This window comes from Leptospira soteropolitanensis, assembly GCF_026151655.1.
Taxonomy (GTDB): domain Bacteria; phylum Spirochaetota; class Leptospiria; order Leptospirales; family Leptospiraceae; genus Leptospira_A; species Leptospira_A soteropolitanensis.
This window is the reverse complement of the sequence record NZ_JAMQPN010000012.1, coordinates 1-93,054: the sequence shown is the minus strand read 5'-3', so window position 1 is coordinate 93,054 and position 93,054 is coordinate 1. Positions and strand designations below refer to the sequence as shown.

At 37.8% G+C, this 93,054-nt stretch carries 77 protein-coding genes and 1 riboswitch; of the genes, 35 read left to right on the top strand and 42 right to left on the bottom strand.

The genetic code is table 11. The annotated features are described in order from the left end of the window. Positions 1-192: 192 nt before the first annotated feature. The 8 genes from ND811_RS18235 to ND811_RS18200 all read right to left on the bottom strand — a co-directional run bounded on the left by ND811_RS18235 (position 193) and on the right by ND811_RS18200 (position 7,952). Positions 193-1,836: a PEGA domain-containing protein gene (locus ND811_RS18235; RefSeq protein ID WP_265353346.1), complete on the bottom strand. Its 1,644-nt coding sequence runs from the start codon at positions 1,834-1,836 to the stop codon at positions 193-195. Next, on the bottom strand, positions 1,826-2,599 hold the full coding sequence (locus ND811_RS18230) for an ABC transporter permease (RefSeq protein WP_265353347.1): 774 nt from the start codon (positions 2,597-2,599) through the stop codon (positions 1,826-1,828). The genes ND811_RS18235 and ND811_RS18230 overlap by 11 nt, the downstream gene beginning before the upstream one ends. A 2-nt stretch (positions 2,600-2,601) precedes the next feature. Then, positions 2,602-3,480 (bottom strand): ABC transporter permease subunit, encoded by an 879-nt coding sequence (locus ND811_RS18225; RefSeq protein WP_265353348.1) that lies wholly within the window; start codon positions 3,478-3,480, stop codon positions 2,602-2,604. Between the two features lie 4 nt (positions 3,481-3,484). Further along, positions 3,485-3,946 carry a PTS sugar transporter subunit IIA gene (locus ND811_RS18220; RefSeq protein WP_265353349.1) on the bottom strand — a complete coding sequence of 154 codons (462 nt, stop codon included), beginning with the start codon at positions 3,944-3,946 and terminating at the stop codon, positions 3,485-3,487. 34 nt (positions 3,947-3,980) lie between these two features. Then, on the bottom strand, positions 3,981-4,871 hold the full coding sequence (locus ND811_RS18215) for a hypothetical protein (protein WP_265353350.1): 891 nt from the start codon (positions 4,869-4,871) through the stop codon (positions 3,981-3,983). 13 nt (positions 4,872-4,884) lie between these two features. Then, positions 4,885-5,886 (bottom strand): ATP-binding protein, encoded by a 1,002-nt coding sequence (locus tag ND811_RS18210; protein ID WP_265353407.1) that lies wholly within the window; start codon positions 5,884-5,886, stop codon positions 4,885-4,887. A gap of 168 nt (positions 5,887-6,054) precedes the next feature. Further along, a complete protein-coding gene (locus ND811_RS18205) occupies positions 6,055-6,333 on the bottom strand; it encodes a hypothetical protein (protein ID WP_002973362.1) in 279 nt (92 codons plus the stop codon). A 77-nt stretch (positions 6,334-6,410) separates the two neighbouring features. Beyond that, a complete protein-coding gene (locus ND811_RS18200) occupies positions 6,411-7,952 on the bottom strand; it encodes a cellulose synthase family protein (RefSeq protein WP_265353351.1) in 1,542 nt (513 codons plus the stop codon). 121 nt (positions 7,953-8,073) lie between these two features. Between ND811_RS18200 and ND811_RS18195 the strand changes: the two genes are divergently transcribed. Both ND811_RS18195 and ND811_RS18190 read left to right on the top strand, forming a co-directional pair. Next, entirely contained in the window at positions 8,074-10,257 is a 2,184-nt protein-coding gene (locus ND811_RS18195) for a hypothetical protein (protein ID WP_265353352.1), read from the top strand. After that, positions 10,254-10,994: a motility protein A gene (locus ND811_RS18190; protein WP_265353353.1), complete on the top strand. Its 741-nt coding sequence runs from the start codon at positions 10,254-10,256 to the stop codon at positions 10,992-10,994. Before ND811_RS18195 ends, ND811_RS18190 begins: the two co-directional genes overlap by 4 nt. Here ND811_RS18190 and ND811_RS18185 read toward each other — a convergent pair. Continuing rightward, a complete protein-coding gene (locus ND811_RS18185) occupies positions 10,991-11,986 on the bottom strand; it encodes a class I SAM-dependent methyltransferase (protein WP_265353354.1) in 996 nt (331 codons plus the stop codon). The two genes, ND811_RS18190 and ND811_RS18185, sit on opposite strands and share 4 nt — an antisense overlap. A gap of 209 nt (positions 11,987-12,195) precedes the next feature. Between ND811_RS18185 and ND811_RS18180 the strand changes: the two genes are divergently transcribed. The 6 genes from ND811_RS18180 (at position 12,196) to ND811_RS18155 (ending at position 16,872) form a co-directional block, all read left to right on the top strand. Continuing rightward, on the top strand, positions 12,196-12,609 hold the full coding sequence (locus tag ND811_RS18180; protein WP_265353355.1) for a ribonuclease HI family protein: 414 nt from the start codon (positions 12,196-12,198) through the stop codon (positions 12,607-12,609). Continuing rightward, positions 12,606-12,971, top strand: a complete 366-nt coding sequence (locus ND811_RS18175; protein WP_265365546.1) for a hypothetical protein — start codon at positions 12,606-12,608, stop codon at positions 12,969-12,971. Before ND811_RS18180 ends, ND811_RS18175 begins: the two co-directional genes overlap by 4 nt. A 32-nt stretch (positions 12,972-13,003) precedes the next feature. After that, positions 13,004-13,426 (top strand): Fur family transcriptional regulator, encoded by a 423-nt coding sequence (locus ND811_RS18170; RefSeq protein ID WP_002986407.1) that lies wholly within the window; start codon positions 13,004-13,006, stop codon positions 13,424-13,426. Further along, a complete protein-coding gene (locus ND811_RS18165) occupies positions 13,408-14,703 on the top strand; it encodes a CCA tRNA nucleotidyltransferase (RefSeq protein ID WP_407658924.1) in 1,296 nt (431 codons plus the stop codon). The genes ND811_RS18170 and ND811_RS18165 overlap by 19 nt, the downstream gene beginning before the upstream one ends. A gap of 179 nt (positions 14,704-14,882) precedes the next feature. After that, positions 14,883-16,397 carry an outer membrane beta-barrel protein gene (locus ND811_RS18160; RefSeq protein ID WP_265353357.1) on the top strand — a complete coding sequence of 505 codons (1,515 nt, stop codon included), beginning with the start codon at positions 14,883-14,885 and terminating at the stop codon, positions 16,395-16,397. A 10-nt stretch (positions 16,398-16,407) separates the two neighbouring features. Beyond that, the gene (locus ND811_RS18155; RefSeq protein ID WP_265368977.1) at positions 16,408-16,872 is read left to right on the top strand and encodes a hypothetical protein; all 465 of its coding nucleotides are present in this window, start codon (positions 16,408-16,410) and stop codon (positions 16,870-16,872) included. A 120-nt stretch (positions 16,873-16,992) separates the two neighbouring features. Here the strand turns inward: ND811_RS18155 and ND811_RS18150 are convergent, their stop codons facing one another. Beyond that, complete coding sequence (locus tag ND811_RS18150) at positions 16,993-17,343, bottom strand: hypothetical protein (RefSeq protein WP_265353359.1); 351 nt, start codon at positions 17,341-17,343, stop codon at positions 16,993-16,995. 208 nt (positions 17,344-17,551) lie between these two features. Here ND811_RS18150 and ND811_RS18145 point away from each other — a divergent pair, with 208 nt between their 5' ends. The 4 genes from ND811_RS18145 (at position 17,552) to ND811_RS18130 (ending at position 22,634) form a co-directional block, all read left to right on the top strand. After that, positions 17,552-19,594, top strand: coding sequence for a methyl-accepting chemotaxis protein (locus tag ND811_RS18145; RefSeq protein ID WP_265353360.1), 2,043 nt, complete (start codon positions 17,552-17,554; stop codon positions 19,592-19,594). A 39-nt stretch (positions 19,595-19,633) separates the two neighbouring features. Beyond that, positions 19,634-20,782 carry a cytochrome-c peroxidase gene (locus ND811_RS18140; protein ID WP_265365544.1) on the top strand — a complete coding sequence of 383 codons (1,149 nt, stop codon included), beginning with the start codon at positions 19,634-19,636 and terminating at the stop codon, positions 20,780-20,782. Positions 20,783-20,790: 8 nt separating this feature from the next. After that, positions 20,791-20,933: riboswitch (cobalamin riboswitch) on the top strand. Positions 20,934-21,135: 202 nt separating this feature from the next. Next, positions 21,136-21,726 carry a hypothetical protein gene (locus tag ND811_RS18135; protein ID WP_265353362.1) on the top strand — a complete coding sequence of 197 codons (591 nt, stop codon included), beginning with the start codon at positions 21,136-21,138 and terminating at the stop codon, positions 21,724-21,726. Between the two features lie 92 nt (positions 21,727-21,818). After that, a complete protein-coding gene (locus ND811_RS18130) occupies positions 21,819-22,634 on the top strand; it encodes an LIC_13355 family lipoprotein (RefSeq protein WP_265377437.1) in 816 nt (271 codons plus the stop codon). 181 nt (positions 22,635-22,815) lie between these two features. Here ND811_RS18130 and secA read toward each other — a convergent pair whose 3' ends face one another. From secA to ND811_RS18115, 3 genes are read right to left on the bottom strand one after another with little or no spacing between them, the layout of a single operon-like run. Further along, entirely contained in the window at positions 22,816-25,572 is a 2,757-nt protein-coding gene (secA, locus tag ND811_RS18125) for a preprotein translocase subunit SecA (RefSeq protein WP_265353364.1), read from the bottom strand. A gap of 10 nt (positions 25,573-25,582) precedes the next feature. Then, positions 25,583-26,272, bottom strand: a complete 690-nt coding sequence (locus ND811_RS18120; RefSeq protein WP_265353365.1) for a type 1 glutamine amidotransferase — start codon at positions 26,270-26,272, stop codon at positions 25,583-25,585. Continuing rightward, complete coding sequence (locus ND811_RS18115; protein WP_265353366.1) at positions 26,269-26,859, bottom strand: hypothetical protein; 591 nt, start codon at positions 26,857-26,859, stop codon at positions 26,269-26,271. Before ND811_RS18115 ends, ND811_RS18120 begins: the two co-directional genes overlap by 4 nt. 137 nt (positions 26,860-26,996) lie before the next feature. Here ND811_RS18115 and ND811_RS18110 point away from each other — a divergent pair, with 137 nt between their 5' ends. Together ND811_RS18110 and ND811_RS18105 are read left to right on the top strand one after the other, a co-directional pair. After that, positions 26,997-27,470: a DNA primase gene (locus ND811_RS18110; RefSeq protein WP_265353367.1), complete on the top strand. Its 474-nt coding sequence runs from the start codon at positions 26,997-26,999 to the stop codon at positions 27,468-27,470. Between the two features lie 324 nt (positions 27,471-27,794). Then, a complete protein-coding gene (locus ND811_RS18105; protein ID WP_322113489.1) occupies positions 27,795-28,901 on the top strand; it encodes a 6-hydroxymethylpterin diphosphokinase MptE-like protein in 1,107 nt (368 codons plus the stop codon). On the opposite strand, the gene ND811_RS18100 is transcribed toward ND811_RS18105, so the two are convergent. Next, positions 28,898-29,107 (bottom strand): hypothetical protein, encoded by a 210-nt coding sequence (locus ND811_RS18100; RefSeq protein ID WP_265353368.1) that lies wholly within the window; start codon positions 29,105-29,107, stop codon positions 28,898-28,900. The two genes, ND811_RS18105 and ND811_RS18100, sit on opposite strands and share 4 nt — an antisense overlap. 104 nt (positions 29,108-29,211) lie before the next feature. On the opposite strand from ND811_RS18100, the gene ND811_RS18095 reads away from it, so the two are divergent. Together ND811_RS18095 and ND811_RS18090 are read left to right on the top strand one after the other, a co-directional pair. Continuing rightward, positions 29,212-30,684: an HDOD domain-containing protein gene (locus tag ND811_RS18095; RefSeq protein ID WP_265353369.1), complete on the top strand. Its 1,473-nt coding sequence runs from the start codon at positions 29,212-29,214 to the stop codon at positions 30,682-30,684. Next, positions 30,677-31,459, top strand: coding sequence for an ABC transporter ATP-binding protein (locus tag ND811_RS18090; protein WP_265353370.1), 783 nt, complete (start codon positions 30,677-30,679; stop codon positions 31,457-31,459). The genes ND811_RS18095 and ND811_RS18090 overlap by 8 nt, the downstream gene beginning before the upstream one ends. A 79-nt stretch (positions 31,460-31,538) precedes the next feature. On the opposite strand, the gene ND811_RS18085 is transcribed toward ND811_RS18090, so the two are convergent. Then, positions 31,539-35,267 carry a Cna protein B-type domain protein gene (locus ND811_RS18085; RefSeq protein ID WP_322113490.1) on the bottom strand — a complete coding sequence of 1,243 codons (3,729 nt, stop codon included), beginning with the start codon at positions 35,265-35,267 and terminating at the stop codon, positions 31,539-31,541. Positions 35,268-35,550: 283 nt separating this feature from the next. On the opposite strand from ND811_RS18085, the gene ND811_RS18080 reads away from it, so the two are divergent. From ND811_RS18080 to arsB, 7 genes are all read left to right on the top strand, one after another. Next, a complete protein-coding gene (locus ND811_RS18080) occupies positions 35,551-36,729 on the top strand; it encodes a DUF445 domain-containing protein (RefSeq protein WP_265353372.1) in 1,179 nt (392 codons plus the stop codon). Then, on the top strand, positions 36,726-37,691 hold the full coding sequence (locus ND811_RS18075) for an NAD-dependent epimerase/dehydratase family protein (protein WP_265353373.1): 966 nt from the start codon (positions 36,726-36,728) through the stop codon (positions 37,689-37,691). The genes ND811_RS18080 and ND811_RS18075 overlap by 4 nt, the downstream gene beginning before the upstream one ends. Before the next feature lie 26 nt (positions 37,692-37,717). Then, a complete protein-coding gene (locus ND811_RS18070; RefSeq protein ID WP_265353374.1) occupies positions 37,718-38,530 on the top strand; it encodes a hypothetical protein in 813 nt (270 codons plus the stop codon). A 162-nt stretch (positions 38,531-38,692) separates the two neighbouring features. Beyond that, positions 38,693-39,040, top strand: a complete 348-nt coding sequence (locus tag ND811_RS18065) for an ArsR/SmtB family transcription factor (RefSeq protein ID WP_265353375.1) — start codon at positions 38,693-38,695, stop codon at positions 39,038-39,040. Beyond that, complete coding sequence (locus ND811_RS18060) at positions 39,033-39,455, top strand: arsenate reductase ArsC (protein ID WP_265353376.1); 423 nt, start codon at positions 39,033-39,035, stop codon at positions 39,453-39,455. Before ND811_RS18065 ends, ND811_RS18060 begins: the two co-directional genes overlap by 8 nt. Before the next feature lie 10 nt (positions 39,456-39,465). Beyond that, positions 39,466-40,002, top strand: a complete 537-nt coding sequence (locus ND811_RS18055) for a DUF6428 family protein (protein WP_265353377.1) — start codon at positions 39,466-39,468, stop codon at positions 40,000-40,002. Further along, positions 40,003-41,049, top strand: a complete 1,047-nt coding sequence (gene arsB, locus ND811_RS18050) for an ACR3 family arsenite efflux transporter (RefSeq protein ID WP_265353378.1) — start codon at positions 40,003-40,005, stop codon at positions 41,047-41,049. On the opposite strand, the gene ND811_RS18045 is transcribed toward arsB, so the two are convergent. The 8 genes from ND811_RS18045 to ND811_RS18010 form a co-directional block, all read right to left on the bottom strand. After that, positions 41,046-42,293: an NADH:flavin oxidoreductase/NADH oxidase family protein gene (locus ND811_RS18045; protein ID WP_265353379.1), complete on the bottom strand. Its 1,248-nt coding sequence runs from the start codon at positions 42,291-42,293 to the stop codon at positions 41,046-41,048. The two genes, arsB and ND811_RS18045, sit on opposite strands and share 4 nt — an antisense overlap. Before the next feature lie 46 nt (positions 42,294-42,339). Then, on the bottom strand, positions 42,340-43,359 hold the full coding sequence (locus tag ND811_RS18040) for a sensor domain-containing diguanylate cyclase (protein ID WP_265353380.1): 1,020 nt from the start codon (positions 43,357-43,359) through the stop codon (positions 42,340-42,342). Between the two features lie 42 nt (positions 43,360-43,401). Next, positions 43,402-43,989, bottom strand: a complete 588-nt coding sequence (locus tag ND811_RS18035) for a DUF6962 family protein (protein WP_265353381.1) — start codon at positions 43,987-43,989, stop codon at positions 43,402-43,404. A gap of 48 nt (positions 43,990-44,037) precedes the next feature. Then, complete coding sequence (locus ND811_RS18030; RefSeq protein WP_407658925.1) at positions 44,038-45,816, bottom strand: PAS domain-containing protein; 1,779 nt, start codon at positions 45,814-45,816, stop codon at positions 44,038-44,040. Positions 45,817-45,966: 150 nt separating this feature from the next. Further along, positions 45,967-46,677, bottom strand: coding sequence for an SCO family protein (locus ND811_RS18025; RefSeq protein WP_265353383.1), 711 nt, complete (start codon positions 46,675-46,677; stop codon positions 45,967-45,969). Continuing rightward, on the bottom strand, positions 46,674-47,249 hold the full coding sequence (locus ND811_RS18020; RefSeq protein WP_265353384.1) for a toxin-antitoxin system YwqK family antitoxin: 576 nt from the start codon (positions 47,247-47,249) through the stop codon (positions 46,674-46,676). The genes ND811_RS18025 and ND811_RS18020 overlap by 4 nt, the downstream gene beginning before the upstream one ends. A gap of 17 nt (positions 47,250-47,266) precedes the next feature. Beyond that, positions 47,267-47,980 (bottom strand): YHYH protein, encoded by a 714-nt coding sequence (locus ND811_RS18015; protein ID WP_265353385.1) that lies wholly within the window; start codon positions 47,978-47,980, stop codon positions 47,267-47,269. A 771-nt stretch (positions 47,981-48,751) separates the two neighbouring features. Then, a complete protein-coding gene (locus ND811_RS18010; protein WP_002973371.1) occupies positions 48,752-49,918 on the bottom strand; it encodes an acyl-CoA dehydrogenase family protein in 1,167 nt (388 codons plus the stop codon). A gap of 59 nt (positions 49,919-49,977) precedes the next feature. Between ND811_RS18010 and ND811_RS18005 the strand changes: the two genes are divergently transcribed. Together ND811_RS18005 and ND811_RS18000 are read left to right on the top strand one after the other, a co-directional pair. Next, positions 49,978-51,051, top strand: a complete 1,074-nt coding sequence (locus ND811_RS18005) for an alpha/beta hydrolase (protein WP_322113491.1) — start codon at positions 49,978-49,980, stop codon at positions 51,049-51,051. A 55-nt stretch (positions 51,052-51,106) separates the two neighbouring features. Next, complete coding sequence (locus ND811_RS18000; RefSeq protein WP_135630285.1) at positions 51,107-51,811, top strand: SDR family NAD(P)-dependent oxidoreductase; 705 nt, start codon at positions 51,107-51,109, stop codon at positions 51,809-51,811. 127 nt (positions 51,812-51,938) lie between these two features. On the opposite strand, the gene ND811_RS17995 is transcribed toward ND811_RS18000, so the two are convergent. From ND811_RS17995 to ND811_RS17980, 4 genes are read right to left on the bottom strand one after another with little or no spacing between them, the layout of a single operon-like run. Then, complete coding sequence (locus ND811_RS17995) at positions 51,939-52,550, bottom strand: methyltransferase family protein (protein ID WP_135630283.1); 612 nt, start codon at positions 52,548-52,550, stop codon at positions 51,939-51,941. A 51-nt stretch (positions 52,551-52,601) separates the two neighbouring features. Continuing rightward, positions 52,602-54,617 (bottom strand): heavy metal translocating P-type ATPase, encoded by a 2,016-nt coding sequence (locus ND811_RS17990; protein WP_135630282.1) that lies wholly within the window; start codon positions 54,615-54,617, stop codon positions 52,602-52,604. A gap of 44 nt (positions 54,618-54,661) precedes the next feature. Continuing rightward, positions 54,662-57,769 (bottom strand): efflux RND transporter permease subunit, encoded by a 3,108-nt coding sequence (locus tag ND811_RS17985; RefSeq protein WP_135630279.1) that lies wholly within the window; start codon positions 57,767-57,769, stop codon positions 54,662-54,664. After that, the gene (locus ND811_RS17980; RefSeq protein ID WP_135630277.1) at positions 57,759-58,997 is read right to left on the bottom strand and encodes a TolC family protein; all 1,239 of its coding nucleotides are present in this window, start codon (positions 58,995-58,997) and stop codon (positions 57,759-57,761) included. The genes ND811_RS17985 and ND811_RS17980 overlap by 11 nt, the downstream gene beginning before the upstream one ends. 672 nt (positions 58,998-59,669) lie before the next feature. Between ND811_RS17980 and ND811_RS17975 the strand changes: the two genes are divergently transcribed. Beyond that, positions 59,670-60,035 (top strand): DUF4180 domain-containing protein, encoded by a 366-nt coding sequence (locus tag ND811_RS17975; RefSeq protein WP_265353387.1) that lies wholly within the window; start codon positions 59,670-59,672, stop codon positions 60,033-60,035. 72 nt (positions 60,036-60,107) lie between these two features. Here ND811_RS17975 and ND811_RS17970 read toward each other — a convergent pair whose 3' ends face one another. Then, positions 60,108-61,172 carry a GAF domain-containing protein gene (locus ND811_RS17970; RefSeq protein ID WP_265353388.1) on the bottom strand — a complete coding sequence of 355 codons (1,065 nt, stop codon included), beginning with the start codon at positions 61,170-61,172 and terminating at the stop codon, positions 60,108-60,110. Between the two features lie 226 nt (positions 61,173-61,398). Here ND811_RS17970 and ND811_RS17965 point away from each other — a divergent pair, with 226 nt between their 5' ends. Further along, complete coding sequence (locus ND811_RS17965) at positions 61,399-62,238, top strand: hypothetical protein (protein WP_265353389.1); 840 nt, start codon at positions 61,399-61,401, stop codon at positions 62,236-62,238. A gap of 41 nt (positions 62,239-62,279) precedes the next feature. Here ND811_RS17965 and ND811_RS17960 read toward each other — a convergent pair whose 3' ends face one another. The 3 genes from ND811_RS17960 to ND811_RS17950 all read right to left on the bottom strand — a co-directional run bounded on the left by ND811_RS17960 (position 62,280) and on the right by ND811_RS17950 (position 65,552). After that, on the bottom strand, positions 62,280-63,530 hold the full coding sequence (locus ND811_RS17960) for an adenylate/guanylate cyclase domain-containing protein (RefSeq protein WP_265353390.1): 1,251 nt from the start codon (positions 63,528-63,530) through the stop codon (positions 62,280-62,282). A gap of 198 nt (positions 63,531-63,728) precedes the next feature. After that, the gene (locus ND811_RS17955) at positions 63,729-64,940 is read right to left on the bottom strand and encodes an NADP-dependent isocitrate dehydrogenase (protein ID WP_265353391.1); all 1,212 of its coding nucleotides are present in this window, start codon (positions 64,938-64,940) and stop codon (positions 63,729-63,731) included. 45 nt (positions 64,941-64,985) lie between these two features. Then, positions 64,986-65,552, bottom strand: a complete 567-nt coding sequence (locus ND811_RS17950; RefSeq protein WP_265353410.1) for a hypothetical protein — start codon at positions 65,550-65,552, stop codon at positions 64,986-64,988. A 79-nt stretch (positions 65,553-65,631) separates the two neighbouring features. On the opposite strand from ND811_RS17950, the gene ND811_RS17945 reads away from it, so the two are divergent. Both ND811_RS17945 and ND811_RS17940 read left to right on the top strand, forming a co-directional pair. Further along, positions 65,632-66,006, top strand: coding sequence for an LIC_13246 family protein (locus ND811_RS17945; protein WP_265353392.1), 375 nt, complete (start codon positions 65,632-65,634; stop codon positions 66,004-66,006). A 55-nt stretch (positions 66,007-66,061) separates the two neighbouring features. Further along, the gene (locus ND811_RS17940; RefSeq protein ID WP_265353393.1) at positions 66,062-67,096 is read left to right on the top strand and encodes a hypothetical protein; all 1,035 of its coding nucleotides are present in this window, start codon (positions 66,062-66,064) and stop codon (positions 67,094-67,096) included. 67 nt (positions 67,097-67,163) lie between these two features. Here the strand turns inward: ND811_RS17940 and ND811_RS17935 are convergent, their stop codons facing one another. Further along, complete coding sequence (locus tag ND811_RS17935) at positions 67,164-68,111, bottom strand: MBL fold metallo-hydrolase (protein WP_265353394.1); 948 nt, start codon at positions 68,109-68,111, stop codon at positions 67,164-67,166. A gap of 48 nt (positions 68,112-68,159) precedes the next feature. On the opposite strand from ND811_RS17935, the gene trmB reads away from it, so the two are divergent. Next, positions 68,160-68,819 carry a tRNA (guanine(46)-N(7))-methyltransferase TrmB gene (gene trmB / locus ND811_RS17930; RefSeq protein ID WP_265353395.1) on the top strand — a complete coding sequence of 220 codons (660 nt, stop codon included), beginning with the start codon at positions 68,160-68,162 and terminating at the stop codon, positions 68,817-68,819. A 121-nt stretch (positions 68,820-68,940) separates the two neighbouring features. Here trmB and ND811_RS17925 read toward each other — a convergent pair whose 3' ends face one another. The 4 genes from ND811_RS17925 to rsgA all read right to left on the bottom strand — a co-directional run bounded on the left by ND811_RS17925 (position 68,941) and on the right by rsgA (position 76,131). Further along, a complete protein-coding gene (locus ND811_RS17925; protein ID WP_265353396.1) occupies positions 68,941-72,534 on the bottom strand; it encodes a tetratricopeptide repeat protein in 3,594 nt (1,197 codons plus the stop codon). Further along, on the bottom strand, positions 72,531-74,144 hold the full coding sequence (locus ND811_RS17920; protein WP_265353397.1) for an LIC10124 family lipoprotein: 1,614 nt from the start codon (positions 74,142-74,144) through the stop codon (positions 72,531-72,533). Before ND811_RS17920 ends, ND811_RS17925 begins: the two co-directional genes overlap by 4 nt. Next, positions 74,141-75,112 carry a FecR family protein gene (locus ND811_RS17915; RefSeq protein WP_265353398.1) on the bottom strand — a complete coding sequence of 324 codons (972 nt, stop codon included), beginning with the start codon at positions 75,110-75,112 and terminating at the stop codon, positions 74,141-74,143. The genes ND811_RS17920 and ND811_RS17915 overlap by 4 nt, the downstream gene beginning before the upstream one ends. Before the next feature lie 65 nt (positions 75,113-75,177). Further along, a complete protein-coding gene (gene rsgA / locus ND811_RS17910; protein WP_265353399.1) occupies positions 75,178-76,131 on the bottom strand; it encodes a ribosome small subunit-dependent GTPase A in 954 nt (317 codons plus the stop codon). A gap of 49 nt (positions 76,132-76,180) precedes the next feature. Here rsgA and ND811_RS19585 point away from each other — a divergent pair, with 49 nt between their 5' ends. Next, complete coding sequence (locus ND811_RS19585) at positions 76,181-78,007, top strand: sensor histidine kinase (protein ID WP_322113493.1); 1,827 nt, start codon at positions 76,181-76,183, stop codon at positions 78,005-78,007. Here ND811_RS19585 and ND811_RS17900 read toward each other — a convergent pair. Then, complete coding sequence (locus ND811_RS17900; RefSeq protein WP_265353400.1) at positions 78,004-79,101, bottom strand: acyl-CoA desaturase; 1,098 nt, start codon at positions 79,099-79,101, stop codon at positions 78,004-78,006. The two genes, ND811_RS19585 and ND811_RS17900, sit on opposite strands and share 4 nt — an antisense overlap. A gap of 58 nt (positions 79,102-79,159) precedes the next feature. On the opposite strand from ND811_RS17900, the gene ND811_RS17895 reads away from it, so the two are divergent. Beyond that, the gene (locus ND811_RS17895) at positions 79,160-80,293 is read left to right on the top strand and encodes an LBF_2804 family protein (protein ID WP_265353412.1); all 1,134 of its coding nucleotides are present in this window, start codon (positions 79,160-79,162) and stop codon (positions 80,291-80,293) included. Between the two features lie 32 nt (positions 80,294-80,325). After that, positions 80,326-80,841, top strand: a complete 516-nt coding sequence (gene tpx / locus ND811_RS17890) for a thiol peroxidase (RefSeq protein ID WP_135694601.1) — start codon at positions 80,326-80,328, stop codon at positions 80,839-80,841. Here tpx and ND811_RS17885 read toward each other — a convergent pair. The 3 genes from ND811_RS17885 to ND811_RS17875 form a co-directional block, all read right to left on the bottom strand. After that, positions 80,825-83,134 carry an ATP-binding protein gene (locus tag ND811_RS17885; protein ID WP_265353401.1) on the bottom strand — a complete coding sequence of 770 codons (2,310 nt, stop codon included), beginning with the start codon at positions 83,132-83,134 and terminating at the stop codon, positions 80,825-80,827. The two genes, tpx and ND811_RS17885, sit on opposite strands and share 17 nt — an antisense overlap. Further along, positions 83,131-84,222 (bottom strand): metallophosphoesterase family protein, encoded by a 1,092-nt coding sequence (locus tag ND811_RS17880; protein WP_265353402.1) that lies wholly within the window; start codon positions 84,220-84,222, stop codon positions 83,131-83,133. Before ND811_RS17880 ends, ND811_RS17885 begins: the two co-directional genes overlap by 4 nt. A gap of 74 nt (positions 84,223-84,296) precedes the next feature. Continuing rightward, positions 84,297-85,490, bottom strand: coding sequence for a CaiB/BaiF CoA transferase family protein (locus ND811_RS17875; RefSeq protein ID WP_265353403.1), 1,194 nt, complete (start codon positions 85,488-85,490; stop codon positions 84,297-84,299). 108 nt (positions 85,491-85,598) lie between these two features. Here ND811_RS17875 and ND811_RS17870 point away from each other — a divergent pair, with 108 nt between their 5' ends. Then, positions 85,599-89,828 carry a beta strand repeat-containing protein gene (locus ND811_RS17870; protein WP_265353404.1) on the top strand — a complete coding sequence of 1,410 codons (4,230 nt, stop codon included), beginning with the start codon at positions 85,599-85,601 and terminating at the stop codon, positions 89,826-89,828. 15 nt (positions 89,829-89,843) lie between these two features. On the opposite strand, the gene ND811_RS17865 is transcribed toward ND811_RS17870, so the two are convergent. Beyond that, on the bottom strand, positions 89,844-91,643 hold the full coding sequence (locus ND811_RS17865) for a sulfatase (RefSeq protein ID WP_265353405.1): 1,800 nt from the start codon (positions 91,641-91,643) through the stop codon (positions 89,844-89,846). A gap of 3 nt (positions 91,644-91,646) precedes the next feature. After that, positions 91,647-92,036: a DMT family transporter gene (locus ND811_RS17860; RefSeq protein WP_135573690.1), complete on the bottom strand. Its 390-nt coding sequence runs from the start codon at positions 92,034-92,036 to the stop codon at positions 91,647-91,649. Between ND811_RS17860 and ND811_RS17855 the strand changes: the two genes are divergently transcribed. Beyond that, a complete protein-coding gene (locus tag ND811_RS17855; RefSeq protein ID WP_265353406.1) occupies positions 92,031-92,930 on the top strand; it encodes an alpha/beta fold hydrolase in 900 nt (299 codons plus the stop codon). The genes ND811_RS17860 and ND811_RS17855 overlap by 6 nt on opposite strands. The last annotated feature ends 124 nt before the right edge of the window (positions 92,931-93,054 follow it).

The following is a 93,054-nucleotide window of genomic DNA, read 5'->3' as shown; positions in this document are numbered from 1 at the left end:
ATGCCAAAATTCTGTTATCGTGTAAACCAATGATTATATTGATTTAACCGAGGATCCTTCTCCAAAATACCAACTAACAATCAATAGAAATACTTCCAATTTGTTTGGTAATAAAAGACGGAATCATCGCCAAACATAACTTAAAAAAAAAGGAAAGCTTAAGCAAACTAAAAAATTAAATCAGTTTTTAAATCAGTACCGCAAATTAAATTGCATATAACCATAACCTTCACGCGCATTCTGCCCGTAACTTACAGCAGACGGGTTCAAAGGTAAATAACCAAATTCTACAGTTTCTTCATCTAGACCAAGGATATAAAAAGTAGCTGCCGATACGAGCATTAGCCCCATCATAATCACCATAGGGCCTGCCACCAATTGACGATCTTTTCGATTCTCCATAGGTAGAGTTCCTGCTATTCGTTTTAAGTTTCTTCCTTTTGATTCAGCATCATCAATGATAGAATTCTGAACTCCATACCAAAAGAAAAACTCATTTGGATTATTTCCATAAAAAGAAGAAATAGCACTCGCATTTACAAGTGTCACCTGGGATCTAGCGGCGGAATATGCCTGCCTCGATGCGTAATTTAAATATACATAACTTGCATAAAACAAAAGGGAACCATACAAAGAATAGGTGGCAAAGTCTTTATAAGTATGATCTAAAAAAACATTCTGTTTATTTTTATAATAAACTTCAGTAATCCCCTCTCTCATCTCAACATCAACGTTTACCTCGCCATTGTCAGCGGCGTCGACGGCTCGAAAGCTATCAATATAACCTTCCTTAGAGAGCCGCAATCGATTCATGCCTGCTGGGATGGGAATTCGATTTAAAGGAGTTTTTCCTAGATATTGTATTCCTAAATAAACATCAGATTCCACATTGGATGTAACCGTTATAAAAGAATTATTTAATTTTAAAGAAAGTTTTACATCGACTTGAAAAGATTTACCTTTCTCCAATTGAACATCTTGTTTGTAAGGATGAAATCCTTCTTTAAATACAAATAAGGATCTTTTCCCAATGGGAAATTTTTTTCCAACTAACGGAGTTTTTCCCAAATAAATTCCATCCAAATAAACGAGGGCCCCTTCTTCGCCTGCAGCAGAGACTTCGACAGTCGTTGTATCCTTCCCTTGTAGTTTTTCTCGAATCGATTCGCCTAGCGGGCCCATCTCTTGGTATGCACGAGTTAAGGAAGTTTTTTGTTCAAATGGAATTGTTTTTCCTTCAAAGTCATCATATAAAAAAACCTTAGTAAAAAGCTCAGTATCTTTAACTTCAAAAGAACCAGTAATCATATAATCACAATTTAATTTTGTGGCCAGACCAAAAGCTTCATCAGGTTTAGGAGGTTTTCTGTCCAAAAGCTGCTTAATCGTAACCTTTACATAACGCGGATCTTTTTCAGGTGCCAGTTGTTTTTTACCGGACCGCAAATCTTGTAGATCTTTCTCATCGTTAATCTCCTTTTTTTTTCTTTTCAGATTAGGAGATTCTGCATCTATCCTTTCTTGCAGAGTCGAAGTTGGTGCCTCACCAAACGAATGATAAATTACATTTGGTTTTGGATATTCTACATAGGTATATTCCAAACTGCGAAGTTCAGAAAGTAACACAGAAGGGATTCCCTTGATAAGGTATTCTTTGGTGGGATCTGAACTTGAGGAAGCGAAAGAAAATAAACATAGATTCCTGGAGGATTCATAAGTAACGCTTCCTTTATAACTTTGTTTTGGGAAATTATAATAATCATCAATCGAATACAACGGCAGAACGTTGCATAATAGTCCGAGGATGATGAGTAGTGCCGAAATTTTATGTTTCATTCTTTTTCTGGTTAGATCCCAAAGAATACACCAAAGTTAAAATGGCGACTATCGGAAGCAAAACGGAAACGGGTGACTTATCAAAATAATCTTTCGAAAAAGAGATCTGTTCGCCAAGTCCGGGACCAGTTTCGCCTATTGATGTTTGGATTCCTAAATAGGAAAACAATGCGGTTGTCATCACTACCCCAGGTAATCCTGAAAAAAACAAAAATCCAAACATGTCTCGTAAGGCAGGAAGGTAATGCAACAAGATAAGATGGTATGGTTTAGCACCCATACAAAGGGATGCCGATAGATACGAACTTTGTTTTATTTCGCGAATCTTTGCTGTAAGCGTTTCATATGACAATGCCCAATCAGAAACCAAAATAGCAATAAAAATTGCAAAAGGGTTGTCTGGCAACAAACTGATCACAACCAAAGCCGACAAAAGAGAAGGTATCGCAAGAGATACAGAAACAACACCAGATAGAATCCATTCCGATCTTTTAGGAAAATACAGTGAAAATGCAGATAAAACGAAAGAAACAGCAATAGTCAAAATTCGGGCTGGCACCACAAGAATAATGGTGGATAAAGATCCATAACAAAACAGAGCTAAATTATCACGACCCAAACGATCAGTACCGGCTAAATATCCAGAGGAGAGCATAGGTAAATTATTATTGTTCAAATCTACATTTGTCGGTGCCGACAAAACAAACACACCAATAAGAACCAAACTAAAAAAGGAAAATCTCACAAAGGAATGAATTGTCATCTTCAAATCCCACCGGAAAAAAATCTCTGCAGATAAAAACCAATTCGATTCAAAACATAAAATAAAATCCCTGAATACATTAGTAACGTTGCCAATAACTTAGTATCCATAGATTTAATCGAATAGTATAAAGTTTTTCCAATCCCAGGAAAAAAGAAAATTTCTTCTACTACCATTGCTCCCGACAATAATGATCCAAAATCTAGGACAAGAAGAATGAGTGCAACAGGTAGGACTTTTAAAAAAATTTCCTTACCGACGATATGGCTCCAAGGATAAGAACGTGTCTGCAACAACTGAACGTATTTTGATTCTGCCTCCTTACGAATTTCAGGCAATAAATACAAGGACATCCTTGCATAGATTCGTGAACCCAATGCTATTCCCGGCAATACAACATAATACGTGTTACCTGGTTCATACCCACCAGGAGGGAAAATCTCTAATCGATAAAAAAATACAATTAATAATAGGATGGCGACTATGAATATAGGAGTTGATAAAATGAGATTGGAGCTAAAAGAAACAATATCGTAGAATACACCGGAACGATAATATGTGGCAGCAAGAGAAAGTAAGAAAGCCAAAATCGAGCCAAATAGAAGACTAAAGATGGCCAAATGAAAAGTAGAAAAAAAACGATTTGCGATGTGCGAGTATACAGTTTCCCCGTTTTCTGTTTTTCCGCCTGATTCAAAAATTAAGGATTCCCAAAACTGAAAATAGGAAAATATAAAATCCTTTTCTTGCGTTGAAGTGACTGTCATGCCAGAGTCTGCATACAAATATGATTTATCTTTTGTGTGAAACTCTGATACAAAACTACTGATACAGGATAACAGTAACAAAAAATAAAGAAAACGGAAAACTTCCGACTTCACTGGATTAACTTTTCGAAAGGAATGCCTTTTGGATTTCTTCGAAATTTTTGGCTTTGATGAGTTTTTCTCGTTCTTCTGGAATATTGAGAGTTTTCGCAATCAGAGCCAATGTTTTAATATGATCTTGAAATTTATTTTTAGGAACGATGAGCATAATAAAAATTTGAACTAAACCATGATCCAGTGCATCAAAGTCAATTCCTTGCGGAGCAATAGCCATAGCACATTTCAACTCATTCACATAATGAACAGAACAATGCGGAATGGCTACTCCGCTACCAATACCAGTTGACATAGACTTTTCTCTGTTCATTAAAGAAGAAACTGTTTCCTCTTCATTCGCAGGATCTAACGATTGTGTGGCGACCATATGAGAAATCATCTTTCGAATCGCATCTTCTTTTGTAGAAGCTTTGAAATCGAAAATAATATTTTTAGGGTCCAGAATCTCCAGAAGTTGATTCATACGGTTAACTTACTCCCACCTTTTCAAGATCGACTTATTTTCCAAGAAAAACCCTGACAAAGAGGCCTTCTAACAGAAAAAAAACAACCAATACCAAAACAGCACTTAACCCCATTTTACCTAAAAAAAACGCGATTGGAAGTAAAATGACAAAACTAAGTAAGGAAACATAATAGGATCCGTAAAAATTCCGCCCCGGGCTCAAATGCAAAAAGAAAGCAAGTGAGGCAAACGAGAGAATCCAATTAAAGCCTAGTTGGCCTGAGCCTATCCCCCAAAGGGAAAACAATAAAATCCAGCCCAAGAAAAAGCCAAGTAAAACGGTTCTTCTAAAGGACACCCAGGAAATTCCAACCAAAACATAAATTCCCAAAGTATCAAAGAATGATAAAAAAGTAAGGTTATTAAATGGATGAACTGAAAACCAAGGTAATGTCAAGGGAAGCAGTGAAGACTCAAACGGAATCCCCGTCCAAGAAACTAGTTCAACAGGGGTTCGAAAAGAATAACCAAGTAAGGAAAAGACACTATCCCAGATCAAAACAAAAAGAAGAACCAGACTAAAAATCGGTACCCTTAAGGAATACTGCTGGTTTAGGAGATAATGAACCACCAAAGCAAAAAGTAATGCGACAGGTAACAACACAGGATGTAACCAGTTCACAGGCAAAATCAAAAAAACAATTAACAATTGAGAAAGTAAGCCAAGCCAATACGGGGACTGGTTCGCACGAATACAAAATCCTAAATACAAAAGCGTAATCAGAGATCCAATGGCGATCGGTAAAATGGGAATTGGTAAAACATGAGCAAGTGCATAACCAAGAAATCCTATCAAGGTAAGAAAATAAAAGAAATCTGCAAAGATCTCAGATGATTTAACCCCCCAACTATTTTCAGAAAGAATATAAAGGTTCTTTAACATAATTTAATGATTATTAAATCATAACTCCTTCAATTCTTTTCCGAATATCAATTCCAGAAGGACAATATACTGTGCAAATCCCACATGATATACAATGGTCCTTTTCAAACTCTTCGTTTTTACCTTTGATGAGTTGGACCGGGTTTGCATGAGTTGGGCAATAATTATTACACTCCAAACAATCAATACAACTGAATTCTTTTCTGGATGCTGGAAGTTTTTCATAAAGTGTAATAGAGTAATGTTCGTATATATTGAAATAACCTAAAGAAGCAACATCCATTGGTTTTACTTCTTCAAACACAGTTTCAAAAGAAGCAATTTTGTATCGTTTGTCTAAGTTTGCAGGTATAAAAGATAAAGACTGTCCATTCGTCAAAAAGAACTGCCTGGGTTCCACATCCATTCTACCTTTTCTATCTACCAAAAAAACCGCTAAATGCCTCTTTGTAAAAGGTTCATTATAATACAACTTCCGTAAGATATGAAATAATGTTTCTCCACCTAAAAACAGAACTTCATGATTTAACAAAGATTTTCTAGTTTGATGCAACGGCTCGCGCAATTGTTTGTGTAAAAAATACTCAGGAATTCCATCTGGATGTTCATAATCTAAAGAAGGAGATTTAAAAAAATTGGATATCTCTGCTTTTGGAAAAATTGTTTGTAAAAGTTCAAGAAATGCTTGGTATGCATCCTTCATATCACGAAGGATCATCTCTTCAAAGTTTAAATGTTGGTATCTGCAAAATGGTGATAAAACAATTTTGAAAGTAGAATCTTTTTTGAATTTTTGGAAGTAATCCTTTAAAGGAATTTCCATCAAATCAAGAGAATATAACGCACCTTCGTCGAAAGACTCTAATAAATTAGGAAAATCAAATGACCTAAAATGATAAGGAGAAGTAGTGGACCAAGAACCATCTTGTTTAATTTGAAAATATTTTTGATCAGCCGTAAGACTTGCCACTCCATTCACTGGCGCAAGCACCTTCTTACCGTTATGCGCAAGCATAACTTGACCATGAATCACACGAGTGGGATAGGAATCAGAGAGAACGCTGCCCGCAGGAACGGGGATCAGGAATTGACCCTGAATCGTCCGTTCTTTTTTATTTTCAGTTTTGTGAAGTTTGCGAGCGAAGGCGCGAGGTAACCTGGGGAACAACACGCCGATATTGATTTAGACGGCTTTCACCATGTAGATTTCGTCTTTGATTGGGAGTTCTTTTTTCAAGTTCTTGATATAAGGCAGAATCTCTCCCATTTCTTCATAATACTCGCAGTTGGTTTGCATACGACGAGCTACCGTGAAGTATTTATAAAGTTTTTCTTCACCGGAACGTTTTGACCATTTCTTCTTGTTACACTTGACTCGAAGGATGTATTTATCTTGCTCCGACTCGTATTGGCGAACGACAACACAATGCAAACAGTTCGCGCAGTAGACTTTTTCACTCATGGATGACCCCTGAACCTAGGTTGAATTTACAGCTTTTTGGAAGGAAAGGTTTCGTCAAGTAAGTACCATCGCTCTTCCTAAGCGATGGCACGAAGTTCCTTTTCTGCTTTGGTCGCTGGTTTGAATTTCCAGAACGACTCTGCCACAGAAAGGTAAGAGACATAGAAAAATCCGATGGAATAGAGAACCATAAATCCAATCATATATGGTTTTCCAACCATGAAGGAAAGGTAGATGCAAAATACGCAATAAACACCCATAAAAAACTCGAGAAAGGCGCGGTAATCCACAGGAACGACATATTTAATTTTATCCTGTAAGCTATCCCCTTCTTTTTCAATTCGGAGTTTCGGAGTTCGTTTGAATCCTGATTGAATGCCAAACACTGCTTCTACCCAAGCATAAGTATTCATTACAGCAATTCCTGTTCCAATCATCACAAGGATTGGGAGGTAAACCAATTTGGATTTCCAGTTTTTATGGATCTCTCTTTGGGAATATGCGTAAAAAATCACAGGACCCATTGAACCAACGGATAGGACCGCCGCCGATCCAAAAAGAATTTCCATAGGGAGGTCGTCCATCTTAAACCCAGCCCAGTATTCCATTAGGAGCAGTGGGGCGGTGAGAAGGATATTGATGATCATGAGTGGGTGAACAGAATAATTGATTAAGTGAGTGATTGCCTCGCCTTTGATTTTCCAAGATTCTTTGGATTTCCAAATGCGAGGAATGAGTTTGACCGCCGTTTGGATGGAACCCTTACACCAGCGAAATTGTTGCGCTTTGTAGGCGTTCATGGTGGCAGGTATCTCTGCCTTGCAAACTACATCTTTAATGTAACGGAATTTCCAACCTTTTAGTTCAGCGCGGTAGGACAAATCAAAGTCCTCCGTAAGAGTATCATGTTCCCATCCACCCGCATCTTCAATACAAGACCGTCTCCAAATCCCGGCGGTTCCATTGAAGTTCATCCAAAGGCTGGCACCGTTTCTTGCGACTTGTTCGATCATAAAGTGACCATCGATTCCGAAACTTTGTGCTTTGGTTAAGATATTGTAGGTTTCGTTGATATGACCCCAGCGAGTTTGGACCATTCCAATCGACTCATCTTCAAAGTATCCCATTGTGCGAAGGAGGAAATCAGAATCGGGAGTGAAGTCCGCATCAAAAATAGCAATATAATCTCCCTTTGCTTTTGCCATTCCTTCATCCAATGCACCGGCCTTATGGCCTTTACGGTTGGTTCTGTGAACATGTTCGATCCAAATTCCTTTTTTCTTGTATTGAGCCACAAGAGTTGCCACCTTTTCGATGGTTTCGTCAGTGGAATCGTCAAGGACCTGGATTTGGAGTTTTTTGGCAGGATATTCTAAATTACATGCAGATTCAATCAAACGATCCACAACGTAAAACTCGTTGAAAATTGGAAGTTGAACGGTTACTGTTGGTAAGTTTTTGTCCTTTATGGATAGAACCTTCGTTTCGTCTTCCGCACAGTTTTGTTTGTATCTACTATACAAAAAAACCATGAGGTAGGTGTGCAACCCGAAGTAGAACAAAACCAAAATGTCAAAGCCATATAGAACCAAAAAGGATATAGATAAAAACGTGAGCATAGTTATAGTCAAAATCGGCACAAGGGCTCATTTGGTCAAACATTTTGTGCACCGCCAAATAAAATAAGATTTTCTTTAGTTTGCGAATGTAGGCTATGAAACATCTTTGGTAGCAAATTCTATGGATTCTCAATGGAAACGTTTCTGGGAAACCGGCCTCCTCCCCTCATTGGAGTTTAGTCTTAGCCTATCGATTGGCTATGTACTCTCTCTGTTTTTTTATGTAGCCGGATCTGAACTTGCCCTCATCGATCGCACGGATACCGCCTATCCCGTATTACAAATCTTACTTGTTATTTCATTTTCTGCAGGTTTTATTTACAGGAAATACAAGCAGGCGTTACCTGCCAGTATCGCCATCACCCTGTTAGTTGCTGCTATCATTCAAATTTTCTGGTTTTTAAAAGCAAATTCTCCAGAGTTTCTTATCGATTACATTTTTTCTTTCGAATTCGTTTTACTTAGTGGAATTTTATCTGCATTCGCTGTCGGCATTTACGGTGGTTCCTTACGAGATTTCCGTTTTTTAAGTTTTGCACTCGGGGTGACTGCATTTACTTTTTATTCTTTGTTCGAACCTAACCAAAACTATTCGATGAAAGTTTTATTAGGTGTTCTTTACATTTTTTTATCTTTATATTTCATTAGCAGTTTTGTCCAACGGAATCCATATTCCAGTAAGTTCTACAAAATACGTTCCAAGATCGGAAAACACCCGTTATTTGCACCTTTTTATAGATCAGCACTTTCTTTACTTATCTCTTATTGTATTTTACATATTTATTTTCAACCTGGCCCCAAAATTCCTCTGATTCTTTCCATATCTTTTTCTGTGATCTTCGGTAGAGTATTGTCTTTACTTGGTGGTTTAAAAAAAGAGACAAAAGCGGTGTTCTTAATAGGAAGAGTTGCTCTTCTTTTTGCTTTTTTCTTTTTTATCTACCAGACATATTGGAGCTCCTTTTTTATCGCTCTCTGTATCATTACTGGTTCCATTGTTGGTTTTTTTAAACCAAACAAAACAGCATACAAAGAATATCTTTACATTGGATTGGAAACAAGCATCTACCTAGGCCTTTCCTTTTTGTTATACTTTTGGAATTTACCAACTGGGATTCGAACCATTTTAACTTTGTTATTTGTTCCTGTTTTGATGTATCCTTACTTGATGCAAAAACACATCATTCGAACACCAAGATTATTGATGTTTGCGATCGCAACTCTCATTGTTTTAATTTTCTTTTCCCCACCAACTATAAGGACAAATTCTCCATTTTCGAAAAAAGAGATCTTTGACCCTATTCCGTTTGCAATCACCAACATTGCGTTTAACGAAGTGGATTTTATTTTTTATAAATCAGTTTTACCTTTTAAATCAAACCCCTTTCTACCGAAACGTTCTGAAATCAAAGGCAAAACAGTTGTCTTAGGATTAAGCTCTAATCAATCGCAAATCATTTCCTATATTGAAAGATTGAGCCAAGAACAACATCCATTTATGATTCTGACAACGCGCAATAAATCCAATCAGTTTCACCATATCAATGCACTTTCTCTTTTAAACAGAAAGTCCTATTGGAATTTCGATATTTATTACCCAAGTTACATGGAATCAAAAATTGAATTCGCATCCACCATTCCATCAGACTGGAAACTCAAATATTTTAATGAAAAACTAGACAATTCTTCAACGCCAGAAGTTGTCATCGCTTTAGATTCAGTTTTAAAATATTCTTCCGGTGATTTACGTAAAGACGCGATTGAAATCAAACATCTTTATTACGAATCCTTCGCTGAATACGCAAGGTTCTATCATAACATCAAACAAAACAAACTTGCGTTAGATGCAATCACGATGGCAAGAAAGTTTGAACCTCCCAAACCTGATTTATTGCGTATTGCTTTTAATAGTTTAAAATTCACTACCCCTGAGGCAGAATACATTCCCATCCTGGAAGACTTAAGTTCTGATCCAGAATTTCAAGAATTTGCATGGAACTCACTGATACCAATGTTTGAATCTTTGAGAGATTGGAACCGTGCTCTCACAACCATGAGCGCATTGGAAAAATTTTATAGATCCCGAAACCGAATCGAACAAGCAAATGAACTAGAGTTAGCTCGCGTTAGACTATTCATCAACCAAGAGAACTGGAAAGAAGTAGAACCACTCATTGCAGCAAGGATAAGAGAAAATCCAGATTCGGTGATTTGGGAAAGACTAAAGAACGAAGTTATAGAAAAAAAAGATTCACTTCGTAGGTTGAGCGTTCGACCTGATGTGAGAGAGGCAAGAATTCAATGATCCATTCAACACTACTCGGAATCCTCGCGGCTGTATTATCAGTATTTGTCGCAATTTTAATTGAAGGCGCATCTTTAAGATCTTTTTTCCACCTCCCTGCAATGCTCTTGATCGTAGGTGGAACGTTAGGTGCCACCTTTGCATCTTATTCCATTTCCCAAGTAACGAAAGCAGTTAGAGACACAAGATTCGCACTTACACGAAAAAAAGAAAGAGATCTCAAACTTGTATTTTTTCGTTTTTGGGAAAAAGCTAGAAAAGATGGACTATTATCTTTAGAAGATGAAGCCAAAAAGCTAGATAACCCGTTTTTACAAAAAGGAATACAATTGATTGTGGATGGATCAGATCCGAGGACTATCGAGGAAATTTTATGGGAAGCACACGAAGAAGAAGAAAAGAACGATCTAAAATCTGCAAAAGTTTTTGAAACGGCAGCAGGTTTTTCACCTACTGTGGGAATCATTGGAACAGTTCTCGGGCTTGTCACTGTTCTTGAAAATTTAGACGGTGGAACAAAAGTTCTGGGCCAAGGAATTGCGACAGCCTTTATTGCCACTTTTTATGGGATCTCGTTTGCAAACTTAATCTTACTCCCTATTTCAAACCAACTCAAAGTTGTCGCCAAACGAGAGAGCAACGAAAGACAGGCAATTATGAGAGGAATTCTATCTTTACAATCTGGTGAAAATCGTAGGATCCTCGCAGAACGAATAGATCCCTTCGTGAAATATTAATTATTAATAACTGATTCAGGTTTGATGCAGAATAGCTGATGGATTTTTTCATCACGAAAGTCTGCTGGAATCGATTCTTTAGAACGATTGACACAAAGGTAACCTCGTTCGCCCCACTCCTCGTCCGCAACTTCCATTTTGAATTTTCTAAAATTGGTAGAAAACCAAATCTCTCCATTGTCAGTAAGAAATTTTGTCAAAAGTAAAAGAAGAAGATTTCTATGTTTTGTTTGCACATCCCATTCTTCTCGCATTTTTTTACTATTGGAAAAGGTTGGAGGATCTAAGAAAATTAAATCATAACGCTCTCTATTTGGATTTTTGGTTTCTTCTTCGATCCATTGCAAAATATCAGCATTGACTATTTGATGATTTGTTGACTTAAAACCATTGTGTTCGAGATTTTTAAAAGCCCATTCGCAATAAGTTTTGGATAAATCCACACTTTTTGTTTTTTTAGCACCACCTGACGCTGCATAAACGGAAAATGCACCTGTATAAGAAAATAAATTCAATACTGATTTATCTTTTGAGGCTTTTCTTAACCAATCTCTAGTGATGCGGTGGTCCAAGAAAAGTCCTGTATCCAAGTAATCAGATAAATTAATACGAAATTCTAAATTAGATTCCTTTACCCATTCGAAGTTTCCTTCGATCGAAAGTTTATCGTATTGGTCTGACCCTTTTTGTTTTTTACGTCGCTTCAGAAATAATTGTTCTTCGGAAATCTGAAAAACTTCTCTGACAATAGATGCAATACGATCAAAACGTTCATCATGACCTTCTTCTAGTTGAAAGCGGACAGAGCTTTTATCGTATAACACAAACCCATTCGGATACCGATCTAATATACAAGAAACTTGGGGAATGTCTTCCGAATAAACACGGTAACACGTAATTGATTCTCTTTTTGCCCACTTTTCGCGCTCCTTCTTTAATTTGCGAAGGCGGTTTTCAAACATGGTGAGGGCACCCAATCCCCGTTCGGTCATACAATTCCTTTTTTAGGGAAGGTTGGGATTTTAAGGTAGATGTCCCCGCCCTATCTGGACTGGGTGGGGTTATCCACCCGCCACCCAATAAGCTCCGTTTACCACCGAGCCGGAAAAAAGTCCTTCATAAATCAAAATCCAAAAGTTTTTTTTATGATCAGTTCAGGTTTTTGATTGGTGAAGATTGAGTTCGCAAAAAGACTGTTGGCATGTCGACAAAAGATACAACCTTCATTTACTGCGACGGTAGTTCCCGCGGAAATCCAGGCCCTGCTGCCATCGGAGTTTCGTTTCAAGACAATGATGGAGTCGAATTTTTTTTCCTATCTGAAAAAATTGGAAATGCTACAAACAATGTGGCAGAATGGCAGGCTCTGTATCGGGGTATGGAAGAGGCGATCAAACAGAACTTACAAAAGATTAGATTCCGGTTAGATTCGGAACTTGTCGTTAAACAAATGAAAGGTGAATATAAAGTAAAAAACAAAGATCTACTTGTTTTTAAAAATAAATGCGATTCCTTAAAAACATCATTTCAAAATTTTGAAATTCAATACATCCCACGCGAACAAAATACAAGAGCTGACCAATTAGCCAACTTGGCACAGGATGCTAAAATTTGATTTTTCGAATTTGGATGAAGGTTGTTTTAATCCTTTCGGTTGCGATATCTTTAACTCAGTGTAAAAAATCCGCCACTCGCCAATTAGATGAATTATTGGAATCACGGTCTCCTTTCTTAGCTGCGACTTTCTGCGAAAAAAACAAAACCCAACTGGTAGATCGTAATGACGATTGTGATCGAGTCACTAGAGCCGCCAAAGAAGAAATAGATATCATTCTCAATCGTAAACTGGATTTGGGAATAGCCCCTGTCATTGTAGAAAAAACAAAGGGGAAGGAAATTGAGGAATTCTTACAAACGCATACTCGAATGGGAATTCGGTATTGGGAAATCTGGAAAGCAAACGTGATTTTAGAATAGACAATCTTCCCCCATCACAGGATAAACAAATCATGGCAGGAGATCCTTCACAAATACTTAAAAAAATCGGACTGAAAGTTACGAAAAATCGTGAACAAGTTTTGTCCATTCTTCAAGGATCTCCTAGACCCCTCAACCACCAGGAAATCATGGAAAAACTTCCCAAAGAAGAATCTTGGGATCGAGTTACCATCTACAGAGCCCTATCTGATTTGGAAGAAAAAAACCTTCTGAATTCTTTACATTCAACAGATAGAGTCACCTACTTTGAGTTAAAGTCCGATGGGAATCATGTAGTCTCAGCAGCACATGGACATTTAATTTGCAACGTTTGTGGCAAAATTGAATGTATTGATGATCCTTGGAATGGAATTCCATCCGCCAAACACTTGAAAGGTTTTTCCACAGAATCTGTCGAAATTGTGTTCAGAGGCAAATGTCGAAATTGCCAATAGATTTACGTTCACTGATTCCTACTAAATATTTAAATCACCTAGAACAAATTGATTCTGCTCTGAAAGGAGAAGGGTTCGAATGTTACCTTGTCGGAGGTTCCGTTCGCGATCTCGTCATGGGCAAAACCCCGAAAGAATATGATTTAACCACTAACGCCGAACCTAAACAGGTCAAACGTTTATTTAGAACAGTTATAGACACTGGAATAGAGCATGGTACTGTAACAGTTGTTTTGGATAGGATCAATTACGAAATCACAACATATCGAATTGACAAAGATTATACTGACGGTAGGCGGCCTGATCATGTAGAATTTGGTACAACATTGTCTGAAGATCTAAAGCGTAGAGATTTTACAATGAATGCTTTGGCATTTGATATATCGACAGGTCTTCTAGTAGATGAACATTTTGGACAAAAAGATATCCAAGAAAGGACAATTCGTACCATTGGAAATCCGATCCAACGTTTTTCGGAAGATGGTTTGCGTCCCATTCGAGCCTTAAGGTTTGCGAGTACTTTAGATTTTGTGATCGAACCAGAAACAAAAAAAGCAATTCACGAAACAAAACAAATCACAAAAAAAATTTCATTAGAGCGGTTTCAGGATGAAGTACTCAAATCTTTTTTAGGTCCTTATCCATCTCGTATGATTCAATTATTAGTCGAGGAAAATATCTTTCAAATTTTTCTACCTAACTTACCAAAGTTACTTTCGATAAAAAATCATGTTTTGGAAAGATTAGATAAAACTTCAAAAGATCTAATCGGTTTACAGTTGGCATTGGCTTTTTTTGCCATCTTGGATGATATCTCCATAAAGGAGGTAGAATCAATCCTTCGGACTTTAAAATTTTCTGGTCAAAATATAAAAGACTGCTTACTTTTTTTCGATTTCTTAACCAAGTGGGAAAAAATGGAAAGTGAGGCAAAAGAAAACGAGTTTATTTTAAAAAAAGAATACCTTGCGCCCGTTAAACGACATTTCCAAACACGTCTTCCTATCGACAAAGAATTGATTCTAAAACTAGAACCAATTTTTGGCAAAACCACATTACAAATATTAAGAATTTGGGAAGAGAAACCTCCTCTTCTCCTTACAGATATGAAATTGAATGGCAACCATTTAGCAGAAAGCTACCCAGAACTGGCAAAAACCAAGTACGGTATCCTTTTAAACCAACTCCTAGAACTTGTCCTACGCTCGCCTAAAGAAAATGAATATTCAAGACTTTTGCAACACTCTGCTCATTTTATAAGCAACCTGATAAAATAATTTTAAAATTATAAAAATTTTGAAGATCATTTTGTTCTTTAATTAATCAAAAACTTATTTTTTTTCGCTGATATCCCATTCAAATACTCTGTTTCTCTTTTTTTCTTTCTTAGACTCAGGACAACCTCGCCAACCTGGTACACAACTTGCACAACAAGTTCACATAGGAGAAATGGCAAATGAGAAATAAATACACTCTGTTGGCGACGATCGTTGCTACCTTATTTTCCCAGGCTTCCCTTTTTGCTCAGGATAAAAAGGAAAAGGATAAGTCTTGGTATGAGTTGGTAAATTTTTCCGGATATGTGGACGTATATTATAACTATACTACAAATAACCGGCAAGGGGCTACCCAAGATACAGCGGGAACTTTCCACACTTACAACAAGCAGTTTGCTGTGAACGCAGTAAAACTCGCTATGGAAAAGTTAGCTGAAAAGGAAAGTCCTTGGGGATTCCGAATTGATTTGCAAAACGGACAAAACAACATGTATCAAGAACGTCCGTACCAAACAACGAACTCTCTTCATAACATGCAGTTGTTACAACAAGCTTATGTTTCAGCATACTTCCCTGTATTCAAAGGGTTGACAGTTGACGTAGGTAAAATGGCAACACATATTGGTTTAGAACTACTTGACTCAAAGGATAACATCGCTTACACGATTGGTTATGTGTTCTTTAACACAATCCCATTTATCCATACAGGTGCGAGAGCAAACCTCCAAATCAACGATAGACTATCCACTGGTCTTTATCTCTACAATAGTGCCCAAGGAACTGGCTACACAGGAAACGGCCAACAATTTGGTTACAACGGATTATCACCTTACGGTGATGCTGCGGGTGGATCTAGTTTAACTAACACTTCACAACATGCTTATGCTGACGGTCCAAACCCTACAAGAGCGATTGGAACTCAAGTGAAGTATGATGTAGTACCTGATAAGTTTCAAGTTGTATGGAACACATTGCAAGCTAACGATAACATCAAAGGCAGACAAAACAATGCTCTATACTACCTAGAACAATCTACAGGATCATCCTTTCCGAAACAATCATCGTTCCACACTGACCACTGGATGATCCAAAACTTAATTTTGATCTTCAAACCAACTGATAAATTGACAACAATCTTTGACTATACTTATGGTGAAAGAAGTGGTCAAACCAACACAGCGGCGTATGGATACGAAGCAGGTGGGGTCACAAAAACAAAATTAGATACAGCAATGCCAGGACTTGTTCCTGATTTAGACCCTGGTTTAGTTGCTGCTGGTTTAACAAAAGACACAAACCTAAGTCGTGAAAACAAAATTAAGAGAATTTACCAAACTTACCAATTGCAAGCTAAGTATCAATTTACGAACTTCTTTGCACTCGGTTTCCGTTTTGAGTATCTTGATGACAAACGTTATGGTGGATCACTCGTAGTTAACCCTCCTCTATTTGCTGTAACACCAGCAGACAGATATGACCTTAAATTCCAAGATTCCATTGGAACAAGAGCCGTTAGTAACTACGGACAAATCAAAACTCTTACCTTCACACCTACTTTTGACCTAACGGAAAACCTCCAAGTGAAAGTAGATTTAAGAAGAGATTGGGGTCCTGGTCAACAATTCGTAGACACTTCCGGAAGACCGGCTTCTTACCAAAACGGTATCATTGTCGGTATGGTAGCTAAATTCTAAGGAGAATATGATGAAAATGAACAACAAATCCTTTAAATCTGGTTTAGTAGGAATCTCTTTGGCTCTCCTGATGACAGCAAACTTTGTTAGTTGCTCAGATTCTGGTTCCAAAAAAGAAGATAACCCAACGGCTCTACTTTACTTAGTAAACAACTCAGTGGTCGACTCAGAGGTTACAGCAAATTGTGTTGCTGCTTATACTGCAGCTAACTCATGTGTAGGTGGAAAAGAATACTTTAATGCTGGCATAGGTTGCTCCTCTAAAAAGTTAGATGGAAGAACAACTGACGAATTGAAAGCATTAAAAGAGTGCGTTCTTTCTAAAGTAAATGACCCTATTCAACCATGTAATTTACCACAATTCACTTATGGCCTTGCGCAACAAGCCCTTGCTGGTGCTTTTTCCGCTTGTAACAAGTCTTATACTACTGCTGCTGGATTAACAGTAGACTTAAAAGACTACTTAGTATACTAGCAAACACTCAAGGTCAGGAGAGAATATCTCCTGACTAATTTTCTTTCCCTCAATCCTAATCATTTTCCCAGTAAAATCTCGGAAATTACCAAAATGCCCAAAAGAAAAAACTAACAAATGCTAAGGTTTTTTGTAATCAACTTTCTCAACGAAAGAACGTCGAAAGATTACCGTAATTTCTTTATCAGGAAGAGATTCGCTGTCATACTTACTGATAGGACGTTTATAAATCCAATATTCACGATCACCGCCACGTTTAATCTCATCAGGATCTCCAATGTATCCCCTAACAAAATTTCCATTTTTCCCAGGCAAAGTATCTTTAATCTCTTTTCGAAGTTTCATTCCAGCTAACTGCTCCACTGTTAACTGTGCCAAAGCTGCTTCACGTTGTTCTTCTTCGGATTGGATCTCTTTTGCCGAGGTCGACATAAATTCCCGACATTTAATTTCATCTTTAAATGTTTTCATACAATTTTCAAAAAGACTCTCTTGGTTTTTTACTTCCAACGTACGAGCACAGGATATACCGGTTAACAAACATACAAGTATCAGGGATTTTCTCATAAACATACCGTTCTTACCCAATAAAATTAAATGATTGATTTATTGAAAATCAAATAACGTTAGAAAGTATGTAGGTTTTTATTTCGTCGATTACAGGAAGATACCAAGTCTTATGTCAAAATTTCTCTCAAAGTTTTCCATTCAAGTTAGATTATTACTTTTACCTTTGCCACTCATTGCATCGCTATTCATCATTTTGCTTATTTTAGTACGTTCACTGAATGGGACCATTCAATTTGCAGAAAAAGAAGAGCTAGGTATACAAGCTTTAAAGCCAATTTATTTAGCTTATAGAAAGGGTTTAGAACAATTAAAAATTGGCGAAGAAAACACTGATAGTTTGGTTCCCCTCATTGAAACTGCAATAAAGACGATCGAAGAGACCAATTTACTTGCAGAAGATCCCAAATTACTGACTGCCTGGGCACGGTACACAGCGATCAAATCTTTTGATCAATCTACAAGCATTCAATTTCTTAATGATACACAAGAATTAGCACTTAAGATCGGAGATTTTTCTAATTTAATTTTAGATCCCGAAGTAAACTCATATTACCAAATGGAGATTATTTTTTTTCGAGTGCCTGAAATTTTAAAAAACATCGGAACTTTGAAGGAAATTGTTCGTGATGAATATTCAATCGTTAACAATAAAAACAAACAATACTCTAGTATAAACCTTACAAAAGCATTGATCGCTATAAATTTTATAGAAACCAATTGTACGGAAATACAAAAATCATATACGAAATCTATAGAAGACATATCTCCTTATGAAAAAGAATTAATAGAAGCGAAGAAATTTGCAAATATATCTTGTGAAAATTACGTCAAAGAATTAAAAGAAACTTTTATTATAACGACTTATAAACCATCATCTTCTAATAAATTATTCACTTCAATTCACAATGGAACATTGATTATAGGATCAATCCAAGACCGTTCAATTGAAATATTAAAAAAACTGGTTGATGATCGAATTCAGCTATTGTCCTTCCAAAGAAACATAAACATACTTTTGGCATTGGGATCTTTGGTTATGTCTAGCATCTTTGTTGTATTCATTTTTCGAAGCATTAACAAACCTCTAATAACAGTCCTTTCCAAAGTAAATGAACTCTCTAGCGGTGAAGCCGATTTAACTAAAAAAATCCCTGACTTTGGCAAAAACGAAATAGGGGAAATTGCAGGATCGATTAATCTATTTTTATCAAATCTCAATCAAATTATGAACCAGTTAAAAATTTCAGTAAGCAATGCAGAGAAGTCATCCCATCAGCTAAAAAAAGATGCTATTTCTGTTTCCGATAACGCTTCTTCGTTAGCTTCAGTATCTGAAGAATCAGCCGCATCGCTAGAAGAATTAACAACTTCATTTGAAATTATGTTCGAATTTATTACAAACGAAACAAATAACATTAATAAAATTACAGAGGAGATGAAGACGATCGAAGGATCAATTTCGAATATTGAAAAAGCACTTATTCAATTAACGAACCAATCAATCACCTCTACAAATTTAGCAAATCTAGGTAATACTTCAGTAAAAAACACAGATAATGCAATGCTTGAAATCCGATCTGTAACCCAAGAGATTACTGGTATTGTCGATTTAATTACGGAAATTTCAGAAAGAACCAATTTACTAGCGTTAAATGCAAGTATAGAAGCGGCACGAGCAGGAGATGCAGGAATGGGGTTTGCTGTAGTTGCAGAGGAAATTTCAAAACTAGCAGACAAAACCCAATCATCCGTAAAAAACATCAAACGTCTCATCGATAAAAGTAACTCTGTTGTAAATCTAGGAGCAAATCATGTTCATGAAACGGTAAATGCTCTTGGAGAAATCGTAGAACAATCCAACCGAATGCAAACTAGCGTGAATCATTTAATGGAAGAGATGACAACGCAATCCAATAGTTTACTTAACGTAACAACGGAACTAAAAGGTCTACAAGAGATGGCTGAAACCATCGAATTTTCCAGCAGAGAACAAAAAAAAGCATCAGAAGATATGGTGAACACAATCAATACACTTTCGGGGAATGCACAACAACTCGCGAATAATTCTGAGGATTTAAACCAAGTCAGTCAAAAGATTGGAGAAATTGCAAGCACCATTGCGATCATTACCAATTCATTTCATACTCAATAAAAATACTGACAATCAAAGTATCAGGAGCAAAGACACTGGGTGAATAACGCTCAGTGTAATTTCCAACAAAAAAAATCATTGATGATTTTATGGCCGAATCTCTGTTTGGTCTCTATGATACGCAGTTATTTATGCAATTTGTACAAAAGTAATATTTTTTTACTAACTCTTTTATCAAGCCACTTAATTATAGTTAACTGCCAATACGGGCAACTAGATAATAAAAATGATAAATCAATCATACCAACATTTGCTGCAATCTTCCTCGGAGATTTTTTTTATGCCTCCGAATTGCAAAAGATCGCCAGAGAAAAAATAGGAATCTTACCCAATGTAGCTCCCGGTTCAGAGGAGGACACGGCGACAAAAATAGCATTAGGAAACAAAATATTTAGAGATAACAAACTTTCTTCCAATCATGTTCAATCCTGTCTCACCTGTCATCCGATAGATGGAAATGCAGCAGGTATGGATCGTCAAGCCACTTCACGTGGAACGTTTGGACAACTGGGGAAAAGAAATACCCCTACCATTCTTAACGTTGGGTTCTTATCTATTATTTTTTGGGACGGGAGAAGAGATTCTTTATATAACCAAGCAATCGATCCATTTTTAAATCCGTTAGAAATGTCTTTACCATCTGAAGGAGAACTCTTAACAAGAATTGAAAATGATCCAAGTTATACCTCGTTCTTCGCAAATGCATTTCCAGAGTCACCAAATCCCAGCATCCATTCAATTCGCCTAACATTAGCAGCATTTGAGAGGTCACTTATATCGAAATCAAAATTTGATAGCTTTCTTGAATCGAGTCCACTATCGTTAAGTAAATCCGAATTAGATGGATTAAAATTATTTCTTGATGTTGGCTGCACGAACTGTCACAGTGAAAGTTTGCTTGGTGGATCACAATTTGGAAAATTGGATACAACGTATGCGTATAACTTAAATGATTTAGGAAGAGCTGAATTTACAGGAAATAATGAAGACAATTTTTTCTTCAAAGTCCCTCCTTTAAGAAATGTAGGACTTACAGCACCTTATTTCCATGATGGCAGTGTACCTACTCTGAAAGAGGCGGTTCGAAGAATGAACCAATACAATCTAATCCGCCAAATGAGCGATCAAGAAATTGAATTGATCACAACCTTTCTAAAATCTTTATCAGACAAAACTAAAATAAATTAAACTCATTGACAAAAAATAACGAGGTGGGAACTCTGACATTACCTTCAGGGAGGAAACAGGTGAAATTCCTGTGCTGACCCGCAACTGTAATGCATCTAATTTAAATTAAGTTAGGTGATGAGCCAGATCTTCCCCGCAATGTTTTCTCGTGGATTGGGAACTTTGCACACTTATATTGTTTTAACGCAACAAACAATATAAAGGGGCCCCGAAGGCAAACTCGGGGCACCCGTATGGAAAAATTTTTACTTAGAATTCTATTATTAGTTTTTAAGTCTCTTCAAGTTATGAAGACATTAAATCTATTTCCAATTCGTGTTCCCCTAAATTCAAAAAAATTTAGGAGAATCTAAATGAAACTTAACTTGCAACTAACGATCGCTATTTTGTCGATCGCCGTAATAACTGCCTGCACTGAAGCTGGTCATGTAGATAAATCGGAGGCCAATACAAACTTACTGACAGGCTTAGTCATCGGTCAACAACAAGGTAAATCCAGTGTTATGGATTCTTTAGCTGAAATTAGAGGTTATTGGAAAGGCGGATTTTGTAGCGCTGGAACTTGCTCCAGCTTCACATCGAATGTTTCCATCGTTCAAGATCCATCTGGATTCGGAATATGGGCTTCTGGCAGTAGTTATTTAAGAATCATTTCTGTTGATATAGTTGGTAGAACTTTTATCTACCAATATCTTCCTAATGACACTTATAGCCCGAGTAAATATACAAAAGTAATTTGGACTGCCCCTACAACTACTGGCTGCGAAAATTCAGCAAGTAAATGTTTCTATTACTGTACGGTTTATCCAAACTTTGCAACACTTACAGAAGCAGAAAACGTAAACCTATCTAATTATAGTTCAGCTGATCCAACAAGGACGGGTTGCGGTGGATTCGGTTGGAGTAAAGCACTCTTTGTTTCTTTAAATCCAACTAACTGGTAAGGGTATCAAATTTGACCCTAAATCTTTTTAGGGTCAAACGGAGTAATCAAATGTATACATTCTTTCGCCATATATATATAACTTTTAAATTTATGCTTATAGCTAACTTCTTAATTTCTTGTTCACCAAACACAAATGATAAGCAAAACGAAGTATTGGCACTCTTAGCCGTCGGAGAAATTTCTAATAGCGGCAAAACAAATTGTCCTCCCAAAATTCTTCCTCAAAGTATACCCATAGCCAATACGGTTGTTTCTGCCAGTTCCACTGTGAGTGGATTCAATGATTCTTCTAAAGCCATCAATGGAATTTGTGGAGGTGGAGAACTTTCAGGTTCTTTGGATGTATATGCACTTAACCTAACAGGGACAGGTGCAACGTTAATTCTTTCTTGGGGAGGTAAAACCGTAAAAAATGTTTCTGGAATCGATTTTATAGTGTTTGAAAACCCATTCCGCGTCACTGAGAGTAGTGATCGTTATGCCTTTGATCCAATGGTTGTGCAAGTCTCCTATGACGGAACAAATTACTGTGGTTTTGATCTCAGCGGATTTAATCCCACTGCTGCAGATAGTAACAAAATTTCATCTTGGCCAGGATTTGGTGGGCTTAGACCGGTTCTCTACAATATGAGCTCCAATCTTTTGTCGCTAGAACAACTTTTTACATCCACAGGCAATGGATTTTTATTAGGTGGAGGTGACGGCTTTAACATTGATGACTTAATTACAAATCCTTCATGCGATAATACCGCCTTAAATCAAATTAAAACTTCAGGATTTAAATTGATTAAAATGACTTCGGCATCAGGAGTTACAAATCCTAATACAGGATCGGGTTATGTATATCCTCATTCCTATACAAATGGTTCAGACATAGACGGGGTAGTTGCGAAGTCAGTGGAATGATTAATAACAAACCATTCAATGAAACAAATAGGTTGTACCGTAAAGAATAGATTATAGTTTATTTCAGATACTGATTCAATTTAGGTTTTCAAATGATTAAACATCCAACCCACACTAAATTAGAATTTATGCTAATTAAAAAGTAAGAGTTGGATGTTAGTCAAAGAATCGCTAGACGAATCTATTTTTTTCTACGGCTCGACTTTCTTTCTGAACCACCACCGGAGCTAGTTGTGGATGAAACTTGAGGCTTAGTTTTGTTAGATTTAACTTCATTTCCAAACATATCCACCTCGGCTCTTTGCTCCTCACCAATTTTTTTGTATTCTTTTGGTGAAGATTCATCTTGGTTGCGATCCGAGTCAGTCACTTCTATTTTCAGTAAGAAGGAAACTACTTCATTTTTAAGATTTTCAACCAATTGGTCAAACATCTTAAATCCTTGTAGTTTATATTCTATCAAAGGATTTTTTTCACCGTAACCAACAGTCCAAATTCCTTCCTTCAAATGATCCATTGCATATAGATGTTCTTTCCACCTGTGATCCAAAATATCTAGAAACACATTTCTTTCAATCGATCGCCATACTTCTTCTCCAATAGAAGAAACTTTTGATTCATATAATTCTTTTACTAACTTGGAAAGTACCTCAAAGACTTTGAGCTGCGGGTTCGATTCTTTTTTAAATTGTTTAGGATCAATTGTCTCTGAGATACCTAAACTTTGAATCCACTCATTGAGGGAGTCAACTTCCCATGCATCCACATTGTTTCCTTCGCAATAAAGAATTACTTGATTTTCAACAACTTCATCGAAGAAATCAACGATGGTTCGAGACATGTTTCCTTTATCTAAAAGTTCATTGCGAATTCCATAGATATAAATTCTTTGTCGATTCATCACATCGTCATATTCTAACAAGTGTTTTCTGATATCAAAGTTATGCCCTTCTACACGTTTTTGCGCACGTGCAATTGCATTGGAAACCATGCTATGTTCCAACTCTTGTCCCTCTGGCATCTTTAATGTATCCATAATTCGAGCAATTCGATCGGATCCAAAAATACGCATCAGATCATCTTGTAAGGATAAATAAAACCGGGAAGATCCTGGATCTCCTTGTCTACCGGAACGACCTCTGAGCTGATTATCAATCCGACGCGATTCATGTCGCTCTGACCCGATGATATGTAAACCACCAGCACCAATCACAAAATCATGATCAACTTTCCATTTTTTAGCTTCGGATAAAATCTTTTCGCAATCTTTCTTAATGTTTTCATTCCTGATTTCAGAAATTTTGGATTCGGCATCTTCAAATTTTTGTTTGATCAAATTTTCGCGAAAACTATAAACAACTTCCAGTTCAGCTTTTGCTTTAATTCCTAAAGCATCACAACGCTCGTCCAATTTTTCCAAATCCTCTTTGTACTTTGGAGCCCCTCCAAGAACAATATCCGTTCCACGGCCCGCCATGTTAGTAGCAATGGTTATGGCTCCTGGACGTCCTGCGTTTGCGACAATTTCAGATTCTCTTTCGTGTTGTTTTGCGTTTAATACGTTATGCGAGATTCCATGAGAAGTCAGAAGTTTAGAAAGAACTTCTGATTTTTCAATAGAAATCGTTCCCACTAAAACTGGCTGTTTGCGAGATACTTTTTCTTGGATATCTTTTACAACCGCATCAAACTTTTCACGTTCTGTTTTATAAACGCGGTCAGCCATGTCTTGTCGCTGGATTTTTAAATTTGATGGAATTACAATTACATCTAAGTTATAGATTTTTTTGAATTCTTCAGCTTCCGTATCTGCTGTTCCTGTCATACCAGCTAACTTCTTATATATACGGAAATAATTCTGAAAAGTTATGGAAGCCAATGTTTGAGACTCACGAGCGATCTGTACACCTTCTTTCGCTTCTAATGATTGGTGTAATCCATCTGAATATCTACGTCCCTTCATCAAACGGCCTGTAAACTCATCGACTATGATGACTTCACCACCTTGGACAACATAATCCTTATCTTTAAAAAATATTTTATGTGCCTTAAGTGCTTGTTGAACGTGATGAACCAATTCAATATTTTCAGAATGATATAAATTCTCAACACCTAACAATTCTTCGACGTGACGAACTCCTGCTTCCGACAAAATGACGTTTTTTGCCTTTTCATCGATCTCAAAATCTTCACCTTCAATAAGCTTAGGGATAATCTTATTAACTTTTAGATACTTATCTGTAGATTCTTCCGCAGGACCTGAAATAATTAATGGTGTTCTGGCTTCGTCAATTAGAATTGAATCTACCTCGTCCACAATAGCAAAGTTATGCTGTCTTTGCACACGGTGCTCTTTGTAACTCACCATGTTATCCCTTAAATAATCAAAACCAAACTCATTATTCGTTCCATAAGTGATGTCAGCATCATAAGCCAACTTCCTTTCTTCATGATCCATGTCATGTTGAATGACCCCAACGGAGACTTTCAAAAACTCAAATACGGGACGCATCCAATTTGCATCTCGCTTTGCTAAATAATCGTTTACCGTGACAACATGGACTCCTTCTCCAGAAAGAGAATTGAGATAAATAGGTAAAGTCGATGTAAGAGTTTTACCTTCCCCGGTTTTCATCTCAGAGATATTACCCCAATGTAAAGAAATACCACCCATCATCTGCACATCAAAATGACGCATACCTAAAGTTCTGTAGGAAACTTCACGAACCGTAGCAAAGGCTTCCGGCAAAATATCATCTAAAGTTTCTCCTGCGGCCAACCTTTCTTTGAACTTTGCTGTTTGTTGTGACAAAGTTTCATCATCCATCGCTTTGATTGTTGGCTCAAAAGAATTGATAGCTTCTACAATAGGGTTTAGTCTTTTTAAATCCCTATCATATTTACTGCCGAATAAAATTGTTAATATTTTTTGAAACATACCGGGTCCGTTATAATTTTATAATATTTCGAAATATGGTTTTAGCCGTTTCCGCCATAACCTGTTGTTTGTTTGCTATCAGAGAAAAATCACCTGTACCTTTTGCAATAAAGTCCTTATGTACAGATTGCCAAACATTTAACATTTCCAACGTTGGTTCTAAGTGTGTTTGGAAAGCGAATACCCTGTTTTTATAAGCAAACATTTGGTTTGCATAAAAATCACTTGCAAGCAAATGTTCGGCTCCTACGGGAATATCAAAAATATCTTCATGTAAGTGAAATGCCAAAATTGACTCTTTTTGAATCCCTTGAAAAATTGGATGTTCTGGCTTTAAAACATGAAGTTCAGAAAAACCAGTTTCAGGGCCTTTCGTTCCAGGACGAACATTAGCACCTAACGCCTTTGCAATGATCTGAGATCCCAAACAAATTCCAATTAATTTTTTATTCGGAAGGGCTACAACATTATTTACAATATCATAATATGGCTTAAAAAACTCTTGTTCGTCAGGATCGGCCACCGACTGTGGGCCACCTAACATCACTATCAAATCAAAATTCAAATGAATTTCAGGCATCAAATGAATCCGTCTGTCATAAGCGTTTTGGTAACTGATTCTATAACCAGCTTCACGGAGTAAGGGTTCTAAAATTCCTGGTCCCTCACAATCAATAAATCTGATGAAAACGGCTCTCATAATGATTCCATTCCAAATTGGTAACGAAAGAAATTAAACTTTGCTTCTTTTCTAATGACATCAGGCGATGTTTGTTCGGAAATGGAACCTAAAAAATTATAATACAACCGCATTGGTTTCGTGACAAATAGCATTGTCTCTGGAGTTCCGGTAATGAGCCCACCTTCTTTCACACGAAATGGAGGTTTCATAAAAACTATAGGCACTTGGATTTTTCGGTTTTTGATTTCCGCTTCCATTCGTGTTTTTGCCAACCTATACACCTCACCAAACGGGCGCTCTTCGGTTATATCTGGAACAATCTGGTATGGATCTACCACCATATACAGTGCCTTGGAAGGAAACCGACTTTCAATTTCTGCATGAAGTAAATTGAGTGCTGGTATCTCTTTCCAACAAGGAACACAGTCGGGTGAGTAAACGTTTAGTGCTATTTCCTCTTTTTCCAGTTGGGAAAACAAGATTTCGGCACCACTTACGGTAAGTCCCGACCAAGACTCCTCACCGAAGTAAGAAGATTTTGCCGGAGCGCAGCTAATGAGACATAAACTAACAGTTAAAATGAGGGAGGCTTTCATAAATCCCATATATTGGACGATCCTTCCCCATGTTTGGACTGGGAGAGAGCCTGTAAAGCCCGTTTTCGAACTTTACCTTGACATCTGACCCCTACCCCTCAACCTGGTCTAACATTCCACTCTCTTCCATCAGGGAATCAAAGAAAATGAGCCAATCGCATAAAGAAGACTTCGATATCGTATCCTTAATAGAACTTTGCCGGGAAAAAAAATACGAAACTTGCGTGGCCGGTTTCAGCACGATCGATAAAATTGAAAAGATCACACTCCCGAAAAAGTTAAAAAACCGTAAATTGACGGTTCAAGCATTATACGCACTTACTAACGATATGGTTCAGTGGAAATACCTTTCTTCTGAAGAAAAAGCCCTTCTCCAAGCTGAAAAAGACAAACTGGCAGGAGTTACATCCACCGCAGGAACTTCTTTTGCCCCTCATGCAGAAGAGGATATCGAAGAGGATTTTATCCCTGAAGAAGAAGCTCGTAAACCAGAACTGGATGATGGTTACGAAAATGAATTTGGGGATGATGCCGAAGAAGAAGACGAAGACGACGATGATGATTTCGACGACGATTCTGATGAAGACGATGAAGATTCAGACGAGGATGATGAGGACTAAGAGGTTACTCCCATTCCTCTAATCCCACACTTCCAAAACAACCTTCTCTATAACTTTCAAACTTCCGACAATTTTTACCTACACTCGAGAGTCTCCCCTGAAAAGGAGGCTTCCCGATTTCTATCGGGCTTAAGTTCTGCTGTAACTCCCGTCATCCTTGGGGTTGGGGCTTTACATATTATTAGAACTTATTTAGAAACGCAGAATAAACACCAAACTATCGTTTTCTGGGAGCCTCATAAAGAAATTTATGAATTAAATGAATTTCAAAAAGAAGTTACAAATCTAAACGAACTGGCCAAAGCAAAAGGACTCGATTTATTATTGGTAACTGGTACCGACCCCAATTGGTCAGAACTAAAAGAAAAAATTCGAAATCTTGCCAATGGTTCCCATATCTTAAACTCAAAATGGAGTTTATATATTACACCTAGTTACGAAAGAACGTTTCCGGAACTTATCAAAAACTGCCAAAACAACTTCCAATCACAATTTTCTCCAAAAGATATTAATAGAAACACCATCCAACATTTCAGTAAATTATGGACCCACAACTACTTAAAAAATAGAACCGGACTCTTTTCTAACGATACTAGAATCCATTGGTTCCAATCCTTTTCTGGAAAAAAAACCTCTGTTTTATTTGTGGGTGCTAGTCCTGGTTTAGAACTCGATTTACCTCAGATCAAAAAAGATCGGAACCATTTTCTTATTTTTGCCAGTGACACCGCAATTGGATATCTATTACCGAATGGAATCATACCAGATTATATCGTTTCATTTGATTCGGGTAGAGGAACAACCTACCATTATCTGCTAGATTTACCAAAACAAATTCCCATCATAACTTGGTTAGGTGGATCGTCATATATCTTTGAACTATCAAATCCAAAAATTCTTGTCAATACAGGACACCCTCTTGATCAAATTACAGAGCATTTATTTCAGAATAGTTTAGGCCAAACTTGGCCACATTATACCAATCCTAGTTTGAATTTATTGGGAATGGTTTTATCCATAACAGAAGCAATCAAAGAAAGGGAATTTTTTGTCAGCGGAGTGAGTTACCTCGCAGAACGAGGAAAATCTCATTGTAAAGGAACCGGATACGAGCGGTTTTATTTACCGGATATCAATAGAAAAAAAAGCCTAGAGATCACCACCAAACGTCTGTATTCTGGTGAAAGAAAAGGTAAAAATCAAATTGCTTGGGCAGAACTGAATCAAAAAGAATCCTTACCCGGTTTTCGGTTTCTCTCCGAAGCCAAGGAAATGAATTTTTTATCCATCCAGGATCAAACATACTCCCTACAATCTTTTCAGGGATTTCCCCCATCGATAGCGGATTTGGCAAAGTGGGCCGACCAAGACCATTCCGAAATCATTCATAAAAAAACCCTCAACACCTGGTTGCGGTTTTCACTAAGTTAAGCACCGAATAGAACAGGTATTTCTTGTAAATTCCACTCAGCTTGTTCCTTATTTGCAGGAATCCGATCCAAAGACTTTGTTTTTTTGGATTTCCCCTTAGGTCTTCTTTCCATATCCTCTAAAATTTTTTCTAATCTCTCTTGCATAAGCAAATGCAAATTCATTTGGTCTAACATATCCATAGTGATTTCCTCCACTGTTATCATCACTATACAAGTCCCCTGGGACAAAATAGAAATCGGATGGGAAAAAAATATCTATTGCGTCCAAAAGAAATTAAAATATAAGAGTGTTACGGGAAAAGACGTTAGTGAATTTTCAAGATATTATCTCTCAATTAGAGACCTCAAAAGAATCCAGAATTAACTTTTACTTTGTTACAGAAGAACAAAATCAGGAGATATACGCATTACTTGTCCATGTAATGGGGTATATGGATAAACTTTATTTAGTAGAAGTCATCTTCACAGTCCTCAAAGAACTCCTCATGAACGCCAACAAGGCAAATGCAAAACGCGACTACTTCACTCGAGAAAATTTGGACATCCAAAATGCTAGTGATTATGCCAAAGGTATGTCCCGATTCCAAGAAAATATCATCATGAAATGGAATGAACAATTGAGTCGGTTAGATGGAGGAAATTACTACATTAGCCTACTCATGAAAGTCGAGGGGAAATCCATTCACTTTGCTGTGGAAAACAACGCTCCTATCACCAAAGAGGAATTAGCACGAGTTAACCGAAGAATCGAAGTGGCAAAGAATTATAATGACCTTTCTGATGCTTTTACTGATGTTTCAGACAGCACAGAATCCGCAGGTTTAGGATTAGTACTGATTCAACTCCTATTAAAAAATTCAGGGATTGGCTCGGAAAAATTCAAAATTTTCACCAATGACAAAATAACACGCGCTACTCTATCTGTTCCAGAAGTCACAACTCCTGTAGAAATCCAAACAGACCTAAAAACAAAACTTCTAAACGAAATTGATGGATTACCTCCATTACCGCATTCTCTTACAAAAATCATCCAACTTTGCAACAACCCTGATTCTGACTTACATATGATATCTCAGGAAATAGAAAAAAATCCTGCACTTTCTGCAGATTTACTAAAACTTTCCAATTCCGCATTTTTTGCAAACCGTAGCCAAGTCAGTTCTATCTTACAAGCAGTCAAAGTGGTTGGCCTCAAGAACTTACGAAATCTTCTCTATGTTTCCGGAGTCCGTAAAATCATGGATGGCCAATATGGAAAGATGATGGATGTTTGGGACCATTCCAGCAGGTGCAGTTATTACGCACGTTATTTGGCCACAGAAAACAATCATACAAACAAAATTGCAGATATCATTGCCGTAAGTGCTTTGTTACACGATATAGGAAAATTCCTCTTACTATCAGTGGATCGGGCCTTTTTCAAAAAAATTGAGACCTACCAAAGAGGCGTTGATTCAGGAAACTCAACTCTACTAGAAGAGATGGCCATTGGACTTAGCCACCCACAGCTAGGTGCCCTTCTTGCCGAAAAATGGGAATTCCCTCTCGACCTACGTGTTGCCATCGAATACCATCACAAACCATTTTTAGCTCCAGCAGAATTACGTGATTTAGTCGAAGTCATATATATGGCAAATATGATGGCCGATTATCATGAGCAGAAAAAAGGGTTTTATGCCATTGACAAAATCCTACTCGCAAAATTTAATTTAGATAACATCGATGTATTCTCTGCTGCCGTGAATAAAATCGAACTTCTATTTAAAAAATCAAATGAGTGAAGTAATTCGTTTTGATTCCGTTTCGTTTGTAAGAACCGACAAAAAGATTTTAGACCAAGTTCATTTTTCTTTAAACCAAGGTGATTCTCTTGCCATCATTGGAAGAAATGGAGCGGGGAAAACAACCCTAATCAATTTACTATTTGGTTATTCTTGGCCCACAACAGGATCTATTTCTGCATTTGGCGAAACCTACGGGGAAACTCCGATGGCACCTTTACAAAATCGAATTGGAATGGTGCAACCCGGCCACCAAGAAACCCTACTACAAAGACTTTCCACATTTGAAATGGTTTTGACTGGAATCATCGGAACTCTTGGTCTCTATAAAGAACCAACAATAGAACAAGAAAAAATCGCAGAATCTCTGTTAGATTCCATTGGCCTCAATCACAAAAAAAATCAAATATACTCTACTCTCTCTTCCGGCGAAAAAATGAAGGTTCTATTATTACGAGCTTTCGGTGTGGGAAAAGAAATTTTAGTTTTGGATGAACCCACAGCTGCATTAGATATTACAGCGAGAACGGATTTTGGAAAATCTTTATCTCAATTAAAAATGTCAAATCCGAAAATGACAAGAATTCTCATCACACATAGAATCGAAGAGATCCCCGAAGACTTTTCTAAAATACTCTTATTAAAAGAAGGAAACGTTATCAGTTTTGGGAACAAAAAAGAAGTGTTAACCGATAAGAATCTATCGAATCTCTATGACTTAGACTTACAAGTGAATGAAAAAAAAGGACAGTATTCCGTTACTATCCTTTCCTAAATTTTCCTAGATTAAAATAGGTAAAGAAATTGGAAACGGCATCCGCAATGCATGTGGGCCGTTTCAAAAAAACTATCTACTAATAATACATTGATCTTTCTATAAAATTGGAAGCACTGCAACCAGGAGTTCCCACATCCGATATGGATTTATCTTGTGCGATACAGAAGATTTTCCACCAGCGATTCGAATGGTTTGGCGCAATGGAATAGTTTCTCACTTCTCCTACACTTCCCTTGAAGATCCGCACATTGGCTCCTGAGATTCCCATAAGTGCTTCACCAGACCAATTATAGATACTGTAATAACGGTTAGGTTTATTCCAAATCGATCCCTGCACGGTGATAGTTTCTGGACCATATCCAGTAGTGATATCATAATCTAAGCTACCATTTCCAGAACCAAGAGGAGTTTTATTATTCCAAACAATTCTGTCATTCGCCGCATTTCCATATTGCAAATGGGAATCCAAATCCCGTGGTTTAGCCCCCCAAGAAAGCACAATTCGAATTTCATTATCTGCAAGAATTGGTGTGACTAGAATGTTTTGGTTTGCAGGTGTTTCTGAACCGGCAGAAACCACCGTCCTGTAGGTTGTTGCATAATTTTCGGAAACGGAAGTACAATCTCCCCTTTTTCCAGAACCAGATACTTCTAAAGTGTAGTTTCCAGGAGGAACCGAAGGGATCACATAAGATCCGTCAGTTGCCGTTTTTACACTTGGGATTGTCACACCATTGGCGTCGATCGCATAAGCCCCTGATTTTACATTTACGCCAGGTCGAATGCGTGCCGTTAGGTTACAAACTCCAGTATTATAAAGAGCTGACAAGGTACGTCCAGAGATAGATCCACTGGTTTGACTGCCAGGAACAAAAGTTATGATGTCGAAGTTTGTGGTGACATCAGCTTGGATATCCACAATACCTTCCACAGTTTGGTACCCGGCCGAAACAAAACGAACTTTCCAACGACCTGCATTGATGTTAAATATTGTGTATTGACTTGCATTAGAGAATACAGTGGATCCTGTTGCAATCGACGCAGGTTGGACTCCTGCTGATGGACGTAAAACACCACCATTTGGATCCACAATCTCTAAAGAATAAGTTCCAAGGAAAGAAAATCCTCCCGGAGTTCGCACTGATCCTGTTAAATGACCACGACCGTCATTGGTAATCACTGGAGTATTGACCACAACCGTCCCACCACCAGTTCCCACTTCTACAGGGAAGTAAGTGGTAATTCCATTTTTTTCCACACGAAGTTGATAAGAACCAGGGGAAAGGAATGGGAAACTATAACTTCCGTTTGATTGTGAAGTAACAGATCCAACTAATTGGTCTGAACCAGATGTTCTTGTGGAAGAAACAGAACAGTTTGGCGAATCAAAACCACCCGAGCAGTCTCTGTGGACATCAGCAGAAAAATTTCCCCCCACAAGACGTCCAAGAGTCACCGTAGCACCACTCACGTTCTGAGTGGACACAGCATCCGTCACCACACCCGTAACTGTGGCCCTTGGGCTATGCATCACAACTCCGTTTACATTATATAAAACAGGGGAAGAAGCATATTGGTTTGTGGCTACAGAAGATGTATCAACTCGCAAACTGGTGGATGATAAATAACTTGTTTGGTAAGATGGAGCCACACGATCCACAACAATCATTTGATAAGAACTTTGGCGGAAATTGTATTCGTTTCCATTAATGATATCTACAGAAGCAGAACTATCATTGTTACGAGCTACGTTTGGTGTTTGCGATAAGGTAGTCGCAAGACCAGAACCCAATTGATACAATGCATATCCCACGCGACCAGCTTCATCGTTCGTAAACGGAGGAGGAAGGATCGTTGGTAAAGAAACTACATAAGAACTTCCACCAAAACTAAACTGCCCACTGGAAGTTGTTGTGATATGGGCCAAGGTAGTACCATCTGCCGAAGTATTTCCCAAAAGAACCACAAAAAGTCCGGACTGGTTTGTATGAATGGAATTGGTTGTTGGTGCCGTATCACGAACCGAGATCGTTCCAGCAATTTGGGAACGTGCCGCTATGGATGTAAGTGAGATCGTTCCCGCATTATAGTTGTTACCATTCAAACTAATTTGTAAAGGATTTGATGAACAAGGAGCGGATTGTGAACCACAGTAGTTTTCAAATCCAGGAGCAGAAATGTAATAAGCCCAAAGCCCACTTGCTCCCAGAAAAGATACTTCTTTGGTACTTGGATTGACTTCATAAAGTTTATTTCCATAAGTTTGGTAAGCCCAAGGTCCAGAACCTTGCGCTGACACCAAACAGGAAGCCGTTGGATTCACAGCGCAGGCACAAATAGAACCCGTTTGGTTTAAAGAACAATTAGTTCCTGCAACTGCACTCAAGGCTTCTACAATCCAAAGTTTGATCGCATTTCCTAAAATTGGATCATCTTTCAAATAAAGGATGCGGGAAGGTGCTTGGTTTGTCGATGGCCTTACATTGATCACAGCACCCGCCACTTGGTCTCCGTTGGCATCTTTGACAAACCCAGTGACAAAAGAAGGTTTTGCCACCATGAAAATCGGATCTGTTAAACTTACGTTTTTCGTTCCGCCTGTTGGCGATGCAGTAAACAAAAACGATCGAGAAGCAGAATAAAATACAGGATTGGATACTTCTAAATAATATACACCGTTTGAAAGATAACTTCCTTCGATAATAAAGCTTCCATTACCCGTAATTTGTGCCGTTTGTAAAATAGCGCCTTGTTCATTCTTTAATTTTATGGTAAAGACAGATGTAGAATCTGAAGCAATTGCACCGTTCAGTATGTTTCCTGTTAAATGGAGGTCACTCTCTGTCGCTGCCATCCAAGGGAGACTCGTTTCTCCCAAGTCAACAACAGCCACTGTATTTGGATTGGTTCCAGGAAAGGTAAAATGGATAAATTCTGAAGTATTGGCAAAAGGTTGCCCTGATACTTCTACAGAATCTCCTGAATAGACCACAGTATAATTTCCGTTAGGTAAAGGGTTGATATTAATTACATAAGATCCGTTTGCATTTGTCACTCCGGTAGCGACAGTGTTTCCATTCGCGTCCACAATAGATACAGTAATCCCTGCAATGGGACCTGGAGGTATGACAACACCGCCACCTGAAAATCCAGGACTTGTCACCACTCCCACAAATTGTGCCGGACCTTGACCGTAATACAAACGTTCGGCGAGAAGGTTACCTACATTGACTAAAGTATATGGGTTTTGGGTAGGATCAAATACATAGGAAAAATCTTGGTAGGTGTAATTGAGTCCAAATCCTGTATTGATAAGTACTCTATAGTTATTGTTAGGAAGATCACTTAAATCAAAAATGAATTTTCCATCAGCTCCCGCGTTTGTGGTTGCGACAAGAGTATTTGTATTTCCATTGGCAACTTCGACTCTAACTGCAATTAAAGTCAGATCGACACATCCAGGAGCGGCAGGAGCACCGGGATTTCCACAGACAACATTCGCGGGGACACCAGAAATTGCAGGAACGATGGTTCCGATTACGCGAGCAGGGCCATGATTAGGCACTTCTTGTTCGGATTGATTGCCAGGAACTTCATCTGGATCGGTTACTCCGACAGAATCCCCAGGAGTAGGAAGAGGAACACCATTCGAATCAGGAGGAGTGTCGAGACCAGTCTTTGAATCAGCCACCGCACCACCAGTCCCTAAAAGGAACCAGAACGGCATCGATTTCTTTTTCCGAGAACAACCGACAAAAACCAATGAGATGAGAACGAGAACAGTAAAGATTCCTCGAACGCGCATAGACCTACCCTCTAATCAAAATTCGCTTTGTGGTAAAACCACTGTTTTCCAAATGCACTTCGAGAAATACCTAAGTGTCGCCGAAGTGTACCATTTGTAGTTCGTTTCCGTACACAAAGCAAATCTTTTTTAGGGGTATCGGCAAAAAAAAGAAACCCAAAGACCATTGAGGGAAAAAACAAATCCGAAAGGAATTTAGATTGCCCCAGACTTCCCTTCTAGGGCTTACTCAAAGCGAAATATGTGGGAGAATTGGATCACATCTGAGCAGTGGAAACTCCTGATGATTCCATTTACCTATGGATTTGTCGGCTGGGTGACCAACTGGCTTGCCCTTAAGATGACGTTTTATCCCATCCAATTTGTGGGAATTCCACCCTACTTTGGATGGCAGGGAATCATTCCAAGAAAGGCTCATAAAATGGCGAGTAAATCCGTTGATGTCATCACGGAACGGCTTCTCAACATTAAAGAAGTTTTTTTAAAAGTAGACCCAAAAAAAGCGGAGTTAGTTTTTTTACCGGCATTAGAGCCTAGCATTCGCTATACGATGAGAGAGTTTTCCGATGCTTTAGATCCGAAACTCTGGGATATGATCCCTGAAGTAGTCCGGGAAGAAATTTACCATAAGGTAAAAAGAGAAAGTGGTGTTACCATCAGGAAAGTGATTCGAAAACTTCAAAAAGATATCGATTCCTTATTTGACGTTAAAGCCCTAGTGTTAAAAAAACTTTCCGGTAAAAATGTCGGCCTCGTGGTTGAACTCTTTAAAGAAGTGGGAGCTCCTGAGTTTCGCTTCATTGAAAGGTCTGGCTTTTATTTTGGATTTTTACTTGGTCTAGTGCAAATGGTTTTTATGATTTATTATCCACTTGCGTGGACTCTTCCTATCCAAGGTGTAATCGTTGGATATCTAACCAATTATCTTGCATTAGAAATGATTTTTCGCCCTCTTTTACCAAAAAAGTTTTTAGGAATTTTTACTTACCAGGGTTTATTTTTAAAAAGGCAATCCGAAGTTTCCAGACTTTATGCAAAACTAGTAAGCGAAAAAATTCTTACTCCAAAAAACATCCTATCGGAACTTATTTTTGGAAAAGCATCTTTAGATATAATCAGTATTATCCGTAAGGAAGTTATCTCACATGTGGATTCCGTTACTTTCCTCGCAAAACCAGCATTATTTGCTTCGGGAAAAATGGAAGAGTTTGATACCGCAAAACAAAGGATCGCTGTAGCGATGGCAGACAATGCAGTCGAAAAATCGTTTCATTTAGAGGAATATTTAGGGGAAGCGTTAGAAATTAAAACCATGATGGGAGACCGAATGTCCGCCCTTCCCCCGAAAGAATTTGAATCCATTTTAAGATCTGCATTTCAAGAAGATGAATTATTATTAATTTTAGTTGGTGCGGTCCTGGGTGCTATGGTCGGTTGGTTTCAAATGGTATTTATTGTATGACAAAAACGATTCTAATTACTGGAGGAAGTGGCGTCTTAGGAAAAAAGCTTTTGTATAGTTTGATTGATGATTTTAAAATCATTGCCATTGGTAAAAGTTATGCCAACTTTCCAAACTCCATTCGTTTTCATAAAAACTTTAAGTTTTATGAAAGGGATCTTACAAAAATCAATTCAATAGAGGATTTTATGATTCCCGAGTCTGTGGATTTGATACTTCATTTAGCTGCTGTCGTTTCCGGAATCAAAGTTACCGAAGAATTTTATCACCAAATTAATGTTAATTCCACAAAACTACTCGTAGAATTTGCAAAATCAAAAAACATTCCCCATTTTGGTTTTGTAAGTTCTGTTTCAGTTTATGGATCTAAAGAAGTCAGTTTAGAAATTGGCAGTGAAAGGACGGGAAAAACCATTTATGCAAAAACGAAAGCACTTGCCGAAGATTTTGTATTAAACTCAAGTGAAGCTTATTCCGTATTTCGCATGGCAAGTATTTACGGAAAAAGTACAAAAAGTTTTATCTCAAAATTACGATCTTTAGCCAAACTAAAAATATATCCTTATATTTCATCCGATCGAAAAAAATCCTTGATACATATCGAAGATGCATCAAAAGCACTTGCTTTATGGACAAAACAAACGTTAAACGGAAAATCAACACAACCTGTTTATGTATTTTCTCATCCAGAATTTGTTACCGTAAACCAAGTCATCCGAACCTTTCAAGAGCTTGGTATCATCGGAAAGTTTTTAATCCCGATCCCTGTAGGAGGTGTTTGGGGTAAAATTGTAGAATTGATGTTTAGGTTTATTTCCTTCATCAGGAGGAAACCTTTTCACGGTTCCCCTCTCCAACCACTATTAGAGTCGGTGGCAATTTACGATGAACAATCCTTTGCAAATTTAGGATTTTTTCCAGAGCAAGATTTACGAAAAGGTCTCACTGACTATCAATTATGAAGGTACTCGGGGCCGATATTCTAAGTATGAAAAAGCGACTTTGCCTACTTGTTTTATTATGTCTTACTCTTTCTCAATTGGATGCCGCAACATGGATCGAAGATTCCTTAAGTTTTGCGTTTGAGTATCCTAGGGGTTGGGCAAAGTCTGTTTTGCGTTATCCCGATACGGTTCGCATCCAGTTATCCAAAACGAACCGGGAAGCTATTTTGCAAATTGATGTAGCTCGTCGCACCAAAGATTACGATATCGATCGGTTTATTGAAGAAACTGTAGATACGTTTTTGACAAAATATCCCGACTTAAAGTTGGTTCGTGAAAAAATGTTGGAGAATGAAGTAGCCGGATTTGATGAATCTGTCTTTGTTGTGTTACACTATACAGAGCAAAAACAACTTGTTTCCAATCGCTTTTTATTTCATAGAAAAGGTGGATTGTACTATGTAATTCAGGCAAAAACGACCAGGGCTCAGTTTGCAAAGTATTCCAAAGATCTTGATTTAGTGATGAAAAGTTTCCGCCGAGAAACTCGCACAAAAAACAGATGGCGTAATGACAGCTTGTCTTATTTGGATCCCGTCAAAGACGAAAGAATCATTCAATACGTATCTATTACAATTAGACCTATCGATTCATATCCTCACGAGCAAGGAACAAAAAACTCGAAAGAAGATGGTTGGTTGTTCTCTGTGGAAGGAAACAAAAAACCAAATCCTGCCGAATGGGATAACCGAACCAAACCATCACAAAATGATAACGGATACACACCTGCTGATGTCAAACCGGAGACTCCCACTTCGGATGAACCAGTGGTCATTCCCGATAGCTCGGGATTATAAGAAAACGCCCTGTTATTTTCCGAAAACATATTTGAATTCCCTTAGAAACTCCCTGGAATTTCCAGGGAAGCTTTTTCCCAAATACCATAACCATCCTGAATAAGTTGGAATTTTCCCTTGACGGCAACTAAGGATTTATTAATCGTATATTTACGATATACTATGGCTCTTAACAAAAAAACAGAATTCCCAGAAAATATCCAAAAGATTGCCTCATTTGCCAAACTTCTCTCCCATCCGGCAAGACTTGCGATATTAGAAGTATTGGCCAACCGACAAACATGCGTTTGTGGAGAGATCGTTGAAATCCTGCCATTGGCACAATCAACTATATCGCAACATTTGAAGGAGTTAAAAGAAGGTGGACTCGTGAAAGGGGAAGTGGAAGGCACCTCCTCTTGTTACTGCGTTCATTGGGAAAATCTGTCGAAGGCCTATCAGGAACTTTCAGAGCATATCCAATCAATCCAAACATATCAAAATAAACAAAAAGGAAGCTGTTGTGAGTAAAACTAAAAATATATTAATCCTTTGTACAGGGAATAGTTGCAGAAGCCAAATGGCCGAAGGTTGGATGCGGTTTTATGCAAAAGACAAAGCCAATGTTTATAGCGCAGGGATAGAAACCCACGGAGTCAATCCTAAAGCCATTGCCACAATGAAAGATATAGGAATTGATATATCGAATCATACTTCCAATCATATCAACGAATACAAAGACATTCCTTTTGATTTTCTCATCACTGTATGTGACCACGCAAAAGAAAATTGTCCGTATTTTCCAAGTGATGCGAAAAGATTTCACCACAATTTCTCTGATCCTTCCAAATTGTTAGGCACCGAAGAAGAAGTGAAGGCCGCTTTTGCAAACACAAGGGAAGAAATTCGCAAATATTGCGAAAACTTTGTAAACCAAGAATTATAGGAGAAAAAAAATGAACACGCTAACATGGAAAGATTTTCAAACCAACTTAGATTTATATCCTGAATTTCATTTACATTTTCAATACGGGGATAGACAAACGATATTTCCAAATTATCATATTACAGAGTTCAAATTAGCAAAGATTCAATCGGTAGATTGTGGTGGTAATTCTGATTTTTGGACTGAAATTATTTTGCAAGTATTAGAACCTACCATTGAAAAAAATACTGAATCGATGACATTTTCTAAGGTGAATTCAATTATCAAAAAAGTAATGAATGTAATGGAGATACCTTCAAATGCAATTTTACGCATTGAATTTGGAAATCAAAAATTGGCAATGCGGCAATACTTTGTATCGGAGATGATTCCAATGAAAAATGCAGTTCTCATTCAATTACAAGATGGGAAAACGGAATGCAAAGCATCGTCTAGTTGCGGTATCCCCAAAGATGCTGTTAGCTTTCCAAAATTAGAAAAATCAAATACGTCTTGTTGTTCCACTAATAGAACAGTAAACACAAATGAACAAGTAGGATGTTGTTAGGTGAAAGCGTTATCTTTTTTAGATAGATTCCTTACCCTTTGGATCTTTGGAGCAATGATCATCGGTTTACTGATCGGAAAATTTTGTCCTTCTGTTGTTTCCAAATTTTCTACTCTTTCGATTGGAACGACCAATATCCCTTTGGCAATTGGTTTAATCCTTATGATGTATCCCCCATTAGCTAAAGTTAAATATAGAGATATGGGAAAAGTGTTTAAAGATGGAAAACTATTAAGTATTTCTCTTTTGCTAAACTGGGTCATAGGACCAATATTAATGTTTTTTTTGGCTATCGTTTTTCTAGGAAATGAACCAGAATATAGGACCGGATTGATTTTGATTGGCCTTGCACGTTGTATTGCAATGGTGATTGTTTGGAATGATTTAGCAGAGGGAGACCGAGAATATGGAGCTGCCTTAGTTGCTTTAAATAGTATATTTCAAGTTTTCTTTTATAGTTTTTATGCTTATTTATTCATAACCATTTTCCCACCTTATTTTGGTTTGGTTGGATCGGAAGTCTCAATTCAGATTTCAGATATTGCGGAAACTGTGGGCATCTATTTAGGAATTCCATTTTTTCTTGGGTTCCTTTCCAGATATGGATTTGAAAGATGGGGAACAAAAGATTTCTATGAATCTAAGTTTCTTCCAAAAATTTCACCCTTAGCACTTATAGCACTATTATTTACCATTGTTATAATGTTCAGTTTGAAAGGTGAAATGATATTTGAGTTAAGTGATGATGTGATTCGAGTGGCAATCCCTCTTCTTTTATATTTTGGAATTATGTTTTTTCTAAGTCTTTGGATCGGGTACAAATTAGGGGTAGATTACTCTAAAAATGCGGCTGTTAGTTTTACAGCAACTGGGAATAACTTTGAATTGGCAATCGCAGTAGCCATTGGTGTTTTTGGAATCCAGAGTGGGGCTGCTTTTGTAGGAGTGATCGGTCCTCTCATTGAAGTGCCTGCTCTCATTTTACTTGTTAAATTTGCCATTGGGTTTCGTGAAAAATTTTATAAGAGAAATGGCAAACTTTCTTAACGAGAGTGGTTTCGAATCCATTTTTGGTATCGTTTAGTCAAACGAGCCAAACGAATTTGATCCATCAAAAGACGCAGGATAGGTGATACCTTAATTTGAGGTTTTTTATTTTCTGACAATCGATTCAATTGGTAACGAACCATAGCCATATTGGCCAAACCTTTTAATGTTTTCGATTTCCAGTTTGGTTCTGGCAAAACTGGAATTTTTTCTTTCTCCTCTTCTTTCCAGTCATTGGGAAGATTGGGATTGAGGGCAAGAGCAGTAGCCATACCCACTAAAGGAACGCCAGATTCCAAAACCGATTCTGCAATTTGTTTCCTACGAATTCCACCTGTAACTAAAATAGGAACCGTTGCTGTTTTTGAAACTTCACTGGCGAACTCCAGAAAATATGCCTCTCTGGAAATGGTAGAACCATCACGAGATTCTCCTTGCATAGCAGGAGCTTCATAGTTTCCGCCAGATAATTCAATAAAATCAACACCTAACGTTTGTAATCTGAATATTACATCTTTCGCATCCTGGAACTGAAATCCACCCTTTTGGAAATCGGCAGAATTTAGTTTTACAGCAACAATGAAATTCGGTTTTACTATTTTACGAACCACTTGAATCACTTCGGTCAAAAACCGCGATCGATTCTCTAAACTACCGCCCCATTTATCAATTCTTCGGTTAGCAATAGGTGATAAAAATTGACTGATCAAATATCCATGTGCTGCATGAATTTCAACGCCATCAAATCCAGATTCTTCCGCCAACTGAGAAGTTTTTGCAAATCTTTGGATGGTTTCATCAATTTCTGATTCTGTCATAGCTCTAGGTTTGCCAAGGAGTTTAGAAAATTTCCCTATATCGACCGGCACTGCAGAAGGAGCCCAAACCTCTCCACCTAACTTGGATAACACTTGTCTGCCAGGATGGTTGATCTGCATGATGATCTTTCCACCTGCTACTTTTGCTTTCGATGACCATTGGCGAAATCCTTCCAAGGGAGTGCCTTCCTCTAGAACCACACCACCAGGTCCTGTCATGGCTCTGTGGTCTACCATTACATTTCCTGTGATCATTGTCCCAACTCCACCGAGTGCCCAGGTTTCATATAAATTCCAAAGAGCTTTGTCTGGTTCTAATTTTGGATTGGAAAGATTTTCTTCCATTGCTGCTTTAACAATTCGGTTTGGCAATTTGGTGCCATTAGGAAGAAGGGACTCTGAAAATAATGGAGAACGTAAACTCATCTGTCTTTATTAGACAAATGTTAAATCCAGAGATTTTATTTTGAGGTTATAAAATTTCTCCTTTTTTACGTGCCCGTTTGTTTTCATACATTCTACTGTCGGCAACGGCCATTAAAGTTTCAGGATCAACTCCATCTTCTGAATAAAAAGCAAAACCCATACTCGTTTTGATTTGGAGTTTGGTAGACTCAAATTCGATCTCTCCTTCGACCGCGGTTCTAATATGTTCGAGAAGATTGACAATGGATTTTTTCGGTTCATTATGTATTAGGATCAAACCAAACTCATCTCCTCCTAGTCTTGCCAGTATATCTTGGTTTTGGACAAAAGGCAAAAAGCGACTAGCAAACCGAGAAATATAAAAATCTCCCGCGGCATGACCATAGGTATCATTCACATTTTTCAGTCCATCCAAATCGAAAAGGGCGATCGTTAAAAACCGGCTATCGTTTGTGATTTGGAAAAGGCCCTTTCTTAAATAATCGTAAAATGCAGATCGGTTATAAATACCTGTGAGTGCATCATGACTTGCAAGATAGGCCATCGATTGCAAACTTTTTTCCCTTTCTGCCCAACGATATGCATTGTGTAAAACGGCAGCCATTGTGCCTGACAACATATTTAGCACATGGGTATCATTAGATGAATAAAATCCAACTTTGGAACTATAAACCTTCAACACTCCTAATACTTCTGTATCAAAGAATAAAGGCAAAACGATCATAGACCGAAGGCCAACAACACGACATGCCTCACGGTTGACACGATCATCCTCTTCGGAATCGACACAATACAACGTGGATCTTGACTGGAGGCTTAGGCCGGAAAAACTACCTTTCATGGGTAATCTTAGTCCAATTTGGTTTTCTGCTTTACCACTGGCCGCACGGTAAACCAAATCTTCACCTTCCACAAGTTCGAAAACAGCACCCTCAGAACCAGTAATCTCTTTGGCGCGGAGAGTGATGCGATCTAACAAGTAAGGAACATCTGGTTTAGCAGCAGTTAGCTCGGTTTGTATTTTTAGTATTTTTTCTAAGGTTGAGTCAGAAGAGGAGCTTTCCATAGATATCCTACAAAAGATAATTCCAAACTCCTCTGTATTAATCTAGCTTAATTTTTTAATTCCATCAGCGATACAATAGTTGGCAATCGCAAGTAAGATATGAAATATATCAACATTCAGTATTGGACCTGTTGATCCCTTTGTACCAATCACAAGTCCGGCTACGATAAATAATACAGATCCTACAATACCCATAATCGCTGCATTTGATTTTCTTGGAAATCGAACGATAGAACTAATCAGAATGATTAACATCGATATTCCACCAACTACTGTCGAATAAATTCCCAGCGGGTAGAGATAGGAAAAGGTTAAGTAAAGAAGAAAAGCAACTGCAATGAAAAGGAAAAAAGTTTTTTCCGAAAGAGATCGAAATGTGAAATGAAAAAATGCCAGTCCCAGCAGTGGCACTCCCAAACAACCGGACAAACCAACGAAAAAATGATAAATTGAATCGAGGGTATTTATGCCGAGAAAATGGATCGAGCCAAGACCTGCAGAGATTCCAATGATACCAAATCCATACAATGCAGCCCGGGACGGAATGGAGGATTTAGCGACAAAGCGGTACGCTACAAAGAGCGAAACAAGGGAAAGAAATAAATCGGATAGGAATGTTGAAAGAATCATGGTTCCATGAATTAACACAGAAGAAAATTCTATGGCAAGTGAAAATCCTTATGAATTTGAATTAAATTCTGGAGGAATTACTTCCTGTGACTTTCGCACAATAGTACCGATCACTTTGTCCAATTCGTTTGCTGATTCAAGCAAATATTGCAGAGTTTTAAACTCTTCTTCTTTCGTCAAACTACCTGTCCGAATCAGTTCAATAATGCCCATAATCGTTGCTAGGGGACTTCTGACAACATGGGATTGCGTCCATGCAATATCTCTTAATTTTTGGTTTTGGATTTGGATCGCATCAATTTGAGTTTTCCGTTCTGTAACATCGTGAAAATTATCTACAATGCCGCCAATAGCTTCATCCTCAATTAAATTGGTGATTGTAGATTCCACCCATCTCCAAGAACCATCAGAATGTTTGATTCTAAAAATATGGCTTGGGAGAGTGTTTCCAGTGGGAATATTCTGAACTTCTTCCAATCGTTTTCTTATGTTTGGAATGTCATCGGGATGCAAATAATCGAATATATTCATATGCATAACATCTGCTTCCGAATATCCTAATACTTTGGTAACAGAGGGAGAAACATATTTTGCTTTTCCTTCTGCGGTTAAAATAGCGATTACATCAACTCCATTTTCTACTAGAGCCCGATATCTTTTTTCACTGGCAACAAGTTCCATTCTTTTTGCCATTAAATCGCTAATGTCTTTTGAAAAACAAGCAAGGCCAGTGATTTGACCCTCTGCATTATGGATTGGGTTAAAATAAACCTCTCTATGCTCTTCTAAATTGGTGATGGGACTTATAAAATTTTCGTAGCTGGTAAAAGATTCACCAGCTAGTCCTCTTTCATAATATCTTTTCCACTTGAGATAAAAACCTTCACCTGCAGATTTAACAAGTACGGAGTCTCCTTCTTTTGCAGTAGCATTCTGCAAAAAACTAAGTAAGTTTAGAAAAGACCTATTGGCAGCCACCAAACAAAAGTTATTATCAATTGACCAAATCAAGTCGGAAGTCCCATTAATTAAAGCTTCTTGGTTACGTTTGATCCGTATCAGTTTTTCTTCATTTATGACCTTTTCAGAAATATCGCGAGTTACACTAAGGACCGAACTGATTTCACCAATTTGGTTGGTTAGTGGAACTGCTGTGCTCTCCATCCAACGTTGAGTTCCCCTCATTCCAATGATACGAAAACGTGCACTGGATTTGATTCCTTTTAACGCATTTTGGTGTATTGTCCTATAAAATTTTAAATCTGCGGGAAAAATAAGTGATTCAATTTTTTGGCCAATCGCATCTTCAGGATGATCTACTTCTATCATTTCTAAACCAGCTGGATTCATTTCGATCAAAATTCCATCCGGCGAAACGACCTTCACACATTCAGGTTCCGATTGGAGAATGGTACTTAATCTTGACTCTTGCAGTTTCAATTTTTGATACGCATCTCTTTGTTCGGTGACATCTTGAAAAATTCCTACAATTTGTTCGGGTTCATTTTTATCATTTCGAACTACTTCTGCGCGGGAATGAACAAATTTGACTTTTCCTGTTGTGGTAATGAGCCTACATTCTAAATCGTAGCTAATTCCTTTTTCCAAAACTTCTTTCATATGTGAGGTGGCAAGCTCTCTGTCCTCAGGATGAACAAATAAATAACCAGTCTCCAGATTCACAGGCATTGAAGATGAATCCAATTCTAATATATGAAAAACTCCCTCAGACCAATGTAAAGTTTGATGAACAAAATCAACCTCCCAATGCCCGAGTTTCCCAAGAGATTCCATTTGTTTTAGAATAAGCTCCTGTTTATAATCCATACAATCTACGGTCGAAGGAGGGACTAAACTTTCTTTTTTATTTTTTTTCACAAAGAAACACCTCCTAAAACAGAAGTTTGAGTTTTCCAGAAGAGGAATTCGAAGTCAGCCTTTTTTTAGTTGAATCCAAAAAACCCATCCAGAAATTCGTTAATGATTTAGCGAAAATTCACCAACTAACAATTCAATGTCGTCTAACATAGTTTTTATAGACTCACTTCGATTTCCATTATAAACACCGCGAAAATTTAAGTTCGGATCAATTAAAAAAATTTGTTCCGAGTGAACAAAGTCCTTTGTAGGATTTTTGTTGGTTGTGTTGGTATCTGCCTGAAAAGTATTACGAGCTACTTCAAAAATTTTTTCACGATCCCCGGTTAACAAATTCCAGTATTTAGAATAAATCCCTTTTTCCTCTGCAAATTTTTTTAATTCTGGCGAAGTATCCAAATCAGGAGTTACCGAATAAGAAACTATTTGAATATTTTTGGATTTTGCAATTTCGGACTGAACAAATTTCAAATTCCGGATAATACTAGGACAAAGCCCGTGACACCTAGCAAAGAAAAACGATACGACCGTAATTTTTCCTTTAAAATGCGATTCGTCTATATTTTGGCCTAGTTGGTTTTGAAATACAAAAGGATCTACCTTTCTTACAGAATTTGGTTCTAGATTTTTATCCACCCAGAAGGCTTCCAAATCGCGACCACGATAATACGGTAACTTATCTTTTTTCGGTGTATCAAAAAACGTTAATTTAGAATCTTTTTCTCCATCCTCACGTTGGAACCAACCACAGGAAAAAAAAATGATTAAAATGAGAAAAATATAAATGTTAGAATGTTTCGGAATGATCATGGGTTTGTTACAGTTTTTTGATTGGTTTCATCACCTTTGAGTTTGAAACATAGTTTAGAACCTACGACACCATACAAACGTTCGGGAGAATATGAATAATTGGAATAAATCTTACCATCTTTTCGCCAAACTTTTGTTCCAACATTCAATCCTTTGTTAAATTTTGCATAACGAAAGACCTTTCCACTATCATACCATTCCCAGTGGTCACCATCGGCTAAGTCATCCATATAAGAGAATTGGAATCTAGCTTTTCCATCTTCATACCAACCTCGATGAGTTCCAACACGTTTCCCGTGTTTATAAATATATTCTGCACTCAATTGGCCGTTTGGATAGGTATCCGAGGTTAGTCCATCTTCTAAACCATTCAAAAAAGTAGTGATTCGAACCGTTCCATTCGGATGGATTGATTTCATTTTTCCTGAAAATTTCTTCCCTTTATAATAGTAGATGCTTTCTAATCCAAGACTCAAGTCTGAATCGTTGTCCATCACCACCTCTCCGCAATGAACCAGAGAGGTGATAAGAATCAAAAAAAGAAAAACTAACTTATACTTAAAAAACTCCATAATTCAAATATTAGAATTTAGTTTGTAGACCCACCTACTCCGATGAGTTTACCGGAAAGAAGGATTCCATTGACCTCTGTTCCGTTATTCACATGGTAATGATGACGAGTATTTGCTGTCTTAATCGAATTGTAATTGGCCGCTCCTGCCCAAGTGGTTGGCACAGATGTACTAGATCCAGCATCCGTACATTTTGTACTACTATTGGCACCACCCAAGGTAAAACCGTTAGTCAGACCTGCCGTAATAGAGTCATGTTTTTTCCCAAAAATCAAATATCCGTCTTTGGCTATACCGACCAATTTACTATCGTTATTTGATATTTTTGGTGGTTCCACATGGTAATGGTAAGCCCCGGTATTGGTTGGGTGACCTTGTGCAGAATCGAAAGTGTAATATTCCGTAGAAAGGGAATCTCCTGGAGCTGCTTGGTCATTATAAATGGCGATTCCATTGGTTGATACACCGATCATTCCGAAGCTGGAAGCTGGTGCAGAAATATCGGTATTATTAATAGGAACTGTTAAGGTATAGTTTTGTGATTTGATTAAATTGGGATTTGCCGAATTCGATTGCCCAGAATTCACGTACATAGTCGATTCGTAATTGGCACTGGAAGAACCCCAATAAATGCTCTTATAAGTTGGAACTGAATTAAACTTAAATACATAATTAGATCCACTGACAGACACAGTAACACAAGTGAAACTAGTTTGAATCCACTCCGGCACTCCCGCTCCAAAGGTTGTAGTACAAGGCGAACTATTCAGTAACGCAAGAAGGGCAAGCGAAGTGACGTCCGTTTCTTTTTTATCGCGCACAATGGATTGTGAAGAGAAAGACAAATGCTAAGGAGAGCGTTTTTTGAAACATTCGAAAAATATAAGAACCCAACTTTCTAAGTAAAGGTTATTTTTAAATGATTCTAATATTTATCGAACAGTATCCGTTATTGAATCAGAGGGCACTTGAGACTATTACGTATCAGATAATCATGAATTTGAATCAAATCAGAAAATAGTATGGACCAGTATTTTTATCAAAAATCAAGAACCTAACATTGTAAAGATGGGTTGGATCCACCAGGGATCCGAAGGATGCCGCAGGCACCCTGGTGGGCGACAGGCCAACCAGGGGGGAGCGAACGCGGACTCCGAAGGTAGCCCGCCCGGGTGGCCAGAAAAAACGAATGATTGTTGATTTGAACTTAATTTCCAAATCGCTTAACTAAGATATGGTGCTTATTCACTCGATTTAATGCAGAAAGATGAACTTTCTAATATTAAAATTTGCAAATACAATATTTCGGTGGAAAGAAATGGGTAGGTGTTATATAGGGAAGTCATTGGGTGGCGGGTGGTCGCACCCCTCCCAATTCAGGGTGGGGATACCTACATCAATCCTGTACCCCATTCCCTTTTTTTTAGCCCTAAAAACCCTAAGGACAAAAAAAAAGCCCCCATTCCTGGAGGCTTTCCCTAATGACAGACTCTCGCCTTGTCTTAGTCTTTTTTAGAAGCTGCTTCTTTGATTACGTAAGCGGCAATTTCGTTCTTTTGGATTTGAGTGGTTCCTTCGAAGATGGTGAGGATTTTGGAATCTCTCATTAACTTCTCAACAGGATACTCTTTTGTATATCCGTATCCACCAAAAATTTGAACTGCATCAGTAGCACACTGAACCGCACATTCAGAAGCATATGCTTTTGCAATCGCAGAGTATTTTGGAAGGTTAGGATCGTTTGCATCAGAAAGACGAGCTGCTTTGTAAGTGATTTCTCTTGCAGTTTCTACTTTGATAGACATATCAGCTAACATGTGTTGTACTGCTTGGAAAGTTCCGATTTTAACACCGAACTGTTCTCTCTCACGTGCGTAACGAGCTGCATGGTCAAGAGCTGCTTGTGCTACACCCACTCCCATTACTGCTACGAACGGACGAGAAGCATTCAAAGTTTGAAGAGCGTAAACGAAACCTAGGTTTTCTTTTCCTACAAGTGCGTCTTCACCGACTTCACAATCCTCAAAAATCACTTGGTGAGTGGAAGATGCTCGGATTCCGAGTTTGTCTTCTTTTTTACCAACAGTAAGACCTTTTGCGCTACGTGGAACGTAGAAACAAGATACTCCACGAGTTCCGCGATTTTTATCAGTATAAGCAAATACAGTAAAGGCTTGTGCATCGGATGCACCAGTGATCCATTGTTTTGCACCGTTGATGATCCATTTGTCGCCTTTTTTCTCAGCACGAGTGGTCATACCTGGAACGTCAGAACCAGCACCTGGCTCAGACAAACAGAAAGAAACTCCGAACTTTCCGTCCGCAATTTCTGGAAGCCATTTTAGTTTTTGTTCGTGAGTGGCACCTTTTAGAATGGGAAGGATTCCAAGACCAGTGTATGCAAATCCGAGAGCGATTCCAAGGCATCCACGAGAAAGTTCCTCGATGGCTAAACACTGCTCGATCGCTCCAAGTCCCCATCCACCGTATTCTTCAGGAATGACAAGTCCGTTAATTCCGAGTTCCGAACGCATTTTATTGATGAGTTCAGTTGGGTGTTGGTTTTTCTCATCCCAGTGCAATGCGACTTCATGTGGGATTTCTTTTTTTACGAAGTTACGAACTAAATCTCTGATTTCAAGTTGTTGCTCTGTGAATTGGCTATACATTCCGGGATGTTCCTTATGAGAATGGGGTATTTACTACCTTTTTTCGTACGACCCTTCCTGTGCCAAGGGTTTTTCTCTCTTTACAAGAAAGCAAATTCATTGTAAAATTTTTCATTTGTATGGCTAAATCGTGTTCTTTATTCCACAACCTTCGACAGCTGTCTGCTGTTTTCTTCATCACCGTTTCCCTCGTCCTAGTTTCCTGTGCGGGTCGTCCCAATTACGAACCAAAAGCAAACTTAAGTTATGCGAACTTTGAAGTTTACTTCCAAGAGAAGTTAGCTGAGAGTAAACGTAAAAACCATAGACCCGGAAACGAAGAACGTTATATCAGTTTCGGCAAAAAAACCCCGCTCGCATTTTTATACATTCATGGGTTTGGTGCCTCCCGTGCAGAAGGCGAAGAGGTAATGGAAAAATTGGCTAAAAAATTCAAAGCCAATACTTATCTACTTCGTCTCCCAGGTCATGGAACCAACAAAGAAGACCAAAGAGACCAAAACTTTAACAACTATTTAGATGCATCTCGTGAAGCTTTGTACATGATGCAATCGCAAGGAGACCGAGTGATTGTGTTTGGAAGTTCTATGGGAGGACTTCTTGCCACTTGGCTTGCTTCCGAATATCCGGAAGAAGTGGATGGACTTGTATTAGCGAATCCATTTTATGCACCTGTGGATGGGAGTTTGAATATACTCAACTATCCTGGTGGACTCACATTCATTCATTTACTCAAAGGAAAAGTCAGATCCTCTTCCCACAATAACAACCCCAAAGTGTTACCAGAGAGAAATAACTTTTGGTATCCGGAACAATATTTTTCGGCCCTTGTGGGTGTGAATGATTTAAAAAACTATGCTGCAGTTCCCGCTGTCTTTCGCAAGGTAACATCTCCCGCCTTACTTTTGTATTACTATAAAAATGAGAAAGAACAAGACCCAACTGCCAGTGTTCCAAAAATGTTAGAAGGTTATGCTAACTTTGGATTAGATAAAACTCCCAATCCACTCAACCGAAAGGTAGTCGTGGAAAATGGAATGCATGTTCTCATGTCGAAGTGGGTGATCACAGACAAAGCTTTCATCGAAGCACAAACGGAAAAATGGCTCACAGAACTTTCTAAGTCGAAGTAAAAACAGTCTATAGATAACAGTAAAATCAAAAACTACTCAAAGGAGATATGATTCCATGAAAACATCCAAGGAACGCATTGCACTGGTCACAGGGGCCAACCGAGGGATTGGGAAACAAGTCTCCATTGATCTGGCTAAACAAGGAATCTACGTTCTCATCGGTGCAAGAAATCCAGGAGAGGCTACTGATACCCTAGCAGCAGTTCAGGCTGTTGGCAAAGGGGAAATCCTTTCCTTAGATGTTTCCAAGGAACAAAGTATCAGCGAAGCACTCGATACAATCACAGGCAGTTTTGGTAAATTAGATATCCTTGTAAACAATGCAGGGATTTTTGCCGATCCTGGCTCTTTCTTTGATACCACTAGTGAAGACCTACACCGAACTCTCCTAGTAAATTTATACGGTCCCCTTCGTTTGATCCAAACATTTTTACCAATGATGATTCAAAACGATTTTGGTCGTATTGTGAATGTTAGTTCTGGCATGGGACAACTCTCTGATATGGGTGGCGGGTATCCAGCCTACCGCATTTCTAAAACTGCAATCAATGCACTCACAAGTCTATCGAGTGTTGAAGCCGCAGGTAAAAACATCAAAATCAATTCTGTTTGTCCTGGTTGGGTAAAAACCGATATGGGGGGAGCGAGTGCCACAAGGCCTGTGGAGAAAGGGGCAGAAACCATTGTATGGGCGGCCACTTTACCTGATAGTGGACCGACTGGAAAGTTCTTTCGGGATAAGAAGGAGATTGGTTGGTAGGGGTGAGTCTATCAGCAAACAACCATTAAACTGTCAGAAAGATAGTCCGAATCTCAATTGTAAGGATATCAGTCACAATTCTGATTCTCACAAATATCCGGACTCTTTCAAAGGCGAAAAAGTAATTCTAATATAAGAAAGGAAGGTATCTATATGATTTTTCTTTGTATAACTTATAGTCCTCTCCATACACATTTTCTAGAAAATCTTCCTCGCAGCGAACTTGTATTTCAAATAACAAAACAAAAACAATGTTTAAATAAAAAACTAAGTGAGTCGGCCAAATAATCCAAACACCAAAATTCAGAAGAAACAATCCTAGATACGTAGGATTTCTTACTAAACGAAAGATACCATCAGTAATCAATTCCTCTTTCGAATTCTCATCTATACCGACTCGCCAAGAATTTTTCATTTTTATTTGTGCATACAAACAAAAAGAAAGTCCAACCAACCCAACAACAAAACCCGTAAAATCCCATTCGATTCCAATCAACAGATTGAATGGAACATTTAACCCATAGAAATTTAGTTTAAAAGTATGAATTCCGATTATCAGTATTACATAATAAGTTATCGCTTTAAAAAGAATATTCATTAAGGCTTGCAAATTCGATTTCGATTGCCCAATGACTTCTGGATCTTTTCCAGTTCTTTTTTTCTGAATCATTCTTTTAGTTTTCCATAAAACTAAATAAATTATAAATAAAATTCCAACAAAAACGGTTTCTAATAACATAAATATCTCCTATTAATTACATGAAAACTTCAAATGACTTAATAAAATTCACTATTTAATTGCGAATTTTTTCATCTGCAATCTGACTGAATTTAAAATCGCGAGAAGTGCAACCCCGACATCTGCGAAAACAGCTTCCCACATTGTTGCCAGTCCACCTGCACCCAAGATCAGTACAATACCTTTTACCACAAAAGCTAGAATGATATTTTGCCAAACAATCAGTCTTGTCTGCTTCCCGATATTGATTGCCATAGGTATTTTACTTGGTTTGTCGTCTTGTATTACTACATCAGCAGTTTCAATTGTGGCATCACTTCCTAAACCACCCATTGCAATACCCACGTCACTTAACGCGACAACAGGTGCATCATTAACCCCGTCTCCGACAAAAGCTACGGTTTCTCCTTTCGATTTGATTTCCTTTATCTTGTTGACTTTATCTTCGGGAAGCAAATCCCCAAAAGCACTCTGTATGCCTAGTTTTTCTGCAACAAATTTCACTATCGTGCTTTTATCGCCACTTAGCATTGTTGATTTTACACCAAGCAAATTTAACTTATCAATTGTGATTTGAGCATCTTCTTTTATGCGATCAGCAATGGTAATATAACCGATAAACTCTTTATCGTAAGCGACCGCAATGACCGTATAAACAATATTCTTCGGATCAATGTCGTAAACGATGGCAAATTTATCCATCAGCTTAAAATTCCCGACTAATAACTGCTTTCCATCTACCTCAGCTTTTAACCCATATCCAGGGATTTCCTCTACACTCTGTAAGAAAATCTCATCACTTACTGAGTCAACAAAGTCGACGATAGCAGTTGCTACTGGATGACTACTATGACTTTCCAGAGCTTTTACCATTTTTAGAATTTCAATTTGGTTAAATCCTGGATTAAAAACAACTTCCTGAACTTTAAAAACTCCCTCTGTCATTGTCCCAGTTTTATCCATTACTAGGTTTTGAATGCTAGCAAGAGCATCTAAAAAATTACTACCTTTGAACAAGATACCGTTTCGACTAGCTGCACCAATGCCACCGAAGTAACCCAAAGGAATGCTTATCACTAATGCACAAGGGCAAGAAATAACTAGAAACACCAAAGACCGATACAACCAATCGTTAAATTGATAATCTGATATAAAAAAATAAGGGAGCAAACATGTTGCTATAGCTAACAGAACAACAATAGGTGTATAAATCTTTGCGAATTTCCTAATAAGTAATTCTGTAGGTGCTTTCCTAGAAGTAGCGTTTTGTACCAACTCCAAGATCTTACTAAGTTTACTATCAGTATATGCCGCTGTTACTTTTACTTGGGCAACTGTATTAAGGTTAATCATACCCGCCAATACGGTATCACCTTTTGTTTTAGTATCAGGTTTACTTTCACCAGTTAAAGCTGCTGTGTTGAACGATGTTATTTCTGACAATAATATACCATCAAGACCAAGCTTTTCTCCAGGTTTAAGTTGTATAATCTCATCAATAGTAACACTTTCTGCCTTTACTGTTTGTTGTAGATTATTTCTTAACACCGTAACTTCTTCAGGTCTTTGATCAAGTAAAGACTTGATGCTAGACTTCGCCCTTTTTACTGCTATGTTTTGAAAAACCTCCCCAATGGCATAAAATAACATGACTGCAACACCTTCTGGATATTCGCCTATGGCAAATGCTCCGATCGTAGCAATACTCATTAAGAAGAACTCAGAAAAAATTTCTCCTTTTCCAATATTAATGCCAGCTTCTTTCAATACAGGCAAGCCAACAGGAGTATAAGAAAGTAGATACCAAAGAATCCTAACCCAACCTTTAAACCATTCTGGCTTTAATACATTATCGAAAAAAATAGCACCGAGTAATAACGCTAGAGAGATGATACTCGGCAAAAATATTTTTATCGGATGACTATGATCATGCTCATTATCCTCGCCATGTTCATGATTATCCGATTCATTTTTCAATCTTTTTATATCTACTTTAGAGTATTCGTTTTCGTCTTCTGCGCAACAAAGAGACTTAACCGGAGCTTTCTGAATATATTTATCTTTCATGATCAATTTCCTCACTTATAATCGCAAAATAATTCGTATTCTGTTTAATCTTCCTCAAGCCATTCGTAAAACACGGGAAGTAGGAATAACGTTAACAAGGTGGAGGAAACAAGCCCACCTATGACTACAGTTGCCAACGGCATTTGCACTTCCGCACCTAATCCTTCACCGATTGCCATAGGAATAAATCCTAAAGATGCAACCAAGGCTGTCATTAATACAGGTCTTAGTCTCGATACAGCAGCTTCTTGGACAGCTTCTTTAAGAGACATTCCGCTCTTACGTAACTGATTTATATTATGTATTTTTACAACTCCATTGAGTATGGCAATGCCAGATAAGGCGATAAATCCAATGGCTGCTGAAATGCTAAAGTTCATTCCTCTTAAATAAAGAGCGAAGATACCGCCTGTCGTTGCAAAGGGTATACTTAAATAAACCAAAATCGCTTGTTTATAACTATTTAAACTTTTGAGTAAAAGAAAAAATATAGCGAACAAAGTAACGGGAACAACGATCGCAAGTTTTGACTTTGCCTTCTCTAAGTTTTTAAATTGCCCTCCCCAAAAAACCTGATAATTATTTGGAATACTAAGGTTTGAATTAATTTTCTCCTTTGCTTCTTTAACAAAACTCTCCATATCACGGTTTTCCAAATTAATAGAAATTGCAGCATAACGCCTACCGTTACTCCGAGAAATAGTCATTACTTTTTTTTCCAAAGTATAATTAGAAACCTCACGCATAGAAACAGCACCCAAATCCAGCGTTCCTATCGGCAATTGGCTTAAATCGGAAAGAGACTCACGGTATTCTTCCGCAAGCTTCACAACAATAGGAAATTTTTTATCGTTTTCATAGTAGTTGCCAACACTTCTACCACTTAGGTATGCATTATATGTATTGTTGAAATCTTGAATGGTGATACCATACCGAAGGATACGATCATAATCAGGTTTAAAATCCAAAACTTTGCCGTGCCTTAGAGCTAAAATAGGATCAAGTTCAACATCACCTACTCCATCGATTGATTTCAAATTCTCTTCAGCAGCGTTTTGAAGTAAAATTAATGTCTCTAAATCGTTTCCTAAAATACGAAAAGTAATATCAGCACGACTACCTTCCAATAACTCGTTGAATCTTGCTTCTACAGGTTGTCCAATGGATATTTCATCCTCAGGAAATTCATCATTTAAGCGAACCCTTAACCTTTCTATAAATTCATTCCAGTTCTTTTCTCGAATCAAAGAATCGATTGAGTCCTTTTTAAGGATAACAAAAGTATCCGACATATAAATTCCCATTGGATCATTAGCAACTTCGGTAGTCCCAGTTCTTGAAAACACATACTCAACTTCTTTAAATCCACGCAAAAAAGTCTCCATTTTCTTCTGCATTTCGGTGGATTTGGATAAACTGATATTACTATCCCGAACAACAGTAATCATCATATCTCCCTCTTTCAATTGAGGAATAAAATCGCCACCTAATCTAAAGAATATTAAGCAAGAAACACAGAACAAAGAAACTGCAGTTAATAAAGCAAATCGCCTCTGTTTAAATCCGAAAAGTAGGATAGGAACATATAAATTCTTAATTTTATCGAACCTGCCGTTCTTTTTAGATTTTTGGATATATCCTTTCACTATGAACAAACATAACGTTGGAATAACGAGTAATGTGATTAAATAACTACCGCCAAGTGCTAACAATACTGCCTCTGCCATAGGACGAAACATCTTCCCTTCCACTCCATCCAAAGTTAGAATCGGGACATACACAGTTGCGACTATAATGATACCGGACGTGACAGGTGCCAAAATTTCCCGAGAAGCTTCCAATACAAATGTTATTGGATCAGAAACGGGACTATCACCTAACTCTTCTCTCTTCGCAAGCACATTCTCGACCATAACGATCGCGGCATCAACGAGTAACCCAAAATCAATTGCACCCAGGCTCATTAAATTTGCAGATATGTTAAAATAATACATCCCTATTGCGGTGAACAACATAGAAAGAGGAATGATGATTGCTACAAAAATGGATGCCCTGAAATTTCCCAGAGCCAGAAAAAGAATCAATACAACAAGTAGTGCACCTTCCGTTAAATTTTTAAATATCGTTGCAATCGTAGCATTCACAAGAAAACTTCTTTCGCTTAATATGTTGATCTCTACATCTTCGGGCAATTGGATCTTGTCCAAGAAGTCTTTCAATTCACTTACAGTTTCCCTGCTATTCGATCCCATCAACATCATCACTGTCCCAAGAACGATTTCTTTTCCGTTATGCGTTGCTGATCCTAACCTCTGCATCCCATGAACTCTTACGACGGCGACATCACCTACTCGAACTAAATTACCTAAACCATTCTGACGGATTGGAATTTTTTTCAATTCTTCCAATTTCAATCCACTTCCGAAAGATCTTGCAATGATCATTTCATCGTTTTTCTCTATATAACCTCCGCCAAAGTTATCTCCAACGGAATCAAGAGCATTAATGATCTCATTAATACTAATGCTTTGTGCTTTTAACTTATTTGGAATTAAGTCAATATGTATTTCTTGTGCATATCCTCCTATCGTATCCACTTCAGCAATATTTTTCACATTAGATCTGATTTGATTTCTTATACTTAAATCCTGTATCGTTCGGAGATACGTCAGTTTTTCTGATTCATCTAACATATCTAACTTAGAGCCAGATTTTGCAGTGACAGAATACATCAATATCTCGCCAAGCCCTGTAGTAATAGGTGTTAATTCAGGCATAGCCCAAGGTGGGATTCTATCTTTTACATTCTGAAGTCGTTCCATTACGATTTGCCTAGCACGATAAACATCAGTGCCATCTTCAAAAGTCAAAACCACATTAGACAATCCGAACTTGGACAATGACCTAATATCTACCACACCAGGAATTCCCGATAACTCCGTTTCGATAAAGAATGTTATTGTTTTCTCTACCAGTTCTGGATCTAAAGAACCTGATTTTGTATTCACTTCGACGATTACATTAGAAATGTCTGGCAATGCATCAAGAGAAACCCTCGACAAAGAATACAATCCTAAAGAGATCAGCAGAAACGAAAAAATGATTACAAAACCTCTATTCTTTAGCGAATACTCTAATATTCTACTTAACATTGATGGCTCCTTCAAAATCAGGATTATTAGTTAAAAACAAAATCTCGGTAATGTTGTCCACAAACTGCATTTGATAGTCGTATATAGCTTCATGAGTTTCATGAAGTTGTGTTTCAAGTTCCAAATAATTAATTAGGCTTATGCGACCTTTGATAAATTCATTGTCCGCATAACTCAGCTTTTGTTCTATGGAAGAAACTAGAGAAATGGAAAATTTATCTAAGGATTTGTTAATGGAATCGTATTCTATTAAGCTGGAGTTTAGCCTGGTCGTTAAGATTCTTATTTGATGATTGAGAAGATAATTCTCTGATAAGGTTCTAGCTTGCATACTCTTCACAACATCCTCGTTAGTGTCCAACGAAGGTAGAGCAAACGAGACACCTAAGTCAAAGAATCTATTGGCAACCCCCGACTTATCTTCTCCAATCGAACCTTGCAATTTTATATCCGAATACTTATCTAATCTTGCAAGTTCTACTTCTTCCTTTGCTTGTTGAATTCTACTCTGAGATTGTTTTAATACAGGATTCTTACTAATCATTACTGACAAAAGATCACTTTTAGGTAGAGGTTTTCCTTTCTGAAGCCAAGGAGATCGAATTGAAATTTCCTTTTCCAAACCTAAGAAAAAATTCAGTTTCTCCCATTCTACCGATCTATTTTTCTCAAGAACAATCAGGTGCTTTTGAAGGGTTAACAAACGATTTTGCACAAGATACAACTCAACTTTTGTTTCAGGAGAAACGAAAACTTTCTTCTCGATATAGGATTCAATTTGAGAGACTCGCTTGATCCTATCCTTAATGTGAGAAGCCTTTTCTGAAGCGATTAAGTAAGAGTATACCAACTTAATCACACTGAACCTATACTCTAACTTACTTTGTTCTAACTCTGCCAAAAGTGACTTTTCACTTGCTTCGGCAATTTTGATTCGTAAGTCTCTCTTTCCTGGATAGTAGAAGTCTTGGCTTAATCCCAATGCGTATTCGGGACCAGATTCATTACTTGCCCGTCTTCTACCGTAATCCAAAGAAATGTTCGGGTTCTTGTATTTTCCCGCTTTTTGTTTTAAATTTTCAGCTTCTTCTACTTTCGCCTGTCCAGAGAGGATTAAATCCGCTTTGGATTCGGCAATACTCAGTATCTGATCAAGAGAAAAAGACTGAGAATATAACGGCAACGCCAAGACGAAGCTGAACGCAAACGCATTCCTTAATAATAACATATTTTACTCCAATACAATATAAAGCTAAAGAAGAAGTAGGCTTTATATCAGATTTGAAGTTTAGTGTGAGTTAGTTGTTGGGAAAAATAGAGATCTGAAAATACCAGCTCAGGATTTTGGTATTCAAGATGGTCAATTAGAGAGATTGAAATATCAGAAATAAAGGATACGGAAAAAACGATAAAAACAGGTTTGAAATACTTCGTCGATTCGAAGATAGAATAATCTTTCTGACAAAAACAATCTTCGAAGCTATGGGTTTTTCCATCACAGGGAGCTTCCGAATTTTGATGTTCCTGATCAATTACTTTGGAAATAAACTCATCATTTAAGCACTGAAAATCAAATGTCTCAAGGAATTTACAGAATACAGAGATAGATATTCCGAATAACAATATAGATGTGAATATTTTTCTTAACATTCTTTTAAGCCAACATCATACAAGGAGACAATCTAACTTTCTAAAACATAACTAGATTTACAAGAAAATTTATTACCTAAATGCAACAGGTTATCAAAATCGCCAAAAAACATTCGGCTGTCTTAAGTTTTACGAAATCTCAGCGCCCTTCATATTTGCATCGATAAGGTCTTCTCAAAGTTTGACTGAGATCACCTTTGAAGGTAGAATCGGAATTCACAAATAGCCTTTCCAATAGGAATTTGATTTAATGAACATTCGCAAAATACAAAAAAACAATATAGAAATCGCAGTAGTCGACTCTAACGAAACTCTGATCACAGACGGATCCTCTGCTCTGGATTTGTTTGCCACGATTCAGTATGATTCTGGATGTGATCGTTTTGTATTGAAACTGTCTCATTTTGCGGAAGACTTTTTTGATCTAAAAACGGGACTTGCTGGAATCGTATTACAAAAAATAATCAACTACCGAATGAAACTAGCAATCGTCGGCGATTTTTCTATTTATTCCAGCAAAAGTCTAAATGATTTTATCTACGAAATGAACTCAGGGAAAGATGTTTTTTTTCTAAATTCAGAAGAAGAAGGAATTCTTCGTCTGAGTAAAGTTTAACAATTACACAATCACAAAGTTTTGTTGAGATAGTTTTTATCAAAACAAAACTGAAATGACTTGGTTTCAAATCTAAGGAGTTGAAGATTCCTTTTCCAAAAATACAATTTTTGACAACAAATCAATATTATGTTTTTCGATCGTATTGGCAAGGCCAATCCCCATCAGTTCAAAAACTCTTTGGAACAATTCAATAGATTCTATTTTTTGATTTTTCAGTCCATAAAAACCTAAAACACCTATGGTTTGGTTATGAACTTTAAGAGGAAATTCCATAAGGCAAGATACCTCTATATCTAGTAAATGATCTCTCACGCGATCAGCGGAAGCCGCAGAAATTTCGTTTATCAAATAAGCAGAACAAGATATACTCTGCTGTGAGAATTTGGATTCTTCTTTCGAAAATCTTTGACCCTCAAAAATTCCATGTACATTCCCTTCGACAAGACTATATTCCCAGTTTTCGCCAACTTTGGAGGCAATCAGTCCTAAGGGTAAACCAAAAAGTTTAGTTCCTGTTTGTAAATAATTTCGGCAAGTTATAGTGAGGTCCGTCGACTTTGTAGAAAGAAGTCGGAACAATTCTGCGAGAGAATGTTTCACAAACGAGGCTGTGTTTAAAGTTTGTGTTATTAAATTTTCATTTTTGTATCGTACCAATTCTTGGCTAAGTTTGTCTGCAATCACATCGATGAGTTTTAAGTTTTTGAATTTATGTTTAAACTTATCTTCTACTATCATTCCAATGACTCCGATGACAGTCCCTATATCAGATCGAATTGGATATCCCAAATACATTGCGGACGATTTGTCCGGAATGATTTCACGGAGAGAATGAAAATAAGTGTCCTCGCCAACTAATCTCATTTCAAAAATCATATTGGAATCAACTACATGGTGACATGGGAGTGAATATTTAGAGACCGTTTTCGGAATTTGAAAGGGAATACGACTATGAAGTGCCAGCAAATGAAAGTTTTGCGATTCTGGAAGATATTCCAAAATCCAAGTCGCATTGATCTCAGGAATTCTTGCGATGGTCTCCACAGTTTTTTCCCAAACCTCTTCGGTAGGTTCCACAGAATGAAATAAATGTAAATCGTCGGCTAAATCCCGAGTCAGAGAAAATTTTGTCATTTGAGAGGCCTCGTTGGATGCCCCGCCTTCTCGATCAGAAAGTTGATGATCCTCTGACTTTCGATTGGCTAAGAATAGATTCGATTTGGTAAAATCAACACCTGGAAGTTTGAGATATTTACGAAAAGTGCGTCTGTTCCGATAGACAACCTATCAATAAATTTCTTATCGACAAACCAATTCTTTTGATTAGGATCCTTCGTTACATTAGTTTGGAGAACTATCGATGCAAAGAATCTTGTTCCTTTTTCTTGTTTTGACCCTCTGCATTCATTCTACTTTTGGGGAAGAAAAACCAAGTCCTCCCGGCCCTCCCAAAGAAGGTTACTATATTCTCACTTACAAAAACTATGGGTTAAATTTAGAAATCAAGGTGAATGGCTATGATGTACGGGATGGATCTTCTAATGAAGACTCCTCTGGACAAGCGGATATCAACTACTGGATCCAACCCGATAAAAACAAAATCAAGATCCGACTAACAGAACGAAAGAGTAAACAAAAAGAAAATACCGGACTTTCCAAAGAAGCAGAAGTCAAATTGTACATAGGTCAAAAAGGACAATTTCCGGACGAAGGAATTTTATTAGAACACTTCCAATGGCCGACTTCCACCAAATCTAGTTTAGGTGAATGGACCGAAATAGAATTGAATCCACCTTTTATTCCGCCAAGTAAGTTATGGACACAAGCAGAACCTATCTCACTCACAAAAGAAAAAGAAACTTCGGCAATTGAGTTTGCTGTAGAGTTTACCAAAACTTTAAACACAAAGGATCCTAAAAAAATACTATCGATCATCCAATTTCGTGCACAAGACACTTCAGAAGTTCGTTATTATCCTTTTGTAGAAGCGGATGAACTCAAATCCATTAATGATATGACAAAGGCCATTGGATCCACTTGGAAATTAGACACGAAGAAAATTAAATTTACCTTATTGTGTAACAACCAAATCCTAAGTATCACGGATCCAAAAGGCGAACCTATCATCACTTCGAAAAAAGGTGCCTCTATTCCTTTGTATTTGAGTTGGATTGGTGGTAAATGGGTGATTGTTCGCTAATCTATATAGAAAAAATCTAGATTTGGAAACTATTTTCCATTTCAATACTTCTTCTTTACTCGCTCTGAAATTGCAAAAATTTTCTGTGGAGAGCCAATCCCTTTCAGTTTGTGTTCTCCAAGTTCTTCCCAACGAACAGGTATTTGTTCTGCCAAACTCTCCGAAGCCAAAACAGCTTTTCCCAATTCCCCACACATCCCAGCAATGCGACTGGTTAAGTTGACTGCTTCCCCAATCACAGTAAAATCGAGTCTCTCTGCGGAACCAATATTTCCATAAAGGATTTCACCCGAATGCAAACCAACACCGTGATGAATTGGAAGTTTTTCTTCATTTTCCCTTAATTGATTATGCTGCAACAGCATATCACCTAACTTCCTAACAGCAAGAAGTACTTTTTTACCTACAAAGGTTTTATTGGAATCAGTGTAGGGAAATACAGCTAAAATTCCATCACCTAATAATTTCAAAACTTCACCGCCATGAGCTTCTATGAGTGGGATGGCTAGGCCAAAATAGTCGTTTAACAACTGTATAATCTCTGGTGGAGACAATTTTTCACTCATCCCAGAATAATTCCTGATGTCTGAAAACCAAATCACTGATTTGATTTTATCGAGTTCCCCCAAGTAAATTTTTCCAGAATACACAGTGGAACCTGTCCTCTTACCTAAATAGATACTAAGTAATGATTCTGTTAATTCATTTTGGATGAAGTTCATCCATTGCAGAGACATGATCTTTAAGACCTGGTTTAAAAAATTTTGTTCTTCAATAGACCAACCATTTAGTTTGTCTGTCACTAAACTTAAAAAAGCATAACTTATACCTTTTTGTAAAATAGGAACAGCTAAATAACCTGTTGCCCCTAAGGGAGCCAAATCATCTAGAATAGGATAAGGACGTGTTTCTCCTTTATGATCCACAAAGCTAAAGTAATACGGCTTTTTCGTAGACATCACATATTGAACAGGACTCACAGCGAATTGAGAAGTCTGCAATGATCCCAATCGAAAGCGCACTTCACGAAGAAATCCATTTTCAGATTCTATGGTAGATCTTGAATGTAATAGAGGTGTTGTAGATTCATCAAAATATTCTAATTTCCCTTTAGGGATCCAAGTATAAGACAAGGATTCCACTTGTGGGTGGAGCGTTCGAGTTCCCATATTGACTCTTACAATTTGAAAACCTTGTTTTTGTAAATAACCAATCCCTTTATCAAAAAGCTCTACAGCAGATTTCAATCCCGGTAATTCATTCGTATACCATTCTATAAATTCAGTGATCATCTTCCTATTTGACTTCCATAGTTAACTAAAGTGAGCTACCTTCAGTGCCATTTTTTTGTATTAAGGAGATTGAATATGCAATCACCATAAGTTATTGCAAGGAAATATTTAATTCAAAAGGGAAGAGAAAAAAGTGCAGGGTATGTAAAGATAAAACATCATACCCTGCCAAAAGACAGGGTATGAAAGACGCCAAACTTATTTAAGTTTAGAATCCAATCGTTTTTGTACAGCTTCCATAAATTGGAAAGTATCCAATTCTTTTTTGGTAGCTGCTGTAGATAGAGAAAGTAAGTCTTTTGTCATCTCACCACCTTCGATGGTTTCAATGATTGCTTCTTCCAATTTGAGTGCAAAGTTTACGAGTTCTGGAGTTCCATCAAGTTCCCCACGTTTTGCAAGAGCACCCGTCCAAGCAAAAATAGAAGCCACAGAGTTTGTAGAAGTGGTTTCTCCTTTTTGGTATTTACGATAGTGACGAGTCACTGTTCCGTGCGCTGCTTCGTATTCATATTTTCCATCTGGAGAAACAAGTACAGAAGTCATAAGACCAAGGGAACCAAAACCAGATGCAACCATATCACTCATAACGTCACCGTCGTAGTTCATCATGGCCCAAAGTTGCCCACCTTCGTTTTTCATGATTTGCGCAACCGCATCATCAATGAGATAGTAACTATAGGTAATACCAGCAGCCTTCATTGCAGCTTCTTGTTCTTTTGCCATGTTATCAAAGATATCACGGAAACGTGCATGGTATTTCTTAGAGATAGTATCTTTTGTTGCAAACCAGATGCTGATCTTTTCAGACAAAGCGTAAGTAAAACATGCCTTTGCAAATGACTTGATAGATTCATCTAAGTTATGCATCGCAAGTGCAACACCACTACCTTTGAATTCATTCACAAGTAGTCTTTGTTTTTCTTTACCAGAAGCGTCAGTGTAAACGAGTTCTACTTTTCCTGGACCATCTACTGCAATTTCTACGTCACGGTAAATGTCACCATAAGCATGTCTTCCAATTGCAATTGGTTTTTTCCAAGAGTTTACCGCTGCTGGAATATTTTTGATGATGATTGGTTTACGGAAAACTGTTCCATCAAGGATGGCACGTATAGTTCCGTTAGGTGATTTCCATTCTTGTTTTAGGTTGTATTCTTTAACTCGGTCAGCGTTTGGAGTGATGGTCGCACATTTAACACCTACACCGTGTTTTTTGATCGCGTTGGCAGAATCTACTGTGACTTGGTCATCTGTTTTGTCACGGTATTCTACACCTAGGTCATAATATTCTAGAGTGATGTCTAAATAAGGGTGAATGAAACGATCTTTAATTTCTTTCCAGATAATTCTTGTCATTTCATCGCCGTCTAACTCAACAAGCGGTGTTTTTACTTTAATTTTTCCCATTGATTTCTCCTAAACTCATTCAATTTTTGATTCGCATAAATACGTTTATGTGGAATTCACCATATGTAAATTCCATAGGTAGTGACAAAACTCAGTAGAATTATTGATCGCTCCTGAAATGGTATGAATTCCCGTAAGAGATGTATATCTTTTTCTATAAGCATCTCGTTCAGAAATTCCAGAAAGTTTTGATTCTAATCGGATGAGAACCTCTTTCCAAGATTCACATTGTTCTTTTATTTGAGGATCGGTCGCTTTAATTTTGAGATCCGTTGCTTTGGAAATCTGAATTTCCCAGAAATGAGTTGGAAAAGCCGGAGGTGTGTATTTGTCCCGAATGGTTTCTAAATCTTTTTCAATGTCTTGGTCTCTAAAAGCTGTAAAAAAGAAAAATCCACTGATTCGTAATGAGAGTGGCAGGAAAAAACTAAAATTGCGATCGTAAGAGATCATTTGTTGGAGAGTCCATTCGGCCGATTTTCCACTGGTCCTTTTCTTCACAAAGGCCTTGGCATCCAAAGGAGCCAATTCATCAAAGCAGTATTGGGCAAACCGGAGTTTCTCTTTCCAGAATATTTCTAATATCTCTGTGACCATGCCCGTTTCGTTCATCTTGGATAGGGGAAAGTATTTTTCAAGTGAGAATCCTTTTTTAAGAACCAAAGTCTATGTCCTTCTACCCCCAAGAAATATGAAAGAAACCGAAGTCCTTTGGCGCGAGCTTGTGACAAAAAAAGATGAATTCTTACATATCTTACGAATTCTGAATCATTATTATGAAATGAGAGGAGAAACCAAATCCAAACAGTTTGCCTTCCGTAGCCATTTGGCCAATTCCCCTCCTGAATCTGTACAAATCTTTTTCTCAAGGCTTGGACCTTTTGAATACCAAGTGGCTTGCCGGATTTTACCAAAAGAAGAAATAGAAACTTGGATTCATATCGATGGCATTGCCGAAGAAAGGGAAAGACTGAAACAAATTGGTAATACAGAACATCCCGTCTTTTCGCTCGTTTGTCTGGGAGATTTGTTTGCTTTGTCTGAACCTAGTACAGTAACCATTTAAAGGGAATCCCTAAGAAAAATCTTGATTCTTTTCGAATACCCGGCAGGATTTGCCGGTGTTTCGGCAATTCTTTCGACTGACTTGGTTTACCCTTTTTATTTTACTCCTAACAACGGTGAGCCTAATCCCCCAAGATTTCAAAACTCAACACTTCTCCGATGAAGGATACCTGCAAGCGTGGAACTTTACCTTCCGGAACGAAAAATACAATCTCTTTGCAACGTTTCTTGTCAGCAATTTTGGACCAGGATCACATAACAATGGTATATCGCTACTATTAAAACCAAAAGACCAACCTGTTTTTTATTCCACTCGGGAATTTGATTCAGATGAATATGAATTTAAGAAAGGCCAGTTCTACCAAAGAAGCGGAGAAAACTGGATGGAATACAAAAACGGAATATATTCCTTCTATATGAACTACGGGGACTGGGAAATCAAATTGGATTACAAACCAAGACGTGGTTCTGTTCCCATCTCCAAAGGAAGGTTCCCATTGAAAGAAGAAGGTAAATTTGTACAGGCCGATATACCTTTTTCCTATTCACAAGTAACTGGTACAATTCGTTACAAAGAAACCACTGAAGAAATCAAAGGAGTAGGAGGTTTAGAACATATCCTCTCCAACGAGCCGGTTTACCAATACTCTAAAAAATGGGAGCTCGTAAGATCGATCACGAAGGATGGGTATCGAATTTTTACCGGTGGGTTCATAGGGAATGCCGATTTTCCAGGAGGTTTTTTTCGCCGTGTGGCCGTCCTAGACAATTCAGGTCATCTGGTTTTAGAAGGGACAATAGAACGGGCAGAGGTTTTAGATTGGGAAAAAGAACCTACATCTGGTTATACGATCCCAAAAACAGAAGTTTTATATTTTAACGAAGGTAAATGTTCACTTCTAGTTAAACGAACCAAACCAATAGCAACGATGAGTGCCTTGGAAAATATATCATCGTTTTTAAGATTTTTTATTCAGTTGTTTTTTGCGAAACCATACCAAATCCACTGGTTTGCCGACCTAAAATTAGATTGTCCCATTTGGTCAGGAGAAGCAAAAGGATACCATTCCAATTATTTGATTAATGAGTAAATTTCAAAATTCTAATTAGACTGCTATCGAAATCTATACAAACGTTCGTTGGAAACTAATCGATATTTTAAAGAATAAACTTCTGTCCCTCATGGGCAATATGCACTTGCATACCGCCGGGTTTGGCTAACCTTGCTTCATCTAAAATGATTCTTGCCACTTCATGATCCGTGTGATCCGGTTCATGGTGGGTGAGGACCACCGATCGAATTTCCATCATTTCAGCAAACTCCACGGCTTTACTGACTGCAGTGTGACCCCATCCCAATTTTTTTTCTGCCTCTGCTGTACTGTACTGAGCATCGATGATAATGAGATCGGCACCAGCAATCTGAGGTTTCATTTTAAGAAGATGTTCTCGATCTTCTTCGCGATATTCCACATCTGTACAAAATAAGAAAATTTTATTACCTTCACGAATTCTGTATCCTGTACAAGATCCTGGGTGACGAAGTCCAAAAGGAATGATTTTCAGACCACCTAACATATATGACTCAAACTCTTTCCAAAGATGAAAGTGTTTTTTAGAGGCCATTTGTTGCAATGTTACAGGAAAGTTTTCTGGATGTTGTTGGCGGATTAATCTTTCTTCTAAATTCTCGATACATGAATAAAAATGAATATTGCAAGTTGGTGAATAACCTGGTTTAAAAAAAGGCCAACCTTGGATATGGTCCCAATGTGTATGAGAAACCAAAATGTGGATGTCCATTTCTTCTCCACTGAAAGCTTGCGCTGCCATTTGGTTGCCAAGAACCCGAAGCCCCGTCCCCATATCTAAAATGACTTTTTCTCCACCATCCCCTTCAATGAATACACAGGTGGTATTCCCTCCCAAATCTTGGGAAAGAGGAATCGGTAAATGATTTAAAAACTCCTCTTCAGAGAAAGAAGCGGGATCCTTCCTCCACTCATCTTTGGCCATTTGGAGGATCTTTAGAGTTTTCTCGCGTTGTTCCGTTTTAGAAATCGGTGTGGGGAGAGAACCGCGAACACCAAAAAGAGTTATTTTCATCTATTTCCTTTTAAAAATCCTGACAATACATCATCGGAAGGAATGCATTTGTTAGTTAGCCCAGAAATCCAAGAAAAACTTTGGAAGTTTACTACCAAAACTTCCTATCAATCAGACTACCTCCTGCAACCTAAAGAGCGGGGAAAAAAAATCGACCTAAAAAAATCTTTCCCAGACCAGATCCAAAACTTTGTTTTAGAACTTGGATCTGGTTGGGGTGAAGTCGCCATTGAATTGGCAAAGAATGACCACCAAACAGGCTATCTGTTGATGGAAAAAAAGGTTAATCGAATCATTCATACCGAAAAACAACGGCAAACGCTCGGCCTTACGAATATTCGCTATATGACCGTAAACTTCCAATGGTTTTTTGATGAATTACTTGAAAAAGAAATTTTTGACGAGATCATCATCAACTTCCCGGATCCTTGGCCCAAGAAAAAACACCGTAAAAATAGACTCATGCAAGAGCCTATGCTCGAACAAATTTATGATCTATTAAAACCAGGTGGTAAGTTGCTATTTGCAACAGATTACGGTCCCTACGCAAGACGAACGATTTCTTTATTTAGAAAATTTCCTAAATTTGTTTGGGATAAAAAAGAATACGAATTTGAAAGACCAGGATTCCCTGTTTCCTTTTTTGAAGCGGAAAAAAGAAACGAAGGGAAACGAATCTATTATATGAATCGAACCAAAGCAAAATAAAAAAAGATAAGAAGAAAGTCTGTCCTTGCGATTATCTCCATCACGATCTAAGTAAGAACCAAAACCTCTTACTTAGTACCTAATTCAATTTTCATTACGTATTAGTTTAATTTGAATGTTGTTAATCTACTGTTACTGTACTGATGCGAAGACCATCCCGGTCTCCTTTCCACGGAACCGGAGTTTTTTCACTTCCCTTAATCAGAAGTAATTCTTTTGACCGACCTTCCACAACAATGCCATCTAATGGATAATAAAAATCTCCCTGAATGGCATAGGAATCTTTCCACTTAGAACCACCTTTCCAAAGATAGGTGGTATTTTCAGTATTAATCAGTAATGACTCTTGGTTTTTGACAACAGAACGAATGGATTCTGTGTTTCCGAGGGAATAAAGTTTTGCTTTTTCCGTTCCCTCATAAACATGACTTCCAAATTGAACCAAACAGGAATCTTCCAAACATCCGATGATTTGTGCTGATTCTTTTGTATCTTTTTTAGCCACAGGGTTTGATATTTTTTTGTCTTTTTCCGAACCAGCACCAATTGCAAATACTTGCATCTGAAATTCTTTCTTCAAATCACGTAGGACAAAAAGTTTTCCTTCGGCTGTAAAAGAAAAACTTAAAAAATCATTCCCATTCCATTCTTCTTCAATTTCTAAATTTGGATTTGTTTTTACAATTTTTCGGTCGGCACCCTTTTCTTTTTCTAAAAGAAGAAAAAAACCATTCGCATCAGCAGTACCTTGTTTGACTTTCCAACCAGCTAATACCTGTTTTTTAAAAGTCATCTTTCCAGACTCAGGATAAATTTTAGTGGCTGTATCATTAGAAATTCCAACGAGCTCTTTACCTGCAACTAACAATTGAAAAGGAGTGGATGTGTATTGTTTCCAAACCAGTTCTTTTGTGATACGATCATAACCAACAATGGCTGATCCATAATTCACAATGATCCGATTTGGATAAATAATAGGAGTAGAAACTGGAGTTCCGGAAAGATTGAGATCTGTTACATGAAGTGGTTCGTCATCCAATGCATCGGAAGGAAGTAACCTTGCATATTTGGTTTCGCCATATTCACGTAAAATTTTCTCTTTTACTTGATTCCGTTTTGTTTTCACTTTATCAGATGGAGATTGTTTTTGTTTAGCATCTAAAATTCTAAACTGTGCAAATAAAGCCTCAGCAGAAGGATCCTCTTTGAGAACACGTTCAATGATTTTTTCTGCTTCTTCTAATTTGTTTTCCTTGTAATAAATATATGCTAATTGAATCTCACCGTCCATAAAATCTGGATCCGACTTACGAATTGATTCGAGAATGGATTTTGCTTCCTTAGTTAAGTCTTCATTGAAATAAGCAATGGCTAAATTGTAAGAAGAAAGACCAAACTCAGAATCTTTCTCTCTTGCTTTTTCAAATTCCCTTTTGGCGTTATCCATTTGGTTTAATTTATAAAATGCCAAACCTTTAGCGACATTACTTGGTGCAAAATTAGGGTTTACTAAAATAGATCGATCAAAATCACCGATGGCCGCTTCGTAGTTTTTGCGTTTCATTGTGACGAGACCCAACATATAATAGGCGTAATACGAATCTGGTTTTTCTTTCAGAATATCATAAAAGCCATCTTCAACTTTTTTTAGTTCACCTTTTTTATAGTAAAAAGAGTAAATCCCCTCTTTGAAGGAAATTGCATTTTCTTTATTTGTTCGAACGGCATTCTCCAAAATGGAAAGACCTTTTTCTTCCTCACCTTTTTCAATATAACATTCTGCAATTTTTACAAGAAGGGATGCCTTAGGAACTCTGTCATACGCCTTTTGGTAAGGAGTGACTGCCTCCAGATATTTTTTACGATTGAAGAAGGAATTTCCTTCTTTTACATAAGGCAAAATCTCCGCAAAACGAGAGTTCTCTGCTACTGTTTTTTCTGTTTCCAGTAACTCAGGAATGTCTTTCGTATATTTTTTCGATTTTTGAATGAACTCATTGGCACGAGTGTAGTTTTCTTTTGAGTTTTCTTCAACGGCACGTTTGTAATACAAACTTCCTAAGCGGTAATCGACAGCATCATTGTTTGGGAATTTTTTCTTAAGTCCCATATAGATGGACTCTGCTTCATCCCATTTACTAGCATCCTCTGCGATCCGACCTAAAGTGATGGCACTAAATGGATCTGTTGCAGATAGGATTTCTAATTTTTTAATATATTCTTTTTCTTTTTTCGATTCCCCTGTCTTTGCATAAACACGGGCAAGTCCTTGTAAGGCACCCGGGTTTGTCGAATCCATTCGGTAGGCTTCTAAATAAGAACTTTCCGATTTTTTATATTCTCCAAAAGCAAAATAGGCACGACCAAATGCATTCTGCACCGCTGGATTTTCAGGGTTCACACCCATCGCTTTCCCATATTCATCAAAGGCTTGTTTTCTTTTTCCTTGTCGAAGGAAGGAATCACCGCTAGCGATAAACTTTTGTGATTCAGCTAATACTTTGGCTTTGCGGATCTCTTCTTTTTTTGCCTTAGGGTGAGATTCTGCTTTTTTTAATACTTCGAGCGCTTCCTCAAAACGACCAGAATCAATTAAAACATAAGCTAAGTTTAGTTTAGGCTCAAAAAAATTAGGATCCCAAGATGCTGCATCTTGGAAACTAAGAGTGGCTTTTTTGGTTTCTCCCCATTTCCACTCGCATATTCCTTGTTTGTTGCGAATTTCTGCGTTTTTAGGAATTTTGATGCCAGCTTGTTTTGACGTTTTTAAACAATCAGAATAGTTATGGTTTTGGATGTAAACATTACATAATCCAACGTATGCATTTGGATTAGTATCTGAAAATGATATAGATTTTTTAAAACTATCCTCACTGTCTTTTAATTTACCGTTTAACAACTGTGCATTTCCTAAAAAAGACCACAACGAACCATTTTGTGGTTGCAGGTCCGTGGCTTTTTTAAATTCAGAAGTGGCCTCAGTATAATTTTTCTTAGCTAAAAAGTCATTTCCACGTTGGATGAGAGAGGCAATCTTTGTAGAAAGTTTTGCATCTTTGGCAGTTTTTAATTCAGGATTAAGTTTTTCCGCCTTTGCAAAGTAAGCTTCTGCTTCCTCATATCTTTTTAGTTCCAAACAGATATCACCTAATTGGTTCAAAAGTTCAACAGGATATGGAAACTCTGGTTTTGTTTCCAAGGATTTGAGAACCACAAGGCTCTCTTGGTAGCGACCTAAGTTTTTGAGAAGGATCCCTGTTTTGTATGTATAAATAGTCTCTTCTGGTTTGAGTTGGCTTAAGGTTTGGTAAGTAGAAAGAGCTTCTTCATTTTCTCCCAAAGTGGATTGGACTGTTCCAAGACCAATGAGGAGTTTTTCATTTTTAGGATCTATGTTTTTGCCTTTTTCAAAAGCTAGTTTTGCATTTTCATAGTCACCTAACTGGTAGTAAGAAGAACCAAGTAAAGAATAACCATCTATGAGTTCAAACGTTTGAATCGAGGCCTTTGCTTTCTCTAAGGCAGATTCCATATTTCCTTTTTGAAATTCGTTACTCCCTTCTGCAACAAAAGCCCGAGCCTCTTCAATTTTTTGACGATCCGAAACATCGGATTTTTCCACTACTGGATCGTTGACAGTAACTGGTTTAAAATCTCTAGACTGGCAACCAACAAACAGAACAAAGATAAAGATTAAAAAGCTTAGTTGTCTCATTTTTGGAGCCTTTCCTCGAACTTAACCATATCAGGATATCGTATTTTTACACCACGAAGGGGTGTGCCCGTAATGGGAGCGTTATGTGGGGTTAACACTCCTATATTCCAAAAAGTTTCAAAATTCCAGGGGAGTTCCTCTACAGTTTTGTTTCCTAAAGACAATCGAACCATTTTCTTTTCGATATCTGTCGAAAGTTTTACCGTTCGTCCTTTGAGTTCATCCTCTTTGTCCCAACGGTAAGAAGAACGAACCGGAGCTTCCTTCTCTTCAGAAGAAAACTTAATGATATGAAAATCTGTTTTGTCTACATAAACTAAAATCGCATTTTGATTATGATCGGTAAAAGACAAACCAATCGCACCATTCAAATCCTTTACCAGATCTAAAACGAGTTCGGCTTCCAGATAATCAGGGATTAAATCTTCCGAATACACTCCATACCAACCGGCAGGAAGGTCTTTGTTTTTTGCAAAGGTAAGTTTACCTGGGAAAGTAGCAGAAAAATTTGGAGAGGCTGAGGTTAGGTTCCAAAACTCTTCTGACTCCCAACCCACTCCGTCTTCTAAAGAAATTGGCAAAGCGATTGCGGTAATTTGTTTAGGTCTAATTTTGATTCCCGCCTTAGCGTATTCAAAATGGGATTCATTTTGTGTGCGGATAAATTGGATCGGATAACTTCCGTAAGGTACACCAGATTCCGCATATTGTGTTTTCCCTTTTTTCTGACCATCGACAACAATATCGAGACCAGGAGGAAAACTGGAAATAACAATGGTTCCTTGGGAAATATCATCATTCCATTCCTGGAACACCCTTGTGGTTTTTCCTGCACGAATTAATATATTTCGTTTTATTGGATCTTTACCAGGTTTTGCAAAGGAGAGAGTATGTTTACCGTTGATGAGTGGATAAGAAAGTAAGGGTGCTTTACCAACTTCGACTCCATCCAAATAAATGGTGGTTCCTGGGGAAGTGGAAAATACAGAAACATTTCCTCGTAAAGAAGAAGTAAAATATGTGCGAAGGTCATCTTCGGAAGGACTAGAAACTTCCGCAAAATAGGAAGGAACACTTCCCGTTAAAGGTTGGAGTTGCCTTTTGCCATGAAACACATCAAATGATTTTAACGATTTTACGACCGGTTCATTTTCCTCTTGATAGACAAAAATCGCCTTTCCAAAGTTTTGCGAAAGAACTGGGTCTTTATACTGAATTTCAACGGAAACTCTTCCTGCATTTTTTTTAAGAGTTAATTCTAATAATAAATCTAAATCGGAGGACTCAAAGAATTTAGGATCTGGATCTTTGGGAGTTTTTTTATACGACCCAAGCTTGTTATGTGGAAAAAGAATTTTCTCTTCTAGTAATAATAGATCTGATTTAGAAAACCCCTCTGGAACTTGTTTCCAGAGGAGGGAAAAATGAGGATTGGATTTATTTACCAGTCGTTCTTTGTAATCTCTACCCGAAGGAAGGGGTTCCGACTCACCCGGAAGAGGGGTGATGAACTTAGGTTTTGTAAAACTTCGATTTAGTGTTTCGATCTTTGAGACCGAAGAACAATAACCGACTAAAAAACAAAGGACCGGTAAATAAACATATCTCATTTCGTCTTATCAAAACTCTCTTTAGGAGCTAATTTTAGGGAATCTTTTTGAACATCTTTTTTGATGTATTTTGAATCTTCGATTGCTTTAGCTGTTTTAATTACTTCATCAGATTTCGATTTTGTTATCTCACGCGTTCTTGCTGCTTTTTCCAACTCTTCCGCCGAAGATCCAATATTCAATTTCTGAAGTTCTTCGTTGTTATTCTTTAGTTCATTTGCAAGAGACTCAAACTGTAACATCTTAGTATTTTCAAAAGCCAACATTTCTTTCATCTCAGACAAAGATTGTTTGTCCATTGGTTTGATCATTTTATCAGAAAGTTTAGTTTCATTTCCAACTTCAGCTGTTTTCTGTTTGTCGACTACGATTTCATTTTCTGAATTGGATTTGCGAATGGCAACGGCACCATCAAGAACGGTATACTTCACCACGCAGTTTCCAGAACCACAAGCTACGTTTCCACCTTTAGCAGATGGATTTTCCACATTGGTAAGAAAGATCGTTCCGCGAACACCCGCAATGGAAGTAGGAGTCACTACACTGAAAGATTCTGTTTTTCTTTCTTTGCGTAGTACTGTCACAAGTTTTCCATATTGCATGTTGACTTCTGTTTCACGAGATCCGTCGTTTGCGGCAAACGCTTGGCTTACACTAAGAGAAGTGTTTTTGTTTAACTTGAGAACTCCGTCTTCACCCACAAGGATTTCAACAGAACCATTTTGGCCAGTTACGATGGTATCTTTGGAAGTTAAAACATCACCTAAGTTTGGTTTTACTTGTCCACTTTCACGAATGACAACCACATCACCTTTTACAAAAGCAACAACGACATTACTCTCTTGTCCAGACTTCTCTGTAACATTCGTTACAGATTCCTTAGAATCTTTTTGGCAAGCAGTGAAAAGTATGGCAAAAACTGCCACAAATCCCAATACCGACAACTGATTGATCATTGTACGTTTCATATTCCTTCCTCCGGAAATAACACTCTAAGAATAGATAACAACTGAGGGCTTGGCAACTCTTTTCCCTAATACCTTTTTGTGACAGCTTTGGACCAATGATCCCTTCTTGTTACCCTGTGGGGGTTCTCCAAGCTCTCAATCATGGATTCTAGGCTTTTTTTCCTGGTTTCATCTAATGATTCATTCAGGTGTTTTCGCATTGGACATTCAGAACCCAGTTCACAGCAATAAATTTCCTGACAAGTTTCTTTAATCTTTCGTAATTCGGGAAAACTTTCCCAAAGTTCAACAGGTGTCAGGTGTAAAATTCCCCATTCTTTGACTCCAGGAGAATCGATAAGAACCGTATTTTCTTCCAAAAATAAGGCAAAGGAATTGGTAGTTGTGTGTTTCCCTTTTTTGGTGGAACCACTGACAAGATTTGTACGTTGTATGGTCTTTTTATGAAGATGGTTCATTAAAGTTGATTTCCCAACTCCCGAATTCCCGCAAAGGAAGGTTCGTTTCCCACAAATCCTTTCCCATAATGGTTGGATGGATTCTTCCGTCATGAGAGAAACACTCATCACTTCATAACCTAACTGACGATAATAAATTTCCCGGTCTTCGATTTCTTCTGGAGAAACCAAATCCTTTTTAGTAAAAATAATAAGCGGTGGAATATCTGTCTGATAAGATGCAGCAAGTAACCTGTCGATGAATCCGGGTTTTGTTTCAGGGTCTTTGCAAGATGCAAGGATCGCTACTTGGTCTAGATTAGCACATAACACGTGACTATCGCCGCGATCACTTTTTCTGGTTAGGAAATTTTTCCTTTCCATCCGTTCCGAGATGACCCACTCTTCTCCTGACGATTTTTCGGCAAGAACCAGATCTCCCACAACAAAGGGATGGCGTTCCCCTGAGTCCTTTAATCGAAGTTTGCCTTTTAGGACTGCACGGGCATAGGTGGTTTGTTCCGAATAAATTTCGTAATAAGCACCGAAGATACGAGCGATTGTAAATAGTTCTTTACCCAAGTAGAATCTGCACCAAAATAATCTAGTTCTTACATTCTAAATAGATGACATGCAAACACAAGTTTTCTTTCCGTTGGGAATTATAATCCTTTCTTCTTTTGGTTGGTTGGTTTTTGCTTATACCTTAGGCACGGTCGACTCCACAAAGAACTTATCATGGTTTGCCTATTTTTTAGGGTTATTCACTCTTTCTCTTTTGTTCTTTTTGCGGAGAAAACCAGAATCATTACAGTCAGAAAAACCCAAAAAAAGAGATGAACTTGTACAAAATCTATTTGCTTTAGAAAAATTCAAAGAAGAACTCATTTCGTTCAACGATCCAGACCAAATCAGCCAAACCATTAGCCAGTTCCTTGCTTTCAAAATCCCTGCCGATTTTGTCCAAGTTTATACCTGGGATGAAAAGGAAGGACAATTCCGTCCTAGACCGTTTCTGGAATCAAAAGAACAGAAAATTTCAGATTTACCTTCCATCCCTGTATTCAATCCTTTTTTACTTTGGCTTTCGGAACGGGAAGGAATTCACATCAAAGAAAATTTCCTCCAACCTAAATCTCCCAATCATGAAAAAATTGCCAAACAAGCATTAGACTTTTTCAAACAAACCAAATCGGAGTTAGTTGCAACACTATCTATCAAATCAAGTCTTGTCGGTTTTATTTTACTGGGAAAACATAAAGAGGGAAAAATTTATGATCTCGAAGAAATCGAAATCATTTTAGAAATCCTTTCTGTTTCACTCATGTCATTATCTAACTCCATGATTTACCAACAGTTGTTAAATTTAACTGAAACCTTGGAAGCAAAAGTAAGAGAACGAACTAAAGAATTAGAAGAAACGCAAGCTCACTTAGTGCAGTCGGAAAAAATGGCTTCTTTGGGTGTAATGGTGGCAGGAATCGCACATGAAATCAATACACCTGCTGCCGTCATCAATGGTGCAGCAGACAATTTAGATGCCAATTTGGTTTATGTATTATCGCATTTAGGGGACATTTCACAACTCATTCAGAATCCTGATTTTCGTTCTATTTACCTAGACATTTTATTCAGTTTTGTGAAAGAAGATCCTGCGGCAAAAATCGACCCTAAAGATAAATTCAAACTAAAGAAAGAAACCAAGTTTCGTTTTATACAAGACGGAATTCCGGAAAATGATGCAACTGATCTGGCAACCTTTATCATCGACCACCATCTTTTGCATATGCAAGAAGAACTCATTCGTATTTGGAAAGCTGGCGGAAAAGAAACTTTTGAGATGTTAAAAAATACTTTGAGTCTTCAAAGAAATATAAAAAACATCAAATATGCGATTCGCAATATTGTTCGGATTGTCAAAGCGCTTAAGTATTACTCTCACCTAGGACAAGCATCTTATGCAGAATCTGATCTTCACGAAGGTTTAGAAAACACTCTCGTCATAATGCAAAACCAAATCAAACATGGAGTGGAAATTGAAAGGGCTTATGGAACCATTCCTCCCGTTCGGTGTAATATTGATGAACTGAATCAAGTTTGGACAAACCTCATCACCAATGCCATCCATGCTATGAAAACGGTAGAACATCCTAAACTTACAATCTCCTCCAGAAGGATTGGAGAAGATTACGTAATGATTAGTTTTGAAGACAATGGTTCAGGCATTCCAACGGAAATTAAAGATAAAATTTGGGATCCGTTTTTTACAACCAAAGACCAAGGCGAAGGAACTGGGCTTGGCCTTGGAATTGTCAAAGGCATTATCGAAAAACACAAAGGCAGGATTGAAGTGGAATCAGCACCAGGACGAACTCTATTTATGGTATATCTACCGTTAGTTGGCCCTGGAGATGTTCCTAGCATCCCGAAAGAAATCTTTCGGGAAATACGTGGTTAAGAAAAAAGTGGTTCCCCGGGTTGATTTAGTAATTTTTCCCAATTTTCTTTGGTTTGTTCAAAGTTTTTCCTGAATACACCTGCTTCACTTTCACTTGCCGTTTGTTTTGCTTGTTTCCAGTTTTGGTATTCTAACAGTGTTTTTTCTCTAAGTTTTTCCAATTGTTCTTCCCAATTGCGAAGTTTGTCTTCACTTACATTTGTAAATTTATGAAGAGTTTCCTTTTCTTTTAAAAACATAGTTTTTTGTAAGATTTTATCTTCGGATACTTTCTTTAAGTTATAAGTTAACCCCAAATAAGACAATCCTTTGATCATCCATTTAGATGGATCATAATCAAACCAACGAATTCCATTTCTATAATCTGATTGAAATTCATGGTGGAAGTTATGAAATCCTTCACCAAATGTGAAAAATGCGATAATCCAATTATCTCTTGCTGTTTGTTCTTTAGAGAAAGTACGTTCTCCCCAAACATGGCAGGCACTATTGATAAAAAATGTGAACTGGTGAACTACAAATAGTCTTAAAAAACCCGCGACAAACATTCCTTCCAAAAAGCTACCCCATAACATAGAGATAAGTCCTGGAAGGATAAAACACATAAAGATAGAAATAGAATAAAAATGTTTATGTTGCCAAAGAACAAGTGGATCGTTCACCAAATCTTGAACACCATTTTGGGCGTATTTTCTTTTGCGAAACAACCAACCTATGTGAGCAAACCAGAACCCTTTTTTAATGGAATATGGGTCTTTGTCTGTATCTACAAAACGATGGTGGATACGATGATCTTCGCTCCATTCTAATGCTGTGGATTGAAATGCCGCAGCTCCAAAAAGAAGTAACCAAAGTTTGACGGGAGTTTTTGCATCATAGGCTTTGTGAGAAAAAAGTCTATGATAACCTACAGTAATACCCATTCCTGTTGCGAAAAAATAAAAGATAAACAATCCCCATGTAGCCAAATGAATCGAATCATAAAGATACAAATAGAGAGTTCCAAATATTCCAATGAGAGGATAGGTTAGTAAAAAGATCGTTGTCACCCAATCAATGGGGGCTTTCGTTTTGATTTCAGCTTGTGTCGTCATAGAGAATTCCTGTTTCATGGAGTGGGAGTCCCAAACCAAGATTCTGGTTGCAAAAAAAATGAGTACAGAACGTTACAAACCGGGTTTTTTAGAACAATGGGGACGAAAGGTTCTCATTTCCATCCAGTCGAATGCGAAAAAACCCGAGGATTCCGGCCAAAGTTTTGCCTTCCAATCCAAAAAACTCCTTATTTGGGGAGGATTTCTTTCCTTTTGGATTGGATTTCTGCCATCAGTAACCTTCGTTTTTCTTTTGGCTTACCTTCCTCCGCTAGCATTTTGGCCATTGGAAACTCTTTCGTTGTTAGATCTAAGCCAGTTTGTCTTTCTTTTGGCTTTAGTTACTATCATTGAATTTTATCTCCTATTTCGTTTAGGTTTTTACCTTTCCTATCGAATGGCACAGTATGCAGACATTGAACTTTCAGAAGAACCAGAACTCATCACACCCATTCCTGGAATGATGGCAAGGTTGGTTTTAGAAATTCCAGATCCAAGAATTCGATTGTATGGAATTGATCCTTACAAACATCTCAATGAACGAGCGTTATTCTTTAGGACGGTTTTATACAAAAGCAAAGTTTTCCTTTCCAATATCTTTGCCAAACTTATATTAAAGGTTTTATTAGGAAGAACAGGTCTTCGATTTTTAATCGAATATATTTCGGGACCGGTAACAGGAATTTGGGATGGTTTAACCACCTATTGGATTTTATATGAGTTACGCAAAAGAATCATTACAAGAAAGATGTCTGATGCCATAATGCTAAAAATCAAATCCAAAAAAAGGAAGGAAATATTTTTAGAATCAAGTGTACGTGCGGTAGCACTTTCCATTATTTTTACAAAAACATTCCATCCAAACTTTGAATATTTGTTATTCGGACTAATTGGCTTATTACCCCAAAGAGATACTTTAAAAGATTTAGATGATTGGTCTCTGTTTGTGGAGTCTTTTCAAAAGTTATCTGTCGAAGAACAAAAATGGCCCATCGCCATATTTGCATTATGTTCATCCTTCGATGGATCTTTAAATAAAGAAGAATTGGATGCATTTCGAGAAATCACCGACCTTTCCCCTTCGTGGTTACTCGAACGAGTTAGCCATTTAAGTGAAACTATAATGAAAGGAGAACTAACAGAATCTTTGATTTGGATGGAAAAAATCCTTCCCGAAGAATCGACTTTCTAAAAGATTAGAATTAATCTAAAAAGGAGATGACAATGGCACAAGTAACACTCAAAGGAAACCCCGTTCCCCTCGAAGGAAACCTTCCCAAACCAGGAGATAAAGCTCCTGATTTCAGAGTCGCCAAACAAGATCTAGGTGACCTTACATTAAAAGACCTAGCAGGGAAGGTAAAAATCCTTGTGGCCGTGCCCAGTTTGGATACAGCAGTTTGTGCCCTTGAAACAAAAAAGTTTAACGAAAGAGCAGCCAAAGAAGATGGAATCACAACTCTCATCATTTCTGGTGACTTACCTTTTGCAATGAAACGTTTTTGTTCCACAGAAGGAATCGATTCCAAAAACTTGATCACAGGCTCTCAGTTCAAAGATTTTTCTTTTTCCAAAAATTACGGAACTCACATTGCTGGTGGTCCACTTGCTGGTCTTTCCGCAAGAGCTGTCTTTGTAGTAGATAAAGACGATATCATTCGTTATACGGAACTTGTTCCAGAAATCGGAAGTGAACCGAATTACGATACGGTTCTTGCCGAAGCTAAGAAACTTGTTTAGTCAATTCATGGATTTGGCAAGGGAGATTATATTCCTTTGCCAAAACGTTGATCTTTGAAACCAATTCCTCATCAAAGCTAAAAAATACTACCTTCCAATCTTCTTCTGCACTCGATATACATTGTAGTGTATATGTTAGGGCCGCATCCCTCCGACTAACATCCATGTGCCGAAAAGGCTCATCTAATAAAAGGTAAGGTAAATTAAATTGTTTTCCTATTCTAAATGCATATTCTAAACGCAATACATAAGAAATTTGTTCTTTAGTTCCCGTAGAAAGATTTCCAAATGCCAAACTCTCTTTTGCCGAGCCAGAGCTTATTTGTATCTCGTCTGAAAATCCATTCCATTGAATTTGTTTAGCCGGAAGAGATCCTTTTAGAGCATCCATTCTCACCTGTAAAGATTTTACTAGAGAGGACATTTTGTCCGTACTTTCGGCCTGCATTTCGGAAAAAATTTCAGATAAAACTTCTAAAGCTTGAAAATTGACTTCTAAATCGTTTTTCTTTTTTTCTTTAGTTTCTAAATCGCGTTTTGATTGTTCCCATTCTTTTTGTGCAGGAACCATTTGAGATTCCAAAACTGCCTTCCCAGTTTCTAATTTTTTTTCTAACTCCATTAAGGTTCGTTCTAAATTACGAATATGATCAGTTAGTGCTTGAGTTTCATTTTCTAACTTTTGTTTGGTGAATCGATCTTCAGAAGAAAAGGATTTGGAAATTCCCTTTTTCTCCCAATCATTTAGTTTGTCCTTTAATTTTAGTTTCCATTCGCCGAAATCGGCAGTGCCCCATTTTTTTGATTCGAGTTTCAGCGAATCTTCCAAAGTTCGTAATTTTTCACCTTTCAATCGGATTTGAACAAATAATTCCGAAAGTTCGGATAAAGATTGGACACCAACCTCTCTCCAAACACCTGCTAACTCCTTTTCTTTGTTCAAAATGGTTTCACTGAGTTTTTTATCTTCTGCCCGCAATCGAGAAATTTCTTCTTCGAGATTTGTTATTGCAGTAAACATGTTTTCCGATTCTAATTTCTGTTTTGTGTATTCCCTTTCGTATCTTTGAAAACTCAGAGATAATGACTCCATACTTAAGGAATCCGGTTTCCACTCTCCAAGAGTTTTTGTTTCCATTTCCGTTGCAATACGACGAACCATTTCGTTCCACTTGGATTCATCCCGCTCCGACTTGGTAACTTTTGCAAAAAACAAAAACCCAACGGCAGATAAAATCAAAGCTACCGGAAAAATATATGTCCAACTGCTAAATTCAGAAAATAGGATCAAGATTGTAGAAAAAATACCAAATACCCCAAAGCCAGCCGCCAAACTTCTGTACAATGGATTCCAAGTTGTTTTTTGAATCGCAGGAGATTCTTCCTGAAACTTTCGAATCGATTGTTTCCAAGTTTCAAAAAAATCAAAAAAGGATTCTAACTTTTTAGATTTTTGTTCGATCTGCTTTTTTTGGATTAATAATGATTCTAATTTGGATTCTAGATCAGCAAGTCTCTCTTTCGATAAATTTTGTTTTTGTTCGAAAGATTTGATTTCGCCATCTAACTGTTTGGATTTCTGATCCAAACCTGAGTTTAGGATTTTCTCTTCTTGTTGGGACGAAGATTTCAAGGTTTCCCATTGTAATAGTTGGCCAAAAATGCGATCGGTTTCATTATGTTGTTCTGCTTCTTTCAATTCAAGAAGTTTCGTTTGCAGTTTGTTTTGTTCAGAGTTAGAATTCGCTAAGTCGAGTTTTAATTTTTGACGTTCTATTTCTAAATTAGGTAAATCAACAAATTGTGAAGAAATCTTGTTTAAAGCAAATTCAGAAGCGTCAAACTTTTGTTTAGCGACATTTAGTTCAGACAAAGCTAAATTCCATTCTTTGGCTGATTTCCTGGTTCCTGTTTTTGCAGAAAGTTGTTCTACTTGTTCCTTCAGTTGCGATGGATTGTATCCACTATCGAATATGGTTTGTTCAATGGTGCTGATTAGTTCTTTTTCTGAACCAACATCCATATTCCCTTCCCTAATCACAAGAGAGTTCAAATATAAATTTTGAGAAAGGGTAAGTTTAGGAATTCCTAAATCAGAATTTCTGTCTGAATTATATCTCGCATTCAGAATAGCTCCATACTTTGTGCTTCCTACAACTTTAACGAGAGCCGATACAAAAGCATCCAGGATCGTTGTTTTACCTGATTCGTTTGGCCCAGTAAATACAGTCACTTTTTCGATAGGAAATTCTTTTTTGGAAAAGATTCCGAAGTTTTCAATTTTTAGTTTCATCGGCTTTTTTTTCCTTCTAAAATCAAACGAATGCCAGTGATCCTCGTCTGTTTCCAAAGGATAGGATCCATTTGTTCTTTTCGTTCGTTCATCTTATCTAAGAACTGCTTCACAAATTCATTTTCAGAAAGGTGCTTGATGACAGTGATTTGGGATTCATCGGAATCAAATTCTAAAATTCGAAACTTTGATTTCCAATCGCGAAGAACTGTTTCTTGAAATTTTTGTTTTTCCGACATAGAATCAACATACCCCGTAAATTTAAACACGATCCAATCGTTCGGATTAGTTTCGGCTAAATATGTTTCGATAGCCTCTTCTGGTTTTCCTTCTGTATTCAATAACACAATAATTTCTTTATACTCACCAGCTGATTTCCAAAAAACTGATTCCTTGGTAATCTTTTCACCATCTATATGAAGAATGATTCCTCCTCTTTTCCCCGATTCACCTTTTCGCCAAACTCGAGATGATCCCGCATAACCAATGTCACATTTTCCAACAGTTCCCATTCTCGCCCTGTGAAGATGGCCAATCGCAAGATAATCCAAATCTAAACTTTGAATTAAATTAGGATCTAAATAGGATCCACCCTCTTCTTCTTCCTCACTAAGACCAGTAAAACTCATTCCTGAAACGGTTCCATGAGCCAAACCGATCCGAAGTTTTGTCTGTTTTTGGGGAGGAGGAGAAAGTAACAATTGTGAATAGTTTTCCTGGTGAGGAATCGATAAAAATTCGATTCCACTATCTTCAAATAAAAAGTATGGAGTTTCGTCCAAAACTTTTACTTTAGATGACCAATCATAATCCGCATAACGATTGCTATTCTTTTTTTTCTCCAAAATCTCATGATTTCCTGGAAGAAAATAAATGATTCCTGAATAAATAGAAACTTCTTTTAAGAAATCTGATCTTAATCCTTCTAAATCGGGGAACGTATTAAAAAGATCTCCACAAAAAAGAATACGATCACATTTCGTTGACTCTGCCGTTTGTAAAATCTCACGCAAAACGGAAAGGGAATAACTCTTTTCTTCAGGGGAATTTTGAGAAAGGTGGAGGTCAGATACTTGTAATAACTTCATATTGTAGTTTAGAGGAGAGTTTACCTCCCCCCTAGGACAAAATAAAGAAATTAAGAAAAAAAAGCAAGGGAGCCTTAAATCACCCGGTCTTTTTTAAACTCCGCAATTTTTTCCTTGGGAAACCCTAATCCACCTAAAATCTCTTCCGTATGTTCCCCATGTTCTGGTGGGTCATTTCTGTAAACAAAAGGGGTCTCTGAAAAATGGAAGGGGGACCCAAATTGTAAAATAGGTCCATATTGGGGATGGTTTCTTTCGATGACCATACCACGATCTTTCATGTGTGGATCCTCAGATACTTCTTTCATATTGAGAATCGGCGAAAGGCAAGCATCCGTATTATCAAAAATAGGTTGTAAGTCTGAATAAGTTTTCGATTTAAAATAATCGGCTAACTTTTGCTTAATGAGAGGTATATTTTCTTCATTCATTGGATGGTCTTTGGTTAAATTTTCCATCCCGGCTGCTCGTAAAAAAGTTTGGAAGAACATATCTTCTAAGGCACCAAGAGCCACATATCTTCCTTCTTTGGTTTCATACACATTATAGTTTGGTAATTTGCCAGATAAAATATCGTTTCCCGCTTCTGGGGATGATCCCGATGCAGATAAAATTCCACCGTATAACGAAAGAAATTGGAGAGAAGCATCTGTCATAGAGATATCGATCCTTTGGCCTTTCCCAGTTTTTTCTCTATAATAGAGAGCTGCAAGGATCGCAGATAATGCAGTGAGTGTTCCTCCTCCTACATCTGCTAATTGGAAACCCGCAGGTCTTGGAGGATTTCCTGTTTGGTCAAGGACTCCTGAGACCGCTAAATAATTCAAATCATGTCCGGCAAAGTCCACGTATTTTCCTGAGATTCCGTAGCCAGAAATTCCACAGTAAATCAACCGCGGAAATTTTTCTTTGAGGACATCATAACCGATTCCCATTTTATCCATTCCATCGGGACGAAAACCTTCGAGTAATATGTCAGCGTCTTCCAAAAGTTTAAAAAGAATTTCTTTGGCTTGGTCTCGTTTTAAGTTCAGTGTGATCGCTTTTTTATTTCGATTCAACATCATGTATAAGGCAGGATATCCTGTTTTGCCTTTGTACATCGCTCGAGAACCGTCATAGGCTCTCGGATTTTCAATTTTAATCACTTCGGCTCCCATATCCGCTAAATGTTGCGAACATAAAGGCCCTGGAAGGAGCAAAGAAAGATCGACTACTTTTACACCAGCAAGTGGTCCTTTGGATGTTTGATTTTGGTTTTGGCTCATTTGGGTTTTATTGCAATTCCTGGAAATTTTTTATTAATTTAAGCTATTTTTCTCGTAATATATACAGGGAGAACCCTAATAGGTTCCATAAGAGAATAAAAAGGAATCATGTTCAGAGTCTGCATTTCTGTTATTTTTCTCGTATTCTCTACCTTCACTATTTCTTGCCAATCCATAACACCGCTGAATTTGCAGATGTTATTTGGTTCCTTTTTTCTTTCCACCACAGGGCAAGGTTCTGTCATTTACGAAGCTCCGAATTTTTTATTCACGAGTGAAAATGGAAGACAAGCAGAATTCACAATTCGTTTGAACATTGAGCCAAGCAGTTCAGTGAGAATTGGCCCGATTGCAGTCTCTGATTCCACAGAAGGTGTATTATTATCTGCAACGTATCTCGAATTTACTGATGAAAATTGGGATGTTCCACAAAGCGTTCGTTTGGCGGGGGTGGATGATCTAATTGCAGATGGAAATCAAAACTATAGAGTCCAACTAGGAACAACTTTAACTTCCGACATACGGTTTTCGGCTCAGGGCCTTCCCGTTTTACTCGTGGTAAATACGGATGATGAAACTTCTGGAGTGGCAGCAAGTCCCACTTTAGGACTCATTACATCCGAAACTGGAGAATCAGGAACGATTGCTTATGTCTTACAAACTAGACCCATGCAAGATGTTATCATCAGGAATTTTGTTTCCAATGATACAACGGAAGCAACTGTTAGTGCGGCAGAACTTGTATTTACACCGAATAATTGGAATGTGCCACAAACCATTACTGTTACTGGTGTGGATGATTTTAGCGTAGATGAAAGTACGTTTCAAATTTCAGCAGATCCCACTGTTTCCAATGATCCAGCTTATATGGGAAAATCCATCCCAATCATAACTGGAACCAATGTCGATAATGATGTCGCCGGGTTTACTGTGATTAATTTATCAGGACTCACAACAACAGAAGCTGGTGGGGCAGTGAGTTTTGCTGTCGTAATGAATACCTTACCAACAAACTCTGTTACGATTCCTTCCATTGTTGCTACTCCTAGTTCAGAAGGGACTGCATCCCCATCTTCACTAACTTTTGCACCCGGTGAATGGTTTACTCCAAAAATCGTAACGGTCACAGGGGTAAATGATTTTATTGTCGATGGCCCCCAAACCATTTCTATCGTGACTGGTACTGCTACTTCTGCAGATACAGATTACAACGGTTTGGCGGGTCCAGTATTTCCTTCTGTAAGCAATTCGGATGATGATGTTCCTGGATTTGTACTTACCTCACCCGGTAGTTTAACCATTTCAGAAAACGGAGGAAACCTTACCTTTGCGATCCATTTGTTATCCCAACCACCTCCTGGCTTTACCGTAACGCTTACAGGAATCTCGGAGAACAATGCCATCACTAATAGTAGCACTTCCAACATAGTTTTTACAAATGCCAATTGGAATGTAGACCAATATGTCAACATTACCACAAATAACAATGCCATTGATGAGGACACAAGGACTGTCACCTTACAATTTGGATCTGTTGATACAGGTGGGTCTGCCGATCCTGTGTATAACTCAGTATCGCCACCATCATCTGTTACCATTTTGGTAACAGATGATGACACAGCGGGATTTACGGTCACTCCTGTAGGGGGTCTCGTCGTTCATGAAAATGGAACTCCTTCAACAGAAACCTTTACCGTAGTTTTGAATTCAGAACCAACAAACTCCGTTAGTATTCCTAGCATCACTTCAAGTAATACAGCCGAAATAACAGTATCTCCGGCTTCTTTGAATTTTACTTCAGGGAATTGGAACACACCACAAACTGTCACCATCACTTCTGTGTTAGATGGAGTGGACGATGGAGATAAAAACGTAAGTATATCCTTTGGAAATTCTGTATCTTCAGATCCAAAATACAGTTCCATTTCTATCCCTGCAGTGACTGCCATCAATACCGATAGTAACGAACCATTGGTTCGTATTCAAAACTTATCGGCATCGTCTATGGTCGAAAACGGAAGTTCTACCATCACTTTTGAAATCAGACTTTCCTTAAAACCAAATGCCAATGTAACTATTGGACCAATCACTTCATCTGACGGGACAGAAGCAGTTTTACTCAATAGTTCTTCTGGAGTGGCCGCCTCCCGTACACTTACCTTTACTCCGACAAACGGACAAGTTGCCAATTATTCCGGGAACACGAGCGATAGTGGATGGGATGTAGTACAAGTGGTTACGATTCGTTCTGTTTCAGATTCCTTTGATGACGGAAACATTCCCGTCACCATTCACATACCACAAGCTAGCGGTTCTTATTTCAATGGACTTTATCCGACAGGCAGTCTTCCGGGATATACGGAAACTAGCGGTGATTTGGTGATTACTATCTTAGATAATGATACAGCCGGTTTTACGATTTCATCCACGACACTCAACCTTACCGAAGGTGGAAGTGATGGAACGTTTACTGTTCGTTTGAATTCGGCTCCCTGTGATACTCCCGCAAACTTAGCGGCCTGTGCCACAGGCTCCGTCACCATACCCATCTCTGGGGAAACATTTAACTTACCGGACACAGTGCAGTATACTTTTTCTCCGGCCAGTTTGACCTTCACTCATACAAACTTTTCAACAACACAAACAGTGACTGTTGTTGTGGTCAATGATTCCATTAATGAAACAAACACTAGAACCCATATACTTACGCTCGGTGCCATCGGAGGATCGGGAACAGACTACGAGGGAATGAATCCTCCTGACATTACCATTAATATTACAGATGATGATAATCCTTCTCCAAGCATTTTATTTACTCTTGATGCCGGACAACCTTACTTTACCACAGAAGCTGGGCAATCTGCCATATATAGCCTAAGGCTTGGAAGTCGCCCCATTCCTGGAAACCAAGTCACTGTAACAGTAGCAACTTCTGATGCGACAGAAGGAATGATCAATGATGGAGGAACACCTGTTAGCTCTAAACAATACATCTTTGATGAAACCAACTGGAGTACATCAATTCCTGTGGAAATCCAAGGGGTTTCCGATATTTTGAGTGATGGGAATGTGAGTTATTCGGTGACCGTAAATGGTACGGAAACAGGATCTATGCCTTCATGGTATGTGAGTTTTGTGGGAAGTATTGGAACCACTGCTACACTTGTCAACTATAGCACATCGGAAAATCCAGTGACTGTTGTCACTCCCACGAATATGACAAGGGCAGAAAACTCTGCCGCATTTCCTATCTATGTGCTCCTTAGCCAAGCTCCCACAGATGACGTGACTGTTCCCATCTCGGTAACAACGACCTTTCCTTGCCAATTGATCTTAACACCAAATGTTCCTCAATTCACTCTCTCAGCAAGTTCCCTCACTATCACCAGTGCCAATTGGAATACCATCGGATCACATAACACAATCACTGTGACTCCTAATGATGATGCGGTCGATGATGGAAATGTATCTTGTCCGATTGTTGTTGGTGTCCTTTCTTCTAGTGATGGTTTTTACAATGGAGTAAATCCGTATCCATCATCGAATTATCCTATGCTTACTTTAAATGATAATGACAGTGCAGGTATCACTACCTCAGGATTTACACCTGCCGCAGTCATCACTTCACAATCAGGTGCTTCCTCTGCATTTTACATCCATTTAGATTCTCAGCCCACAACGAATATCACTGTGAACTTTAGCACAACGCCAGGTGGACTCGTGAGTTTTCCAACGGCCCCTCTCACCTTTACCCCAAGTAATTTTGGTTCAGGCCAACTGGTCACTGTAACAGGACTCGATACAGCCTCAATTGGTGATGTAAGTTATACTATTGGTTCTGTTGTCACCTCAGGAGAAACAGGAACCGGCTTTACTCCTTCTGCGATTTATAGTGCCCTCACTCCTCTTTCCATTTCTGCTACACATATCAATTATATTTACGATATTGTACCTTGCACCGATCCCAATCCAATGAATTCCTGCGGAACATCAGCCAATAGTTCAGGTGGACTTGTCACTTCACCTAACCTATTCACTACGGAATCGGGGGGCCAATCCAGGTTCCAAATTCGTTTGCGTGTTAGACCAACTTCCAATGTTACCATACCCGTCTCCAGTTCGAATGTTGCCGAAGGAACAAGTTCTGTTTCTAGTTTAGTATTTACTACAAGTGATTGGAATACATACCAAAACGTTGTACTCACAGGAGTAGATGACTTTCTTATGGATGGGAATCTGGCTTATTCTGTTCTATTTGGCTCCCTCACTGGTGGAGGGACTGGATTTAACGGGGAATTTTTGCCAAATGTTTCTGTTACAAATCAAGATAACGATTGATTCGAATCATACCAACTATTGTACGTATCCTTGTTTCTTTAAAATTTCTAAAGCGTCGGTTCCTAATTCTTGTTTAGAAGCATAAGATTTTTTTTGACCACCCTCTTTCCAAAAATATACCTTTGTTTTTGGAGTAATGACTGGTTTTTTGGATCCCGATTCATATAACAAATCACAGTTGGACTGACAAGATGCCATACTCACACCAAAGTAACCTATAAAAATTTCCGATTTAGGAATTTGTTTTTTAGAAAGCCAAACGTTAAATTCGGGAAAACTCACATCAGGATACACTTCAAAACTAATTTCAAATGGTTCTATTCGTTTGGTGTGGATTTGCACAAACTTTCCTTTCTCTTCCAAAAGAACATCGTTTGGGTAGGATGCCATACGAATAGTGCCACTTGGTACACGAATTTGAATTTCTGTATCCTTTGATTCTGGTTGGATGGAAAGATGATATAACGGCAGTTTGGGTTCCATCGAACGAATTTGTTTCCAAAACCGAAGGATTTTTTTTTCTAAATCTGGTTGTAATTTCATATCCTGAATTGCAGCTATATTCGCAATTCTTAATGGATTTTCTTGGTTTGGATCTTTTTTTGTATCTGAATATAAATAAAACTCACTCCCCACAGAACCTAACCAAAATTTTCCTAGTTCATGAAATCGGTAAGACCTTTGCAAAAGAAATTCATGTCCTTCCCCATAACCTTGTGTAAACCTAGTTTCTCCGTAGTACGTTCGCTTGGTGGACTCCTTATTTTCTATTAATGGTTTAAGGGACTTTCCTTGGATGTTATTTGGTATCGGAAGGCCAGAATAATCGAGTACCGTTGGAAATAAATCTATCGACCTTGTCATGGTTTGGATTGTCTGTTTCGAATTAGCACCTGGCAATTTAATCAGTAGCGGAACATGGATATTTTCTAAAAACAAATCTTGGCCATGTCCGTAATATGTATTGGTTCCTGTAAAAGGAGAAATAGCGTGAGCCGAGTGCATCACTTCACCATGATCAGCTGTAATGAGGATAAGAGTGTTATCCCAAAGATTTTTATTTTTTAGTTCTTCGAATACTTTTCCAAGTTCCTCATCAACAAAAGCAACTTCACCTAAATAATTCATTTTTCGTTCATCTAAAATTTCATTTGTTCGAATTCTGTTTGTGAATCCTTGAGGCGGAGTGTATGGTTTATGAGGATCGTTATAATTTAAAAAAAGAAAAAAAGGTTTTTTATCAGAAGATATCTCTTCCAACACTTCAAATGTTTTTTTAGTAATTTTTTTTGTGTCTTCTCTATAATTCGAAAAATCATATAACTGATCAAAGCCTACATCAACACCTAAACCAAACTTATCAGTCAAAAAAGGATTATTCCCCACCATATATGTAACAAAGGAATTATCTTTTAATAACTTGGGAAGAGGACGTTTTTCACTCCTGTAAAAAGCATCAACCTCAGATTTTGTGGTAGGATAATCCCAAAAATTGACAGGGTTTGCTGAGGCATATTTCCCAGTAAAAAAAACAAGTGTGGATGGTCTTGTCCAAGCGGCATTGACCAAATGATACTTAAAAGTTACGGCATTTTCCGCAAACATTTCCAAGTTAGGTGTGACCCCATAACGACCAATGATATCACCGCGAAGCGAATCAATCACAATCCAAATTACATTTGGACGTTTTGTTGTGTTAGGGAGATTGGATTCAGGTCCAGTATCTGAACCTATTTTTTTACAAAAAGAAAAAGAAAGAAAACAAAATAGAAAAAGGAAAGTTTTTAGTTTTAAGGAAACAGAGTTTGGTTTCAAGATTTATGATTTAACATCAAACATTTGCAAGGCGGTGAGCCAAACGCCAATCAAAATAAAGGCAATCCCTATCCACTGCGTTAAATTCAGCCGTTCTTTAAAAAAGAGGGAAGAGGCAATGAGAACAATGATAAAACCACTAGAAGTAAACACAGGATAAGCCAGTGATAACTTCAAACCTTTTCCTAAAACATAACGATACCCAAGTAAAGCCAAACCGAAACTAGCAAGCCCACCAATAAAGTAAGGATTAAGAACCGTAAAGATTGTATCCCAAAGACCACCTGACAACGATTTGGTTTGGTCTTGCATGGAAGATGATTTGATTAAAATATTAGCCAATGCATTGAAGAATACAGCTATACAGAAGAAGAGGATAACCTGGAATTGCATGAGATAGAGACAAAATCCGATCTAAATCGGGAAGGGTCAAATAGAAAAATGAAACAAAAATCCTTTCGGTTCAGAAACTGGGAATGTGCTTACTTAGATTCGGAAACTCCGGGTCCCGTTCTCGTTTTCTGTCATGCCAATGGTTATAGTGCCGGCTGTTACAATTATTATTTTGAATTATTATCCAAACACTACCGAGTCATCGCTCCTGATTTTTTGGGACATGGCCGTTCCGAGTTTAGTTTAAAATTTAATAACTGGAATGTGTTTCGAGACCAAATCCTCGCACTCCTCGACCATGAATCCATATCCAAAACCAATATCATCGGTCACTCACTTGGTGGAGCTTCCTCACTCCTTGCCGCTGCCAAAGAACCAAATCGTTTTGATAAAGTTCTAGCAATGGATCCTGTCATCTTAGGTTGGAAACTCATCCTTCTTTCTAAATTTTTAGAAAACCCTTTGGCAAAAGGTGCCAAAAAAAGAAGAACTCATTTTAAATCCATAGATCTTGTTAGGCGGTCATTCAAGAAGTTTCCGGCCTTTGCCAACTTTGAACCTTCTATCTTCGAAGATTACCTCAACTCATGTTTTGTAAGTACTGGCCATGAAGCAGAGGTCAAACTTTGTTGTGATCCAAGAGTGGAAGCAAGGATCTTTGGCCATGCGCACTTTCACGTTTTCAAAAACTTTTATGGTATCAAAACAGAAAACCATATCGCCATTCCAGAAAAATTCGAAGTCTGTAGCCCTAAGTATGCCAACCTTCTCGCAAAAGTAAATCCCCAGTCCGATGTTACGATCTTTCCAGGATTTACACATTTTTTTCCCTTCGAAAAACCAAAAGAAACTTGGGATTGGATGAAAAGATGTTTGGAGATAAAAGATAATTGAGAGAGGTTTCAAATAGAGAAGAGATGGGCGCCTCGAATTGGTTAGGTGACAGAACTCCTTAGTGAAACCGACCGCGCTATACGCTCCAATCTTTCGCTCCCGCGAAAGGATTTCCGCTGCTATC

Coding starts and splice junctions, on each gene's coding strand:
- ND811_RS18115 (WP_265353366.1), bottom strand. CDS start 26,859: ATGGGATTTATGAAAGCCTCCCTCATTTTAACTGTTAGTTTATGTCTC.
- ND811_RS17970 (WP_265353388.1), bottom strand. CDS start 61,172: ATGACAAAATTTTCTCTGACTCGGGATTTAGCCGACGATTTACATTTA.
- ND811_RS19585 (WP_322113493.1), top strand. CDS start 76,181: ATGCAAACACAAGTTTTCTTTCCGTTGGGAATTATAATCCTTTCTTCT.
- ND811_RS18220 (WP_265353349.1), bottom strand. CDS start 3,946: ATGAATCAACTTCTGGAGATTCTGGACCCTAAAAATATTATTTTCGAT.
- ND811_RS18150 (WP_265353359.1), bottom strand. CDS start 17,343: ATGAAAACATTTAAAGATGAAATTAAATGTCGGGAATTTATGTCGACC.
- ND811_RS18020 (WP_265353384.1), bottom strand. CDS start 47,249: ATGGAGTTTTTTAAGTATAAGTTAGTTTTTCTTTTTTTGATTCTTATC.
- ND811_RS17975 (WP_265353387.1), top strand. CDS start 59,670: ATGAACATTCGCAAAATACAAAAAAACAATATAGAAATCGCAGTAGTC.
- ND811_RS18205 (WP_002973362.1), bottom strand. CDS start 6,333: ATGAGTGAAAAAGTCTACTGCGCGAACTGTTTGCATTGTGTTGTCGTT.
- secA (WP_265353364.1), bottom strand. CDS start 25,572: ATGTTTCAAAAAATATTAACAATTTTATTCGGCAGTAAATATGATAGG.
- ND811_RS17870 (WP_265353404.1), top strand. CDS start 85,599: ATGTTCAGAGTCTGCATTTCTGTTATTTTTCTCGTATTCTCTACCTTC.
- ND811_RS18145 (WP_265353360.1), top strand. CDS start 17,552: ATGTCAAAATTTCTCTCAAAGTTTTCCATTCAAGTTAGATTATTACTT.
- ND811_RS18100 (WP_265353368.1), bottom strand. CDS start 29,107: ATGATAACAGTGGAGGAAATCACTATGGATATGTTAGACCAAATGAAT.
- ND811_RS18110 (WP_265353367.1), top strand. CDS start 26,997: ATGAGCCAATCGCATAAAGAAGACTTCGATATCGTATCCTTAATAGAA.
- ND811_RS17965 (WP_265353389.1), top strand. CDS start 61,399: ATGCAAAGAATCTTGTTCCTTTTTCTTGTTTTGACCCTCTGCATTCAT.
- ND811_RS17875 (WP_265353403.1), bottom strand. CDS start 85,490: ATGAGCCAAAACCAAAATCAAACATCCAAAGGACCACTTGCTGGTGTA.
- ND811_RS18070 (WP_265353374.1), top strand. CDS start 37,718: ATGAAAAAGCGACTTTGCCTACTTGTTTTATTATGTCTTACTCTTTCT.
- ND811_RS18190 (WP_265353353.1), top strand. CDS start 10,254: ATGATCCATTCAACACTACTCGGAATCCTCGCGGCTGTATTATCAGTA.
- ND811_RS18075 (WP_265353373.1), top strand. CDS start 36,726: ATGACAAAAACGATTCTAATTACTGGAGGAAGTGGCGTCTTAGGAAAA.
- ND811_RS18170 (WP_002986407.1), top strand. CDS start 13,004: ATGGCAGGAGATCCTTCACAAATACTTAAAAAAATCGGACTGAAAGTT.
- ND811_RS18195 (WP_265353352.1), top strand. CDS start 8,074: ATGGATTCTCAATGGAAACGTTTCTGGGAAACCGGCCTCCTCCCCTCA.
- ND811_RS18120 (WP_265353365.1), bottom strand. CDS start 26,272: ATGAGAGCCGTTTTCATCAGATTTATTGATTGTGAGGGACCAGGAATT.
- ND811_RS17990 (WP_135630282.1), bottom strand. CDS start 54,617: ATGAAAGATAAATATATTCAGAAAGCTCCGGTTAAGTCTCTTTGTTGC.
- ND811_RS18200 (WP_265353351.1), bottom strand. CDS start 7,952: ATGCTCACGTTTTTATCTATATCCTTTTTGGTTCTATATGGCTTTGAC.
- tpx (WP_135694601.1), top strand. CDS start 80,326: ATGGCACAAGTAACACTCAAAGGAAACCCCGTTCCCCTCGAAGGAAAC.
- ND811_RS17895 (WP_265353412.1), top strand. CDS start 79,160: ATGAGTACAGAACGTTACAAACCGGGTTTTTTAGAACAATGGGGACGA.
- ND811_RS17980 (WP_135630277.1), bottom strand. CDS start 58,997: ATGTTATTATTAAGGAATGCGTTTGCGTTCAGCTTCGTCTTGGCGTTG.
- ND811_RS18065 (WP_265353375.1), top strand. CDS start 38,693: ATGGCTCTTAACAAAAAAACAGAATTCCCAGAAAATATCCAAAAGATT.
- ND811_RS17935 (WP_265353394.1), bottom strand. CDS start 68,111: ATGAAAATAACTCTTTTTGGTGTTCGCGGTTCTCTCCCCACACCGATT.
- ND811_RS18210 (WP_265353407.1), bottom strand. CDS start 5,886: ATGCTTGCGCATAACGGTAAGAAGGTGCTTGCGCCAGTGAATGGAGTG.
- ND811_RS18090 (WP_265353370.1), top strand. CDS start 30,677: ATGAGTGAAGTAATTCGTTTTGATTCCGTTTCGTTTGTAAGAACCGAC.
- ND811_RS18235 (WP_265353346.1), bottom strand. CDS start 1,836: ATGAAACATAAAATTTCGGCACTACTCATCATCCTCGGACTATTATGC.
- ND811_RS18185 (WP_265353354.1), bottom strand. CDS start 11,986: ATGACCGAACGGGGATTGGGTGCCCTCACCATGTTTGAAAACCGCCTT.
- ND811_RS17995 (WP_135630283.1), bottom strand. CDS start 52,550: ATGTTATTAGAAACCGTTTTTGTTGGAATTTTATTTATAATTTATTTA.
- ND811_RS18080 (WP_265353372.1), top strand. CDS start 35,551: ATGATTCCATTTACCTATGGATTTGTCGGCTGGGTGACCAACTGGCTT.
- ND811_RS17925 (WP_265353396.1), bottom strand. CDS start 72,534: ATGAGACAACTAAGCTTTTTAATCTTTATCTTTGTTCTGTTTGTTGGT.
- ND811_RS18155 (WP_265368977.1), top strand. CDS start 16,408: ATGAAAATGAACAACAAATCCTTTAAATCTGGTTTAGTAGGAATCTCT.
- ND811_RS18030 (WP_407658925.1), bottom strand. CDS start 45,816: ATGGATTATAAACAGGAGCTTATTCTAAAACAAATGGAATCTCTTGGG.
- ND811_RS17860 (WP_135573690.1), bottom strand. CDS start 92,036: ATGCAATTCCAGGTTATCCTCTTCTTCTGTATAGCTGTATTCTTCAAT.
- ND811_RS18025 (WP_265353383.1), bottom strand. CDS start 46,677: ATGATCATTCCGAAACATTCTAACATTTATATTTTTCTCATTTTAATC.
- ND811_RS18055 (WP_265353377.1), top strand. CDS start 39,466: ATGAACACGCTAACATGGAAAGATTTTCAAACCAACTTAGATTTATAT.
- ND811_RS17915 (WP_265353398.1), bottom strand. CDS start 75,112: ATGAAACGTACAATGATCAATCAGTTGTCGGTATTGGGATTTGTGGCA.
- ND811_RS18085 (WP_322113490.1), bottom strand. CDS start 35,267: ATGCGCGTTCGAGGAATCTTTACTGTTCTCGTTCTCATCTCATTGGTT.
- ND811_RS18230 (WP_265353347.1), bottom strand. CDS start 2,599: ATGACAATTCATTCCTTTGTGAGATTTTCCTTTTTTAGTTTGGTTCTT.
- ND811_RS18010 (WP_002973371.1), bottom strand. CDS start 49,918: ATGTATAGCCAATTCACAGAGCAACAACTTGAAATCAGAGATTTAGTT.
- ND811_RS17945 (WP_265353392.1), top strand. CDS start 65,632: ATGAAAGAAACCGAAGTCCTTTGGCGCGAGCTTGTGACAAAAAAAGAT.
- ND811_RS17900 (WP_265353400.1), bottom strand. CDS start 79,101: ATGACGACACAAGCTGAAATCAAAACGAAAGCCCCCATTGATTGGGTG.
- ND811_RS18035 (WP_265353381.1), bottom strand. CDS start 43,989: ATGATTCTTTCAACATTCCTATCCGATTTATTTCTTTCCCTTGTTTCG.
- ND811_RS17885 (WP_265353401.1), bottom strand. CDS start 83,134: ATGAAACTAAAAATTGAAAACTTCGGAATCTTTTCCAAAAAAGAATTT.
- ND811_RS17950 (WP_265353410.1), bottom strand. CDS start 65,552: ATGAACGAAACGGGCATGGTCACAGAGATATTAGAAATATTCTGGAAA.
- ND811_RS18160 (WP_265353357.1), top strand. CDS start 14,883: ATGAGAAATAAATACACTCTGTTGGCGACGATCGTTGCTACCTTATTT.
- ND811_RS17985 (WP_135630279.1), bottom strand. CDS start 57,769: ATGTTAAGTAGAATATTAGAGTATTCGCTAAAGAATAGAGGTTTTGTA.
- ND811_RS18215 (WP_265353350.1), bottom strand. CDS start 4,871: ATGTTAAAGAACCTTTATATTCTTTCTGAAAATAGTTGGGGGGTTAAA.
- ND811_RS18180 (WP_265353355.1), top strand. CDS start 12,196: ATGTCGACAAAAGATACAACCTTCATTTACTGCGACGGTAGTTCCCGC.
- ND811_RS18045 (WP_265353379.1), bottom strand. CDS start 42,293: ATGAGTTTACGTTCTCCATTATTTTCAGAGTCCCTTCTTCCTAATGGC.
- ND811_RS17920 (WP_265353397.1), bottom strand. CDS start 74,144: ATGAGATATGTTTATTTACCGGTCCTTTGTTTTTTAGTCGGTTATTGT.
- ND811_RS17955 (WP_265353391.1), bottom strand. CDS start 64,940: ATGGGAAAAATTAAAGTAAAAACACCGCTTGTTGAGTTAGACGGCGAT.
- ND811_RS18040 (WP_265353380.1), bottom strand. CDS start 43,359: ATGGAAAGCTCCTCTTCTGACTCAACCTTAGAAAAAATACTAAAAATA.
- ND811_RS18130 (WP_265377437.1), top strand. CDS start 21,819: ATGCTTATAGCTAACTTCTTAATTTCTTGTTCACCAAACACAAATGAT.
- ND811_RS17960 (WP_265353390.1), bottom strand. CDS start 63,530: ATGATCACTGAATTTATAGAATGGTATACGAATGAATTACCGGGATTG.
- ND811_RS18135 (WP_265353362.1), top strand. CDS start 21,136: ATGAAACTTAACTTGCAACTAACGATCGCTATTTTGTCGATCGCCGTA.
- ND811_RS18165 (WP_407658924.1), top strand. CDS start 13,408: ATGTCGAAATTGCCAATAGATTTACGTTCACTGATTCCTACTAAATAT.
- ND811_RS17880 (WP_265353402.1), bottom strand. CDS start 84,222: ATGAAGTTATTACAAGTATCTGACCTCCACCTTTCTCAAAATTCCCCT.
- ND811_RS18000 (WP_135630285.1), top strand. CDS start 51,107: ATGAAAACATCCAAGGAACGCATTGCACTGGTCACAGGGGCCAACCGA.